Genomic DNA, 89,156 nt, shown 5'->3' on the forward strand with positions numbered 1-89,156 from the left:
ATCCGTTTTCGGACCCGAGGAGAGAGCGGGAGCCGTGACGGGCCGCGAAACGCGGCATGGCCACCGGCCACCGAGGCCGCCAAGCGGACAACGGCCCCCGACCACGAGTCGGGGGATGCCGACCAGGGCGGCAACGGCCACGTAGTGGACGGGCAACAACGGATGCGGAGCACCAAGAAAAAACCCCGGCCCCGGAGGGGACGAGCAACGACGAGGCGGCGGCCACCCCCCACGACCCGGCCCCGCCGAACGGACCCAGGGCCAACCACGGCACCAGCTCAACAGCACGACGCCAAGCCGCCAACCGCCCCCGACCACGAGCCAGCGAAGCCGACCAGGGCAGTGACGGCCACGTAGTGGACGGGCAACAACGGATGCGAAGCACCAAGAAAAAACCCCGGCCGCGGAGCGGACGTGCAACGACGAGGCGGTGACAGCCGCCACGACCCGGCCCCGCCGACCAGACCCAGGGCCAACCACGGCACCAGCCCAACACCACCACGCCAAGCCGCCAACCGCCCCCGACCACGAGCCAGGAGAAGCCGTCCAGGGCAGCAACGGCCGCGCACCGAGCCCAATCCCGCCGCACAAACAAAAAACGCCCCCACCCTGCATGCGCAGGCCCCGGCGGGTGGCGCCGCCGGGGCCCGGGATCGACTCGCCTCCGCCTGGAGGGTCGATCAGGCGCGCTGCCACAGGGCCGGCACGTTCGGCGGCTCCCATCCCGGTTGTGCCGTGTGGCCTTGCAGGCAGCGGTAGTTCTGGCCGCCGTAGGTGGCGGTGCTGCCGGGCGGGTAGTTCGTGCCCACCCGCCAGGTGCCGGTGGGCGGGTCGGTCGGCGGGTCGGTGGGCGGCTTGGTCGGCGGTACCCCGGTCACGTCGAGCACGAAGTCGAAGGACGCCTCGCGGCCGTTGCCGACCTGACGCACCGTCATCAGCAGGCGCGGGTCGAAGATCGTGTCGGTGTTGTTGCGCGGCTCGCCCGGGAAGTAGGTCTGCGTGGTCAGGATCCCCTGGTTGGGCGCCTGGACCTTCATGTGCAGGTGCCGGGTGCGGCCCGGGTACAGGCCGGGGACCACCGTGGTCAGCGTGTACGCGCCCTGGGCGTTGGTGAACTGGTGGCCCCGGAAGGTGTACCCGTCGTTGTCGTACTCGCCGTTGTCGTTCGCCTGCCAGAAGTCGAGCAGCACGTTGGGCAGCGGCTGACACGATCGACCGAACACGTAGCCGGACACGCTGAGCGGCACACCCGGCGTACTGGCATCGGCCAGCACCGTGCGCAGCGGCGAGTCGGGCTTGAAGTAGGGACCCTCGGTCTGGTCGATCGTCGGCTCGTCGCCGTCGTGGCAGAACGGGGTCGGCGCCAACCGGCCGCTGTTGCTCCGCTGCGCCCGGGCCAGCGCGGGCACGCCGCCGATCAACAGCGGGATGGGGGCGGCCACCAGGGCCGCCTTGAGCAGGTTCTTGCGGGTGATGCCACGCCGGACGGGCTCGTCCTGATCGGTATCGGTGATCTCGGGGTCCACAGCGACCTCCTCGGCGAGGGGACGGGCGGGCAGGGTCGACGAATCGATCCGCCCACTCGCGATTGGTCTGAACCTATTCGCGGTGCTCGGGCGAGTCGATGGACAAAGCACGGCCCTCGTGGTGCTTCGCGTTGATCGTGCGGCGGTACTCCCCCGGCGTACTCCCGGTCTCCCGACGGAAGAACCGGCAGAAGTACGCGGGGTCCGCGAAGCCCACCCGATCGGCGACCTGGCGTACCGTCAAATCGCTCCCGGCCAGCAGTCTTTTCGCCTCCACGACCTGCGTCTGACGGATGATCCGGCCCGGTGTGCGGCCGGTGGCGGTCTTGACCGCGTGGTTGAGATGGCCCACCGAGACGCCCAGTCGATCGGCGTACGCACCGACCGTACGCTCCTCCGGATCCAGGTCCACCGGCCCGTCCAACAACCGGGCGAAGCGCTGCGCGATGGCGGCCGTCGGGCCGGGATCCGGATCCGCCTCGGCGTCCGGACTGTCCCGGGCCGCGAGCCGTGCCGCGCGCAGGATCAGTACGTGCAGATACGCCTGGAGCACGGGGATGAACCCCTCGCCCTGCTCGGTGTATTCGCGGCGCAGCTCGGCCACCACCCCGAGCAGTCCCGGCGCCGCCTCCGGCGTGGGCCGCAGCCGCGCCCGGCCCGCGAGTTCGCGTACCGTGTCCCGGTCCTCGGGGTGGGCGAGCAGGAAGTCGTCGTTGAACAACACGACCCAGCCGGTGAGTTCGTGCATGCGATGCCAAAAGTGCAGCTGTCCCGGGGTGACGAAGAACAACTGCGGCGGACAGACCGGCCTGGGCACCATGTCCACCACGTGTGTACCGCGTCCACCGGTCACCACGGCGATCTCGTGGAAGGTGTGCCGGTGCGGGAAGTCGGCCCGCGACATCGGCCCGATCGAATCGAACGACCCGACGGCGAACGGCAGGATGCTCGGCGCGGGCACTTCGAGGCGATGTAGCGGCACCGCCGGTCGCAGCTCGGTGGGCGAGCTCATCGGCCTCTCCCCACGCGCGTTCCGGGCGGCTGGTGCGTACGGATGTTCCGTGCCATGTCGGCCCCCTGGCGATTCGCGGACGATGCGGCCGCGCTCGATCAGCGGTCAGGTTAGGCCGTTCCCGCCCGGCGGTCGGCGAATGCGTGCCGACCGGCACGAACTGGCAAACGTGGCACGGCGCATGCGGGTGGCCGCAGCTGCGCCGGCCACCCGCGTACGGGCGGTTCAGGCCGCCCGTACCCGCCCGCGTGCGAGCAGGAAGTACACCGTCCCGGACACCACGATCGGCAGGAACCAGCTCAGGTCCGCGCCGTTCATCCGCGCGCTGACCCATCCGTCGATCAGTGGCGAGTGGATCGTCGACAATCCGGTGACCATGCCACACACCATCGCCACGATCCCGCGTACGTTGACCCCGCCGGTGCCCCAGTAGCGGCTGCTCGGGTCGGTGGTGTGGATCGCGGTGTGGTCGTAGCGCCAGCGGCGCAGCACGCCGTCCACGATCCACACCGCCGCGAACGGTCCGGCCCAGACGTTGACCAGGGACAGGAAGTCGTTGAGCGCCTTCTCGAAGTCGTAGACGAACAGGATGAACAGCACCGCGGCGAGGGCCAGGACCGCATCGAGCGCGGTGGCCACCCAGCGGCGCAGCGGTACGCCCAGGCCCTGGAGGGCCAGGCCCGAGGAGTAGAACACCGAGGCGTTGTTGGAAATCGAGCCGGTGAAGCAGGCGACGATGTAGAGCACGTACAGCCACACCGGCACCAGCGGCTTCACCCCGCCGACCGGGTCGGACAGGTCGGTCTGCGTGGCGATCAGTACGCCGACCAGGCCGAGGAAGACGGCCATCCCGGCGCCGCCCGCGAGCACGTTGCGGAACACCTTGCGTACGGGGGTGGCCGAAGGCAGGTAACGCGCGTAGTCCGGCGAGACCACCAGGTAGGACAGCGACCCGGAGGCCACCAGGGCGGCGGCGGTCAACATCAGGGTGACCGCGTCCCAGCCGCCGACCGCGTGTTCCGGGCGGGCGTTCCAGTCCACGTCGCCGATGGTGAAGGCGAGGAGCAGGGCGAAGATGACGGCGACGGCGGCGGCGAAGTACGGCTGTACCCGGATCAACATCCGGTGCCCGGTGACCGCGATCACGATGGCGCTGCCCAGCACGATCGTGGTGGCCAGGATCTTCCCGACCGCGCCGGGGTGGTGCCAGCCGAGCTGCTCGAACAGCGCGAGCACCGCGAAGACGCCGAGCAGGCCGTTGACGGTCTTGAAGCCGAGCGACATCGCCCACGTACACAGTGCGTTGACCCGGTTGCCGAGCACACCGAACGCGGCCCGGCTGAGGGTGAGCGCGGGCAGTCCGGCCCGCGGTCCGGCGATCGAGCTGTACGCGACGAGGACGAACAGCGCGTTGCCGACCACGACCGTGATCACGGCTTGGACCAGGGACAGACCCATGCCGACGGCGAGCGAGCCGAGCACGAAGAAGAACTGGTAGGAGTTGATGCCCATCCAGAACAGGCCGAGCTGACGCGGCGTCATGTAGCGCTCGGACTCGGGGATGAAGTCGTAGCCGTGTTGCTCCACGCCGCCGCCGCTCGTGGTCGGCGCGGGTGGGTCGCTGCTGTGGGTGGTGTTGATGTTGGTGCTGGTGCTCGCGGGCATGGTCATCGTTCTTCCCTGATCCTGGGTGACCCTTGTGAAGGGTAGGCGGGGCGGCGCTGGAGGGACGGGTGCCGGGGGGAACGGGCCCAGGGGGACGGGCGCTCGGCGGACGGGCGCCGGACGGACAGGCGCTGCGGGGACGGGTCAGGCGCGCCAGGCGCGGGTGCCGCCGATCCAGGTCTCCTCGACCCCGAGTCGGGCGAACGCGGCGGGGTCCCGGACGGTGTACGGGTCGGTCGCGAGCACCACGAAGTCGGCCAGCAGTCCGGGGCGCAGTGTGCCCACCGCGTGCTCGCGGTGCAGCGCCCGGGCACCGCCGACGCCGTGGGCGAGCAGGCCGTCGGCGAGCGGCAGGCGCATCTCGGGGGTGCCGAGGAGGGTGCCCAGTACCGTGCGCCGGGTCGCGGCGGCGGCAACCGCCTCGAACGGGGCGGGCGGTGCGACCGGTGCGTCCGAGCTGAGCGCAAACGCGGTGCCGGCGGCCTTGAGCAGGCCGGTCGGGTTGTAGCGGTGGCCGAGGTCGCCGAGCGCGGTCAGCGTGCCGTCGCCGGTGCGCAGGTGGTGTTGCGGCTGGAGGCAGGCGTGTACGCCGAGGTCGCGCATCCGGGCGATCTCGTCGTCCGTGGGCAGACCGCAGTGCTCGATCCGGTGTCGGGGGTCGGCGCGCGGGGTGTCCGCCTGGGCCTTCTCGACGGCGTCCAGGACCATCCCGATCGCGTACGGCGACTGGGCGTGCGTCGCGGTCTGGAGGCCGGCGCGGTGCGCGCGCAGGACCAGGTCGGCGTACTCGGCGGGGTCGTGGTAGAGCTGCCCGTGGTGGCAGCAGTCGACGGCGTAGCCCTCGGGGAAGTACGCGGTCCAGCCGCCGAGGGTGCCGTCGGCGTAGAGCTTGACGCCCTGGATCCGGAAGCGGTCGTCGCCCAGCGAGCGGGACAGCCCGAGGTCGAGCGCGGTGTCCAGGAGGGCCGAGGTCAGGTAGGCGGAGACGCGCAGCTTGAGGTCGCCGGCGTCGCGCCCGCGCAGGTAGGTCTCCAGCTCCCGGCGGGAGACCTGGGCGTCGCCGATGGTGGTGACGCCGGCGGCGAGGAAGGTCTCCTGGGCGCGCAGCAGGTGGCCGCGCATCTCGTCCTCGGGGTCGTCGAGGTGGAAGTTGGGCCCGTGGTTGGCGATCTTCACCCCGTCCGGCCCGGTGAGCAGGTCACAGGCGCCGTCCCACAGCTCGCCGTTGGGCGTCCCGTCCGCGAACCGCCCGATCCGGCCGCCGATCGGGTCGGGGGTGCCCGCGGTGATCCCGTACTTTCGCAACGTGTGGGTGTTGACCACGCCCCCGTGCCCCGAGGCGTTCATCACGTAGACCTCACGATCGGTCGCGACCCGGTCCAGGTCGCGGGCGTACGGGTGCCGCCCCTCGGCCAGCCGGCGATGTTCGTACCCGAAGCCCCGGATCGGCGTATCGGCCCGCAACCCGGCGGCGAATCCGACGAGGGTGGCCACCATCGCATCCAGGTCGCCGACCACCTCGGGCCGCAGATCGGCCCAGGCCAGGTTCTGCCCGTACATCACCGGGTGACAGTGCGCATCGGTGAACCCCGGCAGCACGGTGCGCCCGGCCAGATCCACCTCGTCATCCACCCGCCCGAGCACGGCGCGCGCCTCGGCAACGCTCCCGGCGTGCACGACCCGCTCCCCCCGCACGGCCAACGCCTCGACGCACCCGGCGGGCCCCTGGGTGTACACGGGCCCACCGGCCACAAGAAGCGTGCGATCCGATTCGGCGGCGGACGCGGAATCGGCGGTACCGACGGTGGTGGTGCGGGTGGTGCGGGTGGACATGGCGGCGCTCCTGCTCGACGGCGACTACGGGACGAAGACGATTCGTCGGCGAGAGAACCCATCGAATGACGTTTCGTCTGCCAGAACAGTAGGTCAACGCCGAATAGAGCACTAGAGGTCTGTAGAACAAACTTTTCATCCCGTCCGGCGCGGACCTACCGACGTTTCGTCGGTCGGTCCGCGCCGAATCAAGGTTGCTTCGGGGTGGATCGCATCGGCTACTTTTGGGTAGATCGAATCTACGTAGATTGCATCCACCCAATTGGGAGTCCATGTGTCGTTCGTCGGTCGACGGCTGGAACTGGCGTTGTTGGCCAAACGGCTGGAGCGGGTAGCCGCGTCCGGGGTCGGCAACGCGGTTGCGCTGCGGGGGCGGCGGCAGGTGGGCAAGTCGCGGTTGGTGCAGGAGTTCTGCGATACGGCCGGGGTGCCCTACGTGTTCTTCACCGCCACCAAGGGCGCATCCCCGGTCGAAGCGGTCGCGGATTTCCTGACCGAGTTGACCGAGTCCTCGCTGCCGACGGATCCCGAATTGGTGCCCTCGGTCAGCGCGGGCAGCTGGCCCGACGCATTCCGGGCCCTGGCCGCCGTCCTGCCGGATCGGCCCACCGTCGTGGTGATCGACGAACTGCCCTGGCTGGCCGAACAGGACACGCTCTTCGACGGTGCGCTCCAGACCGCGTGGGACCGGCTGCTGTCCAGACGCCCGGTCCTGATGCTGCTCCTGGGCAGCGACCTCCACATGATGGAACGGCTGACCGCGTACGACCGGCCCTTCTACGGCCGCGCGGACAACCTCGTGCTCGGCCCGCTCAATCCGGCCGAGACCGGCGAGGCGCTCGGGCTCGGTGCGGCCGACGCCATCGACGCGCATCTGGTCTGCGGCGGCCTGCCCGGCATCCTGCGCGCCTGGCCGCACGGCACGCCGGCACTCGCGTTCCTCGAGGCCGAGTGCGCAGACCCGGCCTCACCGGTCTTCGGCATCCCGGAGTCGTCGCTGTCCGCCGAATTCCCCGCCCCCGACCATGTCCGGCGCGTACTCGAAGCGGTGGGCGGCGGCGATCGCACCCACGCGAACATCGCCGCGACGGCGGGCGGCAGGAGCGGCGCGGTCCCCTCTGGCACGCTCTCCCCCGTACTGCGCCGGCTCGTCGAGGAGAAGCGGGTCCTCGCCATGGACGAACCGCTCTCCACCCGACCGGGCAAACCCGCGTTGTACCGGGTCCAGGACAGCAATCTGCGGTTGTACCTGGCGATCCTGCGCGTGGCCCACGAGCAGGTGCGGCGCGGCCGGCCGGAGGCCGCGTATCGGGTGATCCAGCGCCGCTGGGCTACCTGGCGCGGCCGGGCCGTCGAGCCGCTCGTTCGCGAGGCGATCGAACTCGCCGCCGGGGACGGCGCGTTGCCGTGGGACGACATCGAGGCAGTCGGCGGCTGGTGGAACCGCCGGTTCGACCCCGAGCTGGACCTGGTGGCCGTGGATCGTGCGCCGGTGGCCAACCAGGTCCGCCTGGTCGGCTCCATCAAGTGGCTGTCCGGCCCGTTCGATCGCCACGACCTGGCCGACCTCACCGCCGCCGCGCCCCAGGTGCCCGGCTTCGGCCGGGACACCACCGCCCTCGGCGTGGTCTCGCTGTCCGGCATCGCCGCCGACGTGCCCCACGAGTCGCTCGGCCTGCGCTGGGGGCCGGACGAGGTGGTCGCGACCTGGCGTCGCTGACCGACGGGCGCCGAGTCAGCGGGTGTTGAGGAGGTGGGTGTCGTAGCGTTCTTTGATCATTTCCAGGTGCAGCCAGGTTTCCAGGTCGTGGACGCCCGGGAGGGTGCGGAGTTGGTCGAGGGCGGTCAGGAGGTCCTCGGTCGAGTCGGCGCCTACCGTGCCCACCGCGTCGGCTCGGCCGACGCACGCGGCGACGAATTGGATGCTCGGGTGGGCCACGATCTCGGGCAGGGTGGCGGCCGGGTCGGTCAGGCGTAGGGCGAAGCCGACGAGTTGGCCCAGGCCCAGGGTGCCGGGGCGGACCAGGGCGGCCACCCGGAAGACGCCGGCGTCGAGGAGGCGCAGCGTGCGGGCCCTGGTGGCGCCGGGGGACAGCGCGATGTGCTGGGCGAGTTCGGCGAACGGCATCCGGCCGTCGGGCTGGAGGGCCTCGAGGATCTGCCGGTCGAGGTCGTCCAGGTCGATCGGGTCGGGGTCGCGCGATGGGGTGTACGGGTCCTTGAGCACGTGGGTGTAGGGGACCGTGTCCACGGCGCGTACCCCGGGCAACCGGCGGACGGCGGCGATCGCGTCGGCCAGCGCGGTGAAGTCGGCGGCGCGCAGTTCGGCGACCACCGGGGCGCGGCCCGCGGTCATCGTGACGAAGACCGATTCGGACCGGTCGGCCACCGCGCGGGCCACCGGGGCGGCCGGGCCGTCGACCGCGATCGACAGGTGGGCCATGCTCGTTCGGCCGAGCACCACCGGGTGCACGACGCCCACGATGCGCACCAGGCCCTCGTCCAGGAGGCGTTGCACCCGGGCCCGGGTGGCCACCCTCGACAGGCCGACCCGGCCGGCCAGTGCCTCGTAGGTCAATCGGCCGTCGGCCTGGAGCGCGTGGACCAGGTCCAGATCGGTTCGGTCCAAGTGCACTGCGCTGCTCCCTCTGCGGATCTGCGCAGCAGTCTCGCATGTCGGGTGGGCGAACTCGGGCAGGAGCCCCCACGGCAACCGGGCGCCGGCTCACGGTGGGGACGCGAGCCGGCGACCGGGGTTTTGGGGGCGATCGACACGGATGCTCGGGGCCGGTCCCGCAAATCCGGCGGGAGTCGCGACACCGACCCCGGCATCATTCATGGCCTCAGCTGATCGCGAAGTCGTCGCCGTAGACCGAGCCCTGCGCGTACCAGCCGTGCAGGTAGACGGTCACGCTTCCGGACGCGCCGACGGTGAACGGCACGGTCAGCTTGGTCCACGTGGACCCCGGTGAGGCCCACGTGCTTGCGGTCGCGCCCCCGCTGACGCCCAGGTAGGCGTAGTTGCCCTGGACCCAACCGGTCAGCGTGTGGGCCGAGTTCGGGGCGAGTTGGACGGTCTGGCTGCACTCGCCGGTCTGCGCCGCGCCGGCCGCGACCTGCAGGGCGTGCGAGCCGCTGTGCACGGGGGTGGTGACCACCGTGCCGCCGGGCTGGCAGGTCCACGGCGCGAGCGAGCCGCTTTCGAAGTCTCCGTTGAGCAGGCCGCCGCCACCCGGGTTGCCGATGGTGAGGGTGTAGCCGGCGCTGTGCGTGGCGGAGGGACCGGTGCCGGTGACCGTCAGCGGGTAGACGCCGGGCGTCGCGGTAGCCGACGCGGCGACGGTGAGCGTGGCCGAGCCGCCCGCGGTGACCGAGGTCGGGTTGACCGTGGCGGTGACCCCGCTCGGCGCGCCGGACACGGTGAGCGCGACGTTCTGCGCGCTGCCGGAGGTGACCGCCGTACTGATCGTCGCGGTTGTGCTCGCGCCCTGCGCGACGGTGCCCGAGGCGGGGTTGATCGCCAGGGAGAAGTCGTTGACCACCGGGCCGGCGCTGACGGTGAGTGTGTAGGTCGCGGTGTGCGTCGCGGAGGGACCGGTACCGGTGACGGTGAGCGGATAGGTGCCCGCCGTCGCCGACGCCGAGACGGCGATGCCGAGCGTGGCCGAGCCGCCCGCGGTGACCGAGGTCGGGGTGATCGTCGCGGTGACCCCGCTCGGCGCGCCGGACACGGTGAGTGCGACGTTCTGCGCGGTGCCGGAGGTGACCGCGGTATTGATCGTGGCCGACGTGCTCGCACCCTTGGCGACCGTACCCGAACCCGGGTTCAGGCTCAGCGAGAAGTCGTTGACCACCGGTCCGCCGCCGTTGGTGAACGGCGCGAAGGTGTGCGTGAACTGGTACAGGTCCTGCTTGATTCCGGAGCAGTTGTCGGCCGCCGCGCCGCCGGGGCAGTTGCCGTTGTCGCGTTGCAGGGCCCACATCGACAGGTGGCTGATGCCCTGCGTCTTCGCCCAGTTGTAGGTGGTGACCGCGTCGTCGGTGGTGAACGTCTCGGCCGCGCCGAAGTCGTCCACGCCGGGCATCACGGTGACGCCGACCATGGCCCACAGGTCGGCCTGGCTCTTGTTCGGGTAGAGCTGCGCCAGTTGGTTCTTCAGGCCGGTCGCGGCGCTCTTGGCGTCGTTGGCCATCTGGTGCGGCTGATTGTCGTAGAAGTCGAACGTCATGATGTTGACGAGGTCGATCTTCGTGCCGTTGGTGACCGCGTTCTGGAGTACGGCCAGGCCGCTGTCCGCCAGGCCGGAGGTGGTGGTCGGCAGGGTGTACTGGATCTGCAGCGGACGCCCGGTGCTCGCCGCCCAGGACTGCACCTGCTTGAGCGCCTTGTTGCGGCGGTCGATGCCGGCCGGGTTGGTCAGCGAGTTGTCCTCGATGTCGAGGTCGATCCGGCTGACCTCGTAGGTGGAGATCACGTTCTCCAGCGCGGTGGCGATCGCGTTGACGTCGGTGCAGCTGTCGGCGATCTCGGTGGCGGTGTTGTCCGCGGTGTAGCCGCCGAAGGACGGGATCACATCGCCGCCGGCGGCGCGGATCTTGGCGATGTCCGCGCCGAACGAGGACTGGTCGATCGGCTTGCCGGTGTCGCCGCCCCAGTACGGCGTACACGAGCCCTTGCTCTGGGTCTGGATGAAGGCCATGGTCAGGTACTTCGCGCCGGACGCCGCGGAAAGGGTAGCCGGACTCTCACCGGTCCAGGCCTCGAAGTACGGCGCGAACACATGTGCCGGCATCGGGGTGGCCACTGCGGCGGCATGCGCGGCACCGCCGCCGGTCAGGACGAGTCCCACCGACGCGGCGGCGGTGGCCAACACGGTGGTCAAGGTGCGCAGCGGACGTGGTCGTCTCATCGGAACTCCCGCTTTCTGCGGACGAGATGGGGACGGCGGGGACCGCCGGGTGGCCGGACGGTCGGTGGCGGGACGGTGGGTGGCGGGACGGCGGGCGGCGGTCGGGTGGTCTGTGGTCGGACGATCTGTGGTCAGACGATCGGTGGCCGGACGATCGACGGTCGGGGTGCTGCGACCAGACGATCTGCGACCAAACGATCGGTGGCCGGACGATCTGTAGCCAGATGATCGGCGCGTGGCCGTGTGCGTGGCCAAATGGTCGGCGGGAGGCCGAGTGTGTGCCCACCTCCGGCCCGGCGGGGGACTCCGGGTTGGTCAGGTCCGGCGACGTCGCCGGGCCGGAGGTGGCATTCGTGGGGCGCTCGGCGCGGGTTCAGCGTCGGGCGCGGGCCTCGCGGCGTCGGTTGGTGAGTACGACGGCGCCGCCGCCGACGATGATCAGCGCACCCGCGCCGGCCGCGCCGACCGCAGCCGCGCGCGGGACGCCGGCCGGGCCGTGGTCGGGCATGGCTGCGGCGACCGGGGCCTCGTTGATGCTCTCGTGGTTGTGTCCGGCGGGCTCGATGTAGGGCGCGCCGGTCTCGTGCGCGAGCGGTGCGGTCGCCGGGTTCACCCGGGCCGCGGCCGGCGCGGGCGCGGCCGTGAAGTCCACGTCCGAGCACGAGTAGAACGCCTCGGGGCTGTCCGAGCGTTGGTGGATCACGTAGATCAGGTGGCGCCCGGTCTTGCCCGTCGGCATCCGGCCGTTCAGCACGAACGAGCCACCATCCAGCGGCGGATCGGTCTGGGTGAGGAACGGTGTGGCTTCCAGGTCCGACCACTTCAGCGGCTGCGTCGGGTCGTAGCCGTCCCGGGTGACGTAGAACGAGAACGTGCCCCGGTGCGGCGCGGTGGCCCGGAACAGGAAGTTGAACGTGGCGCCGGCGGAGACCGTGGTCGCGGGCCAGTCGGCGCGCGGCAGGTCGAAGCCCTTGTACTTGTCCCGGCCGGCACTGCACAACTTGCCGTCGGGGATCACTTGACGATGCCGGCCGGCCACGTCCGCGAGGTTGACCTCGTTCCAGTCGTACACGGCCTGCGTGCCGCCGGCCGCGACCGCGGCCTTGCAGGCGGCCGATGTGGGGTTCTCCGGGTTCTCGGCGCGACACGTGCCGGTACGGCTGAGCGGATTGCTCAGCGTGCCGTGTGCCTGTGCCGTGCCGGTGGCGAGCGCGGCGATCGTCAGCGGCGCCAGACAGCAGGTCGCGGCGAGTGCCGCGACCCGGTGGCGAGACTTCATGAAGCCCTCCGGGTAAGGGAGTTGCCGATCCTGGGGACGTACGGGAGATCTCCTGCGGGAGCTCTCGGCCGACCGTCCTGGGGTCGGCGGGAGCGGGTGGGACGAATCGGCGCGGATGGGACGGTCGGCGCGGATGGGGGACACGACGCGGGTGGGACGGGGATCCGCAGTGGCCGCGAACGGATCCCGGTATTCCGGCGTACAGGTGCACCACCGCCTGCGGTCCACCGGGACAGGTATAGACCAATGGCTGCGGCGGTACTCAGAGTCGCCGGGCTCGTCCGGTCGCGCAAGGGTGCGGAGCGGGTCTTTCCGATTCGATCTCGTCGATCGGGCGTCATTACTCCCCAACGGGGATGTTGCCGAGGCCGCCGAAAAGTCGGCATGGCCTGCGCGGCTATGTTTCTGACATACCGTCAGATGTGTCGTCATTGTGTCGAGGAAAAATTTCCCGCGATTCGGAACGGTCTTGCCAATACTTGCCGGCCGACCCGGAAAAGTGCCCGCGCACTATGGACGGGACCCCGGTTGGTATAGACCATTGTCCGTGCAACGGACGCTCGTCGCGGTGCGGACGACGATCGCCCGGCCACGCCCGTCCGTCCCCGTCCCGTCTCCGTCTCCGACCCGTCTCCGTCCCGTCCCGTCTCCGTCCCGTCCCGTCTCCGTCCACGACCGGTCGAGCCCGAGTCGCGTTCCGAAGCACATCGGATGCGACACGTGTGCAGTCTCGAACCGGCGCCCGGCAAAGGGCAGTTCCACCGCACAACCGCGCCACCGAACGACAGCCTCGACAACCGCCAGTCCCCCGAACCGCAAGTACACCGAACCGCCAGTCCCCCGAACCGCAAGTACACCGCCCCACCGCCCGGCCGCGAGCGGTGGCGCGCGCCCACCGGCGGCGCGCGCACGGCGGATCCGCCATACGTTCCTGTCCCCGACCCGTGTCCCGACCGGCGGCAACATCGGCCGATCGATATCGGCCGATCGATCGACCCACGAACTCAGCGGCTCAGCCCGGCCGAACCCGACCCGGCTGAGCCCAACCCCCAGGTCCGGCACCGATCGACCCCCTTTCGACCGGTGCCCCCCGAGCCCGGCGGCGACCACGCGACGCCGCCGGGCCACCTCCCTCCGCCCGGTCACGGATTACGGATTAGGGATTGCGGATTGCGGATCACGGATTGTTGAAGACGACCTCCGGATGCGCGGACGTCGGACCGTCAAGCAGCGGCCGTCGGACGTGCCTCAACTGGACGTCGAAGAACGCCCCGACATAGGCGCGCGTCAGCTCAAGCGCCCGGCCGCCCGGGAGCTTCGACGCCGACTCCGGGCTCGGCACGCCCAGTTGGTCCAGGAACAACGGAACGTCGGTGAAGCTGTAGTGCGTTGCCCCGGCCACGGTCAACCACCGCTTCCAGCCGGTCAGCCGGTCCCATGCCTGACCCCAGCTACGATCGTCGCCGCCCGGCCGATGTGTGTCGTCGTCGGTGCCGAACATCAGGAACGGCCGCCCGTCCAGCCCGTCTTCGGGCACGGTGGAGTGAAACGCGCCGTCCATGTTCACCCCCGCCCGGATCCGCCGATCGCCCGCCATCGCCGCAGCCGCGCTCGCCCCGCCGATCGAGTGGCCGGCCATGCCGATGCGCTTCCGGTCGATCAGGTCGGCGTAGCGCCAGGCGGGCCGCGACCCGGTGAGCCGATCCAGGACGAACGACACGTCCTTGGCCCGCCCGGCGGGAACGGCCGCCAACTCCTCCTCGGTACGCACCTTCGTGCACGCCACGCAGGTCAACATCCGGCCGTCGGGAAAGGCCGTACCGGCGGACTCGTAGGCGTGATCGATCGCCGCCACCACGTAGCCCCGGCCCGCGAGTTCCTCGGCGAGCCCGGTGAGGGTGAAGGCCGAGGCCCCGAACCCCGGGGACAGCACCACCAGCGGATACCGCCCACGCACGGGCCGGGCGTCCGCCCGTACATCGTTGCCGGTCCCGCTCAGCGTCTCGGCCGGCACGACACCGCCCAACCCCGCGTCGGCCAGCAACAGCCGAGCCTCCTCGACCGTCGCATACTGCGCCGGCGTTCCGGTCCCGGACCGTGCGGGGTAGTACATGCCGACCATCAACTCCCGTGCGCCGGCCGCCGGTACCCACGGATCCGGCCGCGACCGGTCGACCATGTGCAGGCTCTCCCGCCCGACCGCGTAGGGACCCGTCGGGCGGGGCAACGACGTATGAGCACCCGAGGCGGTCGCGGCCGACACCCGCGACGATGCCGCCGTCGGCGCGGCAACCGCAGCGGTCGGCGAAACCAACACGAGGGCAAGCGCAAGCAGCGCGGCGGGCGAGGCCGCCGAGAATCTGGACATGCCAAGATCCTCGCCGCCGGCCCCCGCCCCCACATCGCCCATCAGGCGCACCCCGACCCCGCGCCTCGCCTACCTCCCGAGACCCAGGGCATACGCCGGTGGGGGGATGGTCGCCGAACCGGCGACTCAGCGGCGCGAGTGCAGGAAGGACCGGACCACTTCGGTGAACGCCTCCGGTTCGCGGGCGTGGATCAGGTGGCCGGCCGGGATGGTGACCACCCGCGCGTCGGGCAGCCGGCGGGTCCAGGCGGTGACCCGGTCCTGTGGGATGTGGCTGGTGGAGCCGCCGGCGACGACCAGGGTGGGGGCGGTGATTCGGTCGAGCCGCTCCCACCACACCGGGTCGGGGGTGTCGACCTGCTTGCGGATCGCGATCACCATGTCCCAGTCGAAGGCCAATTCGCCCTCGGGACGGACCGGGGCGATCGGCTCGCGCGGGAGCGGGACGGTTACGTCCTCGAGCACCAACCGCCGTACCCGCTCCGGGTGTTCCTGGGCGAAGAGGTAGGCCACGATGCCGCCCATCGAGTGGCCGATCAGGTCCACCCGATCCAGATCGAGCGCGTCCAGGAAGCCGCGCAGGTCGTCGCGCATCAGCTCCAGGGAATAGTCGCCGGGCCAGTCGCTACGGCCGTGCCCGCGCAGGTCGACCGCGTACACCCGCCAGTGCTCGGCGAACGGCTCGGCGATCCGGGCCCAGTGTGCGGCGTCCTCGCCGAGCGCGTGCAGCAGCACCAGCGGCGGGGCCTCCGGCGCGCCCCGGACGTCGTGTACCAGGCGCACCCCGTCGATCTCGACCACCCTCGATATGCCGCTCGATTCACCGCTCGATTCACCCATATTCGGACCATATCCATGACGCGGGTGCCGACGGAACACCTATGCCCAGGGCCGAAACCGATGCCTCAGATGCCTCAGGAGCCCTCGGGCGGTGCATCCTTCGCCGCCTCGTCCTCGGGTCGACCCGCCAGGACGAGCAGGTTGGCGAGCAAGCCCGGGAAGCGTCGGTCGAACTCCGCGCCGCGCAACCGCAGGGTCATCCCGGTCCCGGTGTTGCGCTGCACGGTCAGCCCGGCCTCGCGCAGCACCTTCCAGTGGTAGGAACGGGTCGACTTGGTACCCGGTAGGGCAAACGCCGAGCACGGTTGTTCCCGGTCCGGCTCCGCGGCCAGCGCGACCACCACCGCGCGCCGATGGTCGTCGGACAGCGCGGCGAACACCGCGCTCAGGGCCACCTCGTCGAGCGACGGATGGTGCATCTGGACGGGCATCCCGGTTCGCGCTCCTTGGTTCGGCTCGGTTCGGTTTGTTTCGACTTCGGTTCACTTCGGTTCGGCCCGGCTTCGGCCCGGCTTCGGCCCGGTTCGGTTCGGCTCGACCCCGCGGTTGCGGGCGCGGGCCGTCAGTGTCTACGGTACCGGGGTACGAAGATTTTCGAACCACTTGATGCGGAGCGAGCCCCATGACGAACACCCGACCCACCGTCGCCGTCCTCGGCACCGGCATCATCGGCACCGCCATTGCCCGCAATCTGGCCCGGGACGACTTCGCGGTGCGCGCCTGGAACCGCACCCGCGACAAGGCCGAGGCACTCACCGCCGACGGCGTGATCGCGACCGACTCCCCCGCCGACGCGGTCACCGGCGCGGACATCGTGCTCACCGCGCTCAACGACGGCCCCCGGGTGCTGGCCGCGGTCAAGGCCGCGGCCCCGGCGCTGCGGCCCGGCACGGTGTGGGTGCAGATCAGCACGGTCGGTGTCGATGCCATCGACGAACTGGCCGCGCTTGCCCGGGAGTTGGACCTGGTGCTGATCGACGCCCCGATCCTGGGCACCAAGGGCCCGGCCGAGCAGGGGCAGTTGGTGGTCCTCGCGGCCGGCGCACCCGCGAGTCGGGACGTCGTACAGCCGCTGTTCGACACGATCGGCCGCCGTACGGTGTGGGTCGGCGACGATGCCGCGGCCGGCTCGGCCACCCGGCTCAAGCTGGTTCTCAACAGCTGGGTGCTGGTCCTGACCCACGGCGTGGGCGAGGCGTTGGCCCTGGCCAAGGGCCTGGACGTGGACCCGCAGCTGTTCCTCGACCTGATCGAGGGCGGCCCGCTGGACACCGGCTATCTGCGGCTCAAGTCGGCCGCGATCATCTCCGCCGATTACACCACCAGCTTCTCGGTGGACAACGCCCACAAGGACGCCACCCTGATCCTCCAGGCCGCCGACCACGCCGGCGTGCACATGGACGTCGTGGCGGCCGGCGCCGACCGCTTCCAGCGCGCCTCGCAACAGGGCCACGGCGCCGAGGACATGGCCGCGACCTATTTCGCAAGCTTCGACAAGTAGCTCGCGGCGCGTAGGGTCGATCCCATGGGTGGCTTCCTGGGATTCGCGACCGTGGCCGGCAGCCTGGCCGTACTGCTCGCCGGCTTCCGGTGGTTGGCGATGCATGTGCGCCGCCGAGGGACGGCCGGCGCGGCGATCCGGGCGGCGATGGCGTCCTACGACGAGGCGCTGCACGGGACCGCCAACGACGCACATCTGGAGATCCGGGAGCAGGCGCGCCGCAAGGTACCGATGCAGTCGCCGGACGACCCGTGGCGCCCGCAGGGTCTCGAAGTGGGTCTCGAAGTCGCCTACGCCGGCGCCCTGGGACGCACGCCCAAGCGCCGATTCGGCCGGTGCCCTCCGCGCCGCCGACTGTGGCAGCGCATCTGATCGACCCCCGAGGGAGGCGAGTCGATCAAGGGCCCCGGCGGCACCACCCGCCAGGGCCCAGGGCCCTTCCAGTGGCGCGCTACTTCACCCGGCCGGGAACGGGGCGTCTATCGGCCCTGTTCCTTTTCGTACGGCTGGGGCCCGTCGCGCCACCGCACTCGTACCGGCAGGTGGTTCGACAGGCGGCGGGTTTGGTCGGTGTCGATCACGGCACAGTCCACCAGCCGGTTCGCGAGGGCCGGTGACAGGAGGATGTGGTCGCTGCGGTGTGGACCGGGTTCATCCGGGCGGAAGTGGCCCACCGTGGGAGTGAATTCCCGGCCCGGCTCCGCGAACGGGTCGGTCCAGCCCGCGCCCACGAGTATGTGCATCGCCCGACGGTCCGCCGGACCCCATTCGCCGTTGGGCAGGATGGTCCGGTGGCGCGAGTACAGGTGGGGCGGGAACCTTGTCCAGTCCGGCTCGGGATCGCCGGCCCCGATCGTGTTGAGATCGCCCAGGAGCACCGCGCTCCTGCCCGGTTCGGCGTACTGGGTGAGCCATCCCGCCTCCACGGCACGGGTCGCGCCGCCCAGGGGCGAGAGGTGTGTGGCCAGGACCGTGAGCTTCTCGTCGGTGGCGTGGACCGTGAGGCGGGCGCGCAGCAGGGTGTGCTGAAACCTGCCCTCTGCCGCGTCGGGAGTCCAGTCGTCGAGATGGAACGTCTCCGGGTGGTACAGCAGCACGATGTGGCACCGGTTACTGCCGGAGGGCGCGAACAGCGCCTGCATGCCCAGGGCCGAGGCCACCTCGTGCAGGCGCGCGTGGTGCTCCTCGTCCCACCCCCGGCACTCCTGGAGCGCGATCACATCGGCGCCGAGACCGGCCAGGACTCGCACGAGGCCCTCCGGATCCTCCCACGCCCCGTCGAGAACGTTGTACGTCGCGGCGCACCGGGTCGGGGTGAAGTCGTCGGCGGTGGCGGTTGCTTGGGGCTCGGTCGTGGTATCGCTCACGCGTTGACCCCACTCGGATATTCTTCGTCTGACACCTTGCCATCCTTCGTGACTGGTGGTGTGGCAGGTGGGCGGGCGTCGCCTGGAATCGAGTACCCGCCCACCTGGTCATGACGCCCCGTCAGGCTCCGGGAGTGGGGTCAAGTCGGGGTCGTGGACCAGTTCGTCGGCCGTGGCGTCGTAGAGGTCCCGATCCGCCCAGCGCCGCACGGTGTACAGCGGCTCGGCATCGATGTACCGGATGCCGACGATTTCCCCGCTGTCCCGCCATCGCGTACTCGTCTTCCGGACCTCGTCGCCGACCGCGAACTCGCGCTCCTTCCCGCTCAGTTGCGGCGACCCGATCACCGGCGCCGATTCGACGGAGCAATCCGAGGACGAGGTGAAGCGGATGGTGGGTTGGCCTTCGGTCATGCGTACTCCTTTGGTTGATCCGACGGGCGGGGTGTAGACGGCCTCGGCCGCCGCCGAAGGCGAGAGGATCCGCACTCACCTGCTCGGGCCGGGAACGGCGTACTGGGCGGCGGGCGGGCGCGAACGCCACGGGATGGGAACGGATTTGATGCATGTCAGTGCCTCACGCTTGGTGATGGCGGCGCGCTCGACCCAGAGCGTGGCTGATGGAAGTCACAGAGAGTCGAGCACTCGTGACACACTTCACGTTGACATGTAAGTTGGCTTACATCAACCTCTCGCACGGCTAGGCATGCGAGCCGAGCTCAGACGAGTGAATTGGGGGCAGGATGCTCACTCCCGCACAGGTAGGTGCAGAGATTCGGCGGCTGCGGCAGGAAGCGCGCATGCCCATGTCGCAAGTGGCGAACGAGGCGGGGTGGGCCGAGGGTTCGCAGTCTCGGCTGGAGACCGGAGTCACGCCAATCCGCCCGGATCATCTGGACGTGCTGGCCAAAATTCTGCACATGACTCCTGTGACGCGAATGCGCCTGAATCGCGCCTTGGGCGTCGAGAGCGCACCTGATCAGTGGTGGATGAGGTATGCCGACGTCATCGATCGAGACTACGAGGATCTGATCATTGTCGAGTCGCAGGCATCCGCGATGGACGTTGTCTCGACCATCGTTCCTGGGCCGATGCAGGCTCCTGGCTACGCGCGGGCCACCCTCCTACAGTCGCCTTTCGTGCCGGATCCCGACGATGCGGAAATGCTCTTGACGGTTCGACTTCAGCGCGCGGAGATCATCACGAATCGCGGTATCTTCATCTCCGCGACCCTGCCCGAGCAGGTACTCTCCACGGGCTTCTGCGGACCGCTAGCCTTGCAGGAGCAACTGCAACATCTGCTTGACCTGAGCCGGCTTGAGAATGTGCGCCTCCGGATCCTGCCCTCTGATGCCATGACCCATCCGTTCCTTGGGGCAGTGACAGTACTCGAACTGCCAGTCCCCGAAGGGCCGGTGGCGCATGCTGAGTGGGAGAGTGGATCGCAGATGATCAGAGACGAACGGACCGTGAGGCGGCATCGGCGTGGACTGGACTATCAGCGTGCGGCGGCGCTCCCCGAAGATGAGTCGCAGCGTTTGATTCAGAGCAGATTGGAAGCACTACGTTGAGAATCACCGACTCGTACGCGTGGCGGACCGCAAGCTACTCGTCAGGCAATAACTCGTGCGTGGAGGTAGCGCCGCTGGCGACGGCCACGGGCGTACGTGACACCAAGGACCGGGATCGCGGCCACCTGGAGGTCGGTCCCTCCGCGTGGTGCGAGTTGCTGAGTACGCTCAAGCGGTAGGGATGAACCGAGAAGCCCCCGGAGCCGGGGGCTTCTTGCTTGCCGGTGGCAGTACGGGTGACGGGGACAGCCTGATCAGAAACGAGCGGACCGTACGTCGGCACCGGCGGACCTGGCGTACCAACGTTCGGTGTCACTCTCTGAAGCCGATTCGCGGAGCTTGATTCAAAGTAGATTGGAAGTCCTTTGAACACCATCGATACTTACGCTTGGCGCAAGGCTAGGCGTTCCACAAGTAATCAGTCCTGTGTCGAGGTGGCTCCGCTTCCGGCTTCGACCGGCGTCCGCGACACCAAGGACCGGGATCGCGGCCACCTGGAGGTCGGTCCCGCCGCGTGGTGCGAGTTGCTGAGTACGCTCAAGCGGTAGAGATGAACCAGGAACCCCCCGGAGCCGGGGCTTCTTGCCTTTGCCGGTGGCAGTACGGGTAAGGGACGGCTCGGGGCCGTCGCCTCTGAGGTCGCGGCGCAATGGGCCCTCGTGCCTGGGGCGTTGGGGCGCGGGTGACCATGGCCCGGGTGTGTTCGATCTTCGTGGTGAACCCGGCCCCCGGAGCCGCCGGGGGTCCTTTGCCGTGCGCTTGGCTCCGCGGCTTGCGGTTTTCGCCCAGGGCGCCTCGGAGTTCATGCTGTCCGGCCTGCTTTTTGAGCATCGCCGACGACCTGGGGTGTCGTGGACGAGCAGCGAACCAGGTGACAAGAGCGTGGCTGGACCGCCAGGCTCCAGCCCGGGCGCCTGGAGCGTACGGGCCTTCGGCCGGGGCCGTATCACCAGGACGGACCCATTTCCGCCGTACCGCTCTACGCGATAACTGTGACGAACGGCTGTCGGGCGGGGCATCCTGGGCGGCATGGACTTCCAGCCGGTTGAGCGCGCCTCGGAGGCGTTCCAGCAGTCACTGACCGTGGAGGAGATCGGGAGGGTCTGCCGACGTGCCTTCGGGAGCGCCGCCACGCCGGTGTCGGCCGTCGAACTGGGCACGGGGATGTACAACAATGTGTACCGCGTGGCCCTGGCCGGGCGGGACCGGCCGGTGATTCTGCGGGTCGCGCCGGAAGAGGGCCGCCAGTTCCGCAGTGAGCGCCACCTGATGCGCAACGAGTACGGCAGCGTGCCGTGGCTGGCGGTGATCGCGCCGCTGATGCCGCAGATCCTCGCTGCGGACTGGTCGCACGAGGTGATCGGCCGGGACTGGATGATCCAGACCCACCTGGACGGCGTCCCGGCTCCGGAGCACCTGGGGACGTACCCACGCACGGCATGGCCGGCGTTCTTCCGGCAGATGGGCGCCATCGCCCGCTCCGTGCACGACGTGCGGGGCCCGCACTTCGGGCCGGTCGGCGGACCGGGGTACGGGACGTGGAGCGAGGCGGTGCTCGCGTCGCTGGAGGAGATCGCCGCCGACCTGGATGGTGCCGGCCTGGATGCGGCCGACGTACGGAAGGTCGCCGCGGTGGCCGCGCGCGACCGTGCCGTGCTCGACGAGGTCACCGAACCGAGGCTGCTGACCGGGGACTTGTGGACGGTCAACGTGATGCTCGACGCCGATGCTGCGGAGCCCACGATCACCGGGGTGCTCGACATGGACCGCACGTGGTGGGGCCCGCCGGACGCTGACTGGACGATCCGGATGGCAACGGCGAAACAGGACGAGCGGGTGGCGTTCTGGGAGACCTACGGGGAACCCGACCGCTCTCCCGCCGCAGTATGGCGTTCACTGGTCTACGAGGTCCGGCACCTGGGCGCCGTCCGTCTGGAGCGCCACCGGCTGGGCAACGCCGCCGGGGTGGAGAACACCTACGACGCTGTGGCAGCTGTTCTGGCCGACCTGGGCTGACGTTCCCACACCACTTGTGCGCCGGGCCGCTCGGAGGGCTCAGCCGGATACGGCGGTGACGGCGACCCTGCGCAGGAGGTGAGCAGTGGGCAGGCGCCGGCGGGCTTCGCTTTGCAGTCCGGCGAGCGCGGTGTCCGGGCCCGGGTCGCCGAGCTGGAGCGCGACGCGGTAGATGTTCTGGTAGGTGTCGGTCCAGGCCGGACGAGCGTGGCAGTGCACGGCGGTGAACCCGGCGGCGGACAGCATCGCGGGCCAGTCGCTGTGGCGGTGCCGTTCGGGCAGTCGTAGGTCGTCGGGGCCGGCAACTGCTCTGGCTCAAGGACGCCCGCGCCGCAGCCGACATCCTCGAACACGCCATCCCCCGCACCCGGCACCCCACCGCGCGATCCCTCCTCCACCTGCGCCATGCCCGCGCCTTCGCCGCCCTCTCGGTGGTGGCGTAGGTGCCGAACCGCATGAGTTCCATGTCCCGTTCGAGTGCGGGCCGAGCCGGCCCTTCGGCCCGGCCGGCGTTTGGCGGTGTCCGGCAGCGCCTCCGGAAGCACATCGAGCGCCGAACAGTCGGGGTCGATCGCCCACCAAAAGTTGTGCCGCCTGCTCCAGCCATCGCCGCGCAGCCATCAAAGCTGCCCGCCGGATTCTAAGTTGTTGCCAGAAACTTAATCCCTGCAAGCGGCCTACCTGACATCCCGCACGAACAACCGGTTTGTATCGCCAATGCGTATCCAAACCGTTACCCGAGTCGCATTCTCGACCCGTTCCAAGGTCTGGCGGACGCCCCTCCGGAGGATTACGTTGTCGCCCACAACATTTAGCCCGAGGCCGCTCGCACGTCATCGCGTCCCCCCGCCGGCCCGACCGGCGCATGCCCGAAGGGATCCACCATGCGCAAGAGGTTCCTCGTGTCCGTCTCCACCTGCGTCGTGCTCGCCGCCGGCACGCTGTCCGCGTGTGCCGACAACTCCGGCACCGGCTCGCCCGGCGCCACCGGAACGGGCGGCAGTGGCAAGAAGGCGAAGATCGGCGTCATCCTGCCGGACAGCAAGACGTCGGGCCGCTGGGAGACCAACGACCGCAAGTACCTGACCGAGGCGTTCAAGGCCGCCGGCGTCGACTACGACATCCAGAACGCGCAGGGCGACAAGTCCCAGTTCCAGACCCTCGCCGACCAGATGATCACCAACGGCGCGACCGTCCTGGTCATCGTCAACCTGGACAGCGGCACCGGAAAGGCCGTACTGGACAAGGCCAAGTCGCAGGGCGTGGCGACCATCGACTACGACCGGCTGACCCTGGGCGGCAGCGCGCAGTACTACGTCAGCTTCGACAACGTGAAGGTCGGCACGCTGATGGGCCAGGGCCTGGAGAAGTGCCTGTCCGCGGCGAACGTGCAGAAGCCGACCATCGCGATGCTCAACGGCTCGGCCACCGACAACAACGCCACGCTGCTCAAGCAGGGCTACGATGCGGTCCTCAAGGCCAAGTTCGACTCCGGCGAATACCTCAAGGGCCCCGACCAGGCCGTCCCGGACTGGAACAACACCGAGGGCGCCAACATGTTCGAGCAGATGCTCACCCAGTCGCCGAACATCTCCGGCGTGGTGGCCGCCAACGACGGCCTGGGCAACGCGGCGATCTCGATCCTGAAGAAGCAGAAGCTCAATGGCAAGGTCCCGGTCACCGGACAGGACGCGGAGACCACCGCGCTGCAGAACATCCTGGTCGGCGACCAGTGCATGACCGTCTACAAGGCGATCAAGAAGGAGGCCGACGCGGTCTCCGGCCTGGCCGTCGCGCTCGCCAAGGGCCAAAAGCCCACCTTGCCGGCCACCGTGCGCGACCCCGAGGGCAAGCGCGACGTGCCGTCCGTACTGCTCGAACCGCTGGCCGTGTTCAAGGAGAACGTCAAGGACGTGGTCGCCGACGGCTACGTCACCAAGGACGCCCTGTGCACCGGCGCCTACGCCGCCAAGTGCACCGAGTTCGGCATCAACTAGCCCACCCGGCACCGCCGTTGCCCGGGACCGACACCCACCGGAGTCGGTCCCGGCCGGCGCGCACCCACGCCGTCGCCCACCCATCGGCGGCCCCCATCCCAGGTCAGCGAGGAGCCCGCATCGTGGCCCTGTCCCCCACCCCCGCCCCGCCGCCCGCGGCCGATCCCGTACTCGAACTGCGCGGCATCAACAAGAGCTTCGGCGCCGTACACGTGCTGCGCGACGTGGACCTGTCCGTGTACGAGGGCCAGGTCACCGCGCTCGTCGGCGACAACGGCGCGGGCAAGTCGACCCTGGTCAAATGCATCGGCGGGATCCACACCGCCGACTCCGGCGACTACTTCTTCGCCGGCGACAAGGTCACCGTCAACAGCCCGCGCGACGCCTCCGACCTGGGCGTGGAGATCGTCTACCAGGACCTCGCGCTGTGCGACAACCTCGACATCGTGCAGAACATGTTCCTGGGCCGCGAGCGCCGACGCGGCTGGGTCCTGGACGAGGACACCATGGAACAGATCGCCGAGGAGACCCTGGCGGGCCTGTCCGTACGTACCGTCTCCTCGATCCGACAGCGCGTCTCCAGCCTCTCCGGCGGCCAGCGGCAGACCGTGGCGATCGCCAAGGCGGTGTTGTGGAACAGCAAGGTGGTCGTCCTGGACGAACCCACCGCCGCCCTCGGCGTATCACAGACCGCCCAGGTCCTCGAACTGGTCCGCCGGCTCGCCGACAACGGCCTGGCCGTCGTGCTCATCTCGCACAACATGAACGACGTGTTCGCCGTCGCCGACCGCATCGCCGTGCTCTACCTCGGCCGCACCGCCGCCCAGGTCAGCACCAGCGAAATCACCCATTCCCAGATCGTCGAACTCATCACGTCGGGACAGACCGAGGCACTCGGTCCCGGCGCGGGTCGAAACGCCACGGGTCGAAACGGAGTGAACCGATGACCAGCAGCGTCCTGCCTCTCGCCGACAACGGCGAGACCCACGCGCCCGAGTCGCCGGTGGTCACCCACCTCAAGGGCTACCTCGGCCGACTGCGCGGCGGCGACACCGGCGCGATGCCCGCCGTCCTCGGACTCGCGGTGTTGTGCACTGTCTTCGCGATCATGCGGCCCAAGTTCCTGAGCGCGGGCAACTTCGCCAACCTGTTCACCCAGGGCGCCGCGGTCACCGTGATCGCCATGGGCCTGATCTTCGTCCTGGTCCTGGGCGAGATCGACCTGTCCGCGGGCTTCGCCAGCGGGGTCTGCGCGGCGGTACTCGCCGTGCTGCTCACCGAACACGGCTGGCCGTGGTACGGCGCGGTGTTGGCCGCCCTGGCCGTCGGCGCGGTGATCGGCCTGCTGCTCGGCGTCCTGGTGGCCAAGGTCGGCATCCCCTCCTTCGTGGTCACCCTCGGCGCGTTCCTGGCCTTCCAGGGCGTGTCCCTGCTCCTGGTCAAGGGCGGCACCAACGTCCCCGTCCGCGACTCGACCATCCTGGCCATCTCCAACCGCAACCTCGCGCCCATCGTCGGCTGGTTGCTCGCCGCCGCCACCGTCGGCGGCTACGCGGCGCTGCAACTGCGCCGCAACCGCGCCCGAACCCGACGCGGCCTGAGCGCCGAGCCGATCGCGATCACCGGCATCCGGGTCGGCACCCTGGCCGTCCTGGTCGGCCTCGCGGTCTATGTGCTCAACCAGGAACGCAGCCGCAACACGGTGATCTCCTCGCTGCGCGGCGTGCCGATCGTGGTGCCGATCCTGGTCCTGCTGCTCCTGCTCGGCACCTTCGTCCTGCGCCGCACCCCGTACGGGCTGAGCCTGTACGCGGTCGGCGGGAACCGCGAGGCGGCCCGGCGGGCCGGGATCAACGTGGACCGGGTACGCATCTCGGCCTTCGTGATCTGCTCCACGATGGCCGCGATCGGCGGCATCGTCGCCGCGTCCCGGGCCAACTCGGTGGACTCCAACACCGGCGGCAGCAATGTGCTGCTCTACGCGGTCGGCGCCGCGGTGATCGGCGGCACCAGCCTGTTCGGCGGCAAGGGCCGGGTCCTGGACGCGGTACTCGGCGGCGCGGTGGTCGCGGTGATCGACAACGGCATGGGGCTCATGGGGTACAGCGCCGGCGTCAAGTACGTTGTGACCGGCGTCGTGCTGCTCCTCGCCGCCGGGGTCGACGCCCTGTCGCGGCGGCGGGCCGAAGCCGCCGGGCTGCGGTGACGCCGCCCTCCCCCTCGAGCGACGCCACGGACGAGAAAGGCAGGGTCCGCAGCCCGATGCGCGCAGCGCCCACCCAGGAGGACATCCGCAGGCAGAACCTGGGGGCGCTGCTGCGCCACGTGCACGTGCTCGGCCCCACCTCGCGCGCCCAGTTGACCGCCGGGATGGGTCTGAACCGCAGCACGATCGGCGCGCTCACCGCCGACCTCGCGGCAGCCGGACTGGTCATCGAGGAGGCGCCGTCGCCGCGCGACACCGCGGGCGGCGGGCGCGGGCGACCGTCGCTGGTGGTCCGGGCGCAGTCGCAGCGGGTGTACGTGTACGCGTTCGTGATCGGCGTGGACCGGGTGGTCGCGGCCCGGGTCGGGCTCGGCGGGATGATCCTGGATCGCCGCGAACTCCAGCGTCCCGGCAGCCGGTTCTCGCCCAAGGAGGTCGCCGACGCGCTCGGCGGGTTCGTCGCGCAGATGCGGCTGACCACGCCGCACGACGGGGTGTGCGTGGGCGCCGGCGTCGCGGTGTGCGCGATGGTGCGCGGCTCGGACGGCACGATCCCCGAGGGGCCGACGCCCGACTGGCACGACGAACCGCTCGGCGAGCGGCTGTCGGCGGCGATCGGCACGGTGGTCATGGTCGGCAACGACGCCGAACTGGGCGTGGTCGCGGAGCATACCCGGGGGGCGGCGGTGGGCTGCGACGACGTGATCTACCTGCACGGCGACGTGTGCATCGGCGGCGGCATCCTGTCCGGCGGACGGCCGGTCACCGGCGGCGACGGCTACGCGGGCGAGGTCGGGCACATGGTGGTCAACCCGGACGGGCGGCCGTGTCGGTGCGGGTCGCGCGGGTGCTGGGAGACCGAGATCGGCGAATTCGCACTGACGCGCGGCACCGCGAAGCATGCGATCGGCGGGTTCGCCGACTCGGCGGCGCGCGGGGACCAGGACGCCGAGGAGGGGCTGCGCCGGGTGGGCGACTGGTTGGGGCTCGGGGTGGCGAACCTGGTCAACATCCTCAACCCGCAGATGGTGGTGTTCGGCGGCACGCTGCGCGAGGTCTACCTGGCCACGGCCGCCCAGGTGCGGAGTCGGCTGAACCGGACCAGCCTGTCCGTCACACGCGAACACCTGAAACTGCGCACGGCTGCGCTCGGCGACGACGCGCCACTGTACGGCGCGGCCGAACTCGCCTTCGCGCGCTTGTTGGACAACCCACTGGAGTCCGGGCTGACGCCGACGAGTTGACAAGCGGCCGGCCTCACGCGCGACCGGGTGGGCGGGACCTGCCCGGCCTGCGGCCAAGGCGGCCTCACGCGCCGGCCAGGCTACTTGGCCTCAAACGCCGGCCGGGCTGAGTTTTTGGCTCAGTTCGCGACGAACAGCCCGTCCGGCGTTTGAGGACGGCCCGGACGGAACGGCCCGGCCGGCGTCCCGGGTTACGCCGACCTCCCCAGCCCGTCCGGCGTTTGAGGACGGCTCGGGTCCACGATCGGGTGGACTCTGGTGGCCGAATGAGCCGTTCGGGTGACATGTGCGCACGGCCGGCGTGGCGCGGCGTGTTTCATGGTCGTCGTGTGGCCGCCGGGTCCGGAAGGTGCATCGCGCCCGAGCTCCTCCCGAACCCGGCGGCGGGTCACGCAACTCCTCCACCAAGCGAAGCGTCACGCAGCCCCCGCACCAAGCGAAGCATCACGTCCCTCCCGGACCCGACGGAGGCGGTGTGCACGGTTCCCACTTGCGGGCGGCCTTTGCGAGCGTCTCGGCGTCGGTGATGTACGCCTCGAAGTAGCCGCAGGTGGTGCACAGATAGTGTTCCGCGCGCCCCCGCGCGAACCGCATCGAACCGATACGCACCATCACGTCCGGGCCGCCGGTACGCATCCCGTCCCGCCGGCGGACGACGGTTGCCCGACCGCATTTCGTACAGATGCCTGAGCGCATGCCTCCAGCCAACACGGTGCTCCCCCGTGCCGGCTACAGGCGCTTCCCTTATCCGGCCACTATCCGGCCACCTGTCCGACTTCCGCCGCTCACCCCGGGGTTGCCCGGTATTCGAGTCCACGGGCCGACCCGCGTCGACCGCAACTCCCCCGGCGGCCACGGCATTCCGTCGGACCGCCGAAGGAGTGGCCGCCCGGCTCAGCCGCCGAGTACCGGCAGGGTCAGTGCGCAGACCCGGTCGGTGCGGCCCGGGTCGAGCGCGTTGAGCACCTCGTTGAGCGCGACCCGGTCGTAGATGATCGCCAGGTGGTCGGAGAAGTCCACGCCGCAGTGGTCCTGGACGGTCACGTTGCGCACGTCGGGGCCGGTCAGGAAGGCCCGCGTGTACGGCACGATCACCTCGTCGTACCGGCTCTCGATCATCGTGTAGCGCACCCCCGGCGCGGTGTCCGGCAGTGCGTTGAGCGCGCGCATGAACGGTGAGCCGATGTCCTGTTGCGCGCACGCCGGGCACAGTCGGTCGAAGGCCGCCCGGCCGCCGGGGAAGGCGTCGAGCAGGTTCAGGATCGCCTGCAGGTCCGCACCGTGGCTGCTGGGCGCCAGGCCGACCAGGTCGTGCACCTTGGCCGCGCCGCCGAGCACTTGGAGGTAGTAGCGCGGCAGCGCGCCGCCGCCCTGCGAGTGGCCGACCAGGTCGACCCGCGCGGCGCCGGTGGCGGTACGGACCCGGTCGACGAAGGCGCCGAGTTGGGCCGCACTGGTGGGTATGTCGCCGTAGCCCTGGAACAACCCGCCGGGCGCGCCACCGTAGTTCAGCGCGAAGACGCAGTAGCCGTTGTTCTTCAGCAGCGGGGACAGCGCCTGCCAGCTGTCCGTCATGTTGCCGAGCGTGCCGTGCAGCAGCACCACCGGGCGCGGGTGCGCGGCGCTCGGCCGACAGCCGAAGTCGTTGGCGCCGGGCGGCGAGCTGTTCGGGGTGAGCAGTTGGGCCGTGATGCCGGCGGCGAAGCTGTACGGCACGGGCAGGCGCGGCGCGGCGGCGGCCGGCGTGGGCAACAACCAGGCCAGCGCCATCGTCACGGCCAGGCCCAGGATGCCGAGCCGGGTCCGGGGGCCGTCCGGCCGGCGGGTGGGCGGCCTGGTGGGAGTGGGTCTTGCGACGCGTTCGGAGCCGAGCATCGACGCCTCCAGATGAGCGCGAGGGGCCCCGCGACGGTGCGGGGGCGCGAGGTTATCGACGGTTCGTACGGGTTACAACGGGACGGCACGGTTGGTCGGGACGCGGTCGGGACGCGGTCGGTGCGGGGGCGATCGGCGGTTGGCGGGTCGGCGGGTGCGCAGGGCTGATCAGCAAGGGTGATCGGCAAGGGTGATCAGCAGGGGCGATCAACCGTGTGGCGTAGCTGGGCACAGGTCGGATCGGGAAAGGGCTGGAAGGACCAACTGCCGCCAGGATCCGCCGGAACCGGGCCTGGCGGCTCACTCCGGGTGAACCAGGACGGTGCCTTCCCGATGAGCGAGACCCCGGTGCTCGGCGTGGTCCGCGGCTGGTCGTTGCGGCGGTTGGTCCCGCTGCTGCCGGCGCTGCTGTTCGTGCTGGTCGTGGTGGTCGATTTCGGGACGCCGGAGAAGTTTCGGGTCGACGAGATGTTGTGTCTGGTGCCGATGACCGCGTCGAGCCTGAGCTCGGTGCGCGCGACGATCGGGTACGCGGTGGCCGCCACGGTGACCTTCGCGGTGCTCGATCCGTGGTTGTCCGCGTCCGGATACACCCGGGACTGGGCCGGGTTCGTGGTGGTGGTGCTGGGTGGGGCGATCGCGGTGGCGACGGTGTTGTTGCGGACCCGGCTCCAGGAGCGGGTGTCCCGCCTGGGCAATGTGGTCGAGCACGTTCAGCGGGCGCTGTTGCCGCCGGTACCGCCGGTGGTCGGCGGGATTCGGGTCGAGCGCAGCTATCTGGCCGCCGAGGTGGACGCGGAGGTGGGCGGGGATGTGTACGACGTGGTGGCCACGCCGTACGGGACGCGCGCGTTCATCGCCGACGTGCAGGGCAAGGGGCTGACCGCGGTGGGCGCGAGTGCGGCGCTGGTCGGCGCGTTCGGGGAGGCCGCGTTCGCCGAGCCGGACCTGTGGTGGGTGGGGCATCGCATGGGTGAGGGGCTCGAGCGGTTCGGCGCCAACCAGGTGCTGCTCGGTGAGCCGGACACGGACTGGTTCGCCACCGCGCTGCTGGTCCGGTTCGGGCCGGACGGGCAGGTCGAACTGGTCAACTACGGCCACGAGCCGCCCGCCCTGATCGGCCCGGCCGGGGTGCGCTGGCTGGACGTGGCACCGGAACTGCCGCTCGGCCTGGCCGGTCTGATCCCGTCCGAGGAGCGCGCGCCGGCGTATCGGTTCCGGATGGCGCCGGACGAGCTGTTGCTGCTGTATACCGACGGGACCACCGAGGCTCGGGACGGCCAGGGCCGGTTCTTCCCGCTGCGCGACTGGCTGGCCCGGCACGCCGAGCCGAACCGCTCGGCCGCCGAATTGCTCGCCCTACTGCAACAGGCGCTGCTCGCGCATGTGGGCGGCCGGCTCACCGACGACGCGGCGCTGATGATCCTGCGCCCGGAGGCACCGGCCGCAGCCGCCGGGCGCTGAGCGCCGGCCGCCGGAGCGGGGTGCGCGCGGGTGTTCCCGAACGAGTTCGCGTTGCGGTCTAGCCTTGATACCGACCGGTCGGTACCGTGGCTGCCACAAGTGTGAAGCCCGCCCCCACCGCCTCCTGGTCCGCCCCTTTCACCACCCCCGCCTCGACGCAGCATGTGCGCACCGACCGGTCGGCAGCTCGCGGCCGGGCACACGGGACGTATCGGGACGTGGCTCGGGATGGAACTCGGACCGGCCGGGGTGCGGCATTCACCCGCTCGACCCCGTGATCCGCGACGACCCGGAGGACCCGGCAGCCATGACCGAGAACACCCCCGCGACCCCGACCACACCGCGCGTGGCCATCGTCACCGGCGCCGCGCGCGGCATCGGCGCCGCCACCGCCCGCCGCCTCGCCGCCGAGGGCCTGGCCGTGGCCGTGCTCGACCTGGACGAGGCGGCCTGTGCCGAGACGGTGGCCACGATCACCGCGGCCGGCGGCACCGCGCTCGCCGTCGGCGCGGACGTCACCGTCGGCGAGCAGGTGGACGCCGCCGTCGCCCGCGTGGTCGACACGCTCGGCGCGCCGACCGTACTGGTCAACAACGCGGGCGTGATCCGCGACAACCTGCTGTTCAAGATGTCCGACGGCGACTGGGACACGGTGATCGACGTACACCTGCGCGGCGCGTTCCTGATGTGCCGCGCGGTACAGGCGCACATGACCGCGGCGGGCTACGGCCGGATCGTCAACCTGTCCAGTTCCTCCGCGCTCGGCAACCGGGGGCAGGCGAACTACTCGGCGGCCAAGGCCGGGCTCCAGGGCTTCACCAAGACGCTGGCCTTCGAACTGGGCAAGTTCGGGGTGACCGCCAACGCGGTGGCACCCGGCTTCATCGTCACCGACATGACCGCCGCGACCGCGGCCCGAGTCGGCATGGAGTTCGAGGAGTTCCAAAAGGCCGCCGCCACGCAGATCCCGGTCCGCCGGGTCGGCCGCCCCGAGGACGTCGCGAACACCATCGCGTTCCTGGCGAGCGAGGGAGCCGGCTTCGTGTCCGGCCAGGTGATCTACGTCGCGGGCGGCCCGCTGTGCTGACCGCGACCGAACTCGACCACCGGGTAGGCGAGTTCATCGCCGCGCACCCGGATACCGAGGACGCCGTCGGCTATCTGCGGGCCCGCTTCGACGCCGGACTGGCCTGGGTGCACCACCCGGTCGGCCTCGGCGGCCTGGCCGCGCCGCGCGCCCTGCAACCGGCCGTGGACGCGCGCTTCGCCGCCGCCGGCGCACCGTCCAACAACCCCCGCCGGATCGGGATCGGCCTGGGGATGGCCGCGCCGACCGTGCTCGCCTACGGCACCGACGAGCAACACGCCCGCTGGTTGCGGCCGTTGTGGACCGGCGAGGAGGTGTGGTGCCAGCTGTTCAGCGAACCGGGAGCCGGCTCCGACCTGGCCGCGCTCGGCACGCGTGCGGTCCGCGACGGGGACGAGTGGATCGTCGACGGCCAGAAGGTGTGGACGTCGATGGCGCACGAGGCGCGCTGGGCCATCCTGATCACCCGCACCCACCCCGAACTGCCCAAGCACCAGGGCATGACGTACTTCGTCTGCGACATGAGCGCGCCCGGCGTCGAGGTGCGCCCGCTGCGCCAGGCCACCGGCGAGGCCGAGTTCAACGAGGTCTTCCTGACCGGCGTGCGCATCCCCGACGCACACCGACTGGGTGCGATCGGCGACGGGTGGAGCGTGGCGCGCACCACGCTGATGAACGAACGGGTGGCCATCGGCGGCGCCGCCGCGCCGCGCGAGGGCGGCCTGATCGGCATCGTCGCGGACACCTGGCGCGAACGCCCCGAACTGCGCACCGCAGGTCTGCACGACCGGCTGCTGCGACTGTGGGTGGAGGCCGAGGCGGCCCGGCTGACCTCGGAGCGGCTGCGCGGGCAACTGGCGGCCGGTGAACCGGGGCCCGAGGGCTCCTCGGCCAAGCTCGCGTTCGCCCGGCTCAACCAGGAGATCTCCGGACTGGAACTGGACCTGCTGGCCGAGGAGGGCCTGCGGCACGACGAATGGACCATGCGCCGCCCCGCGTCGGTGGACTTCACCACCCGCTCCGCCGGCTACCGCTACTTGCGCGCCAAGGGCAACTCGATCGAGGGCGGCACCTCGGAGATCCTGCTCAACGTGGTCGCCGAGCGGGTGCTCGGGCTGCCGTCGGAGCCTCGCGTCGACAAGGACGCCGCCTGGAAGGACCTGCCCCGATGAGCGCCGCCGAGCACCTGCTCTACACCGACGACGAACACGAACTCCGGTCCGGGGTCCGCGATCTGCTCACCGAACGGGTGACGCTGAGCGCGCTGCTCGGCCGGATCGAGACCGCCGAGCCCTACGACCCGAAACTGTGGCGGGTGCTCACCGAGCAGATCGGCGCGGCCGGCCTCGCGGTCGCCGAGGACCACGGCGGCAGCGGCGCGACCTGGCGGGAAACCGCGGTGGTGATGGAGGAGTTGGGCCGCTCGGTGGCGCCCACGCCGTTCCTGGGCAGCGCGGTGCTCGGCACCGCGGCGCTGCGCGCGGCCCACACGGCCGAGGCGGACGCACTGCTCCCGCACCTGGCCGGCGGCCGGCGCAGCGCGACTCTGGCGGTCTCCTTCGCCACCGTGCCCGGCGGGCAACTCGTGCACGGCGTACGCGCCGACGGCGACCTGCTGACCGGTACGGCGACCTCGGTCGTGGACGCCGCCGGCGCCGACGTACTGATCGTGCCCGCCCGCACCCCGGACGGGCCCGTGCTCTACGCCCTGGACGGCACGCAGCCCGGCGTCGAGCGCCGCGCGGTGGTCTCGCTCGACCTGACCCGGCCGCTGACCGACGTGGTGTTCACCGGCGCGGCGGGCCGCGTGCTCGCGCGCGGCGAGGCCGCCGAGGCGGCGGTGGCCGGCGCGCTCACCACCGGCGCCGCGCTGCTCGCGTCCGAGCAGCTCGGCATCGCCGAGTTCTGCCTGGAGAGCACCGTCGAATACCTGAAGACCCGCCACCAGTTCGGCCGCCCGATCGGCTCCTTCCAGGGCCCCAAACACCGCCTGGCCGCGCTGTGGGTGTCGATCACCCAGGCCCGCGCGGTGGCCCGCTACGCCGCCGCGTGTGTGGCCGACGACGACCCGGACACCACGATCGCGGTCGCGGTCGCGCAGGCGCACTGCTCGGAGATCGCGGTCCGGGCCGCCGAGGAATGTGTGCAACTGCACGGCGGCATCGGGTTCACCTGGGAGCACCACCCCCACCTGTACCTCAAACGGGCCAAGGCCGACGCACTCGCGTTCGGCACCCCCGACCGCCACCGCACGATCCTCGCCGACCTGGTCGACCTGCCCGCCTGATCCGGTACGTCACCATGAGGGAGCAACCATGCGCGTCTTCGAGAACGTCACCGAGGTACTCGCGGCCAAGGGCGAAGCACTCGGCACCAGCGACTGGCTGACCGTCGATCAGGAACGCATCGACACCTTCGCCGCGGCGACCGGCGACCACCAGTGGATCCACGTCGACGTCGAACGGGCCAAGGACGGGCCGTTCGGCACCACCATCGCGCACGGCTATCTGACCCTGTCGCTGATCCCGGTGCTGGCCGCCGACCTGGTCACCGTGCGCGGCGTGCGGATGGGCGTCAACTACGGCTCGGACAAGGTGCGCTTCCCGGCCCCGGTCCCGGCGGGCGCGCGGATCCGCGACCACGCGGTGCTCGTCGACGCCGTCGAGACCGCCCAGGGTGTGCGCTTGACGGTCCGTCACACCATCGAGATCGAGGGTGTCGCGAAGCCCGCGTGCGTCGCGGACACCCTCTCCCTGGTCATCCCGTAACACTGGTGCCGCGCCCGGCAACGTGCACCCCGGCACGGCGCCCGGCCCGGCACCGGCGGGCTCGGAAGCGCGCCCCCGCTCCGGCCCGCCCCAACGGGCGTTCCCCCGACGCCCGTCCCGTCCCGCCGCCCCGATACCCCGACCGGTGCGGGTCCCGGCTCCCGACCAGTCAAGGAGCACGCGTTGAGCTTCAACCTCGCCGTCATGCTGCGCGAGTCCCGCCTTGCGACCCCCGACACGGCCTGCCTGATCTACCAGGGCAGACCGGTCACCTACCGCGAACTCGACGACCTCAGCAGCCGATTCGCACGCGGGCTGCGCGCCCTCGGCCTGGGGGCCAAGGACGTGCTGGCGATCGTGCTGCCGAACGTACCCGAGTTCGTGGTGGCCTACTTCGGCGCGCTCAAGGCCGGGGTGACGCTGATGCCGCTGAGCCCGCTGCTCAAGGCGGCCGAACTCGCCTACCACCTCACCGACTCCGGCGCCCGCACGCTGCTCGCGTTCGACGTGTTCGCCGCCGAGGCACTCGGCGCCGCCGCCGCGGTGCCCGGGACCACGATCTACACGGTCACCCTGGCCGCGGACGGCCCGGTCCCGCAGGGCACGCAGGCATTCGGGCTGCTGCTCCCGGACGGCCCGCCCGATCGGGCCGAGCTGATCCGCGGCGACATCGAGCCCACCGCCGCGGACGACACCGCCGTACTGCTGTACACCAGCGGCACCACCGGTCGCCCCAAGGCCGCCGAACTCACGCACTTCCAGCTCTACTTGAACTGCACCACCTCCGGCGAACTGTTCGACGTCGTGCCCGGCGACGTCTCGCTCGGCGCGCTGCCGCTGTTCCACGTCTACGGCCTCTCCAGCGTCCTCAACGTCTGCGTGCGCTACGGCGGGACGTTGTCCCTGGTGTTGCGCTTCGAGGCGCAGAGCGTGTTGGACCAGATGGCCCGGGACCGGGTGAGCGTGATCGTGGGGGTGCCCACGATGTATGTCGCGCTGCTCGGCGCGGATCGCACCGGGCGCGACCTTTCCCGGCTGCGGGTGGGCAGTTCGGGCGGGGCGTCGATGCCCGGCGAAGTGCTCCGCGAGTTCGAGGAGGCGTTCGACGTCGTCATCCTGGAGGGCTACGGCCTGTCCGAGAGCGCGAGCACCGCGACCTTCAATCGCAGCACCCGGGACCGGAAGATACTGTCCGTGGGCAAGCCGATCTGGGGCGTGGAACTGCGCGTGGTCGACGCCGAGGACATGCCGCTGCCGCCCGGCGCGGAGCACGTGGGCGAGATCGTGCTGCGCGGGCACAACGTGATCACCCGCTACCGCGACGACCCCGAGGCCACCGCCGAGGCGTTCCGCAACGGCTGGTTCCACACCGGCGACCTCGGATATCTGGACGAGGACGACTTCCTGTTCGTGGTGGACCGGAAGAAGGATCTGGTGATCCGCGGCGGCTACAACGTGTATCCGCGCGAGGTGGAGGAAGTCCTGTACACCCACCCGGCGATCGCCGAGGCGGCGGTGATCGGCACCCCCGACGACCGGCTCGGCGAGGAGGTGGTGGCGATCGTCGCGCTGCGCCCGGACGCGGTGGTCGCACCGGAGGAGATCATCGCGTTCTGCAAGGAGCGGATGGCCGCCTACAAATATCCGCGTGTGGTACGAATCATGGACGAACTGCCCAAGGGCCCCTCCGGCAAGATCATGAAGAAGGAGTTGCGCAGCCGATGACCACGACGCCCAGCGCCGACTCGACCAACCGGCAGATCCGGCTGGCCGCCCGCCCGTTCGGGCTGCCCAAGCCCACCGACTGGGCGACGGTCGAGGAGCCGGTGCGCGAACCGGCCGACGGCCGGCTCCTGGTCGAGGTCTCGCACATCTCGCTCGACCCGGCGATGCGCGGCTGGATGAACGACGTGCGCTCCTACATCCCGCCGGTCGGGCTCGGCGAGGTGATGCGCGCGGGCGGGATCGGTCGGGTACGCGCCTCCCGGCACCCGGGGTTCGCGGTGGGCGACGTCGTCTACGGCGGCTTCGGCGTCCAGGAGTACGCCGACTCGGACGGGCTCGGCGTACACCGCGTGGACCCGGATCTCGCTCCGCTCCCGACCTACCTGGGCGCGCTCGGGATCACCGGACTCACCGCCTACTTCGGCCTGTTCGACGTCGGCGCAGCCAAACCGGGCCAGACCGTCCTGGTCTCCGGCGCGGCGGGCGCGGTGGGCAGCGTGGTCGGCCAATTGGCCAGGCTGACGGGTTGCCGGACGGTGGGCATCGCGGGCGGCCCGGACAAGTGCCGGCTGCTGGTCGAGCAGTTCGGCTACGACGCGGCGATCGACTACCGCTCCGCCGACCTCGGCGCGGCCCTGCGCGAACACTGCCCGGACGGCGTGGACGTCTACTTCGACAACGTCGGCGGCGACATCCTGAACACCGCCCTGACCCGGCTGGCCCGCGGCGCACGAGTGGTGATCTGCGGCGCGATCTCCCAGTACAACAACACCGAACCCCCCACCGGCCCGTCGAACTACCTTTCCCTGCTGGTCAACCGGGCATCGATGACCGGCATGGTGGTCTTCGACTACGCGTCCCGCTACCCCGAGGCCCGGGCGGAACTGGCGGGTTGGCTCGCCGACGGCCGATTGATCTCGCGCGAGGACGTGGTCGAGGGCGAGGTGACGGACTTCCCCGCGACGCTGCTCCGACTCTTCAGGGGCGAGAACACGGGGAAGCTGGTGCTGAAGATCCGCTGACCGGGGGGTGGACGGGCGCGGTCACCGGACGGCGGCGACGCGGAGGAGTAGTCGACCGGGCCGCGCGGGCGTTCGGTCTCCGGATCGAACAGGCGCGCCTCGACGCGCCGTTCGCCGGCCACGCGCGCCACGCGTCGGCGCAATGCGTCGGCGCGCCGCGGATTGCGCACGGCGCCCTCGAGTCGTCCTCCGGGTCTCGGGTTCAGTCCTTGGGCATGACGAGTGGGAGGCCGAGGTGGGTCCACTCGTGGCGGATCGTCCTGGGGTCGACCGCGTAGCGGTCGGCTTCCAGGTCTGCGGCGAACGTGTGTAGGAACTCGCGCAGGCCGGTGGCTTCGTAGCCGGCCGGCAGGCCCTCGTGGGACAGCTCGATGATCTGCCCGTGCCGGGCCGGGGTGGGTGGGTCCAGGTCGACGCAGATCACGTCGCCGTTGCCGATTCCGATGATCGGGATCCAGCCGGCGGACCAGGCGATGTCCCGGCGGATCAGGCCGTCTTCCGGCCATTCCTCCTCGGGCGGGTCGCCCGCGTCGGCGGCTCGCTCGCGCCAGTCGGCAACGATCTCGTCGAGCGGTCGGAGGGCGGCGTGCAGGCCGATCAGCACCGCCGGCAGGCCGTCGTGGCAGCGGTAGGAGTCCTTGACGTCCGTCGGCAGCCGCACCCCCATCGTGGCCTCCGCCGCCGCGAGTTGCGCCTCGGTGGCAGCGGGCGGCATGGCGGCCGACACCTTCGGGGCGATCCGCCCGAGCACGGTCTCGATCCGCGCCCAGATCTGCCGCATGTCGTTCGGGTCGTCCACATTGCCCCCTCGGTTGTGACGAGATCCGGAACGTAGCACAGCGGATTTCCGGTCACCTCTGGCCAAGTAAGTTAGGTAAGACTAACCTGCTTGAACATTGATCAAGAGGACTCTTGCAGCAGCCGGACGAGAGGTCGATTCGCGTGGCCATCGACAGCACTGTCGACGACAGTTCCACCGTGACGGAACTCCCGGCCGAGCGGCCGATACCACCGCCGCCCGCGCCCGCCCGATCACCCCTGGCCGAGGTGCTCCGCCCGGTTCGCACCCGGCTCGTCGTCGGTGCCGCGCTGCAGGTGGTCGGGTCGGCCGCCGGGCTCACCCCGTACCTCGCCGTCGCCGAGATCGCCCGTCGACTTCTGGCGGCCGGCACGGTCGATCGTGCCGCCGTGTGGTGGTGGGTGGTTGCCGCCGTGGTCGGGCTGCTGGTGCGAACCGGGTGTGCCGGCGTCGCCTACACCCTCTCCCACTACGCCGACGCCGACACCGGGCTGCTGGTCCGGCGGCGGATGGCAAAACGGCTGGGCCGGGTGCCGCTCGGCTGGTTCGGCGAGCGCAGTTCCGGGCGGGTCAAGCGGCTCCTGCTCGACGACGTACACGCGCTGCACCATCTGGTCGCGCACGCGTTGAACGACCTGGTCGCGGCCGCCGTCACGCCGGTGCTCGCGCTCGGCTACCTGTTCTGGGTGGACTGGCGGCCGGCGCTGTTGGCCTTCGCGCCGCTGCCGCTCTACGCGATCGCCTACACATGGATGATGCGCGACGGCGGAGCCAAGATGGCGGCCTGGAGCGGGGCACTGGATCGGCTCAACTCGGCCGTGGTCGAGTTCGTCGCCGGAATCGCCGTGGTCAAGACCTTCGGGCAGGCCCGCAAGGCGCACGATCGGTATCGGCGGGCCGGCGACGAACTGGCCGACTTCTTCGAGCGGTGGGTCGGGCCGCTGTTGCGCGTCGAGGCGCTGGCCGGACTGCTCGTCTCACCGCCCGTATTGCTGCTTGTCGCGCTCGGCGGCGGGACCTGGTTCGTCGGCGCGGGCTGGACCGACCCCGTCGACGTACTCCCGTTCCTGATGCTCGCCGTGGGCCTCGGCGCGCCGGTGACCACGCTCGGCTTCGGCGCCCAGGCGCTGCGCCAGGCCCGGGAGGCCGCCGGCCGGATCGGCGAACTGCTCGCCGCGCCGGTGCTCGAAGCCCCGGCCGAGCCGCGCCTGCCGGTCGGATCGACCGTCGTGTTCAGCGACGTGCACTTCTCCTACGACGGGACACACCCCGTGCTGGCCGGTGTCGATCTCGTGCTCGAGCCGGGCACCGTGACCGCCCTGGTCGGCCCCTCCGGCTCCGGAAAGACCACGCTGGCCCGGCTGTTGCCTAGGTTCTGGGACGCCGATCGGGGCAGCGTACGGATCGGCGGCGTGGATGTGCGCGACCTCGCCGACCGCGACCTCTACCGGCACGTCGGCTTCGTCTTCCAGGAGACCCGACTGCTGCGCACCACCGTCCGGGACAACATCGCGCTGGCCCGCCCCGAGGCGACCGATGCCGAGGTCGAGGCCGCCGCGCGGGCCGCGCAGGTACACGGGCGGATCGGGCAACTCCCGCGCGGCTACGCCTCGGTGGTACACGAGGACGCCCACCTCTCCGGCGGCGAGGCGCAGCGGATCGCGATCGCCCGGGCGATCCTGGCCGACACACCCGTACTGGTCCTGGACGAGGCCACCGCGTTCGCCGATCCCGAGTCGGAGGCGGCCGTCCAGGACGCGCTGTCCGAACTGGTGGTCGGCCGCACGCTGCTGGTCATCGCCCACCGGCTGCACACGATCACCCACGTGGACCGGATCGCCGTACTCGAAGCCGGCCGCATCGTCGAATCCGGACGCCACACCGAACTCCTCGCCGCCGACGGCCGCTACGCCCGCCTGTGGCACGCCCAACTCGGGGACGAAGCCCCGACCCGCCTGCGCGACGAGGCCCGCCTGCGCGACGCAGCCCGACTCCCCGACGAAGGCGACCAAGCCCGCACCGACCGCCAGGAGCACACCCGATGATTCGTCAGCTCCTCCGCATCGTCGCCCCACAGGACCTCGGCCGCTTCCGCCGCTACCTGGCGATCCTCACCCTCTACGGCGTGCTCCAAGGCGTCGGCGTGGTCCTGATCGTCCCGGTCCTGCGCCCACTCCTGCGCGGTGACACCGACGCCGCGCACCCGTGGTTGGCCGTGCTCGCCGGTGTGTCCCTCCTCGCCTGCGTCGCCTACTACGCGCAGGCCATGCTCGGCTTCACCAGCGCCCTCGCCCTCCTGCGCGGTCTGCACCACCGGGTCGGCGACCATGTGTCGGCGCTGCCGCTGGGCTGGTTCTCCGCCGATCGGGTCGGCCGGCTGGCGCAGTCCACGTCGCAGGGCACGGTGATGATCACCGGCGTACCGGCCCATCTCCTGCAACCACTGGTCACCGCCGTGGTCACGCCGATCACGGTCGCCGTCGGCATGGCCTGCTTCGATTGGCGCCTCGCCCTGGCCACCATCGTGGCGGCCCCACTGCTCGCCCTGGTCTACCGCTGGGCCAACACGCTGATCGCCCGTACCACCCACGCCGTGGACGCGGCGGCGGTCGAATCCTCCGGTCGGGTGGTCGAGTTCGCCGACGCGCAACCCGTCCTGCGGGCGTTCGGCCGGACCGCCGAGGGCCATCGGCTGCTGGACGATTCGCTGCTCGCGCAGCGCCGCGCGGCGGTCCGCCTGGTCCGCAGCAGCGTGCCCGGCTCGGCCGGCTTCGCGCTCGCCGTCCAGGCCGCCTTCACGGTGATCGTCGTGGTGGGCGTGACCCTCGCGCTGAACGGCGACGTGGCCGTCCCCGAGCTGATCGCACTGCTCGTCCTGGCCACCCGCTTCACCGGCCCGCTGATCGAAGTCGCCGACCTCGGTGCGGCATTGCGGCTGGCCGCGCACGACATCGACCAAATCGACGAGCTGCTCGCGGTGGCGCCGCTGCCCGAACCGGCCGCGCCCAAGGCACTCGCCGATCCCACAGCCGGTACCGAAATCTCCTTCGAACACGTGGACTTCGGCTACCGAAGCGACCGACCCGTGTTGCGCGACGTGTCGTTCACCGTGCCGCCCCGGACGATGACCGCGCTGGTCGGCCCGTCCGGTTCGGGCAAGACCACGATCACCCGGCTGATCGCCCGCTTCTGGGACGTGGACGGCGGCTGCGTCAAGGTCGGCGGCGTGGACGTACGGGAGTTGGCCACGGCGGAGTTGATGGGCCGACTGTCCCTGGTGTTCCAGGACGTGTACCTCTTCGACGACACGATCGAGGCGAACATCCGGGTCGGCCGTCCCGACGCGACCGACGCGGAGGTCCGGCACGCGGCCCGGCTCGCCCGGGTCGACGAGATCGTCGCCCGGCTGCCCGCCGGTTGGCAGACCCGGGTCGGCGAGCGCGGCGCGGCGCTGTCCGGCGGCGAGCGGCAACGGGTCTCCATCGCCCGGGCGTTGCTCAAGGACGCGCCGGTGGTGCTGCTCGACGAGGCGACCGCCGCGCTCGACCCGGAGAACGAGGCGGTGGTCCAGGACGCGCTGCGCGCACTGGCCGCCGACCGCACGCTGATCGTGATCGCACACCGGCTGCAGACGGTGATCGCCGCCGATCGTATCGTGGTGCTCGACGAGGGCCGCGTGGTCCAGACCGGTACACACGCGGAGTTGGCCGGGCGACCCGGGCGTTACGCCGATTTCCGCGCGGAACGCGAGCGCGCCCTGGGATGGCGCATCGCTGCGCAATCGATCGGGCACACTGAGTAGTAGGCAGTCCATCCCCGACGTTTGAGGTTCTCCGTCATCATGGCCCAGCCCGCATCCCCCACCCCGTCCACCTCCGACGAAGACGCATCCACCCCCGCAGTGCCCCCGGACGTCGTCGACGCGCGCCGCTGGCCGGCCGTACTGGTCAGCGGCGCCGGCATCCTGATGACCCTCGACGTGACCATCGTCAACGTCGCGCTCCCGGACATCGCGGACGACCTCGGCGCCCGTCTGGGCGGCCTGCAATGGGTGGTCAGCGCCTACACGTTGGCCTTCGCCGCACTGCTTCTCGCAGCCGGTTCGGTCTCCGACCGAATCGGCCGGCGGCGCGTGTTCGGCGCGGGCGTCGCGCTGTTCACCGTCGCCTCCGCCGCCTGCGCCTTCGCCCCCAACGTCGGCACGCTGATCACCTTCCGGGGTGTACAGGGCGTCGGCGCGGCGATGGTGATGGCCACCTCGCTCGCCCTGCTCGCGGCCGTCTACACCGGCCGGGCCCGACAGACCGCGATCGGCGTCTACTCCGGGATCAGCGGCGCCGCCGCGGCCCTCGGGCCACTGGTCGGCGGCGCACTGGTGGACGGCCTCGGCTGGCGCTGGATCTTCCTGATCAACCTCCCGGTGGGCATCCTGGTGGTGCTCGGCACCTGGCGGAAACTGCCCGACGACGCCACCACTGCGGCCGGCCGCGGCCGACTCGACCTGGCGGGCGTACTGCTGGCCATCGGCGGCCTGTTCGCGCTCAACTACGCGGTGATCAAGGGGCCGGAGGAAGGTTGGACGACGACGCCCGTGCTGGCCACACTGTCCGGCGGCGCATTACTCGTGGCCGCGTTCGTCGCCGTGGAAATCGCCCGGCCGGCCATCGCGCTGTTGGATCTGCGGCTGTTCCGGATCCCGTCCTTCACCGGCGCGATCCTGGCCAGTCTGTTCGCCCGGATCACCTCGTTCGGGCTACTGCCGTTCCTGATCCTGTGGTTGCAGGGCATGCTCGGCAACACGCCGTTCCAGACCGGCGTGAAGATGCTCGTGCTGACCGTGCCGATCCTGCTGATCGCGCCGCTGAGCGGGCTGGTGTTGCGGGTATTGACGCCGGGTCAGGCGATCGGGCTCGGCTTCGCGGTGGCCGGAGTCGGGGCGTTGACCATGATCCGGGTGGACGCGGACAGTTCGTGGACGGTGATGTTGCCCGGCTTCGTACTGATGGGCATCGCGGGCGGGTTGAGCTTCCCGCCGCTGATGGGCGTCGCGGTGGGCGTGGTACCGACCGAGCGGGCCGGGATGGCGTCCGGGGCCACCAACATGTTCTTCCCACTGGGCACTTCGATCGGGGTGGCCGCCTGCGGCGCGCTGCTGACCACGCGGGTCGGGGACGATCTGGGCGGGGACGTACTGGTTCGCGGCGGCGTGCCGCAGGGAGCCGTCGAGCAGGTCCGGGACGGCGTGGTCTCCGGGCGGTTCGAGCCGCTGGTCCACCATCCGGCCGCGCTGCGCAGCGCGCACGAGGCGTTCACGGCGGGCCTGTCCCAGGTGTGCCTGCTGATGGCGGTGGTGAGCTTCGCGGCGGCGGTGTCGTGTACCTGGCTGATTCGCGACCGCGACCGGCTCGAGGCACCGGAGGAGGTGCCGGAGGAGGTGCCGGACACGGCGGAACCGGCTTCCCCGTAGGCGCCGCACGCGTCCCGATCGACTCCCCCATCGACTCCCCCGAGGACCCGAACTCGCGGGTCGGCGTGCCCCGCTCGTCACCCACCACAGGCGATCGACGATGATTATCGTTGGCGGCCCCGGCTGCTCCGCAGGCGCGCGACCTGTGAGGATGGCCGCTTGTGGGGGAGACGACAGTGGGCGACGCACACAGACCGGACCGGATCGACGCCGGGCGGTACGACCTGCCGCTGCGCCCGCGCGGCCTGGTGGATCTGCGCGGGCAGGCGCGCGGGCCGGCCGTACTGAGCTATCCGGACGGCGCCGTCGTGGTGGTGTCCGGGCTGCCCGGGAGCGGGAAGAGCACGCTGCTGCGCCGCTGGTCGCGGTCGGCGACGGTGATCGATCCGCGTACGGCGCATGTCGAGTACCAGGACCGGATGCCCGAGTGGCTGCCGTACGCGGTGTACCGCCCGTGGGTACGCCTACAGCACCTGCGCCGGTTGCGCGCGCGGGTGCGTGGCGGCGGCGGACCGGTGCTGGTGCACGACTGCGGCAGCCGCCCGTGGCTGCGGCGTTGGCTGGCCCGAACCGCCGACCGGCAACACCGCGAGGTGCACCTGATCCTGCTCGCGGTGGATCCGGTCGTCGCCCTGGAGGGCCAGGACCAGCGTGGTCGCCGGGTCCCGGGGAAGGTCTTCGACCGACACCGGCGCAAACTGGCCGAGTTGTTGTCCGCACTGTCGGTACGGGGCGCCGAGGTCGCCCCGGAGGCCGCCTCCATCGTGCTGCTGGACCGCACCCTGCGCGAACACGTACTCGCCCTGGACTTCGGTCCGACACACCTCGCCGAGCCCCCCGCCGCCGAACTGCCCGCCATCGAACTGCCCGCGCCCGCACACCCGATCGCCGAGCGCACCCCGGCAGCCCCGGAACCGGCGCCGTAGGGCGAGGCCCGCGCATCCGCGCGCAGGTGGCGCCATCGGGGCCGCTGTTCGGCTATCGGGCGACGACGTGCCCGACGCCAACTCCCGGACACCGGGCGGCGCGCGGAACGCCGCGACGTCGGCCGCGTCGCGATCCCACCGACCCGGCACCGATCGCGCCACCCGCGCACCCGCGCCCTCGCACCCCCGCGCCGCTCGGGTCGCCGACCGACGCGCCCGGCCCTCAGCCCGCCGTCCTCCCCAACCCCAACTCCCGTTCGCCCAGCGGCGCGAAGAACGCCTCGACGTCCGCCGGGGTGACCTCCGGCAAAGTTGCCGGGGACCAACGCGGGTTGCGGTCCTTGTCGACCACCTGGGCCCGGACGCCCTCGGCCAGGTCGGGCGTGCTCAACATCGCGCAGGAGACCCGGTATTCCTGGTCCAGCACCGACCCCAGCGAGTGCAACTCCCGCGCCCGACGCATCGCCGCCAGGGTCACCTTCAACGCCGTCGGCGACTTGGCCGCGATCAGCTCGGCGGCCTCCTTCGCGGCCGGCTCGCCGCTGCCGAGCAGGCGGTCGAGGATCTCCTCGACCGTGTCCGCCGCGTAGCACGCGTCGATCCAGCCACGCTGCTCGGCCGGTTCGCCCGCCGGCGCGGGTTCGGCGAAGCGGGCCAGGACGCCGGCCGGGGCCGCGTCGGCCAGTGCGGCCGACAGCGCGGGCAGCCGGTGCGTCGGCACGAAGTGGTCGGCGAGCCCGCACTCGATCGTGTCGGCGGCGCCGATCGTGGTGGCGGTCAGGGCCAGGTGGGTGCCCAGTTCGCCGGGCGCGCGGGAGAGCAGGTAGGTGCCGCCGACGTCGGGGACGAAGCCGATCCCGGTCTCCGGCATCGCCACCCGCGAGCGCTCGGTGACGATCCGCACGTCGCCGTGCGCGGAGATCCCGACGCCGCCGCCCATCACCACGCCGTCCATGATCGCGATGTACGGCTTCGGATAGGCCGCGATCCGCGCGTTGAGCAGATACTCGTCGCGCCAGAAGTCGTACGAAACGTGTCCCCCGGCGAGCGCGTCCGCACGGATCGCCCGGATGTCGCCGCCCGCGCACAACCCGCGCTCACCCGCGCCGGTGACCAGCACGGCCGCGACCGTGTCGTCCGCCGCCCACTCGGCGAGTGTGGCGTCGATCCGGCGCACCATCGCATGGTCGAGCGCATTGATCGCCCGCGGCCGGTTCAGCGTGATCCGGCCGAGCCGACCGCCCGGGCCGACCCGGGCCGTCAACACGGTGTCCTCGTACGGTTCCTGCGCCTGCCACGTCATGTTCCTGGTCGTTCCCTTCGAGTTCCGCGAACCGAGCCGAGCCGAGCCGAGGCAACCCGACGACCGCGCCACGACGACCCCCGGATGATCTCCCCTGGCACCGTACCCGCCCCCCACGGCGGCCCCGAACGCGCACCCTTCCGTCACCGGGCCCCGAAATTTCCTCGCCCATCGGCCTTGACAATTCCGCGAAATTTTTTGCTAAACCTGCCCAAGCCGGGTCACCCGACCTGCCGCGAATCAGCTCTTTCATTTCTTTCGTTGGGATTTGTCACCATGGCGCAATCGCCGCTCGTTGCCTACCTCCGAGTCGTCGACACCACCCGGATCACCCCGCGCATGGTCCGCGTGACCTTCACCGGAGCGGGGCTCGACGACTTCCCCACCTGGCCCGACCAGCAGCTCAAGCTGTGCTTCCCGCGCCCGGGACAACGCGAGCCGCTGCTGCCGCGCGAAGACCCGGACGACCTGCACCGCTGGTACGGGGCGTTCCTGGCCATCCCGGAGGCCGAGCGCCCTTGGCTGCGCAGCTACACGGTCCGCGCCCACCACCCCGAACGCGCCGCGATCGACGTGGACTTCGTCCTACACGGGGACGCCGATGCCGACCCGGGGCCGGCCACCCGCTGGGCGGCGTCGGCCCGGCCCGGCGACGTGCTCGCCCGCTACGGCCCCTCGGCGAGCTACGCCCGGCCGCTCGGCGTCGCCGACACCCACCTGCTGGCCGGCGACGCGACCGCGCTGCCCGCCATCGGCTCGATCCTGGCGGCGCTGCCCGAGCACGCCCGGGCGCTCGTGTACGCCGAGGTGGCCGACGCGGCCGAGGAGCAACACTTCGCCACCAGGGCCCGGGCCACCGTGCACTGGCTGCATCGCGGCGACGTCCCGCCCGGGCACGGCGACCTGCTGCTCGACGCGGTCCGGGCGGCCCGACTGCCGGCCGGTTCGGTCCGGGCCTGGCTGGCCGGCGAGGCCGGGACGGTCCGGGCGCTGCGTCGGCACCTGGTGGACGAGCGCGGGTTGGCCAAGGGGGCGATCGATTTCGCCGGCTACTGGCGACTGCGGCTGACCCAGGACGACGCGCCCACCGCCGAGGACCTGGCCGAGGCGCGGGAACGGGCGGCGGAGGCGTCCTGATCAACCGGCGGGCGCAGGCGGGTCCGACCTCCCCCGCCCTCGCGTATCGGCTTACTCGTAGCGGTACTTGAGCGATTCCACCTCCGCCCGTCGGACGTCCTCGAGGGTCAGTCCGGGCGTCCGCAACTGGGCCAGCGTCACCTCGGCGGAACTCGGCTGCGCGTCGGCCGCCAGCCACTCCTCGGGCTTCCACGCGGAACTGCGCAACAACGACTTGGGGCAGTGCGGGTAGACCTCGTCCAGCTCCACCACCAGGGCGGTCGCCGGCGGCTTGCCCACGGCAGTCAGCCGGCCCAACAACTCGGGCCGCGCGGAGATACAGGCCCGCCCGTTGGCGCGCAGCGTCGTGTTGCGTCCGGGGATGATGAACAGCAGCCCGACCCGGCCGGTCGCCAGGACGTTGTGCATCGTGTCCAGGCGCCGGTTGCCGGTCGCGTCGGGGATCGCCAGGGTGCGCGGGTCCAGCACGCTGACGAACCCGGCGGGCCCGCCGCGCGGGGTCACATCGCAGCGGCCCTCGGCATCCGCGCTGGCCACGAAGACCAGTGACGCGCAGGCCACCAGGGCCCGGGCCTGCTCGGTGAGATGGTCCAGGTCCTTGCCGGCCGCCGCCGCGCCGGGTTGCTCGTACAGCTCGCGCAGGCGTGCGACGTCGGATATCGCGTCGGCGCGCAACGCGTCGAACAAACTCGTGCCGGTGCTGCCTTCGGTACCGGTCGCGGGGTCGAACTCGATGCCAGTGGTCATGCCGCCACACTAGAAGATCGTCCGATCATGCGATCGGGCGATCGCGCGCTCGGGTCCGGTGCGGGTGGCGGCGTAGGGTCGGGGCATGCGCGACGATCTCGGCTCGACCGTGCCCGTACCGGCGGACGTTCGGCGGGTGGTGTCCCTCGTCCCCTCGCTCACCGAGGCGGTCGCGGTGAGCGCACCCGGGCTGCTGGTCGGCGCCACCGACTGGTGTACACATCCCGCCGATCTGGACGTGGTGCGGATCCGCGGTACCAAGAATCCCGACCTGGCGGCGATCCGCGCACTCGCCCCGGACCTGGTCCTGGCCAACGAGGAGGAGAACCGCGCGGCCGACCTGGCCGCGTTGCGGGCCGCCGGAATCGCGGTGTGGGTCACCCGGGTTCGCGGCCTGGACGAGGCGTTCGCGGCACTGGAACGGATGCTTGTGCTCGGCTGCCGACTGCCCGTGCCGACCTGGCTCGACCGCTGCCGGACCGCCTGGGCCGCGCTGCCGGCGGCGGCACCGCGGCGGGCGATCATCCCGGTGTGGCGGCGGCCGTGGATGGTCGCGGGCCGGGACACCTTCGCCGCCGACGCACTGACCCGCTTCGGCGTCGAGAACGTCTTCGCCGGTCACGCCGAACGCTGGCCCAGGATCTCGCTCGACGAACTCCGGGCCGCCGAAGCGGACTTGGTGGTGCTCCCGGACGAGCCCTACCGGTTCACCGCGACGGACGGCCCGGAGGCGTTCCCGCACCTCCCGGCCGCCCTGGTCAGTGGCCGGCATCTGACCTGGTACGGGCCGTCGTTGGCAGCGGCCCCCGAAGTCCTGGCCGGGCAGCTCGCGATCAGAGGTTGATCTGATACAGGATGAATCCGCGATTCACCGCCACCTTGTCGTAGAGCAGTCGGGCGGTGGTGTTGGTCTCGTGGGTGGACCAGTAGACCCGGAAACACTCGCGTTCGCGGGCCCATTCGGTCACGCCGGCGATCAACGCGCGGGCCACGCCCTTGCCGCGCGCCTCCGGTGCGGTGAACAGGTCCTGGAGGTAGCAGACATCGTCCGTCGTGGTGCTGGCGTGCACCAGGAAGTGGGTGATGCCGACCAGTTTCCCGTCCACCCGCGCGCCCAGCGCATGCATCCGGGTGTCGTCCTGGAACGCGTCCCAGGCCCGGTCGAACCACTCGGGGGCGAGCGTGCGTTCGTAGAAGGTGTTGTAGCCCTCGAACAGCACCTGCCAGTCCGCCCGGTCCGCCGGGGTCAGCTTGCCGATCTCGACCATGTGCCACCGTCCTTCGAGGATGTCGAGGATGTCGAGGATTCGAAAAGCGAACCCTATCCCAGCGCCCCCGGGCACTTCCCGCAGCCCGAACGCACCGCGGCCCGCAGGCGAGAAGCCTGCGGGCCGCGGGTATCAGCGGGTGGTGCTGCCGGCGCGGGTCAGCGCAGCCGCAGCGCCGCACGGAACGTGTTGAACAGTTCCGTCTGGTCGGTCACGCCGAGCACGCGGTAGGCCTGCGGGCCCGATGCCGCGATGCGCACCTCGGTGCCGGTGTGCTCCTGCGACTTGCCGGGGGTGTTGGTCGAGTAGTTGACCTTGAGCTGCACACCCTCGTTGGTGATCAGGGTCGAGGACAGGCCCGGAGGGGCGGCGTCCAGCGGCACGATCTGGCTGGTGTGGCCGTGGTCCGCGGTGGTCACCACGAGCGTGTCGGGGTGCTTGGCCGCGTAGTCGCGGGCGAACTTGACCGCCTGGTCGAAGGCGACCGTCTCACCGATCTGGCCGCACGGGTCGGCCGCGTGGTCCTGCTTGTCGATCGAGGCGCCCTCGACCTGGAGGAAGAAGCCCTTGTTGCGGTCGTGGCCGCGGTTGGACTGCTGCTTGGCCTCGAGCAGTTCGATCGCCTTGGCGGTCTCCTGCACCAGGGTCGGCGTGCTGCCCGGGCGGTTCGGGTTGGACGTGACGCAGCGCTGCGGGTCGGTGCCGCCGACGGCCGCGTTCTTGCCCGTCCACTCGACCGGGATGTTGACCGGCGCAAACAGGCCGAGGACCGGCTTGCCGGCCCTGGCCGCCTTGAGCGAGTCGGCGTCGGTGGCGAGCTGGTAACCCGCCTCCTGGGCCTGCTGGAGCACCGTCTTGCCGGCGTACGGACCCTGCGTGATGGTCTGGTCGAAGCGGGCCTTGCCGCCGCCCATCAGCACGTCGAACTTCTTCGAGACGCTCTGCTCGGCGATCGAGCCGGGGCCACCCGCGGCGATCGTGTCGACCGGGCACTTGGCCATGTCGGACGGGCCCTGGCAGCTGCGGTCCGTGACGTGCGACTGGAGCACCGCCGGGGTGGCGTCGGTCAGCTCGGACGTGGTGATGCTGCCCGTGGCGTAACCGTTCTTCTGGGCCAGCTCCAGGATCGTCGGCACCGCCTTGTTGGTGTCCGGGGTCTTGGAGATGCGCCCGTTGACCGTCTTCTGCCCGGTCGCCCAGCCGGTGCCGCTCGCCGCCGAGTCGGTGACGTAGTCCGGACGCTTGTCCTTGTCCACGGCGTATGTCGTGTACGCACCGGTGAGCGGGAAGCCGTCCATGTTCAGCCGACCGGCCGCACCGACCGAGTAGTTCCGGGCCAGGGTGATCTCGGAGTCACCCATGCCGTCACCGAGCAGCATGATGACGTTCTTGGCCTGGCCGTCCTTGATCGCGTGCCGGGCTTGATCCGCCTGACCGAACGCCGACGCCGCGCTGGGGACGGCGACACCGGCGGCCAATACGACGGCCGCACCCCACGCGAGATGACGACGGGACAAACGCAGATCCGGCATTTTTCCTCCTTCGAGGTCGACGCGTTGCCGACGCCCCAGAGCCAATCAGGCCGCTGGGAACCACGGGGCGACCAACAGATGACGTGTCGTGTACGACCGCGTGTCTGTTCGCATCGCCCCGGAGTGTCCGAAGAAGTCACCCGGCGTCCCGAGCACCCGGCAAACGCACGGCACATCCGGAAGGTGCCCGCCGGGCGTGAACCCACTGTCGGCGGCGGCCGGCACGCTTCGCGCCGAGGGCGTCGACGTACGATGGCCAAGAGGGAGCGCGTGGATGACTCGCCGGACGAATGCCCTGGTCAAACAGGCACAGCAGGCGTGGGACGCACATGATTGGGTGCGTGCCGGGAGGCTCTACGAGTCGTTGTTGGCGGCCGAGCCCGAGCATGCGCTTTCCGGGCAGTGGGCGTTCGACGCGGCGTTGGCGTACAAGTTCGAGCGGGACTGGGCCAAGGCGTTCGCGGTTGGGCGGGAGGCCGCGGCGCGGGCGTCGGGTGCCGGGGATCCGGCGTATTGGAACCTGGGCATCGCGGCCACCGTGCTCGGCGAATGGGCGGTGGCGCGCGCGGCCTGGCAGGCGTACGGGATCGAGATCGAGCCGGGCACCGGGGAGATCGAGCAGGACTTCGGGCCGACGTGTGTGCGGTTGTCCGGGCCCGACGGCCAGGAGGTGGTCTGGGCCCGGCGGATCTGCCCGACCCGCGCGGTGGTGCTGAACGTACCGCTGACCTCGGCCCGCCGGTTCGGCGACATCGTGCTGCACGACGGTGCGCCCAATGGCGAGCGGGTGGTGGCTGGGCGCAGCTATCCGGTATTCGACGAGATCCTGGTGTGGCGCGCGTCGGGGATGCCGACCTGGACGGCCGAGGTGACCGCGCCGGCGCCGGCCGACGTCGAGGCGCTGAGCGAGTCCTTCGCCGCGCACGATTTCGCCCTGGAGCCGACGGCCGGCATCCGGATGTTGTGCGCGTGCTGCAGCGAGGGGCGCGTCGAGCACGAACGCACGAGCGGGCACGGGGTGGGGATCGGGGTACGGATCGCCGCGCCCGAGGCCGATGCGGTGGCGCTGCTGACCGCCTGGGCCGGGGGCGAGGAGGCCCGATCCTGGTCGGGACTGGCCGCGGTCTGAGGCTCAGTCGGTAGCCGAACCCGCAGGACCCGCCAGGCTCAGTCGGCCCATGGCCAGACCGACGCCGAGGGCATCCATGTAGTCGCGGGTCAGCACGATCCGTCCGGTGCGCACGCGCAACACCAGCAGGCCGGGGACGTCGAACGGGCGGCCGTCCGCGCCCACCGCGCCGATCGCCACGTGCTCCGCGATCAGTACCTCGGGGTCGGTCGTGTCGTGTACCGCCACCTGTTCGATCCGGTGGACGCGGGTCGGGGACGCGCCCCAGATCGCGGCGTAGCCGGCGCGGATCCGCTCGCGGCCGACGTAGCGGTCGGGGAAGCCGGGTGAGGTGAACGGGAACTCGTGTACGCCGTCGGCCGCGTAGAGGTCGGCGAGGTCGTCGGCGGACTTGTCGAGCATGGCCCGGTGGTAGCGGGTCAGTACTTCGCGGGGGGAAGTGGTCATGGCCGGTCCATTCGTTCGACTCTGCTCGGTTCTGCTCTGTTCTGCCTGGCACAGCTCTGTTCCGCTAGATTTCGCTCGGTTTCGCTCGGTTTCGCTCGATGGCTTTGCTCAACGGGCGTTGAGTGAGCACGATAGGCGCTCCGCTCGCGTTCGGTCAACGGTTGTAGAGTCGGTGTCGTGACCGCCGCCGTGCCCTCGTCCCGCGCCGAACGCCGCCGTGCCACGGAGCGTCGAATCATCGACTGCGCACGGGAGTTGTTCGCCGAACGCGGCTACGATCGGACCACCATCCGGGCCGTCGCGGCGGCGGCGGGTGTCGATCCGTCGCTGGTCATGCAGTACTTCGGCACCAAGCGTGACCTGTTCACCTGCGCCGCGAGGGTGTCCGTGGACTCGCTGTCCGCCGCGTCTCCCGAGCAGGTTGCCGAGCAACTCCTGGCCACGCTCGGCATGAAGCTCGACGGGTCCGCCGAATCCGTGCTGGTGATGCTGCGTTCGATGCTCACCAGCCCGGAGGCCGCCGAGCACGCCCGGGACACCCTCGGCGGGCAGATCCGGGATATCGCCGGGGCACTGCCCGGGACCGCCGCGAACGCCGAACTGCGCGCCGCGCTGATGCTCACGACGATGATCGGGGTGACCATCGGCAGCCGGTTGCTCGAGCTGGCCGCGCTGCGGGAGGTGCCGCCGGACACGATCGCCGACGCATTGCGGCCGGCGCTGCGGGCGCTGGGCGAGGCGCCGCCGGGGTGGTCTCCGGGGCGGTGATTTTCGGCCGGCGGATCGGGCGGTCGGTTGTGCGGGGGCCGGGGTGCGGCGGGCACAATGGGGTTATGTCCAACGTTGTTCGGGGCGATATCTCGTGGCTCGCGACGATTGACGACGGTGTGCCGGCGGCCGAGACCGGTGCGGGTCCCGCCGGTGGCGAACTGCCGTCCCGGTGGCGGCTGGACTGGGTGACCGGGCCGTGGGCGGCGGCCGAACCCGACGCGGCGACCGAGGTGGACGGGTCGTCGTGGGTGCGCACGCTCGTGCCCGAGCGGCCGATCGGTGAACCGCTGATCGGACACGACGGTCCGGTGGACGCGGTGACCGTCGCGCTGGTCGGCGCCCGGCCGGTGGTGGTGGCCGGCACCGCCGGGTGGGGTGCGACGGTGCGGGTGTTCGACCTGGACAGTGGCCGGCAGCTGTGTCGGCCCCTGGTCGGCCGGACCGCGTGGGTGGGCGCGGCGCGGGCGACCGTGGCCGGGCGGCCGGTGGCGGTCACCGGGGACTCGGCGGGTGTGCGGGTGTGGGATCCGGCCACCGGGCTGCCGGTCGGCGAACCGTTGAGCGAACCGGTGTGGGCGGTGGCGACCGCCGAGCTGGACGGGCGTCCGGTGGTGGTGGCCGGCGCCGACGCCGGCCGGGACGGCGCGCTCGACAACGCGGTACGGGTCTTCGACCTGGCCACCGGGACGGAATTCGGCGCACCGCTCACCGGACACTCGTGCGTGGTGGTGGATGTGGCCACGGCCGTGGTCGAGGGCCGCCCGGTCGCCGTCACGGGCAGCTGGGACGCGGCCCGGGTGTGGGACCTGATCACCCGCGAGCCGATCGGCGCACCACTCGCGGACAACGTGTCCGCCGTGGCGACCGGACACCTCGACGGCTGCCCGATCGCCGTCACCGGCGGCTCGACCGGCGAACCCGACGAGCACGGCACGGTCCGCGCCTGGGACCTGACCACCCGCGAGCCGATCGGGCCGGCCCTGCTCTTCCCGCTGCCGATCGACGCGGTGACGGTGGCCCCCGGCAACCGTGTGGCCGTCGGCTTCGGCCGCGAACTCGCGGTGTTGCGCCGCACGTGACCGTGACCTGCGGTCGGCGCGGTGCAGCACCGCGAGTTCGCGGCCGTACAGGTCGGCGGCGTGAGCGCTTTTCCGTGGTTCTCGAGAGCACTTGCCGAGTCCCGGACCGCCGCCGCCCGACCCCGTGCCCCGCGTCGCGGTCGGCCGGGCCGAAGAGGCCGGCGACGCGGGGCGGCGGCTGCTCAGCTGCTGAACCAACGCTCGACGGCCGCCCGCAGTTCGGCCAGTTCGGCCGGGTCCGGATGGGGCGAGCCGGCGGCCCAGGCCACATAGCCGTCGGGGCGGATCAGCAGACTGGTGAGGCCGGCCGGGCCGCCTTGCGCGACGACGACATCGACGGCCTTCCGGTCCCCGTCCCCGGCCAGTACCGCTGCCGGCGACTGATCCTCGGTCATGTCGATCAGCAACGGCCGGGCATTCCTGGTGAGTTCGGCGAGCCGGACCTGCCCCGTCCCGGTCGTCAGCGCCAACTCCGGTGCGAAGTAGCCGACTGCCGGGTGGGGATCGGTGACGCCCATCTCGTAGCGCACGTCGGTACCCGCGGTGAGGTCGGCGAGGTGCCGGACGACCTCCTTGCGAGTGAGCAGTTCGCCGAACAGCTCGCGCAGCGCGGTGATGTCGCTCCCCGGTGCGCTGAGCGCGGACTGCGCCTCGGCGTTCAGCACCATACGACGGGCGGCCTGTCGGCGTTCGGTGTCGTAGCTGTCGAGCAGGCCGGGCGGGGCGGTGTCGCGCAGCGCGGCGGCGAGCTTCCAGCCGAGGTTGGCGGCGTCCTGCAGGCCGAGGTTCAGCCCGGGGCCGCCGCCGGAGGTGTAGACGTGGGCGGCGTCGCCGACCAGAAAGACCCGGCGGTCGCGGAACCGGTCGGCGACCCGGGTGTTGCCGCCGGTCAGCCGGCGCAGCACATGCGGGCCCGCTCCGTCCGGTGGGCCGAGCGGCAGGTCGACGCCGAGGACGCGGCGGATACTCGACGCCAACTCGGCCAGGGTCATCGGCTCGTCCGTCGTGGGCTGGTCCCACTCGGTGGTGCTGATCAGCGGCGGATGACCGGGAAACGGCGCGTAGGAGAAGCCGCCCAGGTCGGTGCGGTGGGGCAGGAAGGGCAGGATCGGCCCGTGGCCGGGAATGGTGAGGGCACCATTGACCGGGTCGATCCAGTCGGTCGGGACCGTGGCGTGGGCGGTGCGATTGGTGCGGCGGTCGTAGCTGACGCCGGGGAAGTCGATCCCGGAGAGCTTGCGGATCACGCTGCGCGCGCCGTCCGCGCCGACCACGTAGCGGGCGTGCAGCTGCCGGTCGCCGTCGGGGCCGGTGACGTCGAGGGTGACGGTGTGCTCGTCCTGGGTGACGGCGCCCACCAGGTGACCGCGCCGCACGTCGACACCGAGCATGCGAGCGCGTTCCGCCAACACCTGGACTATGCGGTGCTGCGTAACGGCCAAGCCGAAGACCGGACTGGCGTCCAGCAGGCCGAGGTCGAGGCCCATCGCGGCGAACATGAAGTAGGCCGAATTCGGCTGTGGGGGTTGCGCGTTGCCGCTGAGCTGCTCGTGCAGGCCGCGGTGGTCGACCAGGCGCACCACCTGGCCGAGCAGGCCGTTGGCCTTGGGCTCGGTGCTGGGCTGCGGGAGCTGCTCCAACACGATCGGGCGGATGCCGGCCAGGCTCAGTTCACAGGCCAGCATCAGCCCGTTCGGCCCGCCTCCCACGACGATCACGTCGGCTGCTGTCATGGTCACGCTTCCTTGGTGTGTACGGGACGGGGTGGCACCGCAGGCGAGTTGCTCGCCGCTCTTCGCTATGGGACGGGCAGGCCGGCGGCGAGCTGCTCGAAGACCTGGGCCAGGACCGCACCGAGCGGCACGGGCTGATCGGCACGCAGGCTGTGTTCGACCGCCACCGCGCTGCCGGCCGCGACCACGGCCGCCACCAGCTTGGGGTAGACGTCGGATTCGGCGTCGGTGCCGGTGCGCCGGGCGACCGCCTCGGCCAACCCCTGCTGGGCGGCGGCGTTGGCCTTGACCATCTCACCGGCCAGCGCGGGTTCGGCCAGCATCAGCCGCACCCCCTCGCTCCAACGCTCGTTCCGCGACGCGAAGCCGTCCGGCCCAGAGGTGTCCGGCGCTGCGAACCGGCCCAGGACGGCGTGGAGCAGCGAGTCCCACAAGGGTTCGCCGGCCGGGCGGGCGAGCAGGTCGTCGGCGATCAGCAGCATACGTTCGACGTGGCTGGCGGCGATGGCGTCGGCCTTGCCGGTGAAGTAGTTGCGGAAGGTACGGACGGAGACGTCGGCCTCGGCGGCGATCTGATCGACCGTCACGGCGTCCCAGCCGTGCAACACACAGAGCCGAATCGCCGCCTGACTCAGCGCAACCCGGGTCTGCCGCTTCTTGCGCTCCCGGAGTCCGGGCTGCCCGGTCGTGTGGGTCTCGTCTGCGGGTGCCATGCGAGCAGCTTAGGCACAATCTTGCCGATCCGGCAAGATTGCCGAAATGGCAAGCTCCTCTCGACCCGCCCACCGGACCGCAACGGCGCGATGCGCCCACGCTTGCGCGTGCGCGTCGGCGAGCCGGAAGCAGGCCGACGGCAGGCCGAGTTCGCTCACTCAGGCGTGCTCGACCGCCCACCGGCCGGGCTCGGTCGATGCTTCGCATCCGGGACAGCGATCCGCCACGCGGCCGCGCTCCGGCCCTGGGCGGCCCGAGGGGAGGAAACCCGCACTCGCCGGGCTCCCGAGCTCGGACATCGGGCAGAACCGCAGGTCACGAACAAACCCAAGCCATGGGAGCCCCATCGCAAACCGGCCACGAGCCCCCGCCTGGCGGGACGCGGGCACCGTCGTGGGACCGGCTCGTCGGAGGTCCGAAGACCCGCGCAAATTGTGCGAGTCGAGGTGACTTGCTCGACGTACGCTGCCAGTGCCACAGCACCGACGCTCGGGGAGACGACGATGGGGCTCACGGACAGCGAGGGGATCGGCGCGCGCATCCGCACGGCCCGTGCCCTCCGACAGATGTCACAGGTACAGCTCGCAGGTGAGGCCCGACTCTCCCTCTCCTACCTGGAGAAGATCGAGCGCGGTGCTCGTGTCCCCTCTGCCGGCGCCGTGATCGCCCTCGCCCGCGCGCTGCGCACAGACGTCACCACGCTGAACGGCCAGCCGGACGACACCATGGACCTGAACGGGGTCATCCCCGAACTCCGTCGAGTGCTCCTCTGCTACCGCTCCCCGGCTGCCCTCGACACCGCGCCGCGTCCCCTGGCCGACCTCCGCGCCGACATCGAACGGATCAGCCGGCATCGACGGTCCGCCGAGTACGCCCAGCTCGCTCCCGACCTGCCGGCCCTGCTGACCGAGGTCACCCACGTCGCCCTCGCTGCCCAGGGCGACGCACGCCGAGACGCCTTCTCGCTCCTCGCCATCGGATACCGCGCGGCCAATTCGCTGTCCCACAAGCTGGGTTTCTACGATCTGTCGACCTGCGCACTCGAACGAGTCGAGTGGGCGGCCGAGCACTCCGACGATCCCCTGATGGTGGCCACCGCGCGATATCTGATCGCGGGCGCGATGCTTCGCGAGGGAGCGATCACCAAGGGGGTGCAGTTGCTCCACGGAGTCGAGCGTGACCTCATCGCGCTGAGCACTCGACGTCCTCGCACGGCGGCGGACACTGCCGTACATGGCGCCGTTCTCTTGAAGTTGGCGATCCTGGTGGCCCGTGGTCACGGGAGCCGCGATCCGGAACCGTACCTGGCCGAGGCCGACCGACTGGCTAGGGCAATGGGACGCGACGAGGTCCACTACGAAACGACGTTCGGCCCCGCCCAGGTCGGGATTCACCGTACGGCGGCACTGATCGAACTGGACCTCCAGGACGAAGCCGTCACACTCGGCGAGTCGCTCGTCCTCCCGGCCGACCTCGCCCCGGAGCGTTCGAGCCACCACCACATCGACCTCGCCAGTGCCCAACTCGCCACAGGTAATCGGGCCGGGGCGCTCGCCTCACTCCAGACCGCGCGCCACCTCGCACCGCAGCACACCCGCCATCACCCGAGGGTGCGCGAGACGGCAGGAACCCTGCTGCGCCTGGAACGGGGAAACACCGAGTCCGTCGCGGCGATGGCCCGCTGGTCGGGCGTGCCGCTGTAACACCGCCTTTTCCGACCCCCTCGGGTCTGCCCGGCTCGCACCAGCCCGCTCGGTCGGCGGAGAATACTTCTTCGATCTGCGACAGGGGCAGGGCTTCAGCCACGATCACGCCTCCAAAGTCGGCGGCGCGAACAGTGTGGCCGGCACAGCGACGGATCCGTACTGGTGACGAGTCGGAGAACGCAGCCATGGGTGCCAGTTGACGGCGTAGCCTGGCCGGGACAAAGCTCACCGCCGGGTATCGCTCCCGCCGAGCGCCACCGGGGGCACGACCCACTGCACAGGCAGGGGACACAGTGGCCGACGACGACGGCATCCGCAGCATCGGACAGCGCATCCATGAGATTCGAAAGCGCGAGGGCATCTCCCGGGCCGATCTCGCCGCCTCGGTCGAGCGCAGCTCGGAATGGCTCAAGAGCGTGGAACTCGGCCGCCGGCAGATCGACCGGATCGGGCCGCTTCTGGTGATCGCCGAGCGACTCGGCGTCGATCTCACCGAGTTGGTCGGCATCCCGCCTCGTGACGCGCGCGGCGACACACCTCGTGGTTACGACGCGATTCCGCCGCTCCGCCGCGCACTGATGCGCCACCAACTCGGTCAGGTGACCGGCCACCTGCGGCCGATCGCCGACCTCAGGCTCGACGCGCACGAGGCGCACCGCCACCGCCGCGCCGCGCGATTCGGCGACCTCGGCATGCTGTTGCCCGGCCTGCTGGACGACACTTCGGCCGCCGCCACGGAGTTCGACGGGGAGGAGCGACTCCAGGCGCACGGTTTGTTGTCGTCGCTGCTCTGCGACACCACGATGCTGGTCAAGAGGGTCGGGCAGATCGACCTCGCCACCGTCAGCGCGCGCCAGGCCGTCGATGCCGCCGCCGCGTCCGGCGATCCACTCCTCGAGATCGCCGCGATGTGGACGCAGGCCGAGGTGTGCATGTCGGCAGGTGCCCGGCGGGAGGCACTCGGCATCGTGACCACCGGACTCGATCGACTGGACGGGCTGCTGAACGACGACGACATGACCGCCTGGTCGCTCTGGGGCACCATGCACCTGGTCGCCGCGATCGGCGCCGCGCAGTGGAACGAGCGGGCGGACGCCGGATCGCACCTCGTCGAAGCCCGGCAGGCCGCCGCCCGCACCGGTGACCGGAACGACTTCGAGACCGCGTTCGGTCCGGCCAACACCGCACTGATGTCGCTGTCGGCCGGGCTGGAAATGGGCGACGGGCAGGCTGCACTCAGCGCGACCGAGGGCGTCGACCTGTCCCGGCTGCCGGTCGAACGGCGGGCTCGGCATCTGATCGACGTGGGTCGTGCCCACGCCCAGGGCAACGACGACACCGCATCGATGCGCGCGCTCCTCGAGGCGGACCGCCTGGCACCCGAATACGTGCACGCGCACGGTCTGGTGCGGGACATGGTGGTAACGGCCCGGCGCCGCGACCTCCTCACCTCACGTGAGCCCGTGCACCGCATGGCGCGCCGCATCGGCGTGAGCTGACCAGCGACCTTTGCCTCCTCTTGACGGACCGGGTACCCGGTGTACCCGGTCCGTCGTCGTGTCCGGGACAGGCTGGACCCATGAGCGACGCCACTCTCGTACGCGTAGAAACGTCCGGTCCTGAGGGCGAGTTGGTGCGGATCAACATCCCCGGCCGCCGAATGGACGACATCACCCGCGATGAGGCCCGAGCCGCCTACTGCGCACTCGGTGCCTACCTCATCCGCACCGCCGCCGGGCCACCCGTGCGGATGGGCAACAGCGGCGGTTAACCGAGCCGAACGAGTCCGGCCGGGCACCGGCCACCCTCCGTCCCACGCTGCGCCAAGCGGCACCGGACCCGCTCTACCAAACCACGATCGCCGCCCGACACCGGCAGCCCTCACTCCCGAATCGGCCGCCAACCGCAAGCACGGCCGACCCGGAATACGTGCGGGGCGGGGTCGGCAGGGGCCCGACTGGAGGTCCGCCCCGTGCCGTCCCGACGACGGCACCGACCCCGCCTCGCACCCTCACCAACCACCCACGCACACCCGCCCGTTGGAGCCCACGTGACCCAGGCCGAGACACTCGCCCAGACCGTGACCATGCCCGCATGGAGCATCCACCTGAACCCCACCGACCACCCCCGGCCATGGCGGCTGGCCGTCTCGTCCTCAACCTCCCACCCGGATGCGCTCCCACGGGTCGCGTTCCACCTCACCGACGCCGACGTGACCACCCTCGCCGCAACCCTGGTCCGCCCGCCCCGCCCGCAGGACCGGCCGCCCGGCCGGGCCCTGTTGATCCGCGACGGATACGGGCTGCGGCTCCGGCTGTTCGTCGACTCCGTGGGCGGGGAACGGCCCGAGTCGCGCGGGATCATCCATATCCAGGAACACCACCGCGAGGTCCTCCTCGACGACCTCGCCCGTCACCGCCCCGACCTGATCCCCACCGGCGCGCCACCCGAACCCCGCCTGTGCCTGGGTCCGATGCCCGTCACCGGACTCACCATCGACCAGGTCAGCGAACTGCACAAGCGCCTTGACCACTGGCTCGACAGCGAAGGCATCCGCGCCGCCATCGCCGACCGCACCATCGCCCGCCGCCTGCACACACCGGACGACACCCGATGACCAAACCCGTCGCCCTCGCCCACCTCGCCGCAACCGCCGCCGCACGCGCCCGACTCCAGGGCCGGCAACCCAACCCCGCAACAACATCGGACTGGCAACAACACGCCCACCACTGGCACTGCCGCACCGCCGGCGCCGCACTCCGCACTGCAGTCGCCAACGCCCACCGCGCCAGCCTACCCACCGACACCATCGCCGCCATCACCGGCTTCTCACCCGGCTACGTACGCATCATCCTGGAACGCGAACACATCCCCGAGCCCACCCACCGCCGGGCGTAACCCACCCCCACCACCAACGCCCTCATTGGTCCTTGACGGTCAACCCCAGATGCTGAGCCAAAGCCGGTGCCAGGTCCAGGAGTTGAGCGTGGTCGATGGTGGCGCCGGACAGGGCTGCCACGCCGGAGGCGATGTCGACGGCGGCGGCGCCGCGTAGGTCGACCCTGGTCAGGGTGGCGTTGTCGAGGCGGATACGTTCCAAGGTGGAGCCCGGGAAGGTGGCGTCGGTGAGGGTGGCGCCGGCCAGGTCCACGTCACGCAACAGGCAGTCCACGAAGGAGACTTCGCGGAGCTTGGTCTGGCGTAGGTTGACCGAGTCGAACTTGCAGTTGTGGAAGGCGACTCGGCGCATGCCGGTGCCGAACGCCTCGATCCCGGCCAGTACGCAGGCAGTAAACTCGGCGTCCATCCAGGCGGATTCGGCGAAGTCGGTGCCGACAACGCGGACGGAGTGCAGCCATACGTCGTCGAACCGGGCCCGGCGATAGCGGCCGGCGGTGAAGGTCACAGCGGAGAATGCCGACGACGTGAACGCCGAACCACCACCGTCGAGGTCGGTGAAGACGTCGCCGTCGAAGTGCGCGAACTCGTGGTCGCCTTCCCGATCCAACTCGCCGTCGAAAGCCACGAGCCGGTGGGCGTAAGGGAGTTGATCGAGATCGCGGGCGTTGCGGGCGCGCTTGGGCATGGGCGGCCTCATCCCTTCTCGGGTTCTTGGTGTGGGTTCAGCGGTTCGGCACCGGCGGTCAGTTCGGCGATTCGGGCGGCGATGCCGTCCAGGGTGCGGTCGAGGGTGTAGGTGTAGGTGAAGAGGGAGTAGGTCTCGCGCTGCTCGAGGCCCTCGTGGAGGTACGCGAGCGTGCCGGCGAAGGTACGCAACCCCTCTCCGCCGGTGCGTAGTTGCTCGGAGAGTTCGCCCATGTCGACGGCCGGTACGCCGAGCATGGCCCGGTCGTCCTCGATCACGATCGCGGACATCGCCGCGGCGAACAGTACGTGGTAGCCGGCCATCGCCTCGGCGCCCAGGCCGCTGCAGGCGAGCAGTGCGACGCCGTGATCGATGATCGGCAGCGCGGCAGGCACGGTCGGACCACGCACTGCAAGGCGCCGAGCGACTCCGGGGTGGGCGCGCAGGACCGGGCGGGCGCCGAGCAGCAGCTCGCGGAACCAGGCCCGCCAGGGCAGTTCGGCGTCGGGTACCGGGAAGCGGGCGACGACCTCCTCGACCACAGCGTGCGCGACCGCGTCCCGGTCCCCCACGTGGTGGTAGATCACCTGCGGCCAGGAATCCAGCGCGGTGGCCAGACTGCGGATGGTCCAGCCCTCCAGGCCGACCTCGGCGCTCAGCGTGGTCGCCGCCGACACGATGCGCGCCCGGGTCACCGGCTGCTTGGACCGTACCGGCGTGAGCCTGGCCTTGGGCACGGCCACCCCCTGACAATCCGCGAGAACATTCCTGGGCCCACCCAACCTACTGGACCTGCCCGGAGCCGCTCGACCTCGCCGGAATAGGCTGGTGAGTCCGCAATGGGAACGCAGGGGTGATGGTCGTGGGCGGTACGGTGACGGCGGTCGGTCGAAGTGCCGAGCACGGGTTCACCAAGCCGAACGTGCCCGATATTCGGCTACTCGCGGGCCTCGGCGTCGAGGGTGACGCGCACCTGGGCGTCACCGTGCAACACCGCTCCCGGGTCGCGGTCGACCCGACACAGCCCAATCTGCGCCAGGTCCACCTGATCCACGCCGAACTGCACGAGGAACTGGCGGCGGGCGGCTTCACGGTGGCCGCCGGCGAGCTCGGCGAGAACGTCACGACGCGCGGGATCGACCTGCTCGACCTGCCCACCGGCACACGCCTGCACCTGGGCCCGGACGCGGTGGTCGAGGTGACCGGGCTGCGCAACCCCTGCCCGCAGATCAACACGTTCCAGCCGGGCCTGCTCAAGGCCCTGGTGGGTCGCGACGAGGCGGGCAACATCGTCCGAAAGGCGGGCGTGATGGCAATTGTGCTCACCGGCGGCGAGGTCCGGGCAGGCGACCCGATACGGGTCGAGCTGCCGGCGCCACCACATCGGGCCCTGGAACGCGTATGAGGCAATGGATCGAGCGATGACCACCAGCCGCCGGCAAGCCGAGCAAGACCTGGATGCTCGGCCAGGTGTGTCGCCGGCATCATGAACGCCCCGACTGGGAGGTTCGCGGTATGTCCGACCCCTTGCCCACCGATCCGCCCATCGATCCGCCCACCGGCCTGCACATCGATCATGTGCTCGGCGACGGCCTCTTCGCGCAGATCGGTAAGCCTGCGGTCGTGCTCCGCGACGACGATCGGGGGCTGATCGCGATCGGCGGGGACCTCGGGCATCTCCAATGGACGGGGCGCGATGCCGGGGACCGACGCCCCAACCACCGGATCGGCGTGTTCGACGCGGACGACCTCACGTGTCGCAACCTGGCCCGGTCCGGTTGGCCGGTCAACTCGCTGGCCCTGCATCCTTCGCTGCCGCTGCTCGCGATCGGTACCGGCAGCTACGACGGTGGCTACTTCTTCGAGGGCGAACTACTGCTGTTCGACCTCGAGTCGGGACGACTGGTATCGGCGCTGCGGGACCGGTGCGAAGTCCTCGACGTGCGCTGGCGCGACGACCGGGTGCTGGACCTCGTGTTGGCCCCCGCAGACGACTGGGACAACCCTCGCGCGCACGGTCAGGGCCATCCGACCACCCTGGAACAGGACGACTGGCGGGCCGTCGGCGAGCGTTCGCTCCGTCCGCCCCAGCCACGCCGACCGCCACCCCCGATCGACTGGGCCCGTCCCGACCGAGCCGACGATGCGGCTCGACGGCGGCTGGTCGAGGTGGCCGCGGAGCACGGGGCGACCTGGACTCCGCGCCGTGCGGTGTGGGCCGTGGTGGGGCTGCCCGACGGCCGCGTGCTGGCTGCCTTTGAGGGTACGAAGCTGGAAGCGTGGTCGCCCGACGGGCAGGCGGAATGGTCGGTGGCCGACGCGAGGGGCGGCAGGCAGATCCTGCTCAGCTCCGACTCCCAATCGGCGTGGGTTACCACCGAACCCCTGAACACCTGGTCCGACTCGGCCGGTTGGCAGCAGGCGCCGACCCCCGTCGAACGACTGTCGACGGCGGACGGGCGGGTGCTGGAGACGCTGGACGTGCCGTCCCCCGACATCGCCGTACTGTCCGCCCGCGCGGACGGCCTGCTCGCGCTGCGCGACAATTCCGCACCGAACGACCGACCCACCGTGACGTCGCTGCCGGCCGCCGGACCGCAGCCGGTACAACGTGTGTCACTCGGACGCTACGACCTGATCAACCACCCGTTCGACATCCGATACAGCCCCGAACTCCTGTTCCTGCAAGGCGATTCGGTCGAGTCCTGGCGGCACAAGTGGGTCGTCGCCGTCGAGCCGCCTGGGCACGCCGGCGGCGATGCCGAGGTACGCCGGCTGTTCCCGCTCGATTGGCACACCGAGCGGCCTCGCCATCTGTTCGGCGGTCCGGGCGTACATCTCACCGATGATCGCGGCCCGGCCCTGGTGCACGCCGGCGCCGTGCACGACGGCGCGGGCCTGCTGCCGGGCAACGCCTTCATCGTCCGCCGCCGGCTCCCGGACGGCGCCGCCGACTGGGTCGCAACCGCCGACTTCCCGATCACCGCGTTGGACCTCGACGCGGACACGAACACCCTGTATGCCGCGTTCAACTCCGGCGAGCTGGTGGCGCTGGACGCCGCCGACGGCAGTGTCCAGTGGCGTACCCACCTCCGGCTCGGCGGCATCCTCGCCGAACCGCTCGCGATGAGCATCCCGGCCCCCGGCCGCCTTCTGATCGGGACCACCGACGGCCGCATCCTGGTGTGCCGCACGGCGTGACGTCGCGCGGGAGCCGTGTTCATCCCGCCGATCGGGCCTGCGCATGGCACATGGCACATGGCACGTAGCGCACGCAACGCGGCCGGTCAATCCACGAGTTCTCGTGACAATACGGCGCGCCCGGCCGGCCGAGAGCATGGCGCCGGAGATCGTGATCCCGGCGGCGGGCGGTGGCATGGGTTTGGCGGGGGTGGGCGTGGGTGCGGACGTCGGTGCTGACGTGGGGTCGGATTCGGGGCCGCCAGCGGAGGTCCGAGTCGGGGAGGTCCCGGTCGGCGCGGCTTCGGTGCCGTTGGCCGTGTTCCTGGGTGATTGTGCGCGGGACGTCGCGCGTGCGGAGGACGGCGGCGAGTACGACGAATACGCGGCCGTGCGACGGGCGTTCGTCGTCGGTGGGCTGGCTGCGGTCGACCGGGCGGCGGCGCGTGGGGTGCGGCGGACTCGGTGGGTGCAGGTCGGGGTGACTCCGGCGGCGGGCCGGGAGGGGCGGCTGTATGCCCAACTGGAGGTCGATGCCGCCGAGTTGCTTGCCTCCGGTGCGGCGACGGACTTCTTCTTTCTGCACAAGTCGCCGGGTGCGCGGATCCGGTTCGCCGTGGACGGCGACGCCGACGCGGCCGAACGACTGCGCGAGAGCGTGTCCGCACGTGCCAACGGCTGGCTGCGGGAGGGGGTGGTGGCGAGTTGGGCGCCCGGTACGTATGAGCCCGAGGCGTATCTGTTCGGTGGCGCGGTGTCGATGCGCAGCGTGCACCGGCTGTTCACCGCGGACTCGCTGGCCTGGCTGCGCTTCCTCGCCGAAGCCGAAGCCGAAGCCGAGGCCGAAGCCGAATCCGACCGGGCGGTGCCGACGTGGGCCTACTCGCTGATCCTGCTTCGGGACGTGCTCGATGCCGTCGGGGTGCAGGGCTGGGAGGACCGGGACGTATGGGATCGGGTCCGGCGCAGTACCGGGCGGAGGTTGCCGGGCGACGTGCCGGACGACGCGTGGCGGGATACCGCCGTGCGCGTCCGGGCGCATTGGCGCGCCATCGGCGCGCTGCGTGACGCGCTGCCGAAACCCTTGCGGGAGGCGGCCGTTCGGCATCGGGACAAGGTCGTGGCCGAGGGTGAGCGGTGGACACGCGAGTACTTCGCCGATGCCGATGCCGAGGTGGGGCCGAGGCAGGCGGTGGCCTACTACACGGTGTTCCACTGGAATCGTGGCCGCCTGGCCTTCCCGACCCAGTGCCTGCTCACGGACGCCCTCGCCGGACGGTCGCACCCGTGACGGGCGAATCCCCGGTATCCGCGCGGCCCGGCGGCGGTTCCGGCGCGCGGCTGCTCGACGACGTCGGCGTGCCCGCCCCGGCCGGACCGCTCGAGGCGACGTCGGCGGACTTCGTTGATCGGGCCCGCGACATACCGGAAGCGCGTGGCTTCGCCCGGACCTTCCTGCGAACGTACGCCCGCTCCGGACGAAGTGGCGCCCCGAGAGCCGAACCCGGCCCGGTCGTACTCGCCGTGCTGCTCGCCCGGGCCCGATCCACCACCGACGAGGACACGCTGCTCGCCCGCGCGGCCGTACGCCGCTGGGCCCAGGACGTACTCGCCCGGGACGTGGAGCAACTCGGGCTGCACGACGGCGGGTTGGCCGGGATGTTGGTGGGGTTGCGGTTGGGCGCGACGTTGCACCCGCCGCTGGCGACGGTCGCCGAGCGGGTCCGGGGGCAGCTGGGCGCACGATGTGCGCGCGAGCCGTGGCGGGTGGCGGACGTCGGATTCGCCGACTACGACGTGGTGAGCGGACCGGCGGGCGTCCTGCTCGGTCTGGGTGTGGGTATGGGTATGGGCGTGGGTGCGGGTGGTCGGATAGCCGACGACGGGGCCGGCTCGGCGGCCGAACGTGCTCCGGTGGTACGGCACTTGGCTGGTCTGTGTAGCGGGCCGGGACTCGGTCGGCTGCGGATCGCCGAGTTCTGCGGGCAACCGTGGCCCGCGCGGTTCATGGGGCGGGTCAACCTCGGGCTGGCGCACGGCGCGCCGGGTGTCCTGCTCGCACTGGCCTCGGCGGCCCGGGCGGCGGGGGCGGCCGACCACGAGTTGCACGAGCCGCTTGCCGCGACCGCCGCGTGGTTGGCCGCTCGGGGTGGGCGGGATGCGAACGGGTGTCCGACGTGGGGCCCGGTGGCCGGCGGGGCGGACGGGTCGTCCGGCGGGCAACGGCAAGGGTGGTGCTACGGGACGCCGGGGGTGACCTGGGCCCTGTGGGAGGCCGCGCGCGTGCTCGGCGACGCGGCGCTGCGGCGTTGTGCGGAGGACACGTTCGCGGCGCTGGCCGAGCAATTCGACGTGGACCGGCACCTGTTCGGCCCGACCGCCGCCGATCGCCTGGGGGTATGCCACGGCGCGGCGGGCGTACTCGCCATCGCCGACGCCTTCGCCCGACACGCGGGGCTCCCGGCGGCGGTCGGCCTGCGCACGAGGCTTACCGCCCACCTGCGCGCGGAATCGGCCGCCACATCCGCACCGGCGACCGGCGCCGACGCAACCCTCCTCGGCCTCCTCGGCACCCACGCCGTACTGCTGACCGCCGAGACCGGCTACCGCAACTGGCTTCCCTGCCTGGGGCTGCGCTGACCCGCAGGGGCGCGGGCGGTGTACGTGTCACCGCCGACCAGGCTCGGCCCAATGCTCGGGGCGGATCCAATCCACGGCCAGCTCGGCGGCGTAGTGTCGGCCCGCGTCGTCGAGTACCGGCCAGTGCTCGGGTGGGCCCGCCGGTTCGGTCAATTCGAGCCAACGGGTGTCGGCGGGCAGGCGGTCGAGCAGGGTGCGCAGTACGAGCGGGCTGTCGGTACGGATGAGCAACTCCGGTACGCCGGGCGCGGTACGGACGTAGACCAGGTCCGGGATGCCCAACGCGTCCACGGTGCGGCGCCACGCCAGGTAGCGCTCCGCGGCGGCAGCCGTACGATCGCCGCACTCGATCCGCCACCGCCGAGGTGCCAGTACGGTGCCGTCGGGGCAGGTCACCCTCGGGTACACGCGGGCGTGGGTATCGGGCGTCGGCCGCACCGGCGTCGGCGAGACCCGGGTACGCCTGGTCAGATCCCACCCATGCGCCCCCGCGAGGCCCAACAGCCGCCGCCCACGCGGGTCGCGTCGCCCGATCACGGCGCACGAGCCGTACACCGGCACCAACGCGTCCCGATCCCCCTCACGACGCAACCACGGCCGCAGCCCCTCGTCCACGACCACCGTCGGCGCCGCACCCATCGCCCACGGATCGACGACCGCGTCCGTCAACGGCGGATGCAACGCCGCATCGGGATTGGCCGCGTCCCGCCCAACCACCTCGACCGCCTCGACCCCCGACGGCAACGCGCCCCGCAACCACTCGGCGGCACTCGGCGGCGCCTCACCCCCATCGACGAGGAGCGCGTAATGCACCCCGGCAAACGGCAACAAAAACGGCAGCCCACCACCAACCCAAACCGCACCACGGACGGTAGGCCGCACCAACACCGCACCCCACGGGCCGGGTCCGAAGCCGGGGGCGGGGGCGGCGCCGGGGGCTAGGGCCGGCGCGGGAGCGGGAGCGAGGGCGGCGGCAGAGCCGGGGGCGGAGGCGGGAGCGGGAGCGGAGGCAGAGCCGGAGGCGGGAGCGGGGGCGGAAGAGGGAGCGGGGGCGGAAGAGGGGGCGGGGGCGGAAGAGGGGGCGGAGGCCGAAACGGCGCCGGGAGCGGAAGCGGCGGCGCAGGCGGGAACCGAGCCGAAAGCAGGAGCCGCAGCGGAACCGGAGCCGGAAGCAGGAGCGGAGACGGGGGCGGCGCCGGGAGCAGGAGCCGCGGCGGGAGCCGAACCGGAAGCAGGAGCCGGAGCCGGAGCAGCCGTAAGGGTGGGCCCGAGATCGGGGGCCGGAGTGGAGCCGGAGCCGACCCCGGGGCCAACGGCGGCGGGGGGCTCACGGAGGTCGGTGCCGAAACCCGAACCGGGGCCGGGGCCGGGGCCGGGGCCGGGGCCAAGGCCGGGGCCGGGGCCGGAGCCGGGGCCGGGGCCGGAGCCGGGGCCGGGGCCGGAGCCGGGGCCGGAGCCGGGGCCGAGGCCGGAGCCGGGGCCGGGGCCGGGGCCGAGGCCGAGGCCGGAGCCGGGGCCGGAGCCGAGGCCGGGGCCGGAGCCGGGGCCGGGGCCGAGGCCGGAGCCGGGGCCGGGGCCGAGGCCGAGGCCGGGGCCGGAGCCGAGGCCGAGGCCGGAGCCGGGGCCGGGGCCGAGGCCGGGGCCGGGGCCGAGGCCGGGGCCGGAGCCGAGGCCGAGGCCGGAGCCGGAGCCGGGGCCGGGGCCGAGGCCGGAGCCGAGGCCGGAGCCGAGGCCGGAGCCGGAGCCGAGGCCAGGGCCAGGGCCAGGGCCGAAGGCGCTATCCGGGACAAGGCCGGCGCCCGAATCGACGCTGCCCCCGGAACCGGGCCTCGCCGCGCCCCCCGGCGGGATACGCCCCGCCGACTCCGCCAGTAGCCGGACACGTTCGAGTTCGGCGGTGCCGTCCCGGCCGTGTCGGTTGAGCAGGTGTTCGATCGCCCGCCGAGTACGCTCCCGCAGCCCGTCGGACCACCCCACCCGGCACGGCAACCGCAGTGAGAACACCAGCAGGTCCCCGCTGGGACGCCCGGGTACGTCGGCCCACTCCCACAAACGGCGCACCTCGGCCTCCGCTGCGCTGACCAGGGTCGCGACCTGAGCCGGCGTCACCGCCTCGTAGCGGGCGCCGAGTTCGGTACACGCGGCGCGCAGTCGACGCAGCCCGGCCGTCCAGATCGCCGCGTCCGCCTCGGTCAATCGGGCGCCGGCCGCGTCGAGCGCGGTCCACGCACACGCGGCGCGGGCCGGCAGCATGGGTGCGGGTCGATCCGCGTAGGCCGGGCCGAGCGCGAGTCGGCCCAGGATCTGCGCGAAGGGCACCACCGACGGGCAGACCCGAAGCACCGCCGCAACCGGCTCCGTTACCAGGGACGGATCCACCTCGCCGGCCCCGACCGGCTCGGACTCGGACATCGAAGGCCCACCTACCTCGCCCACGCCGATCGGCTCCGCTGCCGGTGCCCCGCCCACCTCGCCCGCCCCAACCGGCTCGGACATCGGAAGCCCACCCACCCCCACCGGCTCCACTGCCGGCGCCCCACCCACCTCGCCCACCACGGCCGGCTTGGACATCAGCGCCCCACCCACCTCGCCCACCACGGTCGGCTCTGCCACGACCGATCCACCCGCCTCCTCCGCCACCACCGGCTCCGAGACCAAGCACCGGCCGCCCACCCCCTCCCCCGCCGCGACCGGCCGTACCAATGCCACGCCCGCCCATGCCCCCGCCGGAGTCGGTCGGCCCACGGCGCGCAACAGGTAGCGCAGTACCGTGTCCTCGGCTCGTCGTCGGCGCTTGTCGGCGGGTGCGTCGGCCGGTGCATCCGCCCAGTGGCTCGCCACCTCCCGATGCGCGAGCAACAGGGCCTTGGCGAAGCGCGGTTCGTGGGTCGTCTGCCACAACGCTCGACGTTGCCGATCCAGCTCGGCCGCGTGCAGCATGGTGAACTCGGCGCGCAGACGGGCAAGTTCGGCACGATCCACCGCGTCCGCCGGCAACATTGCGGCCAGTGCCGGGCTCGCGCCCGAAGGCGTCTCGCCCGCCGAGCTGCACGGCCGGTCGTCACGCCCGATGGCTCGACGCAGTGCGAGGAATCGATGTCGGACGGCGGGCTCGGGCAGGTTCGGCACGGCCGCGTACAGCAGCGCGCACAGTTCGGGCCGGCGGGCGGCCACGGCCGAGGCCAGTTCGGATATCTCGGCCGCCAGCGCGACCAGTTCGGGCGCGGCGAACGTGTCCAGCGTCTCCACGGGCCATGCCGCCGCGCGCAGCAGGGCGGTGGGCGCGGTCTCGACGGCGAACGAGCAACTCCGGGTGCGCCCGTCGTCCTCGGTCAATGGCCCCACACACCGCCCCCGATGTCGAGACGGGCGCCGCCGGCCCGGCCGCCGGCGCCCGCCTTCGTGGTCTGCTCTTCTCGCCCGCTACCAGCAGCACATGATGGTCGACGGCGGGTCGGCCGCCTCGGCCATCCCCGCGACGTCGACCTTCGGCATCTCGCCCTCGTAGCGCACGAATTCGCTCGCCCCGGTCAACGGGTTCTCCGCCGCTGCGGCCAACGTGGCCTCCGCGAACACCAGTTCCTCGCCGGTGACGCGACACGCGTCGAGGAGTTCGTCGCGGAGGAAGTACACCGCGCCGTCCTTGCTGCGCAGCAGCGTTCCGCGCGTGTGCGCGGTCGGCGTGTAGTCCTGCTCTTCCGATGTAGGCATATCTGCCACTTACCTTCCTATTTCGTTGATTCTTCTACCTATTCTTCTTCCGGGCGTCAGCGCAGCTTGAGTTGTTTGAAATGCCGATTGCGCCCACCCGGAACCGGCCGGATCCGGCTACGGCCGTGGAAGAACGCCCAGTTGTCGAAGATCACCACGGTGCCCGCGGCCCAGTGCACGCCGAACATCGCGGCCGGGTCGTACATCGCGGCCAGCAGCTCGCCGATCGCGCTGCGCACCGTCTCGGGGCCGACCTCCGCCGGTGGCCCGGTGTAGCGCCAGCGCAGCACGTCACCGCCGAAGTCCCGGAAGCAGAACACCGGTAGCCCGTTACGCCGGGAGAACATCGGCGGCCCGTTCGGGAAGTCGTGGCAGTTGGTGGCGGCCAGCACGTCCAGGTCGAGCGCGGACAGCCGGGACCGGACGGCGGCCATCGGCACGAAGACGGTCTGACCGCCGCAGTCGCGCTCCGGCGGCTCGACACACATCAGGGCGATCAGCCGAGGTTGTTTCGGCAGCGGGTGCACGGCGATCTCGGTGTGCAGGTTCAGGTAGTTGGCCGCGATCAGCGCCAAGTCGTAGCGGGTGGTGCCGGGTTGGTCGTGGCGCAGATTGAGCACCGCGCGCTGCTCCACGTACGGGCGCAGTTCGGCGTTGATCTCGGTCTCCATCACCGTGCCGAGCGCCGCACCGAGGTCGAGGAACTCGGTGGTGCTCGGGCAGCGGTCGAAGTCCAGCCGGGCGATGCCGCGCCGGGTCAACGCGGCGCGTACCGCCGGGATCGAGCGCCGCATGGCATCGGCGGCGATCCGCAACCTCGGCAGGCCGTCCGGTTCGGGCAACCAGCGCGGGCCGTCGAGGAGTCGCTCGCGGTGCGCGACGTGCGGGTGATAGGGCTGCTCGACGAAAGCGCCGGTGACCGTGGCGGGCCGGTCGTCGAGCCGAGGTACGACGGTGGCGGACATGGTGTCTCCCGGGTCGAAGCGGCGAAGGGCGGTCGGAAAGCGGTCGAGAAGCGGTCGAGAAGCGGTCGGGAGGCAGTCGGGGGCGGCTCAATCGCGGGACAGCGGGCTTGCGCCGGCGGCGATCGGCATCCGCTCGGCGTACGGCCAGCGATGACCGGGCCGCCGAATCGGCACCGGCACCGGCACCGGCGTCGGCGTCGACACCGGCCCTCGCCCGCCGGCAACGTCGTGGATCGCGTCGCCCGGCCGCAGCAGCAGCACCTCGACCGCCGAGCCGAGCAGGCCGTCCGGCATCTCGGTGCGGTTGCGGGCCGCCGTCGCCACCCGCTCCGGGTAGGGGTCGAACCCGGTGCTCTCGCCCGGTTGTTCGTCCGCACGGGGACCGAGTCCGGCCCGCCAGTACCACGGCGCGCCGCCGTCGGCGTAGGGCACCAGGAGCCGCGCACCCCAGCGCTCGGCGATGTCCACCGCCTCGTCGGGGGTGGTCATCAGGCGCTGTCGGCAGTTCCACTGCTCGGGTGGGACCAGGGCCAGATAGCGCGCCACGGACGTGAACAACAGCTGCACCGGGTACATCAGCCAGCCTCGATAGCCGCAGAAGACCACGTCGACCGGGCCGAGTCGGGCCCGGGCCCGCGCGGCCACCTCCCGGACCTCGCCGCGTGCGTCGCGGCCCGAGTCGGCCAGGAACGCGGCGGACCCGGTCGGGGTGCGGACCAGGTAGGTGTTCCCGTGGTTGCGCACATCGGGGTGCAACACCGGTCCGTCGGTGGGCTGTTCGCCGTGGAAGGGCAGTGCGTGTACGTCGATGTCGCCGATCCTGAGCTGTTCCCACCAGTCGAGTTCGACGACGTCCTCGAAGCCCAGTTCGCGGACCCGGCGGGCCAGGTCGACGGTCAGCACCGTCTCGCGCTCGACGCGCGGTACCACGATCCGGGTGCTCGGCGGCAGGCGCAACAGCGAGGCCGGGGCGAAGTGATCGGGGTGCGAGTGGGTGATCAGGACCGCGTCGAGCGGCCCCAGATCGGCCGGCCGCAGCGGTTGGTAGTCCGCCGGGTGGGCGGTGTCGTACGCAAAGAACAGTGGGTCCACCACGACGGCGGCCTCGCGCGAGCGCACCACGACCGTGTTGTGTCCGACGAACTCCAGGCCGGGAGACGGGCGTTCGGCGGCCGGATCGGTCTCGCGCGGGCACAGCAGGCCGTCGTCGCGCAGGGTTTCCAGGAGCGCCTTGGCGCGCGGGTCGCGGGTCATCTCCGGGTCGCCCGACGGCCCGCTCAACTCGGCGATCAGGGCGTGTACCCAGGGCCAGGTGTCGTCGTCCGCGCAGTCGATCCGGCGGACCCGGTCCTGCGCGCCGTCTCGGAAGGTGAGTCCGCTCGGCCGGGCCTGCGCCGGGTCCGGGAAGAGCAGGTCGGCGTGCAACTCCCAGCCCGCGTCGAACGATCGGCCGGAGGTGAGTGGTCGGCCGGCGGTAAGCGGTCGGCCATCGCCCGATCGGCCGTCGAGCGAGTGCCCGGAGCGGGTGATCCGCCGAAAGGCGGGCTCGGCGACCGCGCGCCGCAGCAGTTCGGGTCCACGTCGAACCAGGTCTGCGAAGCCGTGCCGCTCCACGTACCGGAGCACCGGGGCGAACGCCTCGCGTGCGGTGGCCTCCGGCCGGCTGCCGACCGGACTCCCGAACTCGGTCGTGTCCACGTAGTCCACATGCAGCGCGACATCGTCACGCAAGCGCCACTCGGACATCGCCACTTCCCCTACGCCTGCCCCCGTACCCGCCACACCCGCCTACCCACTCAGCGTGGGCCGGCGACAACCCGGTGTAATGTCACGGGATTTCGGGACTGGCTCGTGGCGCGGCGGTGTGTTAGCGGTCGGTCGGTTGGGCGGCGACGCGCCCACCGCCACGCGCCTGCACGGCTGCACGCCTGCACTGCTGCGCCCCCACGCGCCGGGCGCTACTCGGGAGCCACCGGGACGAAGGCCAGGCGGATCAGTTCCGCCCGGGTCGCGACGCCGAGCTTGGCGCGGATCCGCCGCAGATACGCGTCGACGGTGTGCACGGATATCCCCATGCAGCGGGCGGTGCGCGCGTAGGTGTCCCCCTGCGCGATATGCCACAACACCTGCGACTCGCGACGCGTCAACACAGCCTCGGCCGCCGCCGAGAACCCGCCCTCGCCGGGAAGATGGCACATCCTCGCAGTCGACCAGGGCATCGGTTCCGGGGCGGGCAGGTCGCCCATCTTTAACCCGAACGCGCTATTCGTCATACCGGACCGAGCGGCACCACCCCGGCAACGTACCGTCCGGGGCGACGCCGCTCGCCGGGAACGGGCCGAACTACTCCGGCTGGGCCGCCATCAGCGCCGTCAGCGCGTCGACGATGTACACGTCGGTCGCCGCCTTGGTGATGCCGAGCCCGGTGAGCAGGCCGGTGCCGCCCTCGAACTCCAGGAGGGCGAGCAGGAGATGCTCGGTGCCCACGTAGTTGTGGCCCAGGCGCAGCGCCTCGCGGAAGGTGAGTTCCAGGATCTTGCGGGCCGACGCGTCGTAGGGGATCAGGTCCGGCACCGTGCCGGTGGTCGGCGGCAGCCCGGCGATCGCCCCCTGGCGGACGTCCTCCAGGGTCGTTCCCTGGGCGATCAGGGCCTTCGCGGCCAGTGCGGTGGGCTCGGTGAGCAGGCCCAGGACCAGGTGCCCCGGGCCGATCTCGGCGTTGCCCGCCGCGCGTGCCTCGTTCTGCGAGGCCACCACCACGTTGCGGGCCCGATCGGTGAAGCGGCCGAAGCCCTGGCTGGGGTCGAGGTCGTAGTCGGCGGAGCCCTTGGCCACGAAGCGCTTCTGGGCCGCCTGCTTGGTGACGCCCATGCTCGCGCCGATGTCCTTCCAGGACGCGCCGGATCGGCGGGCCTGGTCCACGAAGTGCCCGACCAGGTGATCGGCCAGTTCGCCGAGGTGGTCCGACACGAGGACCGCGTCGGTCAGCTGCTCCAGGGCATCGGAATGAGCCGTCTTGATGGTCTCGATGAGTTCGTCGAGTCGAACCGGATTCGTCATGCGCGTAGGGTTCTCCATGCGTCAACCGTAGGTTGACACATGGCTACGCGTCAACCCTGGGTTGACGATCAACGATCCTCGCTGGGGACCCTGCTCGAGAGCCCGCCGCACTTCGAGAGCCGTGCTTCGAGAGCCCGTGCTTCGAGAGCCGTGCTTCGAGAGCCCGTGCTTCGAGAGCCCGTGCTTCGAGAGCCTGTGCTTCGACAGCCCCTACTTCGGCAGCCCCGACCTCGACAGCCCTTACTTCGGCGGCCCTTACTTCGGCAGCCCTTACTTCGGCCCCGCCGGACCGTCCAGCGTCGATCGTGCCGACCGGACCTCGCGCCGTACGTCGCGCAACGCGTCCTGCGGCTCCTCGTCCCCGCCGGCCCGCGCCGGCGCCGGTTCGGCCGTCTCCCCCGTACGCATCGACGCGGCCAGTGCCCGGAGTTCGGCGGCGATGTGGGCGGCGGCCTCGGGGGATGGCGGTGGCGCGCCGTGCGCCGTGCGCACCGCCGCCGCCGTCCCGGTGTCGATCACCCGCTCCACCGCGACGATCAGTGGCCACCACGCCGCCGCCCGGGCGCCGGCCGGCGGGGGTTCGCCAAGGGCGCGCTGGAACTCGGTGCGTACGTCGGACAGATCCCGGTAGATCCGCCGCCGGGTCCGGGCCCGCGCGGCCTGATCGGTCTTCTCGTCGAACGCACACTCGATGTACTTCGCGGTGTCCTCCACCGCCGTGGCCAACCGCGCGCCGACCCGGGTATGCCAGCTCTCCGGCCACAACACATAGCCCGCGACCAGCACGATCGCGCAGCCGATCAGGCTGTCCACCAGGCGCGGCGCGAGCAGCCCGACACCCTGATGGCCGAGCAGGTCGGACAGGATCAGGATCAGCGGCGTGATCACCGCCGTCTGATAGCCGTAGCCGCGCCGGGACAATATCGGCAGCGCCGCCGCGAGGACCAGCACGACCGGCACCTCCCACCCGCCGCGCGGCACGAACTCCAGAATCACCCCGGCCACCACCAGGCCGGCCGCCGTACCGAGGGCACGCAGCAGGGCCCGCGAGAAGACCGAGCCGAAGTCCGGCTTGAGCACGAACGTGACGGTCAACGGCACCCAGTACGAACGCGGTACATCGATGGCGGACACCAACGCCTGGGCCACCCCGATACACAGCGTCAACCGCAGGCCGTAGCGCCAGGACTCGGCCGACACCAGCAGGTTGCGCGCGCCGGCGGCCAGCCGCTCGGGCAACGCGCCCGGCCGGCCGACCCGATCGGGCACCCGGTACGCGCCGGCCAGCGTCTCCCGCGCGTGGGCGATCGCGGCGACCACCGCACGCTCGGCCGGCGCGGTCCCGGTGGAGCACGGCGCCGGGCCGGTCGGCACGGTACCGCCGCGCACCGCCTCCGCGATCTCGCGCACCGCGGCGACGTCGGGCCCGCATACCGTGCGCGCGTCGGCGTGTACCGCGGTGGCCGCCTCGACCAGGACGCCGACCGAGTTCAACAGCGCGACCAGGCGCGACATCCCACGACTGCGACCGGGCGCCACCGCGCGGCGGCCGAGCAGCAGGTCGTAGGCGTGGTTGAGGGTCAGCGTCACCTCGGCCCGGGCCGCCTCCCACTCCTCGGTACCGGCCGCGCCCAGGAGGTCGGCGGTCGCCTCGTACGCGTCGGCGACGGCCGTTCGTTCCGGGATCCGCGACCGCGCCGGCCACGCGAGCAGCGCCATCACCAGTACCAACCCGGCCCCGGCCAGGGTCAACATCGGCGCCCGCCACCATGGCGAGGGCATCGGCAGCCCGGCGCCGATCACCGCCATCAGCAGCAGGTTGAGGCCGGACGCGGAGGCCACCGCGCCGATCGTGCTGATCATCCCGGCGACCAGGGCCAGCGCGGTGACCACCGCGACCGCCGACCAACCGTGACCGAACTGTGAGCTGCCGAGCGCGAGTCCGATGGCACCGACGAACTGCGGAACGGCGATGTTGAGCACCCGCAGCCGGTACGCGTCGGCGGTGTCCCCGAACACCGCGCCCAGTGCGCCGATGGCCACGAGCGCGCCGGACGCGGTGTCGTCGACGAGCACGCCGACCAACAGCGGTGCGCCGATGCCGATCGCGGCCCGCACGGCGGCGGCCCTGGGCATCGGGCCGGGGTTGGCGCGCAGCGTCAGGGTGAGCCATTCGGGCGGTGCGAATCGACCCGGACGGGCACCGCCGGTACTGCTCGGATCGTCACGTTCGGTCATGGTCATCACAGGATCCCGAACGAGACGAGGTGCACGGACAAGGCGCGCGGAGCCGGACGAGTGTGGCATTCCGCTGCGCGGACCACGTTACCGACCGACCGCCGGGCGCCGGACGCCGCCCACTGCCCACCGGCCCACCGCCCCGGGAAGGCTCGGCGATCAGCTCGCGGACTTGCGCGCGTGTACGACGAGTTGCTCCTCCGGACCGGCGGTCGGGTGCTTCGGGTGGTACACGGTGACCGCGTGGTGGACGATCTCCAGGCCGGCGGCGCGCAGTCGCATGAGCAGTTCGTCGGCGCCGTGGCTGGTCACCCGGAATCGGTGGCCCAGCCAATCGATCTCGACACCGTCCGCCTCGGCCGGCACCGTCGCGAACGCGAGCAGCCCACCGGGCGCGAGCCGCGCGCCGAGCCGCTCGAGTTGGGCGTCCAGGTCGGCCCGGGGCAGTTGGAGGAACGAGAAGAACGCGCAGACCGCGTCCCAGGCCCCGTCGTCGTCGACCAGGTCGCGGACGTCCGTCTGCTCGAACGTGGCACCGGGGACGCGGGCTCGGGCCAGTTCGACCATGGTCGCCGAGACGTCGATCCCGGTGACCCGATGGCCGGCCTCGGCCAGCTTCTCGGCGGCCGGCCGCCCGGTACCGGAGCCGATGTCGAGCACCTTCGAGCCGGGCGCGAGCTCCGCGATCAGCCAGTCCAGCGCGGCCAGTTGCGCGGGCATATCGGCGAAGACGGTCTCGTACGTGGCACCCACCTCGTCGAACAACGCGGCGGCCGGGGACTGCGCGCCGTGCGCCAACGGAGAGTGCGAGCCGGGATCGTGGGGGTGGCTCATGGGGACGGCGTCCTTTCCGACGGGCCCGGTGGTTCCGGAACGGGGGTCGCTAGCGACGCAGCAGGATGCCGCGGACGAAGGCCGCCTGGCCCGCGTGCTGGAGGTCGTCCGCGATCACGCTGACCAGCCGCACGCCCAGGGTGACGGCCGGCGTCCAGGCCTCGTCGACGACCCGATCCAGGTCGGCGGCGGACAGGCCCTCGACGAAGCCGATGGTCTGCTCGTGCACCGCGTCGTAGTAGCCGGTGAGCAGCTCCGCCGAGTCCACCCGTACGGCGCCCACCGCCTTGGTGTCCTGGCCATAGCCGATCGCCCGGACCGGAAAGGGCAGTTCGAACCGCTTGTGCCAGTCCTGCGTGGTCCACACCTGGTCGAGACGCGCGACATCGGCGACGTGGTCGTCCTGGACCCGGGTCAGATGCCAGATCAGCCACGCGATCGAGTTCGCGTCCGGGTCAAGACGCTCGGCCAGTTGCTCGGGGGTCAGGTCGGCGACCGCCCCATGGACGACCTCCTGCACCCGACCGAATGCGTCGACCAGTAGCTCCGCGCTGTTCATCTCGACTCCTCGACTCCTCGTTCGCTCATACCGATCGTTCCACGGGTCCCGCTCGTTCCACGGGTCCCGCTCGGGCCGCCCGTGCAGCCTGCGTCGCTCAGGCCGCTCGTACCGCCCATGCGGCCTGCGCCGCTCGGGCCGCTCGCGCCGATCCTGCTACTCCTGCCCCGCCTGCTCCCGGTCGTACACCTGTCGGGCCGCCTCGATGGTCGGGCCGTGCCGCTCGGCCCAGCGGACCAGGCCGGCGAGCGACGCGGTCAACTCGCGGGCCACGTCGGTCAGGGTGTACTCGACCCTGGGCGGCACGGTCGGATACACGGTGCGGGTCAGCAGGCCGTCGCGTTCGAGGCGACGCAGGTTGAGGGTGAGGACGCGGCGGCTGATCCCCGGTACCGCGCGCTCCAATTCGGTGAACCGGATCGGACCCGCCGCGACCGAGACCAGGATGCCGATGCTCCACTTGCCCGCGACGTGGTCGAGCGTGCCGACCACCTGACACGCGTTGGCCCACGTGACCTGGTCGGGAACCTCGGGGTTACTCGGGGATGTCAAAGTGCCTCCTTCCGTGAACCGTCATGGTCACAAACAATCGGCTCAGCGAACAACGCGGTATCGATCGAATGTGATCGAACGCTGGCGAACACCATCGAACGCCATCGAGCGTGGTCGAGCGTGATCGAACGTAAGGATAAAGCCCATGAATACCGTCGAAATCCCGCAGCCGGAAAGCGACCAGGTCGGGGACGACGCGCCCGCCGGCCCCCCGCCGCGTCCGCTCACCGAGGACGAGGTGCTGGCTGTCCTGGCCCGCGAGCAGTTCGGCACGCTCGCGACGATCAAGCGGGACGGGCGACCGCATCTGTCGAACATGTTGTTCGCGTGGGATCCGGCCGCCCGCGTGTTGCGCTTCTCCACCACCGCCGACCGGGCCAAGCCGCACCACGTCCGGCGCAACGCCAACGCGGCGCTGCACGTGTCGGGCGGGAACGTGTGGTCGTTCGCGGTCGCCGAGGGCGACGCCGAGGCGAGCGAGCCGACCACGGTCCCGGGCGACGCCACCGGCCGCGAGTTGTTGGCCATGGTCCCGGCCGAGTTCCGACCGGCGGACGAGGCGACGTTCTTCGCGGGCGCCGTCGCCGAGCGGCGGTTGGTGATCCGACTGGCCGTCACCCTGCTGTACGGCACCGCGTTGGACATCCCGGGCGCGTGAGCCGGGCCCGGCAGGCCGGCCGATCAGGTGGCAGCGGTCAGCGGCTAGAGGTCTGCGGTCTGCGGTCAGAGGTCTGCGGTCAGAGGTCGCGCAGTGCCGGGGCCAGGCGGGCCCATTCCGCGTGCGGCAGACCGGTGTGGCCGGCGTCGGTCGGCAGTACGTGAACGCTCACGTGGTCCGCGCCCGCGTCCAGGTGTTCGCGGATCCGCGCGGCGATGGTCTCCTCGTCGCCCCACACGACCAGTGCGTCGACCAATCGGTCACTACCGCCGTCGGCCAGGTCGTCCTCGGTGAAGCCGAGCCGAAGCCAGCTGCGCCGGTAGTTGTCGAGGCCGAGATAGAACGCCGACGCCTCGCGAATCACCGCCCGGGCCACCTCCGGGTCGGTGCTCAACACCACCTTCTGCTCGGGCGCCAGGAACACCCCTTCGCCCAGCGTCTCGCGCGCCTCGCGGGTGTGCGCGGGGGTGGTGAAGTACGGGTGCGCGCCCTGGGCACGATCGCGGGACAGCCGCTGCATGCGCGGGCCGAGCGCGGCCAGCACGCGCGGTACGGCCGGGTCGGCGTCGGCGTCGAGGGCGTCCAGGTAGGCGTTCATCGCGGCCACCGGCGGGGTGTACTCGACCCCGGTCCGGTCGGCGAACTCGGGGTGGCTGACCCCGAGTCCGAGCACGAACCGGCCGGGATGCCCCTTCTCCAACGCGGCCACGCCCGCGATCGTGTCGGCGACGGGGAAGGCCCGGATGTTGAGGATCCCGCTGGCGACGCCGAGCCGCCGCGAACCGGCAAGGAGTTGCTCGGACAGCCCGAACAGGCCGTCGGCAGGCGCACCGCCGACCCAGGCCGCGGTGAAGCCGAGTTCCTCCAGCTCGGCGGCGACGGCCCCGGGATCGGCGGTATCGGCCACGAAGGTGTCGTGGTGCTCCCATACGCCGATCCGGCCGAGTCGCCCGATTACCTGCTGCGCGTCCATGTGTACGAGTCCTTCCGTCACTGCTCGATCCGTTCCCGGCGGTACTTCGGTGCCGATCGGCAATGGGCGGCCGGCACCGAAGACTCCTTCGGGAAAGTCCTCGATGCCGCATTCTCTTCCCGGGGCCGCGCAGCACCGCAGCACAAATCGCCCGATTCGCACCCTATTACGGCCGAGTGGGCGCTTCCGTGAACGCCCGGAGGGTGGCGGACGCCTTGAGCAACATTTCGGCGTACTCGGCCGCCGGATCGGAGTCCAGCACGATCGCCCCGCCCGCGCCGACGGTGGCGACGCCGTCCCGGACCACGGCCGTCCGGATCACGATGCTCAGATCGGCCGCGCCGGACGCGGAGAAGTAGCCGAGTGCGCCGGAGTAGACGCCGCGCGGCCCGGATTCGAGCGTGTCGATGATCTCCAGGGTGCGGATCTTGGGCGCTCCGGTCATCGAGCCGCCGGGGAAACACGCCTGCGCACAGCCGATCGCGTCCACCTCGGGACGCAGCGTGCCACGGACCGTGGAGACGAGTTGGTGGACCGTGGCGTAACTTTCGGTGGCCAGGAAGTCGCTCACCCGCACCGACCCGATCTCGCAGACCCGGCCCAGGTCGTTGCGCAGCAGGTCGACGATCATCAGGTTCTCGGCGCGGGTCTTCGGGTCGGTGACCAGGGAGCGGCGCAATGTCTCGTCCTCGATCGGGTCGGCGCCGCGCGGTGCGGTGCCCTTGATCGGCTTGCTCTCCGCGACCCGGTGCCGATCGATCCGCAGGAAGCGCTCGGGAGAGGCGGCCAGGACGGACATCGGGCCGAAGCGCAGCAGCGCGCCGTAGGGCGCGGGGTTGGCGGTGCGCAGTCGGGCGTAATGGGTGAGCGGGTCCTCCGGGGCGGGGGCGGACAGGGTGGTGGTCAGGCAGATCTCGTAGCTCTCCCCGGCGGCCAGGAGCCGCCCGCACTCGGCGATGTCGGCGAGATAGCGCGGGCGATGGTGGGTGGGGATCGGGATCGGGATCGCGAGGGGCGCCCCGCGCGACGTGACGGCTTGGGCGCCGATCGCCGTCGCGGTCGCGGTCGCGGTCGCCGTCGCGGTCGGCACGGATTCGAGGATGCGCAGCGTCTCGGCCAACCAAGCGTCCGACTGGTACTGGTCGTCGAAACGGGACAGGGCGACCGCGTAGGTCCGGCCTTCGAGGTGGTCCACGGCCAGGAATCGGTCACAGAACAGCCATTGCGCATCCGGCTCGGCGGCCCGGTGCCGGTTGGTGGTGGCACCGCAATCGGCCTTGATCTCGTAGCCGAGGTAGCCGACGTAGCCGCCGACGAAGTCGAACGGCAGTCCGTCCGGGATCTCGACGGCGCGTTCGCGCAGGCGTTCGGCCAGCACCTCGAGGATCGTGCCGGGCCGGAAGTCGCGCCGGAATCGGCCCCGCCGCACGGTCACCTTCCCGTCGCCGACGCGGTAGCACAGCAGTTCGCCGAGCGGGCCGCCGGCGTCGCCGAGGAAGGAAAACCGGGACAGTCCGCGCTCGACCCGGGCGCTGTCCAGCCAGAAGGCCGGATCGCCGGTGCGGTACAGCCGGGCGAAGGCCGCTTCGGTGTCGATCTCCCGGTCGAGCACCGCGGTGCGCACCCGTAGCCGGGCGGGCGGGGCGGCCTCGGCCCGGGCCGGGGCGCTCGTCCGGCGGCCTCGGGCCGGGTCCGCGTCGGGTCGACCGCGCGCGGCCAGGGCGAGGGTGCGGAAGTTGGCGACCAGCCGCGCGCCGTATTCGGAGGCCACCGACTCGGGATGGAACTGCACTCCCCACCAGGGCAGTTCGCGATGCCGGGCGGCCATCACCACGCCGTCCTCGGCGCGCGCGGTCACCCGCAGCGCCGCGGGCAGCGGCTCGGCCAGGCAGAGCGAGTGGTAGCGCACTCCGGTGAAGCGGGTCGGGATGCCGGCGAAGAGGTCGTCCCCGGTGTGCGTGATCGTGTCCAGGTGACCGTGCCGGGGGCGGGGCGCCGCGACCACCCGAGCGCCGGCCGCCGCGCCGAGGCCCTGATGGCCCAGGCACACCCCCAGGACGGGCAACCGCCGATCCCGGAACAGGTCGGCGGATCGGCCGAAGTCCCGTGCGCGGCCCGGTCGTCCCGGTCCGGGCGAGATCACCGCCGCGTCGTAGTCGGCCAGTTCGAGGTCGGCCCAGCGGGCGTCGTCATTGGTGACCACGTCCGGTGCGCGGCCGTAGACGGACGCGAGCAGTTGGAAGAGGTTGTAGGTGTAGGAGTCGTGGTTGTCGACGAGCAGAACCTTGATGACGTCCTCCGAGGCCCGTACCGGAATTCGACCTGTGGCGTGCGCGGAACCGGTCTTCGGCGGGCGAAGGCCGGGGATCGGCCGCTCACTTCACGCCGACCACCATGGACTCCGCGCCGGTCAGCGGTTCGGTTCGGGTGCTGCGGAAGCCCGCCTCGACCAACAGTTCGCGACACTCGGAGACCGTGCAGGCGAAGCCGCCGGGCGTCTCGATGAGGGTGTTCAGCCCGAGCAGCAGAGCGGACACATTGGCCCGGCGCTCGTCGTCGAGGAAGGATTCGAACAGGATCAGTGCCCCGCCCTCGGGCAACGCGGCGTGTGCCTTGGCCAGGAGCAGCCGCTTGGTCGGCAGATCCCAGTCGTGCAGCACATGACCGAGGACCAGTACGTCGGAGTCGGGCAGCGGATCGATCCGGAAATCGCCCGGCTGGAAGGCGACCCGGCCGATCAGCTCGGCCGCGCCGACGTTGTCCGTGAACGCGTCGGCACTGGCGGGCAGATCGAAGCCGACGCCGGTCAGCAGCGGGTGGCGGTCGGCGAGCCGGCACAGCAGCGCGCCGTCGCCGCAGCCGATGTCCGCGACGCGCCGGTACTCGGCCCAGGGAAAACGCTCGACGAGGGCAAGCATGGCCGGGCGGGACAGTTGGGACATCGCGCGCTGGAACAGCCGGCGGCGGGCCGGATCGGCGTAGATCTCGGCGAACGGATCGCGCTCGCCGTGGCCGGCGGCGAGTTCGTTGCGCGGCTCACCGGTGCGCAGGGCGTCGGTGAGCCGGCCCCAGAAGCCGTACAGGCGGGAGTTGGCCATGTCGAGGCCGTCGCCGATGTATGCGGTCGGCTTGGCCCGATCCAGGAAGTGGTCGGTCTCGGGGGTGTTGCGATAGCGACCGTCGTGCCGGTCCAGCAGGCCGAGGCCGACCAGCGCGTCCAGGAAGGCCGCTGCCCCGCGCGGATGCAGGTCGAGCCGGGCGGCGAGATCGGCCGCGTCCCGGCCGTCGTGCTCGTCCCGGCCGTCAGGCTCGTCCGGGCCCTCGTGGCGGGCGAGTTCGGTGAAGACGCCGATCTCGACCGCGCTCAGCAGGCACTTGGCGGCGGTGAACGCGAGAGCCAGCTGGGTGAGGTGCTCGGGAGATGGTGCGGTGGTGGTCGGGGTGGGCGGCGGGGTGGAGATGTCGGCGGTCACGGGTGGTGATCCTTCTCGGCCTGGTCGGGAGGGGTTGCGCACGGTGGGGACGGGCTTCGCGCGGTGGGGTGGGGTTTCGCGCCGAGGGGCTGCGTGTTGCGTGCCGGAGTCGGCTTTCGTGCGGTGGCCGGTGGCCGGCGATCGTTCGGACTTCACGTCGAAGCCGAGGCAACGGCGAGCGCCTGTGCCTCCGCGTCGTACCCATACGTTTCGGCCAGGAGGGCGAACAGCGCGTCCGGGGCGAGCTCGGCGAGGAGTTCGGCCCCCGCCACCGAGTGCATCAGCGTGCCGAATTCGCGGGAGGCGCCCTGGATCCGGGCGGTTCGCGGGGCCCGATGTGCGGCGTAGCGGCGCAATGCCTCGGCGACGCCCAGGTGTTCCGCGTGGGCGAGCAACGTGGCCAGTACCACGGCGTCTTCGACGGCCTGGCAGGCGCCCTGGGCCTGGTGCGGCAGCATGGGGTGCGCGGCGTCGCCGATCAGCGTCGTGCGCGCAGTGCTCCAGGCGGGCAGCGGGTCGCGGTCGAACAGCGGCCTGCGGTGCAGTACGGCGCCCGCGCGCAGGAGAGCCGGCACGGCCGGGTCCCAGTCGGCGAGGGCGCGGGCCACCGGTTCGGCCTCGACCGGCCCGCCCCACCTCTCGTCGGGACCGGCGGCGGGGTCGGCGGGGGCGACCAGCACCAGGTTCAGCCGGCGGCCACCCGCCACCGGGTAGGCCAGGAAGTGCCGATCGTCGCCGACCCAGACGCGGATCGCACGATCGGGGGTGGCCCGGGGGTCCGCGCCGATCGGCACCACCGCGCGATACGCGTCCATCCCGGAGTGCCTGGGTGGGTGGTCCGGATGGGCCCGGGCGACGATCCGCGAGTGGGCGCCGTCCGCGCCCACGGCGATGTCGGCGCTCGTGCACGTGCCGTCCGCGAAGTCGACGCGGACCGCATCGGCGTGTTCGTGCAGGCCGACGCACGGCGCGCCGTACCGGACCGTACCCGCGGGCAGCAGGCCCGACAGCAGCTCGCGCAGATCCGTGCGCAGCAGGGTGTGGTGCTCCGCGCCGAAACGTTCGGCGTAGGCGGGACGGATCGGCGCCCGTAACAGTTCGGCACCGTCGCGCCAGTGGCGGAAGTCGAGTTCGCCGGGCCGCGTGGCGACCGAGCGCAGACCCGGGCCCGCCCCCAGGCGGGTCAGGGAACGTACCGCGTTGGGGCTCAGTTGCAGGCCGGCCGCGCCGTCGCGGGGCTGTCGGGACCGTTCGTACACGGTCGCGGCCAGGCCCGCGCGGTGGGCAGCCAGGGCGAAGGTCAGGCCGGCGATCCCGCCGCCGACGACGGCGATGCGAAGCCGGTGGGGCTGAGCCGGGATCACCGGATCCGGCCCGCGAGTACGGCGACCAGGACCAGCGCGGCAAACTGCGGGTTGGTCAGGAACACCCGTTGGCAGCAGGCCGGATCGTCGATGTCCAGCGCCCGCAGCTGCCGGACCAGGTGCCCGGCGGCGAGCGCGAGCAGCGGCCAGAACGCCCACCCGAGGCCGGCCGCGACGCCCGCGCCGGCGAGGCAGCCGATGGTCGCGACGTACACGCCGACCAACACCGAAACGCTGCGCCGGCCGAGCCGCACGGCCGCCGAGCGCACCCCGACCACGGCATCGCTCGCCCGGTCCTGGTGCGCGTAGACGAGGTCGCAGCCCACGGCCCAGCAGGACATCCCGACGAACAGGAGTACGGCGGCGACGTCGAGCGAGCCGGCCACCGCGAGCCAACCGACCGGCACGAGCCAGCTCATGCACGGGCCGAGCCACACGTGTGGCCAGTCGGTGATCCGTTTCATCAGGGGGTACGCGACGATCGGCACCCAGCCGGCCGCCATCACCAGGAAGGGAGTCGGCCCGAGCAGCAGCGGAATCGGCAGCGCGACCAGGCATTGTGCGCCGAAGAAGGCCCAGGCGCGCCGGACTCCGATGGTGCCGGCGGCCAGCGGTCGACCCGTGGTACGCGTCACTCGCGCGTCGAATCGGCGGTCGAGGATGTCGTTGACCGTACAGCCGGCGCCGCGGGTCAGGAAGCCGACCGCGAACAGGACGGCCACGGTGAGCGGCACCCGGGCCCCGGGCCGGGCATCCGCGGCCATCGCCACGGCCGTCCACCCCGGGAGTACCACGAGCCAGGTCCCGACCGGGCGGTCGACGCGCATCAGTTCCAGGTAGGGACGGATCGCGAGCGGCATCCGGGCGACGCAGCGGGCGGCGGGCCGGGTGGGGCGCGGTGCGGGGGCGAGTGCCGGTGCCGGCGAGGGTGCGGGTGCGACGGGTGGCGAATGGGTCACGGGTGTCCTCGGCAGACGACAGGAAATGGGAATCCCAATACGCGTTCGGTTTCCCGAATTCGCCGCACATGGAAATCCGGCGACCGGAATTTACCGCAGCCGACAGTTCGGGTGTCAAATCCGAGCAATTGCCGCCGCGTTGGCGAACTCCCTTTTATCGACCGGGAGTTCGATTGATCGTTTCGGCCCGGGATGGCATTCCTTCGATTCCGGAACCGACTCGCTATTTGGCCTCGGCGTAGGAGTTCACCACGACCGGAAGCAGCGGAAGCAGTACCGGAGTGTCCCCGAAGACCAAGGCGCGGGCCTCCTGCGCCGCCTCGACGATCGCGGCGGATACGGCGTCGGTCAGCTCGGCCGGGCTGTGCACGATGATCTCGTCGTGTTGGAAGAAGACCAGGTGCGGGCGGCCCTGCGGGGCGTGGTCGTAGCGGGTGAGCCGGCGGCGCAGCGCGGCGAGCAGGGACAGTGCCCAGTCGGCGGCGCTGGCCTGGATCACGAAGTTGCGGGTGAACCGGCCCCGGGCGCGGGTGGATCGGGCGCCGGCGTCGTCGGTGCGGTCGGCGTCCGCGGCGGGTTCGCGGGTGCCGCCTTCGGCCAGGTCGAGCCAGGCCGAGGAGGGTGGTGGGCAGGTGCGGCCGAGTCGGGAGCGGACGATGCCGCCCTCCTCGCCGGTGCGCGCGGCGGCCTCGACGTAGCCCATCGCGTCCGGGTATTGCCGGCGCAGCGTGGCCAGGAGCGGGCCGATGTCGCCGCTGGTCTGCCCGTACATCGCGCCGAGCAGGCCGAGTTTGGCCTTGGCCCGGTCGCCCTGGAAGGCCGCCTTGGCGAGCGCCTCGTACAGATCGCCGGCCGCGGCGGACCGGGCCAGGCCCGCGTCCTGGGACATCGCGGCCAGGATGCGCGGTTCGAGCTGGGCCGCGTCGGCGACGACCAGGCGCCACCCCGGATCGGCCACCACCGCGCCGCGCAGGACGCGCGGGATCTGCAACGCGCCGCCGCCGCGCCCGGCCCAGCGGCCGGTGACCACGCCGCCGACCACGTATTCCGGGCGGAAGCGGCCGGCCCGGACCCAGGTGTCCTGCCAGGCCCAGCCGTGCGCGGCGTGTAGGCGGGCCAGTTCCTTGTACTTGATCAGCAGGTCGGCGGCGGGGTGGCCGACGTCGCGCAGGTACCACGTGCGGGTGGAGGTCAGGCGTACGCCCTGGTCGGCGAACGCCTTGAGCACCTGCGGATGCGAATCCGGGTTGAACGGCCGGCCGCCGAGCGCCTCGCGCAACTGCTCGGCCAGGTCGACCAGTCGCTGCGGCGGTGCGCCGGGCAGGCGGGGGCGGGCGCCGAGCAGTTCGGTGAGCAGCGCGTTGTGTACGTCGACCCGCCACGGCAGTCCGTCGGCCGCCATCTCGCCGGCCACCAGACCGCCGGCCGATTCGGCGGCGACCAGGAGCCGGAAGCGGGAGCGGCGGGCCGGGTCGTCGATCGTGTCGATCCGGCGGAGTTGGTCGGCGTGTACGGCGACCACGGCCGCGAGTGCGTCGGCGCCGGCGGGCAGGCGCAGGCGGTCGGGGACGAACAGGCTGTCCTGGGCGTCGGCGACGCCGATGGGGAGGTCCTCCGGTACGGGCAGGCCCTTGAGGCGGGCCCAGGCTGCGCCGAGTGAGCGAGGTTCACCCACTCGGCCCTCGTGGGCAAGCAGCAACGACTCGACCAGGGCCAGGTCGTGGCAGCGGGCGACGCGGGTGGGGAGCAGCGGGGCGTACGCGCTCTCCGCCGAGGCCCAGACCCACCGCGGCGGCGTCGGCGCGGCCTCGAGGTCGGCGATCGCGGCGACGAGGTCGCGAACCTGCTCGACGGGGCCGAGCGGTGTGCCGTCGTCGCGCATCGGTTGCAGCCGACCGCCGTGGCCATAGGCGTCGGGAGCCATCGCGACCCGAGGCGCGACGAGCCTCACCACGCGCGACGGATGGTGCGGGAATTCACGAACCGACCCTCCTCTCGACCCATTCGATACGGACGAACCACACACAGCGGACAGCCCTACCAACCGCCGAACACTACCTCCCGGGACCGACACGACCGGGGAGGGGCGGGTGGCGCGGGGCGCACGGGAGCGGGGTGGCGGGACGCTGCGGCCCGCCCGGCAATGGCGCGGGAGGGGCGGGAGCCGGGCGCGGGAGCGGGAGCGGGAGCGGGATGCGGCTGCCCCGGGAGTGAGGCGGCGGGGCGCACGGGAGCCGAGCGGGCGGAGCGGCGCAAGGTGGCGGGGTGCGCGGGGGCGGAGCGAGCGGGACGGCGCAAGGTGGCGGGGTGCGCGGGAGCGGAGCGAGCGGGACGGCGCAAGGTGGCGGGGTGCGCGGGAGCGGAGCGAGC

Annotated in this window: 77 protein-coding genes; 37 read left to right on the top strand and 40 right to left on the bottom strand. The window is 71.6% G+C overall.

What is annotated here, in order from left to right:
• Positions 1–680: 680 nt before the first annotated feature.
• From ABIA38_RS40105 to ABIA38_RS40120, 4 genes are all read right to left on the bottom strand, one after another.
• Positions 681–1,526: a carbohydrate-binding protein gene (locus tag ABIA38_RS40105; protein WP_424643917.1), complete on the bottom strand. Its 846-nt coding sequence runs from the start codon at positions 1,524–1,526 to the stop codon at positions 681–683.
• 73 nt (positions 1,527–1,599) lie between these two features.
• Entirely contained in the window at positions 1,600–2,538 is a 939-nt protein-coding gene (locus ABIA38_RS40110) for an AraC family transcriptional regulator (RefSeq protein WP_424643918.1), read from the bottom strand.
• A gap of 225 nt (positions 2,539–2,763) precedes the next feature.
• Positions 2,764–4,209, bottom strand: coding sequence for a purine-cytosine permease family protein (locus ABIA38_RS40115; protein WP_424643919.1), 1,446 nt, complete (start codon positions 4,207–4,209; stop codon positions 2,764–2,766).
• 138 nt (positions 4,210–4,347) lie between these two features.
• Complete coding sequence (locus ABIA38_RS40120) at positions 4,348–6,036, bottom strand: amidohydrolase (RefSeq protein ID WP_424643920.1); 1,689 nt, start codon at positions 6,034–6,036, stop codon at positions 4,348–4,350.
• Positions 6,037–6,310: 274 nt separating this feature from the next.
• Here ABIA38_RS40120 and ABIA38_RS40125 point away from each other — a divergent pair, with 274 nt between their 5' ends.
• Entirely contained in the window at positions 6,311–7,756 is a 1,446-nt protein-coding gene (locus tag ABIA38_RS40125) for an ATP-binding protein (RefSeq protein ID WP_424643921.1), read from the top strand.
• A gap of 15 nt (positions 7,757–7,771) precedes the next feature.
• On the opposite strand, the gene ABIA38_RS40130 is transcribed toward ABIA38_RS40125, so the two are convergent.
• The 6 genes from ABIA38_RS40130 to ABIA38_RS40155 form a co-directional block, all read right to left on the bottom strand.
• The gene (locus ABIA38_RS40130; RefSeq protein ID WP_424643922.1) at positions 7,772–8,671 is read right to left on the bottom strand and encodes an Lrp/AsnC family transcriptional regulator; all 900 of its coding nucleotides are present in this window, start codon (positions 8,669–8,671) and stop codon (positions 7,772–7,774) included.
• A gap of 208 nt (positions 8,672–8,879) precedes the next feature.
• A complete protein-coding gene (locus tag ABIA38_RS40135) occupies positions 8,880–10,946 on the bottom strand; it encodes a glycosyl hydrolase family 18 protein (RefSeq protein WP_424643923.1) in 2,067 nt (688 codons plus the stop codon).
• 373 nt (positions 10,947–11,319) lie between these two features.
• The gene (locus tag ABIA38_RS40140) at positions 11,320–12,225 is read right to left on the bottom strand and encodes a lytic polysaccharide monooxygenase auxiliary activity family 9 protein (protein ID WP_424643924.1); all 906 of its coding nucleotides are present in this window, start codon (positions 12,223–12,225) and stop codon (positions 11,320–11,322) included.
• A gap of 1,177 nt (positions 12,226–13,402) precedes the next feature.
• On the bottom strand, positions 13,403–14,593 hold the full coding sequence (locus tag ABIA38_RS40145; RefSeq protein WP_424643925.1) for an alpha/beta hydrolase family protein: 1,191 nt from the start codon (positions 14,591–14,593) through the stop codon (positions 13,403–13,405).
• 126 nt (positions 14,594–14,719) lie between these two features.
• Complete coding sequence (locus ABIA38_RS40150) at positions 14,720–15,433, bottom strand: alpha/beta fold hydrolase (protein WP_424643926.1); 714 nt, start codon at positions 15,431–15,433, stop codon at positions 14,720–14,722.
• Positions 15,434–15,507: 74 nt separating this feature from the next.
• A complete protein-coding gene (locus ABIA38_RS40155) occupies positions 15,508–15,864 on the bottom strand; it encodes an ArsR/SmtB family transcription factor (protein ID WP_424643927.1) in 357 nt (118 codons plus the stop codon).
• 191 nt (positions 15,865–16,055) lie between these two features.
• On the opposite strand from ABIA38_RS40155, the gene ABIA38_RS40160 reads away from it, so the two are divergent.
• A complete protein-coding gene (locus ABIA38_RS40160) occupies positions 16,056–16,934 on the top strand; it encodes an NAD(P)-dependent oxidoreductase (protein WP_424643928.1) in 879 nt (292 codons plus the stop codon).
• Between the two features lie 24 nt (positions 16,935–16,958).
• Entirely contained in the window at positions 16,959–17,306 is a 348-nt protein-coding gene (locus ABIA38_RS40165) for a hypothetical protein (RefSeq protein WP_424643929.1), read from the top strand.
• 107 nt (positions 17,307–17,413) lie between these two features.
• Here ABIA38_RS40165 and ABIA38_RS40170 read toward each other — a convergent pair whose 3' ends face one another.
• Positions 17,414–18,301, bottom strand: a complete 888-nt coding sequence (locus tag ABIA38_RS40170) for an endonuclease/exonuclease/phosphatase family protein (RefSeq protein WP_424643930.1) — start codon at positions 18,299–18,301, stop codon at positions 17,414–17,416.
• 108 nt (positions 18,302–18,409) lie between these two features.
• Positions 18,410–18,715 (bottom strand): hypothetical protein, encoded by a 306-nt coding sequence (locus tag ABIA38_RS40175; protein WP_424643931.1) that lies wholly within the window; start codon positions 18,713–18,715, stop codon positions 18,410–18,412.
• A gap of 329 nt (positions 18,716–19,044) precedes the next feature.
• On the opposite strand from ABIA38_RS40175, the gene ABIA38_RS40180 reads away from it, so the two are divergent.
• The 4 genes from ABIA38_RS40180 to ABIA38_RS40195 all read left to right on the top strand — a co-directional run bounded on the left by ABIA38_RS40180 (position 19,045) and on the right by ABIA38_RS40195 (position 21,888).
• Positions 19,045–19,872 carry a helix-turn-helix domain-containing protein gene (locus tag ABIA38_RS40180; protein ID WP_424643932.1) on the top strand — a complete coding sequence of 276 codons (828 nt, stop codon included), beginning with the start codon at positions 19,045–19,047 and terminating at the stop codon, positions 19,870–19,872.
• Positions 19,869–20,051 (top strand): DUF397 domain-containing protein, encoded by a 183-nt coding sequence (locus ABIA38_RS40185; protein ID WP_424643933.1) that lies wholly within the window; start codon positions 19,869–19,871, stop codon positions 20,049–20,051. The genes ABIA38_RS40180 and ABIA38_RS40185 overlap by 4 nt, the downstream gene beginning before the upstream one ends.
• Before the next feature lie 186 nt (positions 20,052–20,237).
• Entirely contained in the window at positions 20,238–20,420 is a 183-nt protein-coding gene (locus tag ABIA38_RS40190) for a DUF397 domain-containing protein (RefSeq protein ID WP_424643934.1), read from the top strand.
• Positions 20,421–20,901: 481 nt separating this feature from the next.
• Positions 20,902–21,888, top strand: coding sequence for a phosphotransferase family protein (locus ABIA38_RS40195; RefSeq protein ID WP_424643935.1), 987 nt, complete (start codon positions 20,902–20,904; stop codon positions 21,886–21,888).
• Between the two features lie 39 nt (positions 21,889–21,927).
• Here the strand turns inward: ABIA38_RS40195 and ABIA38_RS40200 are convergent, their stop codons facing one another.
• A complete protein-coding gene (locus tag ABIA38_RS40200; protein ID WP_424643936.1) occupies positions 21,928–22,134 on the bottom strand; it encodes a hypothetical protein in 207 nt (68 codons plus the stop codon).
• 638 nt (positions 22,135–22,772) lie between these two features.
• On the opposite strand from ABIA38_RS40200, the gene ABIA38_RS40205 reads away from it, so the two are divergent.
• The 4 genes from ABIA38_RS40205 to ABIA38_RS40220 all read left to right on the top strand — a co-directional run bounded on the left by ABIA38_RS40205 (position 22,773) and on the right by ABIA38_RS40220 (position 27,335).
• Positions 22,773–23,885, top strand: a complete 1,113-nt coding sequence (locus tag ABIA38_RS40205) for a sugar ABC transporter substrate-binding protein (RefSeq protein ID WP_424643937.1) — start codon at positions 22,773–22,775, stop codon at positions 23,883–23,885.
• A gap of 122 nt (positions 23,886–24,007) precedes the next feature.
• On the top strand, positions 24,008–24,832 hold the full coding sequence (locus ABIA38_RS40210; RefSeq protein WP_424643938.1) for an ATP-binding cassette domain-containing protein: 825 nt from the start codon (positions 24,008–24,010) through the stop codon (positions 24,830–24,832).
• Positions 24,829–26,091 (top strand): sugar ABC transporter permease, encoded by a 1,263-nt coding sequence (locus tag ABIA38_RS40215; RefSeq protein ID WP_424643939.1) that lies wholly within the window; start codon positions 24,829–24,831, stop codon positions 26,089–26,091. Before ABIA38_RS40210 ends, ABIA38_RS40215 begins: the two co-directional genes overlap by 4 nt.
• Positions 26,092–26,147: 56 nt before the next feature.
• The gene (locus tag ABIA38_RS40220; RefSeq protein WP_424643940.1) at positions 26,148–27,335 is read left to right on the top strand and encodes an ROK family protein; all 1,188 of its coding nucleotides are present in this window, start codon (positions 26,148–26,150) and stop codon (positions 27,333–27,335) included.
• An 894-nt stretch (positions 27,336–28,229) separates the two neighbouring features.
• On the opposite strand, the gene ABIA38_RS40225 is transcribed toward ABIA38_RS40220, so the two are convergent.
• Positions 28,230–29,210 (bottom strand): esterase/lipase family protein, encoded by a 981-nt coding sequence (locus tag ABIA38_RS40225; protein ID WP_424643941.1) that lies wholly within the window; start codon positions 29,208–29,210, stop codon positions 28,230–28,232.
• A 333-nt stretch (positions 29,211–29,543) separates the two neighbouring features.
• Between ABIA38_RS40225 and ABIA38_RS40230 the strand changes: the two genes are divergently transcribed.
• The 7 genes from ABIA38_RS40230 (at position 29,544) to ABIA38_RS40260 (ending at position 37,276) form a co-directional block, all read left to right on the top strand.
• A complete protein-coding gene (locus ABIA38_RS40230) occupies positions 29,544–30,674 on the top strand; it encodes a PP2C family protein-serine/threonine phosphatase (RefSeq protein ID WP_424643942.1) in 1,131 nt (376 codons plus the stop codon).
• Positions 30,675–30,981: 307 nt separating this feature from the next.
• Positions 30,982–31,761, top strand: coding sequence for a 3-oxoacyl-ACP reductase FabG (gene fabG / locus ABIA38_RS40235; protein WP_424643943.1), 780 nt, complete (start codon positions 30,982–30,984; stop codon positions 31,759–31,761).
• Positions 31,755–32,933 carry an acyl-CoA dehydrogenase family protein gene (locus ABIA38_RS40240; RefSeq protein ID WP_424643944.1) on the top strand — a complete coding sequence of 393 codons (1,179 nt, stop codon included), beginning with the start codon at positions 31,755–31,757 and terminating at the stop codon, positions 32,931–32,933. The genes fabG and ABIA38_RS40240 overlap by 7 nt, the downstream gene beginning before the upstream one ends.
• A complete protein-coding gene (locus ABIA38_RS40245; RefSeq protein WP_424643945.1) occupies positions 32,930–34,048 on the top strand; it encodes an acyl-CoA dehydrogenase family protein in 1,119 nt (372 codons plus the stop codon). The genes ABIA38_RS40240 and ABIA38_RS40245 overlap by 4 nt, the downstream gene beginning before the upstream one ends.
• A gap of 28 nt (positions 34,049–34,076) precedes the next feature.
• On the top strand, positions 34,077–34,529 hold the full coding sequence (locus ABIA38_RS40250; RefSeq protein WP_424643946.1) for a MaoC family dehydratase: 453 nt from the start codon (positions 34,077–34,079) through the stop codon (positions 34,527–34,529).
• Between the two features lie 183 nt (positions 34,530–34,712).
• A complete protein-coding gene (locus ABIA38_RS40255) occupies positions 34,713–36,254 on the top strand; it encodes a long-chain-fatty-acid--CoA ligase (RefSeq protein ID WP_424643947.1) in 1,542 nt (513 codons plus the stop codon).
• On the top strand, positions 36,251–37,276 hold the full coding sequence (locus ABIA38_RS40260) for an NADP-dependent oxidoreductase (RefSeq protein ID WP_424643948.1): 1,026 nt from the start codon (positions 36,251–36,253) through the stop codon (positions 37,274–37,276). The genes ABIA38_RS40255 and ABIA38_RS40260 overlap by 4 nt, the downstream gene beginning before the upstream one ends.
• Positions 37,277–37,478: 202 nt before the next feature.
• Here ABIA38_RS40260 and ABIA38_RS40265 read toward each other — a convergent pair whose 3' ends face one another.
• A complete protein-coding gene (locus ABIA38_RS40265) occupies positions 37,479–38,075 on the bottom strand; it encodes an SMI1/KNR4 family protein (RefSeq protein WP_424643949.1) in 597 nt (198 codons plus the stop codon).
• 179 nt (positions 38,076–38,254) lie between these two features.
• On the opposite strand from ABIA38_RS40265, the gene ABIA38_RS40270 reads away from it, so the two are divergent.
• The 4 genes from ABIA38_RS40270 to ABIA38_RS40285 all read left to right on the top strand — a co-directional run bounded on the left by ABIA38_RS40270 (position 38,255) and on the right by ABIA38_RS40285 (position 44,468).
• Complete coding sequence (locus tag ABIA38_RS40270; protein WP_424643950.1) at positions 38,255–40,120, top strand: ABC transporter ATP-binding protein; 1,866 nt, start codon at positions 38,255–38,257, stop codon at positions 40,118–40,120.
• On the top strand, positions 40,117–41,877 hold the full coding sequence (locus tag ABIA38_RS40275; RefSeq protein WP_424643951.1) for an ABC transporter ATP-binding protein: 1,761 nt from the start codon (positions 40,117–40,119) through the stop codon (positions 41,875–41,877). Before ABIA38_RS40270 ends, ABIA38_RS40275 begins: the two co-directional genes overlap by 4 nt.
• Positions 41,878–41,916: 39 nt before the next feature.
• On the top strand, positions 41,917–43,542 hold the full coding sequence (locus ABIA38_RS40280) for an MFS transporter (protein ID WP_424643952.1): 1,626 nt from the start codon (positions 41,917–41,919) through the stop codon (positions 43,540–43,542).
• A 176-nt stretch (positions 43,543–43,718) separates the two neighbouring features.
• Positions 43,719–44,468 (top strand): AAA family ATPase, encoded by a 750-nt coding sequence (locus ABIA38_RS40285; protein ID WP_424643953.1) that lies wholly within the window; start codon positions 43,719–43,721, stop codon positions 44,466–44,468.
• A gap of 223 nt (positions 44,469–44,691) precedes the next feature.
• Here the strand turns inward: ABIA38_RS40285 and ABIA38_RS40290 are convergent, their stop codons facing one another.
• A complete protein-coding gene (locus ABIA38_RS40290; protein WP_424643954.1) occupies positions 44,692–45,771 on the bottom strand; it encodes an enoyl-CoA hydratase/isomerase family protein in 1,080 nt (359 codons plus the stop codon).
• A 276-nt stretch (positions 45,772–46,047) separates the two neighbouring features.
• Here ABIA38_RS40290 and ABIA38_RS40295 point away from each other — a divergent pair, with 276 nt between their 5' ends.
• Entirely contained in the window at positions 46,048–46,908 is an 861-nt protein-coding gene (locus tag ABIA38_RS40295) for a siderophore-interacting protein (RefSeq protein ID WP_424643955.1), read from the top strand.
• A 51-nt stretch (positions 46,909–46,959) separates the two neighbouring features.
• Here the strand turns inward: ABIA38_RS40295 and ABIA38_RS40300 are convergent, their stop codons facing one another.
• Complete coding sequence (locus ABIA38_RS40300) at positions 46,960–47,655, bottom strand: MSMEG_1061 family FMN-dependent PPOX-type flavoprotein (RefSeq protein WP_424643956.1); 696 nt, start codon at positions 47,653–47,655, stop codon at positions 46,960–46,962.
• Between the two features lie 85 nt (positions 47,656–47,740).
• Between ABIA38_RS40300 and ABIA38_RS40305 the strand changes: the two genes are divergently transcribed.
• Entirely contained in the window at positions 47,741–48,499 is a 759-nt protein-coding gene (locus ABIA38_RS40305; RefSeq protein ID WP_424643957.1) for a helical backbone metal receptor, read from the top strand.
• On the opposite strand, the gene ABIA38_RS40310 is transcribed toward ABIA38_RS40305, so the two are convergent.
• Positions 48,489–48,923 (bottom strand): GNAT family N-acetyltransferase, encoded by a 435-nt coding sequence (locus ABIA38_RS40310; protein ID WP_424643958.1) that lies wholly within the window; start codon positions 48,921–48,923, stop codon positions 48,489–48,491. The genes ABIA38_RS40305 and ABIA38_RS40310 overlap by 11 nt on opposite strands.
• A 158-nt stretch (positions 48,924–49,081) precedes the next feature.
• Complete coding sequence (locus ABIA38_RS40315) at positions 49,082–50,455, bottom strand: alkaline phosphatase (RefSeq protein ID WP_424643959.1); 1,374 nt, start codon at positions 50,453–50,455, stop codon at positions 49,082–49,084.
• Positions 50,456–50,729: 274 nt separating this feature from the next.
• On the opposite strand from ABIA38_RS40315, the gene ABIA38_RS40320 reads away from it, so the two are divergent.
• Positions 50,730–51,584, top strand: a complete 855-nt coding sequence (locus ABIA38_RS40320; protein WP_424643960.1) for a tetratricopeptide repeat protein — start codon at positions 50,730–50,732, stop codon at positions 51,582–51,584.
• Positions 51,585–51,587: 3 nt separating this feature from the next.
• On the opposite strand, the gene ABIA38_RS40325 is transcribed toward ABIA38_RS40320, so the two are convergent.
• The gene (locus tag ABIA38_RS40325; RefSeq protein WP_424643961.1) at positions 51,588–52,031 is read right to left on the bottom strand and encodes a nuclear transport factor 2 family protein; all 444 of its coding nucleotides are present in this window, start codon (positions 52,029–52,031) and stop codon (positions 51,588–51,590) included.
• 177 nt (positions 52,032–52,208) lie between these two features.
• Between ABIA38_RS40325 and ABIA38_RS40330 the strand changes: the two genes are divergently transcribed.
• Together ABIA38_RS40330 and ABIA38_RS40335 are read left to right on the top strand one after the other, a co-directional pair.
• Complete coding sequence (locus ABIA38_RS40330; RefSeq protein ID WP_424643962.1) at positions 52,209–52,799, top strand: TetR/AcrR family transcriptional regulator; 591 nt, start codon at positions 52,209–52,211, stop codon at positions 52,797–52,799.
• A gap of 65 nt (positions 52,800–52,864) precedes the next feature.
• A complete protein-coding gene (locus tag ABIA38_RS40335; protein WP_424643963.1) occupies positions 52,865–53,881 on the top strand; it encodes a WD40 repeat domain-containing protein in 1,017 nt (338 codons plus the stop codon).
• 182 nt (positions 53,882–54,063) lie between these two features.
• Here the strand turns inward: ABIA38_RS40335 and ABIA38_RS40340 are convergent, their stop codons facing one another.
• Both ABIA38_RS40340 and ABIA38_RS40345 read right to left on the bottom strand, forming a co-directional pair.
• A complete protein-coding gene (locus ABIA38_RS40340) occupies positions 54,064–55,614 on the bottom strand; it encodes an FAD-dependent monooxygenase (RefSeq protein ID WP_424643964.1) in 1,551 nt (516 codons plus the stop codon).
• Positions 55,615–55,679: 65 nt separating this feature from the next.
• The gene (locus ABIA38_RS40345) at positions 55,680–56,327 is read right to left on the bottom strand and encodes a TetR/AcrR family transcriptional regulator (RefSeq protein WP_424643965.1); all 648 of its coding nucleotides are present in this window, start codon (positions 56,325–56,327) and stop codon (positions 55,680–55,682) included.
• 504 nt (positions 56,328–56,831) lie between these two features.
• Here ABIA38_RS40345 and ABIA38_RS40350 point away from each other — a divergent pair.
• The 5 genes from ABIA38_RS40350 (at position 56,832) to ABIA38_RS40370 (ending at position 60,932) form a co-directional block, all read left to right on the top strand.
• A complete protein-coding gene (locus tag ABIA38_RS40350; protein ID WP_424643966.1) occupies positions 56,832–58,031 on the top strand; it encodes a helix-turn-helix domain-containing protein in 1,200 nt (399 codons plus the stop codon).
• A gap of 296 nt (positions 58,032–58,327) precedes the next feature.
• Positions 58,328–59,533 carry a helix-turn-helix domain-containing protein gene (locus tag ABIA38_RS40355; RefSeq protein WP_424643967.1) on the top strand — a complete coding sequence of 402 codons (1,206 nt, stop codon included), beginning with the start codon at positions 58,328–58,330 and terminating at the stop codon, positions 59,531–59,533.
• 80 nt (positions 59,534–59,613) lie between these two features.
• Entirely contained in the window at positions 59,614–59,805 is a 192-nt protein-coding gene (locus ABIA38_RS40360; RefSeq protein WP_424643968.1) for a hypothetical protein, read from the top strand.
• 279 nt (positions 59,806–60,084) lie between these two features.
• On the top strand, positions 60,085–60,651 hold the full coding sequence (locus ABIA38_RS40365) for a hypothetical protein (RefSeq protein ID WP_424643969.1): 567 nt from the start codon (positions 60,085–60,087) through the stop codon (positions 60,649–60,651).
• Entirely contained in the window at positions 60,648–60,932 is a 285-nt protein-coding gene (locus ABIA38_RS40370; protein ID WP_424643970.1) for a hypothetical protein, read from the top strand. Before ABIA38_RS40365 ends, ABIA38_RS40370 begins: the two co-directional genes overlap by 4 nt.
• 22 nt (positions 60,933–60,954) lie before the next feature.
• Here the strand turns inward: ABIA38_RS40370 and ABIA38_RS40375 are convergent, their stop codons facing one another.
• Both ABIA38_RS40375 and ABIA38_RS40380 read right to left on the bottom strand, forming a co-directional pair.
• A complete protein-coding gene (locus ABIA38_RS40375; RefSeq protein ID WP_424643971.1) occupies positions 60,955–61,620 on the bottom strand; it encodes a pentapeptide repeat-containing protein in 666 nt (221 codons plus the stop codon).
• A gap of 8 nt (positions 61,621–61,628) precedes the next feature.
• Positions 61,629–62,363: a TetR/AcrR family transcriptional regulator gene (locus ABIA38_RS40380; protein ID WP_424643972.1), complete on the bottom strand. Its 735-nt coding sequence runs from the start codon at positions 62,361–62,363 to the stop codon at positions 61,629–61,631.
• Positions 62,364–62,476: 113 nt separating this feature from the next.
• Between ABIA38_RS40380 and ABIA38_RS40385 the strand changes: the two genes are divergently transcribed.
• From ABIA38_RS40385 to ABIA38_RS40400, 4 genes are all read left to right on the top strand, one after another.
• The gene (locus tag ABIA38_RS40385; RefSeq protein ID WP_424643973.1) at positions 62,477–63,025 is read left to right on the top strand and encodes an MOSC domain-containing protein; all 549 of its coding nucleotides are present in this window, start codon (positions 62,477–62,479) and stop codon (positions 63,023–63,025) included.
• A 110-nt stretch (positions 63,026–63,135) separates the two neighbouring features.
• On the top strand, positions 63,136–64,821 hold the full coding sequence (locus tag ABIA38_RS40390; protein ID WP_424643974.1) for a hypothetical protein: 1,686 nt from the start codon (positions 63,136–63,138) through the stop codon (positions 64,819–64,821).
• A gap of 103 nt (positions 64,822–64,924) precedes the next feature.
• Positions 64,925–66,091 carry a thiopeptide-type bacteriocin biosynthesis protein gene (locus tag ABIA38_RS40395; RefSeq protein ID WP_424643975.1) on the top strand — a complete coding sequence of 389 codons (1,167 nt, stop codon included), beginning with the start codon at positions 64,925–64,927 and terminating at the stop codon, positions 66,089–66,091.
• Positions 66,088–67,440 (top strand): lanthionine synthetase LanC family protein, encoded by a 1,353-nt coding sequence (locus tag ABIA38_RS40400; protein WP_424643976.1) that lies wholly within the window; start codon positions 66,088–66,090, stop codon positions 67,438–67,440. The genes ABIA38_RS40395 and ABIA38_RS40400 overlap by 4 nt, the downstream gene beginning before the upstream one ends.
• A gap of 27 nt (positions 67,441–67,467) precedes the next feature.
• On the opposite strand, the gene ABIA38_RS40405 is transcribed toward ABIA38_RS40400, so the two are convergent.
• The 10 genes from ABIA38_RS40405 to ABIA38_RS40450 all read right to left on the bottom strand — a co-directional run bounded on the left by ABIA38_RS40405 (position 67,468) and on the right by ABIA38_RS40450 (position 79,359).
• The gene (locus ABIA38_RS40405) at positions 67,468–70,776 is read right to left on the bottom strand and encodes a lantibiotic dehydratase (RefSeq protein ID WP_424643977.1); all 3,309 of its coding nucleotides are present in this window, start codon (positions 70,774–70,776) and stop codon (positions 67,468–67,470) included.
• Between the two features lie 87 nt (positions 70,777–70,863).
• Positions 70,864–71,151 (bottom strand): hypothetical protein, encoded by a 288-nt coding sequence (locus tag ABIA38_RS40410; RefSeq protein WP_424643978.1) that lies wholly within the window; start codon positions 71,149–71,151, stop codon positions 70,864–70,866.
• A 56-nt stretch (positions 71,152–71,207) separates the two neighbouring features.
• Complete coding sequence (locus ABIA38_RS40415; protein WP_424643979.1) at positions 71,208–72,116, bottom strand: TauD/TfdA family dioxygenase; 909 nt, start codon at positions 72,114–72,116, stop codon at positions 71,208–71,210.
• Between the two features lie 87 nt (positions 72,117–72,203).
• Positions 72,204–73,862, bottom strand: coding sequence for an MBL fold metallo-hydrolase (locus ABIA38_RS40420; RefSeq protein WP_424643980.1), 1,659 nt, complete (start codon positions 73,860–73,862; stop codon positions 72,204–72,206).
• Positions 73,863–74,074: 212 nt separating this feature from the next.
• The gene (locus ABIA38_RS40425; protein ID WP_424643981.1) at positions 74,075–74,314 is read right to left on the bottom strand and encodes a response regulator transcription factor; all 240 of its coding nucleotides are present in this window, start codon (positions 74,312–74,314) and stop codon (positions 74,075–74,077) included.
• A 145-nt stretch (positions 74,315–74,459) separates the two neighbouring features.
• Positions 74,460–75,194: a Clp protease N-terminal domain-containing protein gene (locus ABIA38_RS40430; protein WP_424643982.1), complete on the bottom strand. Its 735-nt coding sequence runs from the start codon at positions 75,192–75,194 to the stop codon at positions 74,460–74,462.
• 252 nt (positions 75,195–75,446) lie between these two features.
• Positions 75,447–77,420 carry an FUSC family protein gene (locus ABIA38_RS40435; RefSeq protein ID WP_424643983.1) on the bottom strand — a complete coding sequence of 658 codons (1,974 nt, stop codon included), beginning with the start codon at positions 77,418–77,420 and terminating at the stop codon, positions 75,447–75,449.
• 153 nt (positions 77,421–77,573) lie between these two features.
• Positions 77,574–78,248: a class I SAM-dependent DNA methyltransferase gene (locus ABIA38_RS40440; protein ID WP_424643984.1), complete on the bottom strand. Its 675-nt coding sequence runs from the start codon at positions 78,246–78,248 to the stop codon at positions 77,574–77,576.
• Positions 78,249–78,297: 49 nt separating this feature from the next.
• A complete protein-coding gene (locus tag ABIA38_RS40445; protein ID WP_424643985.1) occupies positions 78,298–78,807 on the bottom strand; it encodes a mycothiol transferase in 510 nt (169 codons plus the stop codon).
• A gap of 156 nt (positions 78,808–78,963) precedes the next feature.
• On the bottom strand, positions 78,964–79,359 hold the full coding sequence (locus ABIA38_RS40450) for a winged helix-turn-helix transcriptional regulator (protein ID WP_424643986.1): 396 nt from the start codon (positions 79,357–79,359) through the stop codon (positions 78,964–78,966).
• A gap of 145 nt (positions 79,360–79,504) precedes the next feature.
• On the opposite strand from ABIA38_RS40450, the gene ABIA38_RS40455 reads away from it, so the two are divergent.
• Positions 79,505–80,017: a TIGR03618 family F420-dependent PPOX class oxidoreductase gene (locus tag ABIA38_RS40455; protein WP_424643987.1), complete on the top strand. Its 513-nt coding sequence runs from the start codon at positions 79,505–79,507 to the stop codon at positions 80,015–80,017.
• 79 nt (positions 80,018–80,096) lie between these two features.
• On the opposite strand, the gene ABIA38_RS40460 is transcribed toward ABIA38_RS40455, so the two are convergent.
• From ABIA38_RS40460 to ABIA38_RS40485, 6 genes are all read right to left on the bottom strand, one after another.
• On the bottom strand, positions 80,097–81,011 hold the full coding sequence (locus ABIA38_RS40460) for an LLM class F420-dependent oxidoreductase (RefSeq protein WP_424643988.1): 915 nt from the start codon (positions 81,009–81,011) through the stop codon (positions 80,097–80,099).
• Between the two features lie 145 nt (positions 81,012–81,156).
• The gene (gene pabB, locus ABIA38_RS40465) at positions 81,157–83,307 is read right to left on the bottom strand and encodes an aminodeoxychorismate synthase component I (protein ID WP_424643992.1); all 2,151 of its coding nucleotides are present in this window, start codon (positions 83,305–83,307) and stop codon (positions 81,157–81,159) included.
• Positions 83,308–83,365: 58 nt separating this feature from the next.
• Complete coding sequence (locus tag ABIA38_RS40470) at positions 83,366–84,463, bottom strand: methyltransferase (protein ID WP_424643989.1); 1,098 nt, start codon at positions 84,461–84,463, stop codon at positions 83,366–83,368.
• A gap of 152 nt (positions 84,464–84,615) precedes the next feature.
• A complete protein-coding gene (locus tag ABIA38_RS40475) occupies positions 84,616–85,827 on the bottom strand; it encodes an FAD-dependent monooxygenase (RefSeq protein WP_424643990.1) in 1,212 nt (403 codons plus the stop codon).
• Positions 85,824–86,786, bottom strand: a complete 963-nt coding sequence (gene ubiA, locus ABIA38_RS40480) for a 4-hydroxybenzoate octaprenyltransferase (RefSeq protein ID WP_424643991.1) — start codon at positions 86,784–86,786, stop codon at positions 85,824–85,826. The genes ABIA38_RS40475 and ubiA overlap by 4 nt, the downstream gene beginning before the upstream one ends.
• Before the next feature lie 223 nt (positions 86,787–87,009).
• The gene (locus ABIA38_RS40485) at positions 87,010–88,710 is read right to left on the bottom strand and encodes a bifunctional 3'-5' exonuclease/DNA polymerase (RefSeq protein ID WP_424643993.1); all 1,701 of its coding nucleotides are present in this window, start codon (positions 88,708–88,710) and stop codon (positions 87,010–87,012) included.
• Positions 88,711–89,156 lie beyond the last annotated feature (446 nt).

Origin of the sequence: Embleya sp. AB8 (assembly GCF_049739465.1) — a bacterium.
In the GTDB taxonomy this organism is placed as follows: Bacteria; Actinomycetota; Actinomycetes; order Streptomycetales; family Streptomycetaceae; genus Embleya.

Bases quoted from the DNA above. Each gene is read 5' to 3' on its own strand.
- ABIA38_RS40110 (WP_424643918.1), bottom strand. From the start codon at position 2,538: ATGAGCTCGCCCACCGAGCTGCGACCGGCGGTGCCGCTACATCGCCTC.
- ABIA38_RS40115 (WP_424643919.1), bottom strand. From the start codon at position 4,209: ATGACCATGCCCGCGAGCACCAGCACCAACATCAACACCACCCACAGC.
- ABIA38_RS40120 (WP_424643920.1), bottom strand. From the start codon at position 6,036: ATGTCCACCCGCACCACCCGCACCACCACCGTCGGTACCGCCGATTCC.
- ABIA38_RS40135 (WP_424643923.1), bottom strand. From the start codon at position 10,946: ATGAGACGACCACGTCCGCTGCGCACCTTGACCACCGTGTTGGCCACC.
- ABIA38_RS40140 (WP_424643924.1), bottom strand. From the start codon at position 12,225: ATGAAGTCTCGCCACCGGGTCGCGGCACTCGCCGCGACCTGCTGTCTG.
- ABIA38_RS40145 (WP_424643925.1), bottom strand. From the start codon at position 14,593: ATGTCCAGATTCTCGGCGGCCTCGCCCGCCGCGCTGCTTGCGCTTGCC.
- ABIA38_RS40150 (WP_424643926.1), bottom strand. From the start codon at position 15,433: ATGGGTGAATCGAGCGGTGAATCGAGCGGCATATCGAGGGTGGTCGAG.
- ABIA38_RS40155 (WP_424643927.1), bottom strand. From the start codon at position 15,864: ATGCCCGTCCAGATGCACCATCCGTCGCTCGACGAGGTGGCCCTGAGC.
- ABIA38_RS40160 (WP_424643928.1), top strand. From the start codon at position 16,056: ATGACGAACACCCGACCCACCGTCGCCGTCCTCGGCACCGGCATCATC.
- ABIA38_RS40165 (WP_424643929.1), top strand. From the start codon at position 16,959: ATGGGTGGCTTCCTGGGATTCGCGACCGTGGCCGGCAGCCTGGCCGTA.
- ABIA38_RS40175 (WP_424643931.1), bottom strand. From the start codon at position 18,715: ATGACCGAAGGCCAACCCACCATCCGCTTCACCTCGTCCTCGGATTGC.
- ABIA38_RS40180 (WP_424643932.1), top strand. From the start codon at position 19,045: ATGCTCACTCCCGCACAGGTAGGTGCAGAGATTCGGCGGCTGCGGCAG.
- ABIA38_RS40195 (WP_424643935.1), top strand. From the start codon at position 20,902: ATGGACTTCCAGCCGGTTGAGCGCGCCTCGGAGGCGTTCCAGCAGTCA.
- ABIA38_RS40200 (WP_424643936.1), bottom strand. From the start codon at position 22,134: ATGCTGTCCGCCGCCGGGTTCACCGCCGTGCACTGCCACGCTCGTCCG.
- ABIA38_RS40205 (WP_424643937.1), top strand. From the start codon at position 22,773: ATGCGCAAGAGGTTCCTCGTGTCCGTCTCCACCTGCGTCGTGCTCGCC.
- ABIA38_RS40215 (WP_424643939.1), top strand. From the start codon at position 24,829: ATGACCAGCAGCGTCCTGCCTCTCGCCGACAACGGCGAGACCCACGCG.
- ABIA38_RS40220 (WP_424643940.1), top strand. From the start codon at position 26,148: ATGCGCGCAGCGCCCACCCAGGAGGACATCCGCAGGCAGAACCTGGGG.
- ABIA38_RS40225 (WP_424643941.1), bottom strand. From the start codon at position 29,210: ATGCTCGGCTCCGAACGCGTCGCAAGACCCACTCCCACCAGGCCGCCC.
- ABIA38_RS40230 (WP_424643942.1), top strand. From the start codon at position 29,544: ATGAGCGAGACCCCGGTGCTCGGCGTGGTCCGCGGCTGGTCGTTGCGG.
- fabG (WP_424643943.1), top strand. From the start codon at position 30,982: ATGACCGAGAACACCCCCGCGACCCCGACCACACCGCGCGTGGCCATC.
- ABIA38_RS40245 (WP_424643945.1), top strand. From the start codon at position 32,930: ATGAGCGCCGCCGAGCACCTGCTCTACACCGACGACGAACACGAACTC.
- ABIA38_RS40250 (WP_424643946.1), top strand. From the start codon at position 34,077: ATGCGCGTCTTCGAGAACGTCACCGAGGTACTCGCGGCCAAGGGCGAA.
- ABIA38_RS40260 (WP_424643948.1), top strand. From the start codon at position 36,251: ATGACCACGACGCCCAGCGCCGACTCGACCAACCGGCAGATCCGGCTG.
- ABIA38_RS40275 (WP_424643951.1), top strand. From the start codon at position 40,117: ATGATTCGTCAGCTCCTCCGCATCGTCGCCCCACAGGACCTCGGCCGC.
- ABIA38_RS40280 (WP_424643952.1), top strand. From the start codon at position 41,917: ATGGCCCAGCCCGCATCCCCCACCCCGTCCACCTCCGACGAAGACGCA.
- ABIA38_RS40290 (WP_424643954.1), bottom strand. From the start codon at position 45,771: ATGACGTGGCAGGCGCAGGAACCGTACGAGGACACCGTGTTGACGGCC.
- ABIA38_RS40295 (WP_424643955.1), top strand. From the start codon at position 46,048: ATGGCGCAATCGCCGCTCGTTGCCTACCTCCGAGTCGTCGACACCACC.
- ABIA38_RS40300 (WP_424643956.1), bottom strand. From the start codon at position 47,655: ATGACCACTGGCATCGAGTTCGACCCCGCGACCGGTACCGAAGGCAGC.
- ABIA38_RS40305 (WP_424643957.1), top strand. From the start codon at position 47,741: ATGCGCGACGATCTCGGCTCGACCGTGCCCGTACCGGCGGACGTTCGG.
- ABIA38_RS40310 (WP_424643958.1), bottom strand. From the start codon at position 48,923: ATGGTCGAGATCGGCAAGCTGACCCCGGCGGACCGGGCGGACTGGCAG.
- ABIA38_RS40315 (WP_424643959.1), bottom strand. From the start codon at position 50,455: ATGCCGGATCTGCGTTTGTCCCGTCGTCATCTCGCGTGGGGTGCGGCC.
- ABIA38_RS40320 (WP_424643960.1), top strand. From the start codon at position 50,730: ATGACTCGCCGGACGAATGCCCTGGTCAAACAGGCACAGCAGGCGTGG.
- ABIA38_RS40325 (WP_424643961.1), bottom strand. From the start codon at position 52,031: ATGACCACTTCCCCCCGCGAAGTACTGACCCGCTACCACCGGGCCATG.
- ABIA38_RS40335 (WP_424643963.1), top strand. From the start codon at position 52,865: ATGTCCAACGTTGTTCGGGGCGATATCTCGTGGCTCGCGACGATTGAC.
- ABIA38_RS40340 (WP_424643964.1), bottom strand. From the start codon at position 55,614: ATGACAGCAGCCGACGTGATCGTCGTGGGAGGCGGGCCGAACGGGCTG.
- ABIA38_RS40345 (WP_424643965.1), bottom strand. From the start codon at position 56,327: ATGGCACCCGCAGACGAGACCCACACGACCGGGCAGCCCGGACTCCGG.
- ABIA38_RS40350 (WP_424643966.1), top strand. From the start codon at position 56,832: ATGGGGCTCACGGACAGCGAGGGGATCGGCGCGCGCATCCGCACGGCC.
- ABIA38_RS40360 (WP_424643968.1), top strand. From the start codon at position 59,614: ATGAGCGACGCCACTCTCGTACGCGTAGAAACGTCCGGTCCTGAGGGC.
- ABIA38_RS40370 (WP_424643970.1), top strand. From the start codon at position 60,648: ATGACCAAACCCGTCGCCCTCGCCCACCTCGCCGCAACCGCCGCCGCA.
- ABIA38_RS40375 (WP_424643971.1), bottom strand. From the start codon at position 61,620: ATGCCCAAGCGCGCCCGCAACGCCCGCGATCTCGATCAACTCCCTTAC.
- ABIA38_RS40385 (WP_424643973.1), top strand. From the start codon at position 62,477: ATGGTCGTGGGCGGTACGGTGACGGCGGTCGGTCGAAGTGCCGAGCAC.
- ABIA38_RS40390 (WP_424643974.1), top strand. From the start codon at position 63,136: ATGTCCGACCCCTTGCCCACCGATCCGCCCATCGATCCGCCCACCGGC.
- ABIA38_RS40410 (WP_424643978.1), bottom strand. From the start codon at position 71,151: ATGCCTACATCGGAAGAGCAGGACTACACGCCGACCGCGCACACGCGC.
- ABIA38_RS40415 (WP_424643979.1), bottom strand. From the start codon at position 72,116: ATGTCCGCCACCGTCGTACCTCGGCTCGACGACCGGCCCGCCACGGTC.
- ABIA38_RS40420 (WP_424643980.1), bottom strand. From the start codon at position 73,862: ATGTCCGAGTGGCGCTTGCGTGACGATGTCGCGCTGCATGTGGACTAC.
- ABIA38_RS40425 (WP_424643981.1), bottom strand. From the start codon at position 74,314: ATGTGCCATCTTCCCGGCGAGGGCGGGTTCTCGGCGGCGGCCGAGGCT.
- ABIA38_RS40430 (WP_424643982.1), bottom strand. From the start codon at position 75,194: ATGGAGAACCCTACGCGCATGACGAATCCGGTTCGACTCGACGAACTC.
- ABIA38_RS40435 (WP_424643983.1), bottom strand. From the start codon at position 77,420: ATGACCATGACCGAACGTGACGATCCGAGCAGTACCGGCGGTGCCCGT.
- ABIA38_RS40440 (WP_424643984.1), bottom strand. From the start codon at position 78,248: ATGAGCCACCCCCACGATCCCGGCTCGCACTCTCCGTTGGCGCACGGC.
- ABIA38_RS40445 (WP_424643985.1), bottom strand. From the start codon at position 78,807: ATGAACAGCGCGGAGCTACTGGTCGACGCATTCGGTCGGGTGCAGGAG.
- ABIA38_RS40455 (WP_424643987.1), top strand. From the start codon at position 79,505: ATGAATACCGTCGAAATCCCGCAGCCGGAAAGCGACCAGGTCGGGGAC.
- ABIA38_RS40485 (WP_424643993.1), bottom strand. From the start codon at position 88,710: ATGGCTCCCGACGCCTATGGCCACGGCGGTCGGCTGCAACCGATGCGC.